This window comes from Halobacillus litoralis (genome assembly GCF_009856415.1).
Taxonomy (GTDB): Bacteria; Bacillota; Bacilli; order Bacillales; family Halobacillaceae; genus Halobacillus; species Halobacillus litoralis_C.
This window is the reverse complement of sequence record NZ_WMEZ01000001.1, coordinates 864,355-979,697: the sequence shown is the minus strand read 5'-3', so window position 1 is coordinate 979,697 and position 115,343 is coordinate 864,355. Positions and strand designations below refer to the sequence as shown.

The 115,343-nt window shown below is 44.8% G+C and carries 116 protein-coding genes and 2 riboswitches (2 of these 118 only partly in view); of the genes, 95 read left to right on the top strand and 21 right to left on the bottom strand.

The window, feature by feature from the left end; translation table 11 throughout:
• A protein-coding gene (gene lpdA, locus GLV98_RS05155; RefSeq protein WP_160912689.1) for a dihydrolipoyl dehydrogenase crosses the window boundary here: on the top strand, positions 1-1,159 show its 3' portion. Its footprint begins 251 nt before the window's first position; the window shows 1,159 of its 1,410 coding nt (coding positions 252-1,410); the start codon falls outside the window, past its left edge; it ends in the stop codon at positions 1,157-1,159.
• A 241-nt stretch (positions 1,160-1,400) separates the two neighbouring features.
• On the opposite strand, the gene GLV98_RS05150 is transcribed toward lpdA, so the two are convergent.
• The 3 genes from GLV98_RS05150 to GLV98_RS05140 all read right to left on the bottom strand — a co-directional run bounded on the left by GLV98_RS05150 (position 1,401) and on the right by GLV98_RS05140 (position 4,754).
• On the bottom strand, positions 1,401-1,775 hold the full coding sequence (locus tag GLV98_RS05150) for a hypothetical protein (protein ID WP_160912687.1): 375 nt from the start codon (positions 1,773-1,775) through the stop codon (positions 1,401-1,403).
• Between the two features lie 328 nt (positions 1,776-2,103).
• Complete coding sequence (locus GLV98_RS05145; RefSeq protein WP_160912685.1) at positions 2,104-3,639, bottom strand: glycine betaine uptake BCCT transporter; 1,536 nt, start codon at positions 3,637-3,639, stop codon at positions 2,104-2,106.
• Positions 3,640-3,677: 38 nt separating this feature from the next.
• Positions 3,678-4,754, bottom strand: coding sequence for an FUSC family protein (locus tag GLV98_RS05140; protein WP_160912683.1), 1,077 nt, complete (start codon positions 4,752-4,754; stop codon positions 3,678-3,680).
• Between the two features lie 138 nt (positions 4,755-4,892).
• Here GLV98_RS05140 and GLV98_RS05135 point away from each other — a divergent pair, with 138 nt between their 5' ends.
• From GLV98_RS05135 to GLV98_RS05125, 3 genes are all read left to right on the top strand, one after another.
• A complete protein-coding gene (locus tag GLV98_RS05135) occupies positions 4,893-5,750 on the top strand; it encodes a polysaccharide deacetylase family protein (protein WP_160912681.1) in 858 nt (285 codons plus the stop codon).
• 192 nt (positions 5,751-5,942) lie between these two features.
• A complete protein-coding gene (locus GLV98_RS05130; RefSeq protein WP_089652758.1) occupies positions 5,943-6,056 on the top strand; it encodes a GapA-binding peptide SR1P in 114 nt (37 codons plus the stop codon).
• A gap of 52 nt (positions 6,057-6,108) precedes the next feature.
• The gene (locus tag GLV98_RS05125; protein WP_160912679.1) at positions 6,109-6,456 is read left to right on the top strand and encodes a hypothetical protein; all 348 of its coding nucleotides are present in this window, start codon (positions 6,109-6,111) and stop codon (positions 6,454-6,456) included.
• Here GLV98_RS05125 and GLV98_RS05120 read toward each other — a convergent pair.
• Complete coding sequence (locus GLV98_RS05120) at positions 6,449-7,918, bottom strand: aminotransferase class I/II-fold pyridoxal phosphate-dependent enzyme (protein ID WP_160912676.1); 1,470 nt, start codon at positions 7,916-7,918, stop codon at positions 6,449-6,451. The two genes, GLV98_RS05125 and GLV98_RS05120, sit on opposite strands and share 8 nt — an antisense overlap.
• Positions 7,919-8,042: 124 nt before the next feature.
• Between GLV98_RS05120 and GLV98_RS05115 the strand changes: the two genes are divergently transcribed.
• Entirely contained in the window at positions 8,043-9,002 is a 960-nt protein-coding gene (locus tag GLV98_RS05115; protein ID WP_160912674.1) for a nitronate monooxygenase, read from the top strand.
• Between the two features lie 12 nt (positions 9,003-9,014).
• Positions 9,015-9,287 (top strand): UPF0223 family protein, encoded by a 273-nt coding sequence (locus GLV98_RS05110; protein ID WP_160912672.1) that lies wholly within the window; start codon positions 9,015-9,017, stop codon positions 9,285-9,287.
• A 36-nt stretch (positions 9,288-9,323) separates the two neighbouring features.
• Here GLV98_RS05110 and GLV98_RS05105 read toward each other — a convergent pair whose 3' ends face one another.
• A complete protein-coding gene (locus GLV98_RS05105; RefSeq protein ID WP_160912670.1) occupies positions 9,324-9,962 on the bottom strand; it encodes a YktB family protein in 639 nt (212 codons plus the stop codon).
• A 178-nt stretch (positions 9,963-10,140) separates the two neighbouring features.
• Here GLV98_RS05105 and GLV98_RS05100 point away from each other — a divergent pair, with 178 nt between their 5' ends.
• Complete coding sequence (locus GLV98_RS05100) at positions 10,141-10,329, top strand: hypothetical protein (RefSeq protein WP_089652764.1); 189 nt, start codon at positions 10,141-10,143, stop codon at positions 10,327-10,329.
• Positions 10,330-11,176: 847 nt separating this feature from the next.
• Positions 11,177-11,986 carry an inositol monophosphatase family protein gene (locus tag GLV98_RS05095; RefSeq protein ID WP_160912668.1) on the top strand — a complete coding sequence of 270 codons (810 nt, stop codon included), beginning with the start codon at positions 11,177-11,179 and terminating at the stop codon, positions 11,984-11,986.
• Positions 11,987-12,024: 38 nt separating this feature from the next.
• On the opposite strand, the gene GLV98_RS05090 is transcribed toward GLV98_RS05095, so the two are convergent.
• Complete coding sequence (locus GLV98_RS05090; RefSeq protein ID WP_160912666.1) at positions 12,025-12,204, bottom strand: hypothetical protein; 180 nt, start codon at positions 12,202-12,204, stop codon at positions 12,025-12,027.
• Positions 12,205-12,335: 131 nt separating this feature from the next.
• On the opposite strand from GLV98_RS05090, the gene GLV98_RS05085 reads away from it, so the two are divergent.
• Positions 12,336-12,716: a YlaH-like family protein gene (locus GLV98_RS05085; RefSeq protein ID WP_160912664.1), complete on the top strand. Its 381-nt coding sequence runs from the start codon at positions 12,336-12,338 to the stop codon at positions 12,714-12,716.
• A 674-nt stretch (positions 12,717-13,390) separates the two neighbouring features.
• Here the strand turns inward: GLV98_RS05085 and GLV98_RS05080 are convergent.
• The gene (locus GLV98_RS05080; protein ID WP_160912662.1) at positions 13,391-13,594 is read right to left on the bottom strand and encodes a YlaI family protein; all 204 of its coding nucleotides are present in this window, start codon (positions 13,592-13,594) and stop codon (positions 13,391-13,393) included.
• A 138-nt stretch (positions 13,595-13,732) separates the two neighbouring features.
• On the opposite strand from GLV98_RS05080, the gene GLV98_RS05075 reads away from it, so the two are divergent.
• Positions 13,733-14,017 (top strand): hypothetical protein, encoded by a 285-nt coding sequence (locus GLV98_RS05075; RefSeq protein WP_160912660.1) that lies wholly within the window; start codon positions 13,733-13,735, stop codon positions 14,015-14,017.
• 33 nt (positions 14,018-14,050) lie between these two features.
• Here the strand turns inward: GLV98_RS05075 and GLV98_RS05070 are convergent, their stop codons facing one another.
• Together GLV98_RS05070 and GLV98_RS05065 are read right to left on the bottom strand one after the other, a co-directional pair.
• Positions 14,051-14,638 (bottom strand): YhcN/YlaJ family sporulation lipoprotein, encoded by a 588-nt coding sequence (locus tag GLV98_RS05070; RefSeq protein WP_337193721.1) that lies wholly within the window; start codon positions 14,636-14,638, stop codon positions 14,051-14,053.
• Between the two features lie 74 nt (positions 14,639-14,712).
• A complete protein-coding gene (locus GLV98_RS05065; protein ID WP_160912656.1) occupies positions 14,713-15,207 on the bottom strand; it encodes a hypothetical protein in 495 nt (164 codons plus the stop codon).
• Between the two features lie 90 nt (positions 15,208-15,297).
• Between GLV98_RS05065 and glsA the strand changes: the two genes are divergently transcribed.
• From glsA to pyc, 3 genes are all read left to right on the top strand, one after another.
• Positions 15,298-16,227, top strand: a complete 930-nt coding sequence (glsA, locus tag GLV98_RS05060; RefSeq protein ID WP_160912654.1) for a glutaminase A — start codon at positions 15,298-15,300, stop codon at positions 16,225-16,227.
• Positions 16,228-16,308: 81 nt separating this feature from the next.
• Complete coding sequence (locus GLV98_RS05055) at positions 16,309-16,590, top strand: YlaN family protein (RefSeq protein ID WP_075036512.1); 282 nt, start codon at positions 16,309-16,311, stop codon at positions 16,588-16,590.
• A gap of 210 nt (positions 16,591-16,800) precedes the next feature.
• Positions 16,801-20,244, top strand: coding sequence for a pyruvate carboxylase (pyc, locus tag GLV98_RS05050; protein WP_160912651.1), 3,444 nt, complete (start codon positions 16,801-16,803; stop codon positions 20,242-20,244).
• A gap of 329 nt (positions 20,245-20,573) precedes the next feature.
• Here the strand turns inward: pyc and GLV98_RS05045 are convergent, their stop codons facing one another.
• Positions 20,574-21,494, bottom strand: a complete 921-nt coding sequence (locus GLV98_RS05045; RefSeq protein WP_160912649.1) for a COX15/CtaA family protein — start codon at positions 21,492-21,494, stop codon at positions 20,574-20,576.
• 414 nt (positions 21,495-21,908) lie between these two features.
• On the opposite strand from GLV98_RS05045, the gene cyoE reads away from it, so the two are divergent.
• The 8 genes from cyoE (at position 21,909) to GLV98_RS05005 (ending at position 29,069) form a co-directional block, all read left to right on the top strand.
• Entirely contained in the window at positions 21,909-22,844 is a 936-nt protein-coding gene (gene cyoE, locus GLV98_RS05040; protein WP_089652775.1) for a heme o synthase, read from the top strand.
• Positions 22,845-22,919: 75 nt separating this feature from the next.
• Complete coding sequence (gene coxB / locus GLV98_RS05035; RefSeq protein WP_160912647.1) at positions 22,920-23,984, top strand: cytochrome c oxidase subunit II; 1,065 nt, start codon at positions 22,920-22,922, stop codon at positions 23,982-23,984.
• A gap of 38 nt (positions 23,985-24,022) precedes the next feature.
• Positions 24,023-25,894, top strand: coding sequence for a cytochrome c oxidase subunit I (ctaD, locus tag GLV98_RS05030; RefSeq protein ID WP_160912644.1), 1,872 nt, complete (start codon positions 24,023-24,025; stop codon positions 25,892-25,894).
• Positions 25,894-26,517: a cytochrome (ubi)quinol oxidase subunit III gene (locus GLV98_RS05025; protein ID WP_089652778.1), complete on the top strand. Its 624-nt coding sequence runs from the start codon at positions 25,894-25,896 to the stop codon at positions 26,515-26,517. The genes ctaD and GLV98_RS05025 overlap by 1 nt, the downstream gene beginning before the upstream one ends.
• Positions 26,518-26,520: 3 nt before the next feature.
• Positions 26,521-26,847 carry a cytochrome c oxidase subunit IVB gene (ctaF, locus tag GLV98_RS05020; RefSeq protein WP_089652779.1) on the top strand — a complete coding sequence of 109 codons (327 nt, stop codon included), beginning with the start codon at positions 26,521-26,523 and terminating at the stop codon, positions 26,845-26,847.
• Positions 26,848-27,020: 173 nt separating this feature from the next.
• On the top strand, positions 27,021-27,920 hold the full coding sequence (ctaG, locus tag GLV98_RS05015; RefSeq protein WP_160912642.1) for a cytochrome c oxidase assembly factor CtaG: 900 nt from the start codon (positions 27,021-27,023) through the stop codon (positions 27,918-27,920).
• A gap of 29 nt (positions 27,921-27,949) precedes the next feature.
• Positions 27,950-28,405, top strand: coding sequence for a DUF420 domain-containing protein (locus GLV98_RS05010; RefSeq protein WP_115824836.1), 456 nt, complete (start codon positions 27,950-27,952; stop codon positions 28,403-28,405).
• A gap of 124 nt (positions 28,406-28,529) precedes the next feature.
• On the top strand, positions 28,530-29,069 hold the full coding sequence (locus tag GLV98_RS05005) for a GNAT family N-acetyltransferase (RefSeq protein ID WP_160912640.1): 540 nt from the start codon (positions 28,530-28,532) through the stop codon (positions 29,067-29,069).
• A 33-nt stretch (positions 29,070-29,102) separates the two neighbouring features.
• Here GLV98_RS05005 and ytvI read toward each other — a convergent pair whose 3' ends face one another.
• Both ytvI and GLV98_RS04995 read right to left on the bottom strand, forming a co-directional pair.
• Entirely contained in the window at positions 29,103-30,161 is a 1,059-nt protein-coding gene (gene ytvI, locus GLV98_RS05000; protein WP_160912638.1) for a sporulation integral membrane protein YtvI, read from the bottom strand.
• Between the two features lie 125 nt (positions 30,162-30,286).
• A complete protein-coding gene (locus GLV98_RS04995) occupies positions 30,287-30,766 on the bottom strand; it encodes a YugN family protein (protein WP_160912636.1) in 480 nt (159 codons plus the stop codon).
• 208 nt (positions 30,767-30,974) lie between these two features.
• Between GLV98_RS04995 and GLV98_RS04990 the strand changes: the two genes are divergently transcribed.
• The 4 genes from GLV98_RS04990 (at position 30,975) to GLV98_RS04975 (ending at position 33,512) form a co-directional block, all read left to right on the top strand.
• Positions 30,975-31,403, top strand: coding sequence for a CBS domain-containing protein (locus GLV98_RS04990; protein ID WP_160912634.1), 429 nt, complete (start codon positions 30,975-30,977; stop codon positions 31,401-31,403).
• A gap of 132 nt (positions 31,404-31,535) precedes the next feature.
• The gene (locus GLV98_RS04985; RefSeq protein WP_160912631.1) at positions 31,536-32,549 is read left to right on the top strand and encodes a CAP domain-containing protein; all 1,014 of its coding nucleotides are present in this window, start codon (positions 31,536-31,538) and stop codon (positions 32,547-32,549) included.
• 59 nt (positions 32,550-32,608) lie between these two features.
• Entirely contained in the window at positions 32,609-32,974 is a 366-nt protein-coding gene (gene ylbD, locus GLV98_RS04980; protein ID WP_160912629.1) for a spore coat protein YlbD, read from the top strand.
• Positions 32,975-33,068: 94 nt separating this feature from the next.
• Positions 33,069-33,512, top strand: a complete 444-nt coding sequence (locus GLV98_RS04975; RefSeq protein ID WP_160912627.1) for a YlbF family regulator — start codon at positions 33,069-33,071, stop codon at positions 33,510-33,512.
• Here GLV98_RS04975 and GLV98_RS04970 read toward each other — a convergent pair.
• A complete protein-coding gene (locus GLV98_RS04970) occupies positions 33,509-33,838 on the bottom strand; it encodes a hypothetical protein (RefSeq protein WP_160912625.1) in 330 nt (109 codons plus the stop codon). The genes GLV98_RS04975 and GLV98_RS04970 overlap by 4 nt on opposite strands.
• An 87-nt stretch (positions 33,839-33,925) precedes the next feature.
• On the opposite strand from GLV98_RS04970, the gene GLV98_RS04965 reads away from it, so the two are divergent.
• The gene (locus GLV98_RS04965) at positions 33,926-34,204 is read left to right on the top strand and encodes a YlbG family protein (protein ID WP_202409890.1); all 279 of its coding nucleotides are present in this window, start codon (positions 33,926-33,928) and stop codon (positions 34,202-34,204) included.
• A gap of 72 nt (positions 34,205-34,276) precedes the next feature.
• Here the strand turns inward: GLV98_RS04965 and GLV98_RS04960 are convergent, their stop codons facing one another.
• Positions 34,277-34,666: a DUF7147 family protein gene (locus tag GLV98_RS04960; protein ID WP_160912623.1), complete on the bottom strand. Its 390-nt coding sequence runs from the start codon at positions 34,664-34,666 to the stop codon at positions 34,277-34,279.
• Between the two features lie 710 nt (positions 34,667-35,376).
• On the opposite strand from GLV98_RS04960, the gene GLV98_RS04955 reads away from it, so the two are divergent.
• The 3 genes from GLV98_RS04955 (at position 35,377) to coaD (ending at position 38,392) form a co-directional block, all read left to right on the top strand.
• Positions 35,377-36,738 (top strand): hypothetical protein, encoded by a 1,362-nt coding sequence (locus GLV98_RS04955; RefSeq protein WP_160912621.1) that lies wholly within the window; start codon positions 35,377-35,379, stop codon positions 36,736-36,738.
• Positions 36,739-37,354: 616 nt separating this feature from the next.
• Positions 37,355-37,903 carry a 16S rRNA (guanine(966)-N(2))-methyltransferase RsmD gene (rsmD, locus tag GLV98_RS04950; RefSeq protein ID WP_237417053.1) on the top strand — a complete coding sequence of 183 codons (549 nt, stop codon included), beginning with the start codon at positions 37,355-37,357 and terminating at the stop codon, positions 37,901-37,903.
• 12 nt (positions 37,904-37,915) lie between these two features.
• A complete protein-coding gene (gene coaD, locus GLV98_RS04945; protein WP_160912619.1) occupies positions 37,916-38,392 on the top strand; it encodes a pantetheine-phosphate adenylyltransferase in 477 nt (158 codons plus the stop codon).
• A gap of 31 nt (positions 38,393-38,423) precedes the next feature.
• Here the strand turns inward: coaD and ylbJ are convergent, their stop codons facing one another.
• Positions 38,424-39,635 carry a sporulation integral membrane protein YlbJ gene (gene ylbJ, locus GLV98_RS04940; RefSeq protein WP_237417028.1) on the bottom strand — a complete coding sequence of 404 codons (1,212 nt, stop codon included), beginning with the start codon at positions 39,633-39,635 and terminating at the stop codon, positions 38,424-38,426.
• A 149-nt stretch (positions 39,636-39,784) separates the two neighbouring features.
• On the opposite strand from ylbJ, the gene GLV98_RS04935 reads away from it, so the two are divergent.
• Together GLV98_RS04935 and GLV98_RS04930 are read left to right on the top strand one after the other, a co-directional pair.
• Positions 39,785-40,582: a patatin-like phospholipase family protein gene (locus GLV98_RS04935; RefSeq protein WP_160912617.1), complete on the top strand. Its 798-nt coding sequence runs from the start codon at positions 39,785-39,787 to the stop codon at positions 40,580-40,582.
• Entirely contained in the window at positions 40,579-41,610 is a 1,032-nt protein-coding gene (locus GLV98_RS04930) for a SepM family pheromone-processing serine protease (RefSeq protein WP_160912615.1), read from the top strand. Before GLV98_RS04935 ends, GLV98_RS04930 begins: the two co-directional genes overlap by 4 nt.
• A 134-nt stretch (positions 41,611-41,744) precedes the next feature.
• On the opposite strand, the gene GLV98_RS04925 is transcribed toward GLV98_RS04930, so the two are convergent.
• Complete coding sequence (locus tag GLV98_RS04925) at positions 41,745-42,959, bottom strand: nucleotidyltransferase (protein WP_160912613.1); 1,215 nt, start codon at positions 42,957-42,959, stop codon at positions 41,745-41,747.
• A 205-nt stretch (positions 42,960-43,164) separates the two neighbouring features.
• Here GLV98_RS04925 and GLV98_RS04920 point away from each other — a divergent pair, with 205 nt between their 5' ends.
• From GLV98_RS04920 to GLV98_RS04905, 4 genes are all read left to right on the top strand, one after another.
• Entirely contained in the window at positions 43,165-43,686 is a 522-nt protein-coding gene (locus tag GLV98_RS04920; RefSeq protein ID WP_160912611.1) for a YceD family protein, read from the top strand.
• A gap of 47 nt (positions 43,687-43,733) precedes the next feature.
• The gene (rpmF, locus tag GLV98_RS04915) at positions 43,734-43,907 is read left to right on the top strand and encodes a 50S ribosomal protein L32 (protein WP_035505553.1); all 174 of its coding nucleotides are present in this window, start codon (positions 43,734-43,736) and stop codon (positions 43,905-43,907) included.
• 604 nt (positions 43,908-44,511) lie between these two features.
• Positions 44,512-45,267: an enoyl-CoA hydratase-related protein gene (locus GLV98_RS04910; RefSeq protein WP_160912609.1), complete on the top strand. Its 756-nt coding sequence runs from the start codon at positions 44,512-44,514 to the stop codon at positions 45,265-45,267.
• Between the two features lie 64 nt (positions 45,268-45,331).
• Positions 45,332-45,814 (top strand): RsfA family transcriptional regulator, encoded by a 483-nt coding sequence (locus GLV98_RS04905; protein ID WP_160912607.1) that lies wholly within the window; start codon positions 45,332-45,334, stop codon positions 45,812-45,814.
• An 83-nt stretch (positions 45,815-45,897) separates the two neighbouring features.
• On the opposite strand, the gene GLV98_RS04900 is transcribed toward GLV98_RS04905, so the two are convergent.
• Positions 45,898-46,383 (bottom strand): N-acetyltransferase, encoded by a 486-nt coding sequence (locus GLV98_RS04900; RefSeq protein ID WP_160912605.1) that lies wholly within the window; start codon positions 46,381-46,383, stop codon positions 45,898-45,900.
• Between the two features lie 159 nt (positions 46,384-46,542).
• On the opposite strand from GLV98_RS04900, the gene GLV98_RS04895 reads away from it, so the two are divergent.
• The 42 genes from GLV98_RS04895 to GLV98_RS04690 all read left to right on the top strand — a co-directional run bounded on the left by GLV98_RS04895 (position 46,543) and on the right by GLV98_RS04690 (position 93,633).
• Entirely contained in the window at positions 46,543-47,424 is an 882-nt protein-coding gene (locus tag GLV98_RS04895) for a ketopantoate reductase family protein (protein ID WP_160912602.1), read from the top strand.
• Positions 47,421-47,804, top strand: a complete 384-nt coding sequence (locus GLV98_RS04890) for a DUF3397 domain-containing protein (protein WP_160912600.1) — start codon at positions 47,421-47,423, stop codon at positions 47,802-47,804. Before GLV98_RS04895 ends, GLV98_RS04890 begins: the two co-directional genes overlap by 4 nt.
• A gap of 753 nt (positions 47,805-48,557) precedes the next feature.
• Entirely contained in the window at positions 48,558-50,183 is a 1,626-nt protein-coding gene (gene bshC, locus GLV98_RS04885; RefSeq protein WP_160912598.1) for a bacillithiol biosynthesis cysteine-adding enzyme BshC, read from the top strand.
• A gap of 162 nt (positions 50,184-50,345) precedes the next feature.
• Positions 50,346-50,777, top strand: coding sequence for a division/cell wall cluster transcriptional repressor MraZ (mraZ, locus tag GLV98_RS04880; protein WP_160912596.1), 432 nt, complete (start codon positions 50,346-50,348; stop codon positions 50,775-50,777).
• 21 nt (positions 50,778-50,798) lie between these two features.
• On the top strand, positions 50,799-51,779 hold the full coding sequence (gene rsmH, locus GLV98_RS04875) for a 16S rRNA (cytosine(1402)-N(4))-methyltransferase RsmH (RefSeq protein ID WP_160912594.1): 981 nt from the start codon (positions 50,799-50,801) through the stop codon (positions 51,777-51,779).
• Positions 51,776-52,147 (top strand): cell division protein FtsL, encoded by a 372-nt coding sequence (ftsL, locus tag GLV98_RS04870; RefSeq protein ID WP_160912592.1) that lies wholly within the window; start codon positions 51,776-51,778, stop codon positions 52,145-52,147. Before rsmH ends, ftsL begins: the two co-directional genes overlap by 4 nt.
• Before the next feature lie 16 nt (positions 52,148-52,163).
• Complete coding sequence (locus GLV98_RS04865; protein ID WP_160912590.1) at positions 52,164-54,299, top strand: penicillin-binding protein; 2,136 nt, start codon at positions 52,164-52,166, stop codon at positions 54,297-54,299.
• An 87-nt stretch (positions 54,300-54,386) separates the two neighbouring features.
• Complete coding sequence (locus tag GLV98_RS04860; RefSeq protein WP_160912588.1) at positions 54,387-56,309, top strand: stage V sporulation protein D; 1,923 nt, start codon at positions 54,387-54,389, stop codon at positions 56,307-56,309.
• A 48-nt stretch (positions 56,310-56,357) separates the two neighbouring features.
• The gene (locus GLV98_RS04855; protein ID WP_160912586.1) at positions 56,358-57,833 is read left to right on the top strand and encodes a UDP-N-acetylmuramoyl-L-alanyl-D-glutamate--2,6-diaminopimelate ligase; all 1,476 of its coding nucleotides are present in this window, start codon (positions 56,358-56,360) and stop codon (positions 57,831-57,833) included.
• Positions 57,830-59,188 carry a UDP-N-acetylmuramoyl-tripeptide--D-alanyl-D-alanine ligase gene (locus GLV98_RS04850; protein ID WP_160912584.1) on the top strand — a complete coding sequence of 453 codons (1,359 nt, stop codon included), beginning with the start codon at positions 57,830-57,832 and terminating at the stop codon, positions 59,186-59,188. Before GLV98_RS04855 ends, GLV98_RS04850 begins: the two co-directional genes overlap by 4 nt.
• Before the next feature lie 39 nt (positions 59,189-59,227).
• On the top strand, positions 59,228-60,214 hold the full coding sequence (gene mraY / locus GLV98_RS04845) for a phospho-N-acetylmuramoyl-pentapeptide-transferase (protein ID WP_160912582.1): 987 nt from the start codon (positions 59,228-59,230) through the stop codon (positions 60,212-60,214).
• Positions 60,211-61,554, top strand: a complete 1,344-nt coding sequence (gene murD, locus GLV98_RS04840) for a UDP-N-acetylmuramoyl-L-alanine--D-glutamate ligase (protein ID WP_160912580.1) — start codon at positions 60,211-60,213, stop codon at positions 61,552-61,554. The genes mraY and murD overlap by 4 nt, the downstream gene beginning before the upstream one ends.
• Before the next feature lie 64 nt (positions 61,555-61,618).
• A complete protein-coding gene (gene spoVE, locus GLV98_RS04835; RefSeq protein ID WP_160912578.1) occupies positions 61,619-62,713 on the top strand; it encodes a stage V sporulation protein E in 1,095 nt (364 codons plus the stop codon).
• Positions 62,714-63,113: 400 nt separating this feature from the next.
• A complete protein-coding gene (locus tag GLV98_RS04830) occupies positions 63,114-63,929 on the top strand; it encodes a cell division protein FtsQ/DivIB (protein WP_160912576.1) in 816 nt (271 codons plus the stop codon).
• Positions 63,916-64,620 carry a DUF881 domain-containing protein gene (locus tag GLV98_RS04825; RefSeq protein ID WP_160912574.1) on the top strand — a complete coding sequence of 235 codons (705 nt, stop codon included), beginning with the start codon at positions 63,916-63,918 and terminating at the stop codon, positions 64,618-64,620. Before GLV98_RS04830 ends, GLV98_RS04825 begins: the two co-directional genes overlap by 14 nt.
• Before the next feature lie 5 nt (positions 64,621-64,625).
• Entirely contained in the window at positions 64,626-65,330 is a 705-nt protein-coding gene (locus GLV98_RS04820; RefSeq protein WP_160912572.1) for a DUF881 domain-containing protein, read from the top strand.
• Position 65,331: 1 nt separating this feature from the next.
• On the top strand, positions 65,332-65,688 hold the full coding sequence (locus tag GLV98_RS04815; RefSeq protein WP_160912973.1) for a small basic family protein: 357 nt from the start codon (positions 65,332-65,334) through the stop codon (positions 65,686-65,688).
• 193 nt (positions 65,689-65,881) lie between these two features.
• Positions 65,882-67,180 carry a cell division protein FtsA gene (ftsA, locus tag GLV98_RS04810; RefSeq protein WP_160912570.1) on the top strand — a complete coding sequence of 433 codons (1,299 nt, stop codon included), beginning with the start codon at positions 65,882-65,884 and terminating at the stop codon, positions 67,178-67,180.
• Positions 67,181-67,255: 75 nt separating this feature from the next.
• Entirely contained in the window at positions 67,256-68,419 is a 1,164-nt protein-coding gene (gene ftsZ / locus GLV98_RS04805) for a cell division protein FtsZ (RefSeq protein ID WP_160912568.1), read from the top strand.
• A 563-nt stretch (positions 68,420-68,982) separates the two neighbouring features.
• Positions 68,983-69,963, top strand: a complete 981-nt coding sequence (gene spoIIGA, locus GLV98_RS04800) for a sigma-E processing peptidase SpoIIGA (RefSeq protein ID WP_337193713.1) — start codon at positions 68,983-68,985, stop codon at positions 69,961-69,963.
• Positions 69,964-69,981: 18 nt separating this feature from the next.
• Positions 69,982-70,701, top strand: coding sequence for an RNA polymerase sporulation sigma factor SigE (gene sigE / locus GLV98_RS04795; protein WP_089652821.1), 720 nt, complete (start codon positions 69,982-69,984; stop codon positions 70,699-70,701).
• 82 nt (positions 70,702-70,783) lie between these two features.
• Positions 70,784-71,563 (top strand): RNA polymerase sporulation sigma factor SigG, encoded by a 780-nt coding sequence (gene sigG, locus GLV98_RS04790; protein WP_160912566.1) that lies wholly within the window; start codon positions 70,784-70,786, stop codon positions 71,561-71,563.
• A 679-nt stretch (positions 71,564-72,242) separates the two neighbouring features.
• The gene (locus tag GLV98_RS04785; RefSeq protein ID WP_089652824.1) at positions 72,243-72,518 is read left to right on the top strand and encodes a YlmC/YmxH family sporulation protein; all 276 of its coding nucleotides are present in this window, start codon (positions 72,243-72,245) and stop codon (positions 72,516-72,518) included.
• Between the two features lie 57 nt (positions 72,519-72,575).
• A complete protein-coding gene (gene pgeF / locus GLV98_RS04780) occupies positions 72,576-73,373 on the top strand; it encodes a peptidoglycan editing factor PgeF (RefSeq protein ID WP_160912564.1) in 798 nt (265 codons plus the stop codon).
• Positions 73,374-73,394: 21 nt separating this feature from the next.
• Positions 73,395-74,066, top strand: coding sequence for a YggS family pyridoxal phosphate-dependent enzyme (locus tag GLV98_RS04775; RefSeq protein ID WP_160912562.1), 672 nt, complete (start codon positions 73,395-73,397; stop codon positions 74,064-74,066).
• Positions 74,067-74,087: 21 nt separating this feature from the next.
• On the top strand, positions 74,088-74,534 hold the full coding sequence (locus GLV98_RS04770) for a cell division protein SepF (protein WP_160912559.1): 447 nt from the start codon (positions 74,088-74,090) through the stop codon (positions 74,532-74,534).
• Positions 74,535-74,537: 3 nt separating this feature from the next.
• Entirely contained in the window at positions 74,538-74,807 is a 270-nt protein-coding gene (locus tag GLV98_RS04765; protein ID WP_089652828.1) for a YggT family protein, read from the top strand.
• Between the two features lie 75 nt (positions 74,808-74,882).
• Positions 74,883-75,656 (top strand): YlmH/Sll1252 family protein, encoded by a 774-nt coding sequence (locus tag GLV98_RS04760; protein ID WP_160912557.1) that lies wholly within the window; start codon positions 74,883-74,885, stop codon positions 75,654-75,656.
• Positions 75,657-75,732: 76 nt separating this feature from the next.
• Complete coding sequence (locus GLV98_RS04755; protein WP_160912555.1) at positions 75,733-76,257, top strand: DivIVA domain-containing protein; 525 nt, start codon at positions 75,733-75,735, stop codon at positions 76,255-76,257.
• A 659-nt stretch (positions 76,258-76,916) separates the two neighbouring features.
• On the top strand, positions 76,917-77,390 hold the full coding sequence (gene lspA / locus GLV98_RS04750) for a signal peptidase II (protein WP_160912553.1): 474 nt from the start codon (positions 76,917-76,919) through the stop codon (positions 77,388-77,390).
• Complete coding sequence (locus GLV98_RS04745) at positions 77,387-78,298, top strand: RluA family pseudouridine synthase (protein ID WP_160912551.1); 912 nt, start codon at positions 77,387-77,389, stop codon at positions 78,296-78,298. The genes lspA and GLV98_RS04745 overlap by 4 nt, the downstream gene beginning before the upstream one ends.
• A 192-nt stretch (positions 78,299-78,490) precedes the next feature.
• Positions 78,491-79,033 carry a bifunctional pyr operon transcriptional regulator/uracil phosphoribosyltransferase PyrR gene (gene pyrR / locus GLV98_RS04740; RefSeq protein WP_089654623.1) on the top strand — a complete coding sequence of 181 codons (543 nt, stop codon included), beginning with the start codon at positions 78,491-78,493 and terminating at the stop codon, positions 79,031-79,033.
• Positions 79,034-79,218: 185 nt separating this feature from the next.
• Complete coding sequence (locus tag GLV98_RS04735) at positions 79,219-80,607, top strand: solute carrier family 23 protein (protein WP_160912549.1); 1,389 nt, start codon at positions 79,219-79,221, stop codon at positions 80,605-80,607.
• Between the two features lie 161 nt (positions 80,608-80,768).
• On the top strand, positions 80,769-81,665 hold the full coding sequence (locus GLV98_RS04730; RefSeq protein WP_160912547.1) for an aspartate carbamoyltransferase catalytic subunit: 897 nt from the start codon (positions 80,769-80,771) through the stop codon (positions 81,663-81,665).
• Positions 81,666-82,955, top strand: a complete 1,290-nt coding sequence (locus tag GLV98_RS04725; protein WP_160912545.1) for a dihydroorotase — start codon at positions 81,666-81,668, stop codon at positions 82,953-82,955. It abuts the gene before it with no gap.
• Positions 82,936-84,045 carry a carbamoyl phosphate synthase small subunit gene (locus tag GLV98_RS04720; RefSeq protein WP_160912543.1) on the top strand — a complete coding sequence of 370 codons (1,110 nt, stop codon included), beginning with the start codon at positions 82,936-82,938 and terminating at the stop codon, positions 84,043-84,045. Before GLV98_RS04725 ends, GLV98_RS04720 begins: the two co-directional genes overlap by 20 nt.
• Complete coding sequence (gene carB, locus GLV98_RS04715) at positions 84,024-87,227, top strand: carbamoyl-phosphate synthase large subunit (protein ID WP_160912541.1); 3,204 nt, start codon at positions 84,024-84,026, stop codon at positions 87,225-87,227. Before GLV98_RS04720 ends, carB begins: the two co-directional genes overlap by 22 nt.
• Complete coding sequence (locus GLV98_RS04710) at positions 87,224-87,982, top strand: dihydroorotate dehydrogenase electron transfer subunit (RefSeq protein WP_160912539.1); 759 nt, start codon at positions 87,224-87,226, stop codon at positions 87,980-87,982. The genes carB and GLV98_RS04710 overlap by 4 nt, the downstream gene beginning before the upstream one ends.
• Entirely contained in the window at positions 87,979-88,911 is a 933-nt protein-coding gene (locus GLV98_RS04705) for a dihydroorotate dehydrogenase (protein ID WP_160912537.1), read from the top strand. Before GLV98_RS04710 ends, GLV98_RS04705 begins: the two co-directional genes overlap by 4 nt.
• Positions 88,877-89,599: an orotidine-5'-phosphate decarboxylase gene (gene pyrF / locus GLV98_RS04700; protein WP_237417027.1), complete on the top strand. Its 723-nt coding sequence runs from the start codon at positions 88,877-88,879 to the stop codon at positions 89,597-89,599. Before GLV98_RS04705 ends, pyrF begins: the two co-directional genes overlap by 35 nt.
• Complete coding sequence (gene pyrE / locus GLV98_RS04695; RefSeq protein WP_160912533.1) at positions 89,574-90,200, top strand: orotate phosphoribosyltransferase; 627 nt, start codon at positions 89,574-89,576, stop codon at positions 90,198-90,200. Before pyrF ends, pyrE begins: the two co-directional genes overlap by 26 nt.
• Positions 90,201-91,458: 1,258 nt before the next feature.
• Positions 91,459-93,633 (top strand): FUSC family protein, encoded by a 2,175-nt coding sequence (locus GLV98_RS04690; protein WP_160912531.1) that lies wholly within the window; start codon positions 91,459-91,461, stop codon positions 93,631-93,633.
• A gap of 36 nt (positions 93,634-93,669) precedes the next feature.
• On the opposite strand, the gene GLV98_RS20220 is transcribed toward GLV98_RS04690, so the two are convergent.
• Positions 93,670-93,795, bottom strand: coding sequence for a hypothetical protein (locus tag GLV98_RS20220; RefSeq protein WP_272917274.1), 126 nt, complete (start codon positions 93,793-93,795; stop codon positions 93,670-93,672).
• A 105-nt stretch (positions 93,796-93,900) separates the two neighbouring features.
• Positions 93,901-95,616, bottom strand: coding sequence for an Rqc2 family fibronectin-binding protein (locus GLV98_RS04685; RefSeq protein ID WP_160912529.1), 1,716 nt, complete (start codon positions 95,614-95,616; stop codon positions 93,901-93,903).
• Positions 95,617-95,766: 150 nt separating this feature from the next.
• On the opposite strand from GLV98_RS04685, the gene GLV98_RS04680 reads away from it, so the two are divergent.
• The 14 genes from GLV98_RS04680 (at position 95,767) to spoVM (ending at position 109,888) form a co-directional block, all read left to right on the top strand.
• Positions 95,767-96,648, top strand: coding sequence for a YicC/YloC family endoribonuclease (locus tag GLV98_RS04680; protein WP_160912527.1), 882 nt, complete (start codon positions 95,767-95,769; stop codon positions 96,646-96,648).
• A gap of 79 nt (positions 96,649-96,727) precedes the next feature.
• Positions 96,728-96,991, top strand: coding sequence for an extracellular matrix/biofilm regulator RemA (gene remA / locus GLV98_RS04675; RefSeq protein WP_027954142.1), 264 nt, complete (start codon positions 96,728-96,730; stop codon positions 96,989-96,991).
• 14 nt (positions 96,992-97,005) lie between these two features.
• Entirely contained in the window at positions 97,006-97,620 is a 615-nt protein-coding gene (gene gmk, locus GLV98_RS04670) for a guanylate kinase (protein ID WP_160912525.1), read from the top strand.
• 2 nt (positions 97,621-97,622) lie between these two features.
• Positions 97,623-97,850: a DNA-directed RNA polymerase subunit omega gene (rpoZ, locus tag GLV98_RS04665; RefSeq protein WP_146816568.1), complete on the top strand. Its 228-nt coding sequence runs from the start codon at positions 97,623-97,625 to the stop codon at positions 97,848-97,850.
• A 104-nt stretch (positions 97,851-97,954) separates the two neighbouring features.
• Positions 97,955-99,160 carry a bifunctional phosphopantothenoylcysteine decarboxylase/phosphopantothenate--cysteine ligase CoaBC gene (coaBC, locus tag GLV98_RS04660; protein ID WP_160912522.1) on the top strand — a complete coding sequence of 402 codons (1,206 nt, stop codon included), beginning with the start codon at positions 97,955-97,957 and terminating at the stop codon, positions 99,158-99,160.
• Positions 99,157-101,565, top strand: coding sequence for a primosomal protein N' (priA, locus tag GLV98_RS04655; RefSeq protein ID WP_160912520.1), 2,409 nt, complete (start codon positions 99,157-99,159; stop codon positions 101,563-101,565). The genes coaBC and priA overlap by 4 nt, the downstream gene beginning before the upstream one ends.
• 22 nt (positions 101,566-101,587) lie before the next feature.
• Positions 101,588-102,535, top strand: coding sequence for a methionyl-tRNA formyltransferase (fmt, locus tag GLV98_RS04650; protein WP_160912518.1), 948 nt, complete (start codon positions 101,588-101,590; stop codon positions 102,533-102,535).
• Entirely contained in the window at positions 102,528-103,874 is a 1,347-nt protein-coding gene (rsmB, locus tag GLV98_RS04645) for a 16S rRNA (cytosine(967)-C(5))-methyltransferase RsmB (protein WP_160912516.1), read from the top strand. Before fmt ends, rsmB begins: the two co-directional genes overlap by 8 nt.
• Positions 103,875-104,014: 140 nt before the next feature.
• Complete coding sequence (locus GLV98_RS04640) at positions 104,015-104,776, top strand: Stp1/IreP family PP2C-type Ser/Thr phosphatase (RefSeq protein ID WP_160912514.1); 762 nt, start codon at positions 104,015-104,017, stop codon at positions 104,774-104,776.
• The gene (pknB, locus tag GLV98_RS04635; protein ID WP_160912512.1) at positions 104,776-106,833 is read left to right on the top strand and encodes a Stk1 family PASTA domain-containing Ser/Thr kinase; all 2,058 of its coding nucleotides are present in this window, start codon (positions 104,776-104,778) and stop codon (positions 106,831-106,833) included. Before GLV98_RS04640 ends, pknB begins: the two co-directional genes overlap by 1 nt.
• Positions 106,834-106,844: 11 nt before the next feature.
• Positions 106,845-107,726: a ribosome small subunit-dependent GTPase A gene (rsgA, locus tag GLV98_RS04630; RefSeq protein WP_160912510.1), complete on the top strand. Its 882-nt coding sequence runs from the start codon at positions 106,845-106,847 to the stop codon at positions 107,724-107,726.
• Positions 107,727-107,728: 2 nt separating this feature from the next.
• Complete coding sequence (gene rpe, locus GLV98_RS04625; RefSeq protein ID WP_160912508.1) at positions 107,729-108,382, top strand: ribulose-phosphate 3-epimerase; 654 nt, start codon at positions 107,729-107,731, stop codon at positions 108,380-108,382.
• A gap of 723 nt (positions 108,383-109,105) precedes the next feature.
• Entirely contained in the window at positions 109,106-109,759 is a 654-nt protein-coding gene (locus tag GLV98_RS04620) for a thiamine diphosphokinase (RefSeq protein WP_160912506.1), read from the top strand.
• Positions 109,760-109,807: 48 nt separating this feature from the next.
• Positions 109,808-109,888: a stage V sporulation protein SpoVM gene (gene spoVM, locus GLV98_RS04615; RefSeq protein ID WP_035505439.1), complete on the top strand. Its 81-nt coding sequence runs from the start codon at positions 109,808-109,810 to the stop codon at positions 109,886-109,888.
• A 146-nt stretch (positions 109,889-110,034) separates the two neighbouring features.
• On the opposite strand, the gene rpmB is transcribed toward spoVM, so the two are convergent.
• Positions 110,035-110,223, bottom strand: a complete 189-nt coding sequence (rpmB, locus tag GLV98_RS04610) for a 50S ribosomal protein L28 (RefSeq protein WP_035505437.1) — start codon at positions 110,221-110,223, stop codon at positions 110,035-110,037.
• Between the two features lie 242 nt (positions 110,224-110,465).
• Here rpmB and GLV98_RS04605 point away from each other — a divergent pair, with 242 nt between their 5' ends.
• Together GLV98_RS04605 and GLV98_RS04600 are read left to right on the top strand one after the other, a co-directional pair.
• Positions 110,466-110,828: an Asp23/Gls24 family envelope stress response protein gene (locus GLV98_RS04605; RefSeq protein ID WP_160912503.1), complete on the top strand. Its 363-nt coding sequence runs from the start codon at positions 110,466-110,468 to the stop codon at positions 110,826-110,828.
• A 31-nt stretch (positions 110,829-110,859) separates the two neighbouring features.
• Complete coding sequence (locus GLV98_RS04600; protein ID WP_160912501.1) at positions 110,860-112,527, top strand: DAK2 domain-containing protein; 1,668 nt, start codon at positions 110,860-110,862, stop codon at positions 112,525-112,527.
• A gap of 40 nt (positions 112,528-112,567) precedes the next feature.
• Here the strand turns inward: GLV98_RS04600 and GLV98_RS04595 are convergent, their stop codons facing one another.
• Positions 112,568-113,449 carry a sulfite exporter TauE/SafE family protein gene (locus GLV98_RS04595; RefSeq protein WP_160912499.1) on the bottom strand — a complete coding sequence of 294 codons (882 nt, stop codon included), beginning with the start codon at positions 113,447-113,449 and terminating at the stop codon, positions 112,568-112,570.
• Positions 113,450-113,572: 123 nt separating this feature from the next.
• Positions 113,573-113,670, bottom strand: a riboswitch (SAM riboswitch).
• Positions 113,671-113,840: 170 nt separating this feature from the next.
• Positions 113,841-113,947: riboswitch (SAM riboswitch) on the top strand.
• 82 nt (positions 113,948-114,029) lie between these two features.
• Here GLV98_RS04595 and GLV98_RS04590 point away from each other — a divergent pair.
• Both GLV98_RS04590 and sat read left to right on the top strand, forming a co-directional pair.
• A complete protein-coding gene (locus GLV98_RS04590) occupies positions 114,030-114,764 on the top strand; it encodes a phosphoadenylyl-sulfate reductase (protein WP_160912497.1) in 735 nt (244 codons plus the stop codon).
• Positions 114,765-114,777: 13 nt separating this feature from the next.
• Positions 114,778-115,343 carry the start of a sulfate adenylyltransferase gene (sat, locus tag GLV98_RS04585; RefSeq protein WP_160912495.1) on the top strand. It continues 583 nt past the right edge of the window, so only the first 566 of its 1,149 coding nucleotides appear in the window; its start codon is at positions 114,778-114,780; its stop codon lies off the right edge, out of view.

Sequence of the window (115,343 nt, the reverse complement as noted above, 5' to 3'; positions counted from 1 at the left end):
CTTTTCTAAAGTACAAGAGTGGAAAGGCGGCGTTGTAAACAAACTGACTGGCGGTGTTGAAGGTCTTCTTAAAGGAAACAAAGTAGACATCGTAAAAGGCGAAGTTTACTTCGTAGATAAAAACACAGTTCGTGTCATGGATGAAAAGAACTCTCAAACCTACACGTTCAACAATTGCATCATTGCAACAGGTTCTCGTCCAATTGAGATTCCTTCTTTCAAATTCTCTGATCGTGTTCTAGATTCTACAGGTGCTTTGAACCTGGATGAAATCCCAGAGAAAATGGTCGTGATCGGCGGCGGTTACATCGGTACTGAACTTGGTACTGCGTATGCAAACTTCGGTACAAAAGTAACCATCCTTGAAGGTACAAAAGACATCCTCGGCGGTTTCGAGAAGCAAATGTCTTCCATCGTTAAGAAGCGTCTGAAGAAAAAAGGCGTAGACGTTGTAACAGAAGCGATGGCTCAAGGTGTTGAAGAGACGGAAAATGGAGTGACCGTTAAGTATGAAGCTAAAGGGGAAGAAAAATCCATCGATGCGGATTACGTACTTGTAACTGTCGGTCGTCGTCCGAACACAGACGAAATCGGTCTTGAAGATGTAGGAATCAAGATGTCAGATAAAGGAATCATCGAAATTGATAAACAGTGCCGCACGAGCATTGATAACATCTATGCCATCGGTGATATCGTTGAAGGACCTCCACTTGCTCACAAAGCTTCTTATGAAGGTAAAATCGCTGCAGAAGCGATCTCTGGTGAGAAGTCTGAGATTGACTACCTTGGAATTCCAGCTGTCGTATTCTCTGATCCAGAACTAGCTTCTGTTGGTTACACCGAGCAGGAAGCTAAAGATGCAGGATACGATGTCAAAGCATCCAAATTCCCATTTGCAGCAAACGGACGTGCGCTATCTCTAAACGAAAGTGACGGTTTCTTGAAACTCGTTACACGTAAAGAAGACGGCCTAGTCATTGGTGCTCAAATCGCTGGTGCGAATGCTAGTGACATGATTGCTGAGCTTGGCTTGGCGATCGAATCCGGCATGACCGCTGAAGACTTAGCGCTAACGATCCACGCTCACCCGACACTAGGTGAGATCACGATGGAAGCAGCTGAAGTTGCGATTGACCAACCAATCCACATCGTTAAATAATGAAAGATAAAAAGCCCGACAGACTCACATGAGTCTGTCGGGCTTTTTTTGTTGTAGACAAGGTTAATGTCCCCTAACTAGAGTTTAATGTCCTTTGACGGTAAGTCAACGCCCTCTAGCTGAGCTTTAATATCCATTAATGGTGAGTCAAGGGCCTCTAACTAAGATTTAACGTCCTCTCACAGGAGTTCCTTATTGAATGTACAAAAGCCTCCCATGATAATAATGGGAGGCTTGGCATCTATCTAACCATCGCTATATGATTTTCCAATGTCATTAAGATTTTTTCACGTGGATTGTTTCCTGATATCGTAGTCACCGTTTTTCCTTCTTCTTTCACAACGAGGAGGGGTAATTCTTCTGTAGGAATGTCCAGGTCGTTTTTATTCTTTTCCGTTTGTTGAAACTTTAATTCTGTACCGTCCTCCTGCTTCAATTTCCAATCAAGGAGAGCGCTTAAGTAATCCTGGGCAGACTCTTCCTCGTCCACTTCAGAGTATAAGTATAATTCATAATTCTCAGGTGTAGCTGTAAGTACTTGGACGGTTTCCCCTTTCTGGAGGCATCCTGCGAGTAAGAAGATAGTTAAGAAAGATAGGATAATACGATTGATCATGGTCCGACCCACTCCCTTGTCTTTGATCCATACTCAGTGTAACAAGGAATAAGAGAGATTTTTTTGATGTTATCGTTTTGTCATGGAATTGAAAGTCTCATGTTGTATTGTGACATCTACTGTAAAACCCTTCATTAAACGAATAACCTAGTAGACGTCTATATAGAAGCGTGCAACAGCTTGTGTAAGGATGTGAAATATAAAGGAAGGGGAAGGGTGCTTGGAGAAGAAAAGTAGGCTTGCCATGCATCTATTGACCTTATAAGGAATGGGAGAATGGAGTATAAAAAAGAACCCAGAAAGTGATTTCTGGGTTCCTTAGGTTTCATTATTTCTTTTTCTTTTTGAGATCAACTAATTTCGCTTCCTCCTGGAAGGTCTTAAACAAGGAGAAGCAGATGAGTATCATAATAAAGGTGAACGGGAAGGCGGCGATGATCGCTGCCGTTTGGAGAGCACCTAAGCCACCTTGCCATAGCAGGACGGCTGCTGCTCCTGCTTGAATGATTCCCCAAGTGAATTTCACCTGGTTTTTAGGATTCAAGCTACCGTTCGTTGTCTGCATGCCAAGTACGAATGTAGCAGAGTCAGCAGAAGTCACGAAGAACGTACTAATAAGCAATAGCCCTACGAAAGACATAATTGAACCTAATGGTACATTTTCCATCATAGAGAAGAGAGCGACTTCTGAACCAAGCTCACTAACATCTGAATAGATATCCACATCATTGAAGAACTCAAGTGAAATCGCTGTTCCACCGAATACTGAGAACCATAGAGCTCCAAAGATTGTCGGAACTAAAAGGACACCTAAAATGAATTCACGAACTGTTCGTCCGCGGGATACACGTGCGATAAATGTTCCTACGAATGGAGCCCATGAAATCCACCAAGCCCAATAGAATATGGTCCAGTTTTGAACCCATGAACTATCTTCTGCAAATGGAGTCATCCGAAAGCTCATGTAGGGCAGGTCGCGGATATAAGACCCGAATGATGTCGTGAAGTAATCCATGATAAAGTTCGTAGGTCCTGCGAATAGCATGAACACCATTAAGCCGATGGCAAGCACCACGTTGGTGTTACTAAGATATTTAATTCCTTTGTTCAAACCAGTCATGGCAGAAACCATGAAAAGGATAGTTACGACAGCAATAATTGTAAGCTGTAGTGTGAATGTGTCTTCTAAACCGTCAATGGTAAAGGCAAGACCACTGGATATTTGAAGTGCACCTAAACCTAGAGAGGTCGCAACACCGAAAATCGTTGCAAAAACAGCGATGAAGTCGATAAGTGTACCAATCGGACCTTTTACTCTCTTTTCACCCAGTACAGGTGTGAGAGCGGCACTAATGACACCAGGAGCATCCTTTCTGAATTTAAAGTAAGCAAGTGCCAAAGCCAATACAGAATAAAAGGCCCAAGGATGAAGTCCCCAGTGGAAGAAGGTGTACTTCATCGCGGACTGAGCTGCTTCTTCGCTCATAGGCTCTTGTCCCGGGATTGGTGGGGTGTGGAAGTGAGAAAGGGGTTCTGCAGATCCCCAGAAAACAAGTCCAATACCCATACCCGCACTAAAGAGCATGGCAAACCATGTAATATAAGGATACTCCGGTTCATCATCCGGTTTCCCTAATTTTAAATTTCCATATTTCGAGAAGACCAAAAAGATAACAAAAATTAAGAATCCTGTAGCTGATAATAAGTAGAACCATCCAAATTTTTCAGTCAGAAACCCCTGTATGTTAGATGTTACATTTTCTAAGTTCCAAGTCGGTAGAATACTTTCTGGGATGACTCCCCAGCCAATGAATAAGAATGCGACAACTACCGAAATGTAAAATACTTTTGTTACTTGTTTCATTACTGACTTCCCTCCTGTTAAAAGATTTCTTCACCACATTACGACTGATTTGGTAAATAGCATTTTTTCACTAATTGCTCCTGTTTTTCTGACAAATTTTGCAATTCTTCCAATACGTCGTGAAAACAAAGCAATTCGTAAATTAAGATCGTCTGTGGTGGTAAGTGGTGTCGGTATCCTGTCTGCTTTACGACATGGTCTTCTTTCCATTTCCAGAATGCATCATCCAGCTTATTTACCATCTCGAACTGCTTTTCGTTAATCGAGTGGGTCGGGTCACTGAGTACGTGAGTGAATTCCTCCGTAAGTGCAAGCAAAAGCTCTTTTTCCTCGTTTGTGAAATCAGAGGCTTTTGTTTGGACGTACTGCAAGTTTCCAAGATGATAAGCAATTTGTTGGAATGCCGCCAGTTTGCGCTGAGAGAGTTGAAAAGCGACCATTTCTTCTTCTGAGTGACGGTGATATTTCCACTCTTCCCTTTGATATTGAGAAAGCTGATTTGTCTTTTCCAGATGGGCCGTCAATTGCCGGTATGACCTCTGAATAGCGCGAGTTTTCTCTTTAGATTCTGCCGTTACCTCAGAAATTATTCGCTTCAAAAGCAGACCAGCATGATTATACAAACCGTTGATGTTTTTGTAAATCATCGGCGAATAATTGGGAGGCAAAAGGAAAAAATTCACAAAAGTCGAGATGATGATTCCAATGGAGGTTGTACCCAATCTCGTAAAAAATGAAACCACATATTGATCTTGGAAATCTGGAATCATGGCCGTTGCCGTAATGGTGGCAACCAAGATCCCATCATCCAGTTTCAATTTGTGACAAACGGCGATCGTCACCATAGCTACAAGTGCGAACGTCAACGCGCCTTTTCCAAGCATCCCGTAAAAAGCTGTCGCGAGTAAAGCTCCGATAGCTGAAGCGGGGAAGCGCACGAAGGCTTTCTTAATCGAATCTGCAGCTGTGTGTTCAATCGTTACTATTGCAGTGATGACAGCAAATATAATGGGTAAATTAAAAAAACCGCAAATTAATGCAGTCAAAAAGACAGAAATCCCCGTTTTCAATGTGCGGCTTCCTAAAAATTTGAATTTTTTCAATGAATGTAGCATTTTTATCACCCATATGTAAGAAGTCATGAGACCACGATAAAACATTATATAATATTTTACCCGAAAACGATAGAAAAAATGTTGAATTTTCTTTTATAATGGAGGAAGTGGAAATACATAACAGTGGAGGGAACACCTATGAAAAAATGGACAAGTTTGTGGATCGTACTTATTTTCCTGCTTTCTGCCTGCTCTGGAGCGAACAGTGAGGAAGTTCAGAATCAAGAAGAAGCGGGTGCTGACAAGGAGACTGCAGAAGAGGTGGTCGAGGAAGAGGAGAAGGAAAAAGAAAAAGAAGCAGAAGAAGAAGAAGACGTAGAGGAAGAAGAACCCTCTGAAAAAGATGCAGAAGTGATGAAGAATGTAGAACCACAATACGAAATAACAGGGAACTGGTCATTCAAGCCGATTACAGACGCGAATCCGAAAGTCGCTCTCCTTACGATTGATGATGCACCAGATACCCACGCAGTGGAAATGGCTAAGACTTTGAAAGAGAAAGATGCGCCGGCAATCTTTTTCGTAAATGGCCATTTCATTGATACACCAGAGGAAAAAGAAAAATTGAAAGAGATTCACGAAATGGGTTTTCCTATTGGGAACCATACAGAAACCCACGCAAGCTTACCTGACCTCAGTGAAGAAGAACAAAGAAAAGAAATTGTCGGGCTGAATGATAAAATTGAAGAAATCATAGGCGAACGTCCAATCTTTTTCAGAGCTCCATTTGGGCAGAATACCGATTTTTCTAAACAGTTGGCAGAAGAAGAAGGAATGCTCGTCATGAACTGGACGTATGGGTACGATTGGGAAGGTGAATACCAGGATGCTCAAGCCCTTGCTGACATAATGGTCAATACACCACTGCTAAACAACGGCGCTAACTTGCTTATGCATGACAGGGAATGGACAAACGATGCATTAGGTCCAATCGCGGATGGTCTGAGAGATAAAGGCTATGAGCTTCTAGATCCCGCACTCATCCAAACCCCATAATGAAAAGATCACTCGTCCGAGTGATCTTTTTTTGGGCTTAAATATGAATCTTGATCATATACTAGTAGGTAAAGAAATTATTAGTATGACACATTTTATAAAAAGTTATACTTTTGGGCTTGATTTTTCGATTGTGCCATATTAGAATGAAATTACGTTGAAAACGATTACAAATATGGGGAGTGGATGTGAATGGGTACAATCGTATGTCAAGACTGTCAGAAGGTAATTGAGCACTACGAAAATGAGAAGGTTTCTACTCTTTACAGCACCTGTCCTACCTGCAACAAACCAGAAGATAAATAATAAGTATGTTCTATTAAATGGGGGCATCCTTTCTGTGAAGGAAGCATACAAGATGAAGATCCAGGTCATTGACCTGGATCTTTTGTATTTTCGCGTAAGGATTTCCGACTTGAGGAAATCCTTACGCGCGCAAGAGGAGAGAAACGCGCGCAAGAGGAGAGAAACGCGCGCAAGAGGAGAGAAACGCGCGCAAGAGGAGAGAAACGCGCGCAAGAGGAGAGAAACGCGCGCAAGAGGAGAGAAACGCGCGCAAGAGGAGAGAAACGCGCGCAAGAGGAGAGAAACGCGCGCAAGAGGAGAGAAACGCGCGCAAGAGGAGAGAAACGCGCGCAAGAGGAGAGAAACGCTCCGGAGAGTGAAAACAAAAAAAGAAGCCCAGGGCGGGCTTCTTTTTATTTGAAAGCACGTTGTTCACGAATGACTTGAATCGTTTCAAGAGTATCATCTTCAGGCCCTTGTACAGGGAGACCGGCTTCGACATTTTCGTGAATGTAGTCAATGTTTTCTTGTGTGATAATTTCACCCGGTATAAAAATGGGGATTCCCGGGGGATAAACCATCACAAATTCAGCACTGATCCTTCCGACAGCTTCCTTTAGCAAAATCGTTTCCGTCGAAGAGTAGAAGGCCTCTCTTGGAGAAAGAGCAAGCACAGGAATGTCGGGAACTTTCACCCGAATGTTTTCTGTCTCTTCTTCGTCAGAGTGCTCTTTAGAAAGTTTCTCTAAAGCAGTTACGAGCTTGTCGATATCTTCTTCCCGATCACCAGGGGTCACGATGCATAAAATGTTATACAGATCGGAAAGTTCCACTTCGATGTTGGCTTTTTCTCTAAGCCAAACTTCGACGTCATAACCGGATAACCCGAGCTTTTTCACGGAGATGATTAATTTGGTCGGATCGAAGTCGACGGTTGCATCGCTTGTCAATATTTCGCTCCCTGGACAGTAAATGCCCGGAATCTCATTCAATCTTCTTCTGGCATGATCCGCAAGTCGAAGCGTTTCTTCCATCAACTCCCGTCCGTGAATGGCGAGGTGTCTCCGTGCGGCATCGAGACTTGCGAGTAAAAGGTACGAAGTCGAAGTCGTGTGAAGCATGGATAATATCGACTGTACTCTTTCATGGGATACGAGCCCTTCTCGTAAATTTAACACAGAACTTTGCGTTAAGGACCCACCCAGCTTATGCACACTCGTGGCTGCCATATCTGCACCTGCCTGCATGGCGGACAAAGGAAGACGCTCATGAAAGTGAATATGGACGCCGTGCGCTTCATCCACAAGAACGGGGATATCGTAGCTGTGTGCGATAGTAACGATCTTTTTCAAATCGGCCGACACTCCGAAATAAGTCGGGTTGATGACGAGCAGACCTTTCGCATCTGGGTGCGCTTCACAAGCCTTTTGAACAGCTTCTGAGGTGATACCGTGAGAGATTCCGAACCGATCATCAAGTTCGGGATGGATGAAGACAGGTTTCGCTCCTGAAAAAATGATCGCTGTCGTTACGGATTTATGGACATTTCTCGGCACAATAATCTTATCGCCGGGATGACAGACGCTCATGATCATGGTCATAATCGCACCAGAAGTTCCCTGTACAGAGAAAAAGGTATAGTCCGCACCGAAGGCCTCAGCGGCTAGATCTTGCGCCTGTTTAATCATGCCTTGCGGGTGGTGCAGGTCATCCAGTGGTTCAATGTTTATCAGGTCTATGGAAAGGGCTTGATCTCCGATGAACGACCGGAATTCTTCATCCATTCCTTTTCCGCCTTTGTGTCCTGGGATATGAAATTGGACCGGCTTTCGATCTCTATGTTTTTTTAACCCTGAAAACAGGGGAGTTTTGTGTTGGTTCATATGTGTTTCCACCTCTTTAATTTAGAAAAGCACATGAATTATAGCAGGTTCCACGTTCGCTTGCTAGTCTTTTGTGTATCCTTTTTCCAATCATGCTAAAATGAAACAAAGGGGAGGGATTCATGTGGAATGGAAAACTCGTGTCACAGAAGCATTAGGCATTACATACCCGATCATCCAGGGAGGGCTTGCTCACCTCGCTTATTCTGAATTGGCTCAAGCGGTATCAAACGCTGGGGGACTCGGTCAGTTGACCGCGATGAGTATGGAAGGTCCGGATCAACTGAGGAAAGAAATTGCTACCGTTAGAGAAAAAACAAATCGCCCGTTTGGAGTGAATTTCGCGATTGGTCAGCATGGACGTCCATTTGAAGAGATGGTTCAAGTGGCTGTGGAGGAAGAGGTGCCGGTCATCTCTGTGACAGGTGGAAATCCTGCCCCAGTCCTTGAGCTTGTCCAAGGTACTGGAATTAAAACCCTTGTGCTTGTAGCGGCAAGAAGGCAGGCTGTCAAAGCGGAGGAACTGGGTGCTGACGCAGTTATGGTCGTCGGTCATGAAGGCGGTGGACACCTTGGCCGTGATGATGTCGGTACATTCGTTTTGACGCCCCAAGTCGTAGACGCCGTTGATATACCTGTCATCGCATCAGGGGGAGTAGGAGATGGTAGAGGATTGATGGCTGCACTAGCTTTAGGAGCGGAAGGAGTGGAAATGGGAACGCGTTTTATCGCAACCAAAGAGTGTGTGCACGCGCATCCCGCTTATCTTGAAGCTTTAATACAAGCAGACGAAACATCCACTACCGTCATCAAACGGAGTTTGAAAGCACCAGCTCGCGCCTTGAAAAATGAATGGACAGCGCGTATTTTGGAATTGGAAGATGAACAAGCAGGGTACGAAGGCTTGAAATCTTACATCAACGGCGAAGCGAATAAAACGTTCATTTATGATGGAAAACAAGCTTACGGATTCGGTTGGGCTGGTCAAGTGGCCTCACGGATCCATGACGTTCCATCGGTTGATGAATTGTTCAAGCGCATCGTCTCTGAGGCGGAAGAAATCCGGAGCCGGTGGAGCAAGTAAGGAGGAAGAATTATGAGTTATACCTATCCAATTGATGAAATTTATTGGTCAAAAGAAGAAATTATCGATGTCGTCAATTTTTACAGCATGGTCGAACAAGCTTATGAAAAAGGCGTCGACCGTGATGAGTTGATGTTGGCATACACCCGGTTCAAACAGATCGTCCCGTCTAAAAGTGAAGAAAAAACACTGTGCGGACAATTTGAGAAAGAATCCGGCTATTCTTGCTACAGAGCTGTTAAACACGCTAAAACTCTGAGTACAGGTAGCAAAGTGAAGATGTAAACGAGAAAAGGCGCCTCCCATAGGGGCGCCTTTTATTTACTGATCCAGTTGCTTTGTGTACCGGTATAAAGGTTCCAATGTTTGGAACGTTTCTTTGCAGAGCTCAAGAAAAGCATCAGGATCTTTCAAACGCGCATCTCCACGTTCTATGTTCCTGCCACATAAGATCTCTGCTTTTTTAACCGTCTTCAGACGCTCAGTCATACTCAGAAACTTGTCCTCATTCACATCAGACTGCGGAATGCTGTCAGGCTTCATATGATCGATCGACCATACAAAGTCCTCCGGGATATGACCCAGAACTTCATCTTTGTTCTGCTCCAGTTTATAGGCAAAGTCCTGTTTAATGGGACTTTCGTAGATCACTGCAAACCAAATGAAGACATGAGTCTCCCACAATCCGATTTGGAAGTGGGGAAGCTTTTTGTATCCGCGTTTATTTGAAGCGAGAGCCGCCCAAGTATCATTCGGCGGGTTCGTTTTCCGACGCGCATGTTTCGCAACGTGTACAAACATCTCGTCCCCAGTCATCGCAGTGACATCTGCCGCAAGTTCCGTCGCTATAGCCTCAAGCTTAGGAGAAATGCGATCTCTCAAAGCCTCCATTCTATTTTCTAATCCTGGAATGGAAAAAACGTCAAAGTCCTCTTGGGTAAATCCACTAAATGTCGTCATTCGATCAACTCCTTCAATTCTCGCCCTTATTTTACCACAACCGACCGAGCTTACTAAGTGATGTGTTCGGTTGGTTTGAATCCTGTAAAAATGGGTTACATATAAGTAATCTAATTGAAACTTCTGTCGCAAAAGTCACATATATATATAGTAAGGATTTGAGAGGGAGGGATTAGCAGTGAAACATGTCATGGAAGCATTGCGTAAAAGAGAAGCTGAAGAGAAGCTCCCGGTAATCCGTATGGAGATTGATTACGAACTGGTGACCTTGCACGATGCGATGATCGCCGGAGATGTCGAACAAATGAAAAAAACAAAGAGAAGACTCTCTGAACTTCGTAAGCAATTGATTGAATGGTCCATATAAGAGCGAGCAACACTATAGTTGCTCGTCTTTTTTATTGCCTTTAAATCCAAACGGCTTATTGAAGAACATGGCAGGATTGTGGAAGACTCAGTTTCGAGACTTTTGTTGAGTTGGTGGGGCTGCGGGGAATGACTCGCTTTCCGCGGGAGCGCGGTGAGCCTCCTCAGGCTAACGCCTTGCGGGGTCTCACCATGCACTCTGTTCCTTTTCGATATCCGGTTCCGGCGCCTAGCGGCTAGTGAGACTTCCCTCGCTTCTGTACGATAAGTCAACATCGAATCACTCCGTTCTTCGTGTTTCCTTTATCTCCGCCAGCTCAGTCCAGTCCAGACGCCGCTAATCAAGGCGCCTGCACACTTAAGTTAGGAGTCTCGCCATTCCCCTCCGCCCCTTTGCCATGGAAGATTCTCGAAACCACTTCCGCAATAACCAGTAGTAGGATTGAAGAAGCGGATCGAATAAACCGCCCCAGAGTAAGTAAAGGCTTGATACAGAGCGCTTTATATTTCTAACAGTGGGATAGTGGAAGACAATCCAACTTGGTGCAGGGGTTCGTTTCTCACATTCAACGAATGGGGTGGTTGGGAAGCTGCGAGACTCCCGTGGGAGAAGGAGATGGGCGAGATCCCGCAGGACGCAGTCCGAGGAAGCTCGGCGCTCCCCCACAGGAAAGCGAGTGGCTTCCCAGCCACCCCTAACGCTCAACCAGGCAACGAACCCCGGAAACACCTTGAAACTGAGTCTTCCACAATCGGGAGCTTTAGTTGGACAAGGGGGCGGAATTGGTGCAATGTTTGGATGGATTTGGTACGATAAAGATTGATACTTATAAAAGGGGTACGATGTTATGGATCAACAGAAAAAGAACGAGATTTTTGAAAATGCAAAAGCTTGGGTCTTGGAAGCTGGTGAACGAATCAAAACCAACATTGATTCGCCACGATCCATTGAAACAAAATCCAACCCAAACGACCTGGTCACAGAAATGGATCAGGAAACAGAACAATTTTTCGCGGGAAAAATCAATGATACGTATCCGGATCATTATTTATTAGGAGAAGAGGGATTCGGTGATGAAATAGAAGACCTCGGAGGGACCGTCTGGATTGTAGATCCGATTGATGGAACGATGAACTTTGTCCATCAAAAGAGAAATTTCGCCATATCTGTCGGAGTATATTATGAGGGAGTTGGTGAAATCGGTTTAATTTACAATGTGATGGACGGTACGTTGTACACAGCCAAACGAGGGGAAGGCGCTTATAAGAACGAGGAAAAGTTACCACACCTGGATGAAGAGCGTCCGTTGAACCAGTCGATCCTTGCGCTTAATACGTCCTGGTTAATTCCTGAAAATCCACACGTGGATCATAAAGGTATGGAAGATTTAGTGAAAAAAATACGCAGTACGAGATCTTATGGTTCTGCCGCTTTGGAATTTGCTTTTGTAGCCGAAGGGCTGCTGGATGGTTATTTAACGATGACGTTGATGCCATGGGATTACGCTGCCGGAAGCATTATCGTTCGTGAAGTGGGTGGAATCGTTACCCGTGCGGACCGGGAAGAGTTGGACTTGTTGAACAAAACGACAGTTCTCGCAAGCCGGTCAAACATTCATGAAGAAATATCTAAGGATTACGTCCGATTGAAGAAATAAAAGAAAGCGACCTCGAAGGAGGTCGCTTTCTGCTGGAATCAAGACGTTTGCTGTTGTTTTCTTTTTCTTCTCAACCCTACACTCATAAGAGCAAATCCTGAAAAGAAAAGGACGGCTGCAAGCCAGAAAATTTCTTGGCCGATAGCAAATCCTACAGCGATAAACGATAAAATGACGAGACTGGCTAATAGTGCTGTGTTCATATGAAAGTTTTTCAAAAAGGCTCACCTCTATTCCAGTCTATTATATAGGATATGTCTAAATAATGAAAATGGTTTCACGGGTAGCATCCGGCAAGGCTTTCTAGTATGATAGATAACAGAATAGGGTACCCATGAGGAGGAACATCATGAACGATATGTCCACACTACCTGTGCCGACGGACCTATGGCCTGTGGCCGATTTCTTTTTTCGCGGATTCGGTAGTGAAGTGAACTTAAACGATGAAAGCGAAGTGTCCATGCTCTTTCGTTCTTTCATGCTTCTATACTTAACGACTGTTATTCTTGCTATCATTACTTTTAAGCTTGGATTCGCTAGAAAATTACCTTTGATGAAGACAATTGTGGTTTATTCGGTTCTCATTATAGGGACATTTATCTTAACCTTAATCCTTGGATTGAATTTGCCTCTTCCTGAAAGTTTAGTGGTGGCTGCTTTAATTCTTGGTATTTATCGGATCAGACTCCACAGAGAACGCGGAGCCCGTCAGCAAAACGAATCATCCTGACCCATAAGCCCCTTTCACATGAGGAAAGGGGCTTTTGCTATAACTGAAAGTGTCTAGTTATTAAAGAATATGGCAGTATTTTTGAAGACTCAGTATCGAGGTGTTTCGGGGTTCGTTGCCTGGTCGAGCGTTAGGGATGGTTGGGAAGCCACTCGCTTTCCTGTGGGGGAGTGGTGAGCTTCCTCGGACTGCGTCCTGCGGGATCTCACCTATCTCCTTTCTCCCACGGGAGTCTCGCAGCTTCCCAACCATCCCATTCGTCGTATGGAGGTAACGAACCCTTACACTGGGGGAGAATGTCTCCAACTATCCTGGTTTTATTAGCATAAAGCTCTCTATAACAAGCTTTTCACGTGCATAATAGCGTACTTAGGAGGTCATTCCTCTCCAATTACCATGTGTATAAAAGGAGCTTCTTCTAGAAGTGGTTTCGAGAAAATTATATGGCAGAGGGGCGGAGGGGAATGGCGAGACTCCTGCGGGAAAAAAGTGCATGGTGAGACCCCACAGGACGCAGTCCGAGGAGGCTCACCGCGCTCCCGCGGAAAGCGAGTTATTCCCCGCAGCCCCCATCCACTCAACAAAAGTCTCGAAACTGAGTCTTTCACAATCGGGAGCTTATCTTTAACTGTGCAATATAAAAAGAGAGAGGCAGAACCTCTCTCTTTTAGTAACTAGCTTAAATGCTTTTCTTTCTTGCGCTCTCTATTGAATTGGAAATTCCCTGTAGCTAAACGTCTCTTGGTGTTTTCTTCTATACGATCGTGGCAGGATTGACACATGTACGTGTGAATCCGGCGATTCCGAAGTCGTTTTGCTTGTAGACAGTAGCTGTCAATTTTCTCAATTTCATCGCAAATGACGCATTGTACACGCATCTTTTTCACCTCTATTTTTCCATTCGATTACATATAGTTTAACATAATAAGTTTTTTATAAATAGATGAGATTTCTACGTTTGACTTCTCATGTGATTGGGAAATGTAATTACAGAAGTAGAGGAAAGGATGATTTGTTTGAGAAAACGTTGGATTTTTACAGCTATCGGTGCCACTCTTGGAGGAACGCTTGCTTATTTCTTGAAAGATGAGGACAAGCGTCAGCAAGTCAAAGACAAAGCAAAATCAATCCAGAGCAACCTAGGAAAATCAGAGGACATGCCGATTGAAGAAGCTGGGAAACCTGAAACAGCCTCTCTGGATAATTCAGACATGGTGGCAGAAGGATCTCAATTCGGTGTCCAATACTATAATGAGTTGACCGAAAAAGAAAGAGAAATCCTTGAGAAAAGCAACAGCTAAATCCCGCGAGGATTTAGCTGTTTTTCTGTTCGTTTAGTTTTGCTTGGATTGTTCTTTCTCAATCTGTTCGAGCTGTTCTTGTTCTTTCTCAGGTACAGAATCCTGATTGGAGTTGGACTGTGGTTTTTCTTCCACCGAACCACTCGGCATATAGCGCCCGACAATTTGGCTCAGTTCATCGGTGACCGCTTCCACAGGGTGACCTTCAGCCATTTTTTGACCAAGGCCTCTAATACGTTCCACACCATCTGCGTCTGCAATGACAGCGGCTTGTTTTCCGTAAGGATCATGCTTTAAAGCTTCGGCTACAGAATATTTGATGACGCCTACGCGGGAGCGATCGAGGTCTTTGTCCACATCAATTCCTACAACTACATAGTTGCCAAGGACGAGGGCCGTTGCATCGTGTACATCTGGAACTTGGACGGCAAGCTTAGCCAGGTGTCTCGCTGCTTGCTGGCTCGTCATGTTTTTCTTTTCCACCGGATCTGAATCCGTGACATACTGCAACTCAGGATCGTTTTGTCGCTCTTGAAGCAGTGACTCTTCACCACCGTTTTGCTGACACGCAACTAGGCCCAAAAGGGCTGCTAACCAAATTAATTTTTTCAAAGGAATCACCACTTTTTTATTTATAGCCTGTGTCAGCTTGCAGATAATATACAAAAAGGACAGCTTAAAAGCTGCCCCATCATTTACTGCAATACGATTTTTTTAATTCCTTTGATTGGCTCAGAACGGTTGGATCCGTCTTTGAAATAAAGGTGAACGGGGCCATGCTCTTGCAAAGGCTTTCCATTTTCAGCGAAAAGTAAAAGGGAGTCGGATAAAACATCGGCATCGATTATTTCTTCGCCTTCATCCGTGACCAGTGCCGCTTTTCTTACATCGTCTGCTGGTTCGCTGGTATGTAGAAAAGGCTTCAACGGAATGAGAAATGTACCTTTTAAAATTCTTTGTTTTTCATAACGGTTGATGCTTTTGTTGACTGGCGGATTGATTTTTTGTTGATAGACTTCTCTGTCAAAACGAGTAGACTGGCGCTTCAACTCGTCTTCTTGCGTTGGTGCTGTTGGGTTTTCTTCACCTTCGAATACTTCTGAGAACGTCTTTTTTCGATCATCGAAAATCCAGACGGTCGGGTCGAGTGTAATTGGGAATTTAACATTTCCTGCTATTTGAACAATCATGGCTGTGGCCACCTTTCGATTAATAAAAAGTCATCCATCCAAAATCATAGCAAAAAATGAATTCGATTTCATTAAAGGAGGCATGATCCATTGATTAAAGATATTACAGAAAACGTCCTGGAAGATTGGTTAGACAATGTACGCCCTTATGCATATGACGGACAGGTGGCCAACTATATCCCGGCTTTATCACGCAGCAACCCGGAAGATCTCGCGGTCGCCATCCACTATATAGATGGAAATGCAGTGGAGGCTGGTGAAACGGAAGTAAGGTTTACACTTCAAAGCATATCGAAAGTCATCTCACTCGCTTTGGCGCTTATGGATAACGGGGAAAGTTATGTGTTCGACCGTGTAGGTATGGAACCGACAGGGGATCCGTTCCACTCGATTTACCGTCTGGAACAAATCCCCTCGAAACCGCTCAATCCGATGATCAATGCCGGCGCGCTTGCAGTGACCAATATGATCCACGGAGATACGCCTGATGAAAAAGTAGGGCGCTTGCTGAGCTTTATTCATGACTTGACCGATGATCATTCCATCGGCTACAACGAGGAAGTGGCTACCTCAGAATTTGAATCTGCCTTTCTGAACCGGTCCCTGCTTTTTTACATGAAGCAGCATCAGATTGTCACCGGCAGTGTGGAAGAAACGCTTGATGCCTATACGAAGCAATGTGCGATTGAGGTGAATGTTTGCCAACTTGCGCGCATTGGAGCACTCCTTGCGAATGGTGGGAAGGACATCCACTCTGGGCGCAGAATCATACCGAAACATCTTGCGAGAATATGTAAAACATTTATGGTCACATGCGGCATGTATGATGCTTCAGGGTCCTTTGCTATTAAGGTTGGTATACCAGCAAAAAGTGGTGTATCGGGATCTGTTCTCGCCTCGTTGAACGAGTTTGGAGGAATCGCGGTTTACGGGCCGAGTCTTGATGAGAAGGGAAACAGCGTAGTTGGTTTGAAACTGTTAGAAATCCTATCCACCCGTTACGATTTGTCGATCTTCTAATTGTTCATTCCTATCTTGCATTTTATTGTGTTAAACGATAAGATAAAAAGAAGAAAGACTTGTACATTGGAGGGGATTTTGATGTTGTCTGATGTGGCTGTGGATCATCGAGAAAAAGCCTATGCCCTTCTAAAAGCTGACGCTGATAAAATATTAAGGTTGATAAAAGTACAGATGGACAACTTGACCATGCCTCAGTGTCCACTCTACGAAGAAGTTTTAGATACACAAATGTTTGGATTATCCCGCGAAATTCATTTTGCGGTTCGCTTGAATTTAATCAGCGACGAAGAAGGTAAAGCACTTTTGGATAACCTTGAAAAACAGTTGAACGTTTTGCATGAGGCTGCACAGAAGTCATAACATAAGAACTCAAATTGCGACAGCTTGTTGTAATTTGAGTTTTTTTATTTTTACTTTTTACATATAGGAAGAGGTTTTAATGAATGCTGCTCGTCAGGTATTCTTACAACTAAAATTGTCAGATTTAAAGGAATTTTCGGTACTTGAGTAGAAAACTATGTATCAGAACGTTCAAATTTCCTAAAACATAGACAAACAGGGAGTGGAATCATGGCAAATACGAAGAAAATCAATAAAGTATTAGTCGCTAACCGTGGCGAGATCGCTATTCGAGTTTTTCGTGCATGTACAGAATTAAATATTCGTACCGTCGCCATTTATTCGCAGGAAGATACGGGGTCCTACCACCGTTATAAGGCTGACGAGGCTTACTTGATTGGTGAGGGGAAAAAGCCGATCGATGCGTATTTGGATATTGAAGGGATTATTGAAATCGCTAAGACTGTGGAGGTTGATGCCATCCACCCTGGATATGGGTTCTTATCTGAAAACATCGAGTTCGCAAGAAGGTGTGAAGAAGAGGGGCTTACTTTTATCGGGCCGACCAGTGAACACTTGAATATGTTCGGGGATAAAGTGAAAGCGAGAGATCAAGCCGTCCAAGCGGAGATTCCCGTTATTCCAGGGAGTGACGGTCCTGTCAGTGGACTGGATGAGATTCGGCAGTTCGGTGAAGAGCATGGCTATCCATTGATGATCAAAGCAGCGATGGGCGGCGGTGGCCGAGGGATGCGTGTCGTCAGAAGTGCTACAACCCTGGAAGACTCTTATGATCGCGCCCGTTCGGAAGCAAGAGCTGCTTTCGGCAGTGATGAAGTTTATGTCGAGAAGCTGATTGAACAACCGAAGCACATCGAAGTTCAAATCATCGGAGACCGGGACGGAAACATTGTTCATTTATATGAAAGGGACTGCTCTGTACAGCGTAGGCACCAAAAAGTTGTGGAGATCGCTCCAAGTGTCAGCTTGAAAGATGAAGTGAGAGAGGCCATTTGCGATGCTGCCGTCAAACTTATGGATAACGTGAAGTATATCAACGCGGGAACGGTAGAATTCTTAGTGACCGGTGATGAATTTTACTTTATCGAAGTGAACCCTCGTGTACAGGTGGAGCATACGATCACAGAAATGATTACCGGTGTGGATATTGTCCAGACACAAATTCTTGTCGCTGAAGGTTATGGATTACATAGCGACCGCATTTCCATTCCGAAACAAGAGGACATTGCCACACATGGATATGCGATCCAATCCCGTGTGACGACGGAGGATCCTTTGAACAATTTCATGCCTGATACAGGAAAAATCATGGCGTACCGCTCTGGTGGCGGTTTCGGCGTAAGGCTTGACGCCGGGAATGGATTCCAGGGTGCGGTTATCTCTCCATACTATGATTCTTTACTTGTTAAACTCTCTACGTGGGCACTCAGCTTTGACCAAGCGGCTCATAAGATGGTCAGAAATTTGAAAGAATTCCGTATTCGCGGAATTAAAACGAACATTCCTTTCTTAGAGAATGTGGTTCAGCATAAACAGTTCCTATCCGGAGAATACGATACGACGTTCATCGACCGTTCTCCTGAGCTCTTTGTTTTTCCAAAACGAAAAGACCGAGGGACGAAGATGTTGGCTTATATTGCGGACCGAACCATCAATGGATTCGAAGGGTACGGCAATCGCAAGAAACCGAGCTATTCAAAACCGAGAATCCCCATCATCAAGCATTCGGAACCGTTTCCGGGCGGAACGAAACAAATCCTTAATGAAAGAGGTCCAGAAGGTCTCGCTTCGTGGTTGAAAGAGCGTAATGAAGTGCTGCTCACCGATACGACGTTCAGGGATGCCCACCAGTCGCTACTGGCTACCCGGGTACGAACGAAGGATCTCGAAAATATAGCAGAACCTACCGCCCGCCTTTTACCTGATCTGTTTTCATTAGAAATGTGGGGTGGAGCGACGTTCGATGTCTCTTACCGTTTCTTGAATGAAGACCCATGGGAGCGACTGTTGAAGTTGAGGGCGAAAGCACCGAATGTCCTTTTCCAAATGCTCTTAAGGGCTTCCAATGCGGTCGGATATAAAAACTATCCCGACAATCTTATTCGTGAATTTGTAGATAAAAGTGCGTCGGCAGGTATTGATGTCTTCCGTATTTTCGACAGCCTGAACTGGGTAGAGGGCATGAAACTCGCCATCGACTCTGTGCGGGAGAGTGGAAAAGTAGCCGAAGCGGCCATGTGTTATACAGGGGACATTCTTGATAGCAGCCGGCCGAAATATGACCTCGCTTACTATAAAAAGCTGGCGCTTGAACTTCAGGAAGCAGGAGCTCATATCCTTGGAATTAAAGATATGGCTGGGGTGCTGAAACCAGAAGCCGCTTATCAGTTGATCAGCTCATTGAAGGAAACCGTCGACATCCCGATCCATCTGCATACCCATGATACGAGTGGAAATGGGTTGTTCACCTATGCGAAAGCCATTGAAGCAGGCGTGGATGTCGTGGATGTGGCGACCGGTTCGATGGCGGGCTTAACCTCTCAGCCAAGTGCAAACAGCCTCTACTACGCCCTTGAAGGTAGTGAGCGTAAGCCGAATCTAGACATCTCCTCTTACGAAGAGCTTGGACATTTTTGGGAAGATACAAGAAAATACTATCAGGATTTTGAGAGCGGTATGATGGCTCCGCATACAGAAGTGTATGAACACGAAATGCCTGGAGGACAATACAGCAACCTGCAGCAACAAGCAAAAGCGGTCGGTTTGGGACACCGCTGGGATGAAGTCAAGTCCATGTACCGCCGGGTGAATGATATGTTCGGCGACATTGTCAAAGTAACACCGTCTTCCAAGATCGTCGGTGATATGGCTCTATACATGGTCCAAAATGATCTGAATGAAGACGACATCTATGAAAAGGGCGATTCCCTTGATTTCCCTGACAGTGTCGTGGAATTCTTCCAAGGTTATCTCGGACAACCATACGGAGGTTTTCCAGCAGAGCTTCAACGAATTATATTGAAAGGGCGCGAGCCAATTACGGTGAGACCAGGGGAGCTCTTGGAACCGGTCGACTTCAACAACTTGAAAGAGACACTGTTCCATTCCCTCGATCGCCAGGTAACCAGCTTTGATATGATTAGTTACGCTCTTTATCCAAAAGTGTTCATGGATCATCATAAATTCAAGGAGCAGTACGGGGATATGTCTGTTCTCGACACTCCGACATTCTTCTATGGAATGAGACTGGGTGAAGAAATTGAAGTCGATATTGAACAAGGGAAAACCTTGATCGTGAAGCTTGTCTCCGTCGGTGAGCCACAGATCGATGGGACCCGTACCGTGTACTTCGAGTTAAATGGACAACCGCGTGAAGTCGTCGTAAAGGATGAGAACGTGAAAGCGGCCGTTCAGCAGCGTCCGAAAGCAGACAAAGCGAACAGCAAACACATCGGAGCAACGATGCCGGGGACCGTGATAAAAGTATTGTCTAATAAAGGTGAGGAAGTGAAGAAAGGCGATCACCTGATGATTACAGAAGCGATGAAAATGGAGACGACCGTCCAAGCTCCTTTTGATGGTGTCATAAAGGCCATCTATGTAGAAAACAACGAAGCCATCCACGTAGGCGATTTACTGATCGAATTTGAATAACTTTAAAAGAGAGGAAGCTCATTTGAGCCTTCCTCTCTTTTTTGATTTGTTAAACAATAGGAATATTGAAGACTCAGTTTCGAGATGTTTATTAAGTGGGTGAGGTGGGGGGAAAGACTCGTTTCCGCGGGAGCGTGGTGAGCCAGAGGCTCTGCAGAGCTTTAGTTCGAGGAGGCTCTATGTCATCCCAACCACTACTGACGCCCAACACGGCAACGAAGCCTGTAAACATCTCAAAACTGAGTCTTCCCCAGTCGGGATCTTATATGAAAGATAAAAAGAAAGGTAAAAAGATCTCAGAGGCATGAGCTCTGAGATCTTTGTTTGCTTTACTTCACCGAACGTTCATATTTTGCGCTTCTTGAAGAAAGTAATAGGAAGTATGATAAAAGACCGACATATAGAGAAATAATCAACGCATGCAGGAGGGCAAGACCCAAATGAACATATGTCATAATAACGAAAGCACCGACGAGAACCTGAGCTACCATAAAGCTCGCAGCAAGCATCCAGCCTTTTCTCATGATCGGGCTGTTCTTGTAATCTTTCAGTGCTTTCACCATGAGATATCCTGTCCATATTAAAACTCCGGCCGCAGCAACACGATGCCCCATTTGAATCCATTGAGCTGTCCCATAGGATGAAAAGTCGAAGGGGGAGGAGTTTGTACACATCGGCCAGTCTAAACAGGCCATTGATGAATAGGTATGACGGACAAGGGCGCCTGTATAAACCACCATTAATGTATAGGTCGTTAAAGCGTAAATGTGTATCCTAAACGGTTTTTGAATAAAAAGAGATCGGGCATCAAATTTTCGGTCGATTTCAAATATAATCAGCATCAATAAAAGCACAGCAGCAAAGGACACAAGGGAAATGCCGAAGTGGATAGCCAGTACAAAATCAGACTGTCCCCATTTTACGGCAGCGGCACCGATCAACCCTTGGGCGAGCAAGAAAAAGAAAGCGAGAAAAGAGAGGAATTTTACTTCTCTTATATGACCGACTTTCACCCAAGCCAGTATAGAAAGGGCTAGCACAAGTAAACCTACACCTCCAGAAACGAGGCGGTGGCTCAATTCAATGATTAAGGCGAGATCGATCTCTGATGGGATCCATTCTCCATGGCATAACGGCCAGCTGTTTCCACAACCCATACCAGAGTCCGTTTTTGTGACAAGGGCCCCTCCTAATAAAACAAGCAGCATTCCTAATGCGGCAAGCACAGATAACCCCTTTAATAATCGCATGGCGTGAAGCCACCTCCATTCCGGTCAAAAGAACACGGAGGATATCATATCATTTTACCTCTGTAAAATCACTAAAGTCTTGAAAAAAACTTGCAATGCTTGACAGGGTTTGCTAGAAATAAGAGGGTGTGCTTTATGTAGGCGTTCTTGCTTTTTCTAGTGGAAACCGTCCAGCAGCGTTAAAATCGCTGAGAATGGTAGATACTAAGAGTGAGTGGCGTTTCACAAAGTTGTCACAAATAAATAAAATTGTTGAGTTTAAATAGATAGAACAACAATTACATGATACAATTATTTTGATGTTTCTTGTCATCCTTTTTGATGCAAGAATGGAAATAGCCCTCGTTGAATCAGTCGTTGAATAATGATTCACCTGGTTCGTTTAGAGGGTGGTAGAAGGAGGAAGATAATACGATGGACAATCCAAGAACAGTCGAATCTGCTTCTACAGAAATGATCCAAACAAAAACCAATGACCATTCTTTGTTAGCTGATATAAAGAGCTTGATCAAAGTCGGTATCATTAACTCTAATTTGATTACTACATTTGCAGGATTTTGGCTGGCTCTCCATTATACTGGTACACTATTTTTTGATCAGTGGGTCACTTTCCTGCTGACGATGCTCGGAACCGCTTTCGTAATTGCCGGCGGTTGTATTCTTAACAATTGGTATGACAGAGACATTGACCCGATTATGTCACGGACGAACAACCGTCCGACGGTGACAGGAACGATGTCTTTATCATTTATAAAAACATTGGGGATCAGCGTATCCATTCTCGGATTTGTCACATTGCTCCTCACGACATGGCAAGCAGCCTTGTGGGGCGCATTTGGTTGGTTCGTCTACGTCGTCCTTTATACGATGTGGTCGAAGAGAAGGTACACGATCAATACAGTCGTTGGAAGCTTCTCAGGAGCTGTCCCTCCTTTAATCGGATGGGCTGCTGTTGATCCAGGATTGCAATTGGAAGCTTTGATTCTGTTTCTCATTATGTTCATTTGGCAAACCCCTCACTTCCTGGCTTTAGCCATGAAGAAGAAGGATGAATACAAAGCAGCTGGAATCCCGATGCTCCCCGTTGTTCACGGGTTCGAGATGACAAAACGTCAAATCGTCGTTTATGTTGCTTGTTTGCTCCCATTACCGATTTATTTGGCTTCTCTTGGTACAGTCTTTCTAATTACGGCTTATGTGCTCTCAATCGGCTGGTTGGCTCTAGGGATCGCAGGCTTTTTTATGAAAGACGACTACAAGTGGGCGACATGGATGTTCATTTTTTCCTTGAACTACCTGACGATCATGTTCTTTATGATGGTCATCGTCACATTGCCATTCCCATTTTAAAGAACTGACCTCCTTGTATGAGGAGGTCAGTTTCTAAATAAAAAATGCATTACAAGAGAAAGAGAGGTATGACGCATGAGAGGTTGGATGGGAAAATTCCGTTCATTATTCTTATTTGGTGCTCTGACCATGTTCCTTACCGGATGTGGTGTTGATAACATCAGTGCACTAAAACCAAAAGGGTATGGCTCGGAATTATTATTTGATCTTATGTTGATCAGTATTGCGATAATGATTTTCGTTTTCGTAATCGTTATGGCCATTTATGCTTTCGTTCTTCTCCGTTATCGTGAGAAGAAAGGGCAGGAACACATCGTTCCGAAACAAACAGAAGGGAACAAGGCTTTGGAAGTGATTTGGACAGTCATTCCAATTATTTTACTACTTGTGCTGGCAATCCCTACTGTGCAAGCGACTTTCGACCTCGCTGATCAATCGACGCAAGGAGATGAAGGCGTTTTAACGGTCGATGTTACAGGTAACCAATATTGGTGGCAATTTGACTATGCAGATCAAGAGATCTCTACAAGTCAAGAAATCTACATCCCTACAAATGAAAGGGTATACTTAAACATGAAAGCCAGTGACGTGATTCACTCCTTCTGGGTACCGGCGATTGCGGGTAAGATGGATACGATTCCTGGTGAAAACATGAACACAATGTACTTAGAAGCTTATGAAGAAGGGGTTTACGAAGGCTTTTGTGCTGAACTTTGCGGACCTTCTCACTCCTTGATGTACTTCAAAGTAATCGCTGTCAGCCCTGATGAGTTTGATCAATGGGTCGAAGACATGCAGAACATCGATCCTGAAGCAACACCAGAAACAACAACTGCTCAGGAAGGTCAAGAATTGTTCAACAACAACTGCATGAGTTGTCACGCTATTGGTGGCGCGTCAGCTGGTGTAGGGCCGAACTTAGGCAACTTTGCAAACCGGGAGAAAATTGCAGGAATCCTGCAGCCATCCAAAGATAATCTTGTAGATTGGATTGTCCATCCGGATGAAGTCAAGCCAGGGAACCAAATGCCTGCAGAGCTTGTTTCGGAAGAAGATGCAGCGAAAATTGCTGATTATCTTCTAGAGTTGGATCACTCGGACGTCGGAAACGATCTTGAGATGCAAAGCGTCGAAGAGTAAGCATTTATCAGAAAGAGGTTGAAAAGGGAGGTTAAAGCGTGAGTACTGCAGTAGCACAAAAACGTGGGCTCGGCGCTGTGATTTGGGATTACCTGACAACAGTAGACCACAAGAAGATCGCGCATCTTTATTTGGTCTCTGGGGGGCTGTTTTTCCTAATCGGTGGGCTCGAAGCCATGATAATTCGTATCCAGCTGATGAAACCAGACAATGATTTCATCTCTGCTGGACTTTACAATGAAATGATCACGATGCACGGTACAACGATGATTTTCTTAGCGGCCATGCCGCTCATCTTTGCCATTATGAACGCCGTTGTCCCCTTACAGATCGGGGCAAGGGACGTTGCCTTTCCATTCTTGAACTCCTTAGGTTTCTGGTTGTTCTTGTTTGGAGGACTTTTACTGAACGTATCCTGGTTCACAGGTGGTGCGCCGGATGCCGGCTGGACCAACTATGCACCATTATCGACGACTTCACCCGGACACGGGGTAGACTATTATGTCATGGGTCTGCAAATATCCGGTGCCGGAACGTTAATTGGTGGAATTAACTTCCTTGTAACGATTGTAAACATGAGAGCACCTGGTATGACGTATATGCGTATGCCATTGTTCACGTGGTCTGTATTCGTCACAAGTACGTTGATTCTATTCGCTTTCCCTGCTTTGACAGTAGGACTATTCCTTATGATGTTCGACCGTATGTTCGGATCTGCCTTCTTTGATGTAGGTCTCGGTGGTAATGCCATCATTTGGGAACATTTATTCTGGATCTTCGGTCACCCGGAAGTGTACATATTGATTCTTCCGTTGTTCGGAGCTTTCAGTGATATCTTTTCAACATTTTCTAAGAAACGTCTTTTCGGTTATTCCGCGATGGTATTCGCAACTGTATTGATCGGTTTCTTAGGTTTCATGGTATGGGCCCACCACATGTTCACGGTCGGTATGGGACCAATTGCTAACTCCATTTTCGCTGTTGCTACAATGGCGATCGCCGTACCTACAGGAATCAAGATCTTCAACTGGCTGTTTACAATGTGGGGCGGACAAATTCGAATGACAGCTGCGATGCTATGGTCCATCGCGTTCATTCCATCCTTTACAATTGGTGGAATGACAGGGGTTATGCTAGCCGCAGCAGCAGCTGACTTCCAGTATCATGATACGTATTTCGTTGTCGGACACTTCCACTACGTTATCGTTGGTGGGGTAGCGTTTGGTTTATTCGCTTCTCTACACTACTGGTGGCCGAAGATGTTCGGTAAAGTTCTGAATGAGAAACTAGGTAAATTGGCTTTCTGGCCGTTCTTTATCGGTTTCCACTTGACTTTCTTTATTCAGCACTTCCTAGGTCTTATGGGAATGCCACGTCGTTACTGGGTTTTCCTTGAAGGACAGGGACTTGCAACAGGTAACTTGATCAGTACAATCGGTGCCTTCTTTATGGCGATTGGTACGATTATTTTCTTAATCAACGTTGTTTACACATCCGTCAAAGAGAAGAAAGCGGATGCAGACCCTTGGGAGCATGGTCGTACACTGGAGTGGTCGATTCCATCTCCACCGCCACACTACAACTTTGTGCAAACACCACTTGTACGTGGGCTTGACCCACTATGGGTAGAGAAAATGGATGGAAAAGAAGGAATGACACCTGCAGAACCACTGGGTGACATTCACATGCCGAATGCTTCCATTCTGCCATTTACTATCTCACTCGGTACATTCATCGCAGGCTTCGGATTCATTTACCAAGTCGATGATCCAATGTGGCTGATTGCTGTCTTTGCTGGTATGGGACTTACACTCGGATCTATGCTGACACGTTCAGTGAAGGATGATTTGGGTCACCATATTCATAAAGAAGAGCTGGAAGAAGATATTAAGAAGGGGGTTGGCAAATAATGAGTTCTGAAGACGTACTCAATCCAAAACGAATGCCGCATGACCCGGAAAAAGCCACCCTTGAAGGTAGAAATAAATTTCTTGGTTTCTGGTTTTTCCTTGGTGGAGAGACCGTATTGTTCGCAAGTCTATTCGGTACGTACCTTGCGTTAAATGGTTCCACGCAAGGGGAGAACACACCTGAGCATCTGTTCGGTTTGGAGCTCGTTTTCATTATGACGATGCTTCTTCTGACAAGCTCATTGACAAGTGTTTATGCGATGTACCACATGAAAAACCATGACTTCAGAAAAATGCAGATGTGGTTGGGAGTAACTGTTTTATTAGGACTCTGTTTCCTGGGCATGGAGGTTTATGAGTTTTATCACTACATCCATGAATACGGATTTACGTTCCGTTCCTCCGCATTTGGATCAGCTTTCTACACGCTTGTCGGTTTCCACGGGGGACACGTTCTTTTCGGATTAAGCTGGATTGTAGCGCTTATGATCCGTAACCAGAAGCGCGGTTTGAACCTTTACAACGCGCCGAAGTTTTATATCGCAAGCCTTTATTGGCACTTCATCGACGTTGTATGGGTATTCATCTTTACAGTTGTGTATCTTATGGGAAAGGTGGGTTAATCCATGGCCGATCAATCACATTCCAAACCCATTCATCACCAGGAGTATGAGAAGAAACAGCATCGTGAAGAAATGAAACAACAGGTCCTTACCTTCGGACTGATGATTTTGTTCACGATCATTGCTTTTGGAATGGTTATTTTTGAAGTGAATTCTTACTTCATCATTCCGACATTGATTATCCTTGCTGTCGTTCAGGTAGCCTTTCAACTTTATTACTTCATGCACATGAAGAATAAAGGCCATGATATGGTTGCTGTCATGATGTATGGTGGCGCGGCTGTTGCTGCTTTGACCATCATCACGTTCACATCAATTATCTGGTGGTAAGTGAATAAGAGACAAAGAAAAAGACCGGTGCTCCGGTCTTTTTTTCTTTATTTTCCATGAGAGATATGACCAAATTATGAACAATAGATGAATTCCTTATGTATGCTCGTTTTTTCGGCGATAATTAGGTAAAATGGAGAAGAACAAGTAAAACAATCTGGGGTGAGACACCAATGTGGTTAGAACTTCAAATATTTGGCTTCCGTGCCTTATGGAGCCCATATTTTTTTGTATTCGTTCTGTTATTATCAGCCTTATATTTTTACATAACAGGACCTGGACGTAAAAAAGGAACAGTCCGTCCGAGTACTTTTCAGCAAATGATGTTTTATAGCGGGATGCTGCTTTTATACATCGTGAAAGGATCTCCTGTAGACTTACTCGGTCACATCATGTTCACCGCCCATATGACGCAAATGGCGATTTATTATTTGCTGTTTCCGATCCTGGTCATCAAAGGAATTCCTCTATGGATATGGGAAAAAGTTTTTGCTGCAAGAGGCATAAAGTCAGTGTTGAATCTACTAACACGACCATTGATTTCCTTGCTGTTATTCAATGGACTGTTTTCCATGTATCACATGCCCGTCGTTTTCGATTACGCAAAATCCAGTGAACTGGCACATACCGTGATTACATCAATCATATTGTTCATCGCTTTTTGTATGTGGATTTCTGTTTTTCCTCCACTGGAACGTTTGGACAGGTTAAGCCCGATTTTGAAAATCGGCTTCATTTTCGCGAACGGTGTTCTGATTACGCCTGCGTGTGGTTTGATCATATTTGCTGGAGCGCCGCTTTATGAAACCTACTCAGAAGCAGGAGCATGGATGCAGGCGATGAGTTTATGCGTACCTGCGGATGTTCTGAACGGTCTTGCATCGAATTTGAATGGTCCTAATTATTTTACGCCGATGCCTTTGGTTGAAGATCAGCAATTAGGTGGAATCATCATGAAGATTGCTCAGGAAGTGATTTTCGGTGCGATCATTGCTTATATTTTCTTTAGTTGGTTCAACAGGGAAAGAGATACAATTGATCCACTGCCAAGTCAAGTACAAACGGAATCTTAGAGAGTTGCTAGAGGGGAAGAGGTGGAAGTATGCCGTTATTGCCGACATTGAGTACATTCTTCATTGTCTTAAGTGCTGTACTCGTCGCGATCGGTTGGGTACTGATTGTAAAAAATAAAAGAAGCTCGCATCGGAAAGTGATGATTGCAGCTGCCATCAGTGCTCTGACTTTTTTCATTATTTATTTAAGTCGTACGATCTTTGTCGGGAACACCAGCTTTGGAGGACCGGATGATGTGAAGATCTTCTATACGATCTTCTTGATCTTTCATATTTTACTTGCAACGGTCGGGGCCGTGTTCGGGCTAGTGACGTTGACATTCGCTTTTAAACGTAAAATTAAGAAACATAGGAAAATTGGTCCGGTGACGAGTATCATCTGGTTTTGTACAGCTGTAACGGGTGTTGCCGTCTATATGCTGTTATACATTATCTATGATGGTGGTACGACGACCAGTATGATCAAAGCTATATTAGGGACGTAAAGAAAAACAACGAATCGTTGATCTACGATTCGTTGTTTTTGGTTTATCTTGTGTTGGTAAAGGGAAACAGTGTATGGATGCATAAATTTCCATATACATAAAAACAGGAAAGGGATGACCCACAATGGAATTGAAGACAGAGAGATTACAGCTATTCCCGATTACCTTAGACCTTGCACAAACATTGATGAAGAATTCGCTCGCATTTTATTACAAGTTCCAACTACCTTGGAATAAAAACTGGCCTCATGATGGCTTAAAAGCACTTATGCCCATGTATGCGGAACGTTTGGAGAACGATTCTGATGAATTGGGATTTGGTCCATGGGTCATGATTGATTCGGCAGGTGAGCATGTGCTTGGGGATATCGGATTCAAAGGCAAACCTGACAGTGAAGGCAATGTCGAGATCGGCTATCATGTAGTTGCTTCCGAAAGGAATTACGGTTATGCTTCAGAAGCTGTTCAAACGCTATGTGAATGGGCCTTTACGCATGCGGAAGTCGAGGGGATTGAAGCCCAGTGTGATAAAGATAATATCCCTTCACAAAAAGTGCTGATTAATAACGGATTTAACCATACAGGGAGAAGCATGGATATCCTTGTATTTAAGAAGGAGAAAAAAATCTATCAAAAAGAAAATACGATGAATAAAGAATTATAAAAACCTGAAGCGTTGCTTCAGGTTTTTTCTTTCTTATAGTTTGTAGTTCCATCGAATGATGCCCGCTTCTTTTGCAGAGTTGAAAGCAATGACAACCAACGGCCCAAGAATGAAACCGAGGAGTCCGATCAGTTGTAAACCTAAGTACATGGCGATCAACGTGGCAAGTGGGGACAACCCGATGTGTCGTCCCATAACTTTCGGTTCGACAGTTCTCCGAATGGCAAGCAGGACGATCGCCAGCAAACCAAGCTTTGTCCCAATCGTAATGTCCCCTACAATAAGCATATACACAGACCATGGGCCGAGGATGACGATGGAACCGATAATGGGGATGAAATCAATCGCCCAAATAATCAGCGACATGATTATAGCGACATCTGGTGCGATCCATAATAAACCGATCAATGATACGACGAAAATGATAATACTGACGAGAAACTGTGCTTTTAAAAATCCGAACACGACATAGGAAAGACGCGCGTTCATGAATTTCACTTTTTCAGAAGTGGCTTCAGTGAACTGATCGTGCATTTTATCTCGCAATCGTGGTAGTTCAAGCATGAACAAGAACAAGGCGATTAAATAAACGAGAAAACTGACGAGCAGTTCCGGTATTTTAGCAGCAGCTGCGGCTATGTTGGACAGCTGAAGCTTTTCAGAAATGGCTGTCGTCGTCCGATCGATGGCATTCATCATTTCTGCTGTCACTTTATCGACAAATTCTTTCGGCATCGATTGTGAAAAACTGGCCATGTGATCTTCCCAATCCAGCAGCACATTATTGATTTGATTGATGTACTGTGGGGCGTTGTCTGCCAGTTGTACGATTTGGGTGACGGCACGGGTCACAGCAAATGTTCCCAAAAGTCCAAGAAACACAAGGAACAATAAGAAAACTATCGTCACGGACATTTTTCGGTTGATACGGAACTTAAACTGGATGAACCTTACCGCTGGATTTAAGAATAGGGCCGTAACGAAAGCTAATATTAATGGAATAGAGACAGGTAAAATGAAATACCCTGCAATGATGAGTAGAGCGGATATTAGAATTAAAATCCACTGTTTTTTTGATAGATAACGGAACAATTTATGTATAAGTCTCCTTTCCCCCATAGACCAATCTTGAGTTCACTCTTTACTTCCTTTTAAAAAAGTCGCTCACCATACAATGATGTGCGACTGTTGTTCATCCTGCTAATATGGATGAATGATTATATACGGCGATCGGAATCTGAAGACAATTCTTCCACTTTCTTCAGGACTTCCTGGTTTTCGTTCTCTTCCGCCCATTTTTTCAGCTTGTCCAGTACGACATGTTCCGGAACTTGGCTGTGGTACCTCTTCGCTGGTTCCACAACTTTCGAAACCAATGATTTCGCTTTCGAAATGATGCTGTCTGTAAACCCTTCCTGGTGGCCATATTCTACACCGTGTGGGTAATAGTGTCGGCCTAGAAGCGGTTTCATTAAACGAACCACAGCATCTCCTTTATCTACATCCCCTTCAAGGGCAAAACCCTGGATGCGAATATAATAGGTGATATTTTTTTCTGGAGCGGGTATTTTATAATCGTATGTGACACGCTCATAATCCCAGGATCCTCCGAGGATAAATCCATTTCTTTCCATAATTTCTGTCAGTGGCTTGTAGTCAACGACGAGACCTTCAATCCCAGTACCTTCTAATTTCATTTGTTCCACCTCGCAATTGTTATGTATCTTACCTCATTTTAGTATGAAAAGGTAATGCTTGCAATTTTGGCATGACAAACGTCCTGCCCTATGTTTAATATCTGTGATTACGTTCTCATTATACTATAAAAGGAAACCGGATGCATGTAATAAATTCGGTAAAAAGGGGACAATAAGCATTGATCATGATTAATGAGGAGGATCTTTCATGAAAAGTGTAAAAGATATCATGACAAGCGATGTCTCCATCTGTCATACGAATGACCAGTTGAGTGACGCAGCTTCTATGATGAAAGAAAAGAATGTCGGAGCTATTCCTGTCTGTGACGATCAAGGCAACCTCATGGGTATGGTGACAGACCGTGACCTAGTCATTCGTGGGTATGCAGCGAAAAAAACTGATTCTACACCGATTCAACAAGTAATGAGTGATCGCATGTACAGTTGTACACCAGATTGTTCCCTTGAAGAGGCGAGCAGAATCATGGCCGAGCACCAGGTACGTCGTCTACCTGTTGTTGAAAACGGGAAACTGTCCGGCATCCTTTCTCTTGGTGACTTATCGACAGAAGAAATGTCCGACCATGCAGCAGGTGTTGCATTGCAGGATATCTCGGAGCGTCCTGAGCTTCACTAATTACATGGGCCTGCTTCTATGGGAGCAGGCTCTTTTCGTTTTATGGGATTCAATCAGCTCTTTCTAATCATAGCCTCCAACCGATTCGCTTATACATAAAATAAAATGGTCTTTGATGAGGAGTCCGATATGATGAAAAAATCCGTGATCTTATGTTTGGTTATTCTTTTTTTCGCTGGTTTGTTCCTCTTGTTGAATCCTCCTATAGAAGAACAAATAGTCGAAGAGTTTTCAGCACCGACCATAGAAACCGTAGGCCAACCCCAAGCTGAAAATAAAGCGGACTTCTTCTCTTTTCGTGGGTTATCCTCCAAAGCATTATTGGAGGAAATGGGGGAACCGCTGAGAAAAGACCCTAGTGAATATGGATACGACTGGTGGGTTTATGGATCTGAAGAGGAAATCGAGATGCAGTTTGGCATACAGGACAGAGAAGTGGTGACAGGGGTATTGTTCAAAAAAGACCAGGGGCCCGTTCGTGTTCATGATTCTTACGAAGAGGTAGCCGAGTCTTATCCCTTTGAATCTTCCTACCGGTTGGATAGTGAAGGGGCGTACACCCTGAAGCTGACCGAAAAGGATGTCGCAGAGAGACCTGTGATCTCACTAGGTGATCGCTGGACGGCGCAATTATACTTTGACAACGTAACCAATGAAATTTTTGCGATTCGGATGTTAAGGAATGATATTCTTCTCAAGCATCAACCCTACAAAGTCGTTTATCGCGGTAATCTACCTCTTCAAGAGATTTTGGACGAGAAGGCATGGGGCAAAATTGAAGATGGAATGGAAGCTCAAATCTTATCTATGACGAACGGCGTCCGTGCTCTCCATGATGCCGGACCTCTGTTGGAGCACGAAGAAGCCTCTTTTGTGGCCTATGCCCATAGCCGGGATATGAAGCAAAACAATTATTTTTCTCATTATTCCCAGAATGGAGACGGTTTGAAAGAGCGCCTGGGGGAGATTTTATATGTGAGAGCTGGGGAAAACATTGCCTCCCAATATGTAGACGCGACTGCCGCGGTCCATGGTTGGTTGAATAGTCCAGGTCACAGAAAAGCCCTCCTTGACCCTCAATACACACACCTCGGTGTCGGCGTTCACGGGCGGTATTATACACAGAATTTCTTAACTGTCCCATGAACGCCCGTTTTTTTTCTGCATAGGCTATACTGTAGTTCTTACAGTGAGGTGTAGAAGGTATGAGTACAAATGAATTGCACCCGAGCGTTCAGCAGTTCAAAGCCTTTGTCAACAAACACCCGAAAGTGAAGGGACAGTTGAGGAAAAATCATAAATTGATTCAAAGTTATTATGAGAAATATATGATCCTCGGCGAAGATGACCCTTTTTGGGATTCCCTGCCATCTGAAAAAAAGGAAAGCCCTGCAGCGAAGATGGACTGGATCAAACAGCTGGGTGGCTTGATGGAAGATATCAATTGGGAAGAGGTTTCAAGACAAATCGATGAACTGAACGGAGCGATCGGTCAATTTCAACAGCTGATCACAAACGTCAAGAAAGAATCTGGAAAAAATCAGAAGGAAATGGAATACCCTTATTACTAAAATCAGGGCAGATGGAAAAGATCTTTAAAATAGATCTTTCATTTCCATCTGCTTTCCTATTTGATAAGATAGAAGATGGAGGTGGACATGTACTATGCTAGCTACAATGGAAATTGTCGATCTGCTGGACCACTCGGAATCGATTGGGCAGATGGTCATGCATTCAGAGACCATGCAAGAATACCAGGAGGCTAAGAACGCTCTTGAGAATGATAAAGAGGCGCAAAGACTCATAAAAAACTTTGCAGATATGAAAGAACACTATGAGGACGTGCAGCGTTTCGGCCGATATCATCCCGATTACAATACCATCATGAAAAAAGTCCGCTCCGTAAAAAGAGAGATGGATATGCATGAGACGGTAGCCCACTTCAAAAAAGCTGAACGCAATATCCAAAAGCTTCTGGATGAGATCAGCGAAAGTGTAGCCTTTAGTGTAAGCGAGCAAATCAAAGTGCCGAAAAACGGCATGGCGCTTACCGATACTGGATGCAGTGGTGGATGCGGAAGCGGCGGCAGCTGTGGTTGTGCTTCTTAAGGATCCGTAAAACGAATACAGTCGTCGCATAAGTTCCCACAGCAAAACATTTTGCGCTGGGGAACTAAAAAGCGGACACGATAAACATAGAGCGCCTGATTCTTGCGTACGTAGCTCATCGCAAGGGTCAGGCGTTTTCCTTTCATCGCTTTTGATGCACACCATTTTAACGTTTCTTCCACATCTTTCTTTGTTGTTCCTTCTTCCGGGCGCAAATAGACAAAAGGAATTCCAGCGATTTTTTTTAATAACACATGAGCGAGTTTGTCCGATTTCTGTAAAAGCTCTTCAAAAACAAGCGATGCCCGTTCATGGTCTGTGAGCATGAACACCAACCTCCTCATTGCCGTAAGCGGGGATATTTGGTAAACTGACGTTAATCTATTATGTTCGATGGGGAGTAGAGTCAAACAATGATCCGAACGAAACGACAAGGACTAATCGTATATTTTCAACATATGAAAAACATCAGACAGATCAAGAAACATGGCCATCTGATTCACGCATCTAAAAAAATGAAGTATGCCTTATTGTATGTGAACCAGGAAGATGTCGAGTACAAAATGGAAAAGCTCGAACGCTTACCATTCGTTTCCCGTGTTGTGCCTTCCTATAAACCGGATGTTCGCACAGAATACGAAGGAGCAAAGCCTGATAAAGCCAAACAGTATGATTACAAGATGGGCATCTGAATGTACCAAAAAAGCGTCCGCTTAAGAAGCGGGCGCTTTTTTTTGGACGCTGTCGGGTTCATGATTAAGACCTCAGCTTAATGGGGCGATAAATTTATTCATCCGAAGAATGCCAATTAAATGCTGGTAAAAAAGCTCGGTTTCAGGAAAAAGGTTGGAAGGTTTGATGGTGAATTCCGCGACTTCTTTTCCTGCCTGCTCCACCATTTCTTTATACATCTCAAAGCGTTGATTTGGCTTTTCGTGCGGGTTGGGGATACCTTCCCTGCAAATATAGATCGGCTGGAATTTATCGTTATGCGCAGGTTTCATCACTAAAGACAGAGAAGCGACCGGCTCGCCGTTTTTTTCACTGTAGAAAGCGATCGCATGCTGAATGCGTTCAGGCATCCGTGTTCCGAGGTCAACCAGTTCATAAATATCGGCATACCCTTCGCCAAGTTCGATGAATTTTTGTATCATAGATATGTACATCCTTTCTAATCAGCTCTGATACTCATTGATTATTAGTTATTCAAGTATAAGGCAGGATTCTTGAAAACTCAGTTTCAAGATGTGTTCAGGGTTCGTTGCCATACTGGGCGCACGGGTTGGTTGGGAAGCTACTCGCTTTCCTGTGGGGGAGCGCCGAGCTTCCTCGGACTGCGTCCTGCGGGATCTAGCCTATCTCCTTCTCCCACGGGAGTCTCGCACCTTCCCAACCACCCCATTCGATGTGGGGGAGAAACGAACCCACATATACATTAAGAGCATCTTCCAAAACAACTGCGCTCTAGGTGAAAAGTGCTCTATAGCAAGCTTTAGAATACAAGTACTGCTATTTTTAGAGTGGCCACAAACTTCTGTTACGCTCGAAAGCTGCTTATTCTGGGAGTAGTTTCGAGTCACTTATTCGGTCAAGGGGCTGAGGGAAACGGTGAGACTCCTATGGGACGTGTGGGACAAGTGAGACCCTGCAGGACGAAGTCCGAGGAGGCTCACCGCCCGCCCCATGGAAAGCGAACCTTTTCCCGGAGCGCCTACACTCCAACAAACATCTCGAAACTGAGTCTTCCACAATTGTGAGCTTATCTAGAATAAACATTGAGATATAAAAGAGCAGTCTATTAAACAATCAAATTAAAGGTAGCACGAAACTTTGTGCATGTAAATTGGAAAAGGAGGGGAGCAGGATGAAGCGCATATGGATACCGCTCATTTTACTTTTCAGTGTGTCCACCCTCATGCTCCTTTATCAATGGGACCGAGCAGAAGCGGGTAGCGAAAAAGTCAGCAAGTTACAAGATTTGGAAATTTCCATGACTGTCAAAGAAAATCAGTTGCATTTTGCCTATACATATGAACAAGTAAAAGCAGGAATCTACACGTTGGAGATTCCGGAAAAAGCAACCGAAATCGTATGTTCACAAAAAGAGTCACCGTGTCGCATAACCAATCAAAAAAACCCTGAAATGATTTTAGAAATGGAAGGGGAAGTTTTTGTGGATTATACAATGCCTATGCCTGAGAATGAGGTCATCAATGATTGGATGATTAAATTGAAGAAAGACGATCGAGTGATGCATTCAACCTTTTCACTCACGATTCAAGACTTTGATGAGGTGAAAGACCCATGGCTCGTTCCTTCTAAAAAACAAAGCGATATCCAAATGGAAAATCTCCATTATTATAAGTTTCCATCAATAAATGAACCGCTACCTATGGCAAGGAAAGGTGAAGCCTCCTTATGGCACGTAGGAAATAGTATCGTTACATATGAAGCCGGAACGGAGCTTGCGGCTTCAGTCAAACAGGAGATACAAAACTTCCTGGAGGGGATGGGTCCTGTTCTGATTCAGCTAGATCAGTCAGTTACAAAAGTTTCCTCCAACCATATGAAGGTTGAAGGAAGAGACATAGAGGAACTGCAAGCGGAGTATGTTGTAGACCATTTGAGAAAAGTTACTGCAGAAGCAAACCCATGGGAGTTAAAGGTTGTCAAAAATATTTTCACAAGAAATAATTCATTGATGGCGAGTGAAGTAGCAGCCTCGCTAACAAAAGATGAGCTCATGATGTGGAAAGAACGTCTGTTACAAGCTGAAAACATAAAAGATTTAGGGGTGTACCTTGATGAAGCATTGTCCACCGTTTTTGGAGCAGAAACATCCTTTTTCCGAAACTACGAGGCCCCTACAGAAGATAATCTTTACTTCGTTGAAAGTCGGCATGTGTTTAATCATGGTCAGCTTGTATCAGATCGTATCGTTCACTATCATGGGTCACCGTATCTTGCATTACCTGATCTCAGCCGTGTCCTCAATTATAAACTTACGGAAATTGAGAAAAGCAAGGTCTATCTTTTAGAGGTTCCAGGGAAGGAGTATCGCTTTTATGTCGATCAACCGACGTTTATTGTCAATAATGAAAGCTTTGGGATGGGGCAGAAAGTATTGGTCATGGTAGAAGATTCTCCGTTTATAAATTGGCATGATCTTCAGGAGTTAGTTGATATAAATCTTACGACTGGATCTGATTTCGAGCAAAAAAAATAGGGTCGCCCATGACGGGCGACCCCGCTTTTCTGAATCATCAGAGATGAAACAAAAAAGTAAAGGGAGAGGAGAAACCGGAGGAAGAGCTTATGGGGATGTAAGCCTTCTCCGTTTTCAGAAGCAGTATCATCCGCTTCAAGTGCTAGTATGTACGTTGCTGAACCAGCTTATTCACTTGAAATAAAAAAATGTGCAAAATTCTACGTTTGCTTGGTCGTCCGACAACTCTCCACACCCTATTAATTCGGTTCCAGTGCCCAGACACTCGAGACATAAGCAATTCTGCTCTGTGGGAAAAGACACCCACTCCGCAGCTTTGCTTATGCTTGACCCCACAGGAAGTGGGGTCGTTCAGCGTTGCGACAGGACGTCGCGTACTTAGCTGAACTTCATTTTGATCAGGGCACTTCGGGCACTTCCACACCCTGTCCCATCCAGCTCCAGTGCCTAGCCCCTCGAGGTCTTAAGCCCAAATGTTCCGTGAAGAAAAACGCTTCACTGCACATTTGTTCTTAAGCTTGTCGGGGCTGCCCAAGGCACTTCCGCTTTAGAACTTCCCTGCGACGTCTGTTTTGTGGTAGGATTATGGGGAATGATGACAAGTGAGGTGTACAGGATGCGAGTGATTGCTGGTGAATTTAAGGGACGTCCGTTGAAATCTGTCCCTACACATAAAACCAGACCGACGACAGATAAGGTGAAAGAAGCGGTCTTTCATGGTATTGGACCTTTTTTCGAAGGTGGAAAAGCTTTGGATTTGTTTGCTGGGAGCGGTGGTCTCGGGATCGAAGCTTTGAGCCGCGGCGTGGAATCTTGTGTGTTCGTCGATCAACAGCAAAAAGCGATCCAAACCATTTATGAAAATATAAAAACGCTCGATATCAATGAGCGTACAGAAGTATTTAAAACCGATGCCATGCGCGCGATTAAGGCGGCTGGTAAACGAGGATTGACGTTCGATTATATTTTCCTGGATCCACCCTATAAGAAGTTTTCTTATCAGGACTTAATGGAAGCGCTTTTAGAATTTGATTTGGTCGGAGAAGAGGCGACCATCGTTTGTGAGCACGATGCTTCAGAAGAAATACCTGAAGAAGTAGGGCGTCTGAAACGTATGAAAACCGATCATTACGGAAGTAATATTGGTGTATCGATTTTTGAGTAAGGAGAGAAGGGTATGACACGTATTGCGATTTGCCCGGGAAGTTTCGATCCCGTTACATATGGACATTTGGATATTATTCGAAGAGGGGCCAAGGTCTTTGACCACGTCATCGTGGCTGTCTTTAACAACCAGAGTAAGGCCCCTCTATTCGATGTTAATGAACGTACAAAATTGTTGGAAGAAGTAACCAAAGATATCGACAATGTTTCGGTGGACGCCTGCAGTGGTCTTTTAATGGATTATGCTGAGGAAAAAGGGGCGCATGCCATTATTCGAGGGTTGAGGGCCGTGAGTGATTTTGAATATGAAATGCAGATCACATCCATGAACCGGAAGCTGAACGAAGATATTGAAACGTTTTTCGTGATGACAAACAATCAATACTCTTTCTTGAGTTCAAGCATCGTCAAAGAGGTGGCGAAATACCGAGCGAACATCAGTGACCTTGTCCCTCCGCCTGTAGAAAAAGCTCTTTCAGAAAAATTTTAATGACGATAACAAAAAAAACGATCTCTACGGATTATACGCGTAGGGATCGTTTTTTTGCTTTCCGCTCACTGTTCCATTTCACCGCGATCATGAGCATAATCATAAGCAATGTAATCGGCGGTCCATAATGATTAAAAAATTCAAGAATAGGAGTCGTGAAGTTTTCATTCGGATTCCAGGTCGGCATGCTTTGCTGTTGAAAGGGACGGTAAACAAAGTACAACACATAAATCAGAGCTGCGGCGACAATGCCATGAGCGATCCTAGCTAGTGCATACGGTTTGAAACGAATGTCCGTTTCAGCGAGGATGCTTGCAATTTGGGCCTGGATCGAAAATCCATGAAAACCGAGAATAAAACTGACGATTAAAAGCTGCGCGAGCAAAGGTTCATGGGTTTCTGTGATCGCACCGATTCCTGTCGTCAACTCCAACATCCCCGCTGTAAAAGGCACATGGAAAGTTTCCGGCAGTCCTGTATAAAAGAGCAGGTGCGAAAAAATATGGATGGCTCCCGTTTGCTTTAACAATTCCGTGAGGACGGAGAAAAGCATGATAAAACCACCGACCATAAGAAGCGTGTCCACAGATCGTGTGACTGCATCCCCCATCAATTTCCCCAACGTCCGCCCATCCTCCAGCCGGGATTGGTGCATCTTACTGAACGCATCTCTCCAAGAAGCAGAAGCTCGGTCCATGCTTCGTTCCTGATCATTCCTCTTATAAAAGCGCATGCCAATGCCCACTAGAAAATTCCCACCGTAATGGGCAATGGCAATGAGAATGCCAAGGCTTGCATCGTGAAAAAATCCTACAGCGATCGCCCCGAAAATGAAAAGCGGACTGGAAGCGTTTGTGAAAGCTACAAGCCTCTCAGCTTCGGCACGTGTCACTTGTCCTTTCTTGCGCAGGTCCGCGGTCCATTTCGCTCCTGATGGATAGCCGCTTGCCATTCCCATTACCCAAACGAACCCGCCACAGCCGGGCACATTGAACAACGGTCTCATGAAACGTTCACTAAGGGCACCCAGCCCGTGTACAACACCGAAGCCGATTAAAAATTCTGCGGTTATAAAAAAGGGTAGCAGGGAAGGGAAGACGATTTCCCACCAAAGATCAAGTCCTCTGAGACTAGCGGACAGGGCATCACGTGGATATAAAATCAAGGAAACCGCAAGCGCCGAAGCGAGCAGCGTCAATGCGATGGTTTTCAATTTGGAAATCGAGAACGCCTCCTTAGACATGGCTGTTTTCTGTACTTCTCATCATAGGAATAGTAGAATGGGTATAGATTTCGACGCGTGCTCACAGTTTGTCTATATTCCATGTGTACGCTCATAAGGGAATGGTTTATTCCATAAAATAAACCACATGGATGAAGGAGGAATGACGAGTGGCGAGACCAAAGATCGGATTGGCTTTAGGTTCTGGAGGGGCGCGTGGTTTTGCACACTTGGGTGTTCTGAAGGTCCTTCGTGAACATGATATTCCCGTTGATTTCATTGCAGGAAGCAGCATGGGGGCGCTCGTCGGCTCTTTTTTTGCTGCCGGACAAAGAATTGAAGATATGTATAAACTCGCCTTTACGTTTAAACGAAAGTATTATTTGGATTTCACCGTCCCTAAAATGGGATTTGTGCAAGGGAAAAGAATTAAGGAATACATCCGCCTCTTCACGTTCGGAAAGAACATCGAAGATTTTCAAACGCCGATGTCCATTATCGCAACGGACTTGTATGCCGGTGAGAAAAAAATCTTCACCACAGGTCCTGCAAGTGAAGCGGTTCGAGCAAGCATTGCGATTCCCGGTATCTTCGTTCCTGAAAAAATCGACGACCGTCTTTATATTGATGGAGGAGTCATTGATCGTGTGCCTGTCTCTGTGGTGAAAGATATGGGGGCAGCATTCATTATTGCTGTGGATTGTGCTCATTTTGATTCCGATCCAAACATTAATTCCATCTATGATGTCATCACACAGAGCATCGATATTATGCAGGATGAATTGGTTACGGCCATTGGCGTATCCTCTGATGCCGATGTGATGATCAAGCCGGATGTATCCAAGTTCAGCTCCCGGGCTTTTACGAAGATCCAGGAAATTGTAGAGGCGGGGGAGAAAGCAGCGGAAGATCGCATAGAAGATATAAAGAAAAAGCTCGCTGCGTGGAAGGAGTCAAATGACGAATGAGAGCAAATCGTAGACTGATTATCACCGGAATTATAACCATACTTATCGTAGCATTTTTGGGGGCCTTCCGCCTCCCTTATTATATTTATAAGCCGGGAACAGCGGATGCGCTGAATGACATTGTCGAAGTCGAAGGCGGTTTCGACAGTGAAGGGGACATGCACCTTGTAACCGTACGTGGTGGACAAGCGACACCCATCCAATGGGTCCTTGCTCAGGTACGTCCATTCCATCAAATCTATCCGTTAGAAGACATTCGTCCGGAAGGGGTATCGGAGGAAGAGTATTTCCATGCCCAGCTACAAATGATGGAATCTTCTCAAGAAGCCTCCAAAGTCGTCGCCTATCAAGCAGCAGGTAAAGAAATTGACATCAACTACGAAGGCGTTTATGTCATGAACGTAATCGAAGGCATGCCTGCCGAAGAGATTTTAGAGACGGGCGATCAGATTGTGAAGGTCGATGGACAGGACATTCAAGAGACAAATGACCTGATCGATTATGTGAGCAACAAGGGTGAAGGGGAGTCTGTGATGCTCACCATTGTAAGAGGTGAGGAAACAATCGAACGGGAACTTGAACTTGCTCCTTTCCCTGATAACCCAGACAAAGTCGGTGTCGGTATTTCACTTGTGACCGACCGAACGGTGGATGTGAATCCGAAAGTGAATGTGAAAAGTGGTGAAATCGGAGGACCGAGTGCCGGACTGATGTTTTCGCTTGAAATTTATGATCAATTAACAGAACCGGATATCACAAAAGGTTATGAAATTGCAGGGACCGGAGAAATCAATTATGAAGGACAGGTAGGTCGAATCGGGGGCATTGATAAAAAAGTGGTGGCCGCTTCCGATCACGGTGCTGAAGTTTTCTTTGCTCCGAATGAAGAGGGAAGAGATGGATCCAACTATCAAATAGCCAAAGAAACGGCAGAAAAAATCGATACAGACATGAAAGTCGTTCCTGTGGACACGTTTCAAGATGCGTTAAACTATCTGCAAGACTTAGAACCGAAGAAGGAAACATAAGAAAAACAGCCGTTCCGATAGAGGAGCGGCTGTTTTTTTAGAGATTGTAAATACTATCCAGTGACCTTTCATTGTGGTATCTTCTAAATGTCCGTGGAAAATCACGGCATTGGCGCATTTAAGTGTTCCTAAGTTCAAGAATGAATCACAGGCGGACCGTATTCCCGCTTCAGTTGATCCACTCTGAGCTCAGGTGTCAACACACTGTAATAAGCGGCAGCGGCTCTAGCTTCCAAGCCCAACATTTCATGATCCAGCTGCTGAGGTTGGGTGATGAGCGGTATGGAGGCTTCTTTTTTTACCGAGCGTAAATATTTTTTTCCTACGTCTGACATGCCGAGGATCCTTGCATAAGGAGGCGGTGTTTCTCTTAAAAGAACGCGGGTCTCTTGTTTGTCAGTTCCTACAAGGATATGGGCAAGCGTTCGCTGGAGTCGTGTCCACGTGTACCTCTTCGTTTTCAATGATGAAATAAACTGATGGAAAGTTGCAGCTTCTTTAATGGTCCTTTTCAGACGATATTCCAAACCTTCGTCGACTCCATGAAAACAACGAAGGGTACTTTCCTCCATCGTCATGATCTTATATTGAAGCAAATGAAAATAAGCTTCCCACTGGTGCCAAATGCCATGGCTGTCCTTGTACTGATGTAAAACCTCGGTAGTAGAAGGGGGGAGCGAACGTTCAGCCTTTTCTGATATCCTTTTTTCTTCAAACAGTTCTTTCCGAATACTTGTAGCACTTGCGATCGTTCCATGGATCTCTTCATCATGGTAGTGATTATTTTTCCGTAAGACGGTCAGTGGTTCGATATGAGGAGCATAAGTAAGAATTTGTTTTACGTAACTATAACCAAGGATGTTATTCGGTTGGGTGAGGTCAATGGAACCTGAGGGGAAAGCAATGGATTCATATCCAAGGCGAGATGCCTCTGGATAGGCATATCCTTCATTTAAATAACTTCTCACGGTCACATCATACTCTTCCTGGTGTTTGTTCATATGCTCAAACGCCTCTGTGAACGCCGTAATCCTGCCGTTTTCACTACCAAAACATATACTGTCCACCCCGACTTCCGCAAGTGTCTGGATGGCGCCCTGGCTGAAATAGTCGCTATGTTGAACCGCATAAAGAAAAGGGAGCTCAAGCACAAGGTCCGCACCACCATGAAGAGCGGCTTTAGTCCGGTGCCATTTATCAATGATGGCAGGCTCTCCACGCTGCAAAAAATTCCCGCTCATGATGGCGATCATACAATCGGCTTCTGCATGTTTTTTCGATTCTTCCAAATGATAAAGATGTCCGTTATGAAAAGGATTATATTCAACAACTACTCCACATGATTTCACAAAAGATCCTCCCATCCGATTCTTTACTATTGAACAAGTGTTTGGTTTATTTTATCATGATACTATGGAAATTTCGCATTCCTGACCGTGAAATATGAGAATCTTACTAAAACCGCACGAGAATAAGGATATGCTGTAAAGAAAAAATATTGACAAATCAGCGAAATCCTTTTACAATAACTCTTGTTGCCATGAGGTGATAACTATGAAATTTCCTCTACAAAAACTCAAACAGTCAGGTGACGAGCCTTTCTACTTTGAGGATGACGTAGATATTCGCGAATTAGAACAACTGAACAATGACATTCGCAGGATTTCCCCTGTTCATGTCAAAGGTCAAGCAATGACTCGAGGAAATGATATAACGGTAACTTTTTCGATTGATGGAGAAATGGTGTTGCCTTGTGCCCGAACGTTAGTTGATGTGACTTATCCATTTCACATTGATGCTCTGGAGGCATTTAATCTGTCACCGTACCATACAGAAGAAGATGACTCTGAAGTTCATTCCGTGAATGGAGAAGTGCTTGACTTAACGCCTTATATCAAGGAAAATGTACAGTTGGAGATTCCGACTCGCGTTTTTTCCAATGATGATGAGGCTCATGAAGCAGCCCCCCAGGAAGGGAAGGGCTGGCAGGTGGTTACAGAGGAACCAGAGGAAAAGAAAGTGGATCCTCGAATGGCTAAACTGCAATCATTATTAAATGAAGAAGAGAACGAGTAAAACAATATGTTATGGTTCTCAGAAATCCCTTAAAGGAGGTGTACAACATGGCAGTACCTAAGCGTAAAACGTCTAAGAAAGTCAAAAACCAACGTCGTACTCACAAGAAACTTCACGCACCTGGAATGGTTCAGTGTGATAACTGTGGCGAGTACTCAAAACCACACCATGTTTGCAAATCTTGTGGACAATATAATGGAAAACAAGTGGTAAACGACTAAGTTTATCAAAGAAAGGTCTGACATCTGTCAGGCCTTTTTTTATGCCCACAAACTCTTCCACTAACGATCCCTATTCTTAAAGACTCAGTTTCGAGATGTTTGTTGAGTGGATGGGGGCTGCGGGGAATAGCTCGCTTTCCGCGGGAGCGCGGTGAGCCTCCCCGGACTGCCTCCTGTGGGGTCTCACCATGCATTTTTTTCCCGCAGGAGTCTCGCCATTCCCCTCCGCCCACTTGCCGGAAGAGATTCTCGAAACTACCTTCCAGTAATAAGAGCTTTTATGGTTAAGAATCCTATACCGACACATATTAAGCAGGATTTCACAACACAACTAGGCAGGTTACTATAAGAGGGATTTCGAGAACCTCATTTGGTAAAGGGACGGAGGGGAAACGGTGAGACTCCTGTGGGAAGTGCGTGGTAGATGAGACCCCGCAGAGCGTTGGCTCGAGGAGGCTCATCACTCGCCCACGGAAAGCGAACCTTTTCCCGGAGTCTCTAAACTCCAGCAAAAGTCTCGAAATCAAGTCTTACACAATCCTGCCATATAGTTGAACAAATTCTATAGATTTCTGGTACATTAGTATTGGAAGGGGTGGAGAGAGTGTCACAATTAATTCTAGTAGAGAAAAAAGAGGGGTATGCGGTACTAACCCTGAACCGTCCAGAAAAGATGAACGCGATATCAAAACAAATGACGAAGGAATTTTATCAAGCAGTCATAGACTTAAAGAAGGAAAACCTTAAGTTTCTTGTCGTCACAGGGGCAGGGGATCGCGCCTTCTGCGCCGGGGGAGACTTGAGTGAACTTCATGGGGAAATGAATGCTGCACAAGCCTACGCGAAGTTGCACCCTATGAAGGAAGTCCTGTATGAACTAGCCACTTTTCCAGTGCCTACAATTGCCGTACTAAACGGACAAGCAAGAGGCGGTGGGTGTGAAATTGCTACAGCCTGTGATTTTAGGTATGGAACAGAGGACGCTTCCTTTGGTTTCGTCCAAGCGAACTTGGGCATAATCCCTGGATGGGGAGGAGGCACACTTCTATATCAACGGGTGAAAAGTGATGTCGCAGCCCATTGGCTAATGGATGCTGACATGTACACAGCGAATCAAGTCTATCGAATCGGTTGGTTACATAAGATGATTACAGTAAACTGCGGGGAAGATATTTTCTCATCTTTTCTAAACAAAACTCCTGAACAAATGAAAATATTTAAGCAGCAGTATATGGATCACATGGATTTCCAAACGCTCTCGGAACGTATGGAGCGTGAAGTCAGGCAATGTTCCCTGCTATGGGAATCGGATGAGCATAAACAAGCGGTGCGGAACTTCGAAGCTAAGAGAAAAAGATGAGAAATGCGATTCTATCAATCATTCCTCCTGCATAACTATAAGCAAACGATAGAGGAGGGATGCTATGGATGCCCCAAGACAAGATGCCTGGAAGGACGAGGAAGATCTGTTATTGGCTACAACGGTTTTGAAGCATATTCGTGAAGGGAAGACCCAGCTCGAAGCCTTCCAGGAAGTGGCTGAACAATTGCACAGAACACCTGCTGCATGCGGATTCAGATGGAATGCGACTGTAAGGAAAGAATATCAAAAAGAGATCCAGGAAGCGAAAAACAGCCGTAAAGCCACACGGACGATTTATTCATCCTCCAAGTCTTCTGACGATACACCGATGTCTTTGGATGCTGCCATCTCGTTTCTAAAAGAAATGAGAACCAAGCAGTTTGAAGATTTTGGGAAAGAGAATTTAGAAACCCAGCTAAAAAAACTCAACGAAGATAATGAGAAGCTTAGAGAAGAATTAAAGCAGTGGGAAGCAGCGTGGAATGAAATGGATAAACTTGTCCATTGGGTAAGAGAAAAAAGAAAAAGTGAGAGTGGTGTTTGAACCGTCGTTTCACCTGCCATTCATATTATTTACGATCATAAACAAAGGCCCCTACAACATTGTGTAGCGGCCTCATTCATGTTTTATGCGTTTACATCTCTTTCCTCCACCCCTGAAGGCATCCAGATCAGTGGATTTTCCCCGAGGTCACGTTCGACATCATAATGCGCTTTCTGAAAGCCCATTTTCTCCCAAAAACCGTGAGAATTGATTCTAGGATTCGTCTTAATCGGTAAATCAAAGCTTTTAGCGAAATCCACCAGTGCTTTTCCATAGCCAAGCCCGCGATAATCCGGAAGAACCTCGAGCTTCCACAGTTCCAGATAGTCCTGGGAGGGATCGAAATAGTGGTCATACTTCGCTTTGACTCGATATAAACTCATGCGAGCAACTAAAGCGCTTCCATAATACACCCCGTAAAATGGTGACTCACTGTCGTTTTCCACAATATTGCTTTCCAAGTCCTCAAGCATCGCAAGTTCCTGGTTCCCGTATTCTTTGAACCGTTTAAACTCCTCGAGTGTCTTATAGTTGACCAATAAAGGTTGAACTCTTGTTTTTGTCATCATGAAAGAATCCCCTTTCAAATATCTGTCTATATCCATATTATAATATAAAAATTTTCAGAATGAAATGAATAATAATACATTGGACAAGAATCGACTGCAATATCGTTTCGGAATCTGCTACAATAGTGAAGCAGATTAGTTCGAAATGAGGAGAGAGTCATGAAAATCGGAATCATAGGAGCAGGTTCCATAGGATTATTGGCAGGGGCCTATTTAGGTGAACACCACGAAGTGCATATGTTCGTAAAAAAGGAAGAACAAAGAAGGACTCTTGCAGCGGAAGGCATTATCTGTGAGCAATTGACAGAACCTGTATCCGTTTATGCGCATCTAGCTACACAAATGAGTGAAGGTTATGACTTATGGTTGGTTACCATTAAACAACATGCGATGGATGATTTTCTCGAACAAGACCTTCCTGATGACGCTCCGTACTTATTTCTTCAAAACGGGATGGGGCATTTGGAGAAATTATCGCAATCCGGCTTGAAAAGTTGTGTCGGCGTCGTTGAACACGGTGCACTTGCTAAAGGTCCAAATGAAATCGACCATAGAGGGAAAGGGAATATTCAAATGGCCGTCTATAAAAAAATGGAACCTATGCATGGACAAGCTCTTTCAATGGCATTACATACAGCACATTTTCCAGTCGTTTTTAAAGAAAAATATGAGCCTATGCTAAAGAGCAAACTAATCATAAACACGGTGATTAATCCTCTCACTGCACTATTCTCACAACCGAATCGTTCCATCCTCACGAATCCATCCATAAACGAAATGGCAAGCTTGTTGTGTGAAGAAGCTTGCTCCGTACTAGGCCTTTCCTTTTCTATAGAATGGGAGCGAGTGAAGGAAATAGCTGAAACAACAGGAGAAAATCATTCCTCGATGTTGAAGGACATTACCGAAAACAGGTTGACTGAAGTGGACAGCATCTGTGGTTACATCCTCGATCATGGGAAAAACCCACTTCCTTACCATCACTTCGTCGTGCATGCGATTCATGCACTCGAATATGAAAGGGGGGTTCGAAAAAGATGAGTGATCTGATTGTTTATACGATTGCGTTTCTGCTTACTCTGCCTCTCCCTTTCCTAGTGGTTTTCTATCTATGTGCCAGAAAATGGAGCAAGCATAAGTTAAAGGCCCTGCACCGTACAGCAAACTATACCGCTCCTATCTTTATTATGTCGGTCCACGTCCTCCTTGTCGTCTTGTTTGACCGCAGCTTTCTACCGTTCATTATTGTCTTCCTTTTAATCCTCTTAGGTATGTCGATGGTAGCGCAGTATAAAATCAATGAAGAAGTCCGTCTCTTCCGAGCACTCAAAGGATTCTGGCGCGTGAGTTTTCTTTTGTTCATCCTTTTCTATATGGGATTGAGTACGTATGGACTGGTAGCCAGAGTCTTTTTCAGCTAGTGCATCTACACGGCTTTTACATGAATTCTTCGGTCCGACATAAAATAATATCAGGAACGGATAAGCACAGCCCAAATCAAAAAGGCTGTGCTTACCTATGTAAAAGACTCCTTCGTATGTTAAGGCTACTCATTAATTATTAAAGTATATGGAAGGATTGTGTAAGGCTCAGTTTCGAGACTTTTGTTGTGTGGATGGGGCTGCGGGGAATGAGTCGTTTTCCGTGGGAGCGCGGTGAGCCTCCTCGGACTCCGTCCTGTGGGGTCTCACTATGCACTTTTTTCCCACAGGAGTCTCCCCATTCCCCTCCGCCCCTTTGACATGGGAGTGTCTCGAAATCCATCCTCAGAAAGCCTGATTGTACGCTCAAATGAATGAGGTAATATAAACGATCCACAGTGATCATTTCGAGCACGAAAGCTTGGTGTAGAGCGCTTTATGCTTCTAACAATAGGATGGTTGACGACATTCCAACATGGTAAAAGGGTTGGTTTCTCACAATCATCAAATGGGGTGGTTGGGAAGCTCGCCACTCCCCCACAGGGAAGCGAATTGCTTCCCGGCCCCCCCTAACGCTCAACCTAGCAACGAACCCCGGAAACATCTCGAAACCTCTAAATTTCACAATACGGAGCTTATGTGAATTTAGAGGTTTCAAACAGATAATGTGAAGTCTGTGGTGGTTTTTTGTACAATACAATAGGATACATAATAAAATCATGTAACTATTGCCTATAAAGGAGTCGTATAGAGATGCGTATCGATCCGATTGAACTCGAACCGAAACAAACATTGTTTCGTGACTATAAAAACGAATATGAAAAAATAGCTGATCGGTTTAATCACCACCCGTTTGAAGAATCTACTTGGGGACGTCGGTTATCTGAAATAGAGAATCAAGCGTATCAAAGAGCTGAGCTTTCTGATGTGCTGAATCGTATGAATCGAAGGTGGGAGGCTCCTGAGGAAACGTTTGCCAACATTGAAAAGCTGAAAGATGAAGAAAGTGTCGTCGTCATCGCTGGGCAGCAGGCTGGCTTGCTTACAGGCCCGCTCTATTCCGTGCATAAAATCATTTCCGTCTTACAGCTTGCGAAGGAAAAGGAAAGAAATCTTGGGCGACCGGTGATTCCTGTTTTTTGGATTGCTGGAGAGGATCATGATTTTGATGAAATTCACCATATCATGATGAAACAGGAAAACGGTATGGAAAAGATAACGATCGATCACACCCCTGAGACAAAGGCTTCCGTTTCCGAAATTACCATCGATCAACAAAAAGCTTCGGTCTGGTTGAAAGATGTTTTCAAAATGGTTAAGGAAACCGAGCATACGCAGGACTTTTACAAAGAAGTGGAGCGACTATTGGAAGAATCCAACACGTACAGCGACTTTTTTGCCAGAATGATTTATTATCTTTTCCCTGATGAGGGTCTCGTGTTGATCGATGCTCACGACCCTGAAGTCCGCCGTCTTGAGACACCGTACTTCAGTACGATGATTAAAAAGAATAAAGAAATGGCCAGCGGTGTGTACGCAGTCTTACAGAAAAACCGTCAGGAAGGGTATGAGACACTTCTTGATAGTGAGATTGATGACGCCCACTTGTTCTATAGTTTTGAAGGAGAAAGAGTACTCCTGATTCGAGATGAAGAGGGGAATTATAGAGGAAAGAACAATGAAGTCGTTTTGACGGAAGCAGAGCTGTTAAAGATCGCAGAAGAAACGCCGGAACTTCTGAGCAATAATGTGGTGACAAGACCGTTGATGCAGGAAGCACTTTTCCCAGTTCTGGCCTTTATCGGAGGCCCGGGAGAAATCAATTATTGGTCTGTTTTAAAGCCCGCTTTTGAAATGGTGGGTTTATGTATGCCGCCTGTCCTTCCGCGTCTATCTTTTACGATGGTCGACAGGAAGACAGGCCAACAGCTGGAGAAGTTTCATATCTCTGCGGATGAAGTGATCCGTTCTGGAGTGAGAGAGAAGAAGATGAATTGGATCGCTTCTCAAAGCACGCCCAAGGTCCACCATCTAACCGAACAGGTGAAAAGAGAAATAGCCAGCATTCATGCGCCCCTTCGTGAAAAATCAGCGTCATTAAGTGCTGATCTCGGTCAACTGGCTGAGAAGAACCTGGAGTACATCTTAGAAAACATCGACTTTTTAGAGAATCGTCTCCACCAATCAATGGAATCGCAGCATCAACATGAAATGGATCAGTTTGAGAACATGGAATGGACCCTTCATCCTGGTGGTGGCCTTCAGGAGAGAATGTGGAGCATCGTCCCATGGGTGAATGAGTACGGAGGAACAGTGTTTCAGCAGATGAACAGACACCATTTGAGCTTTAGAAACGATCATTATGTCGTATATTTGTAGGGAAGGTCCTCCACCATCCCCCACCACAAAAAAATATGATCAAACCCTTTAAAATCTTGCCTTCACGGGCAGGATTTTTTTCATGGGAAGAGAATGATAAAAAAGTAAGTGGAGAAAAGTGGGGCGATGTGGTAAGGTGAAATTAAAAGGTGGGGGAACTCTATGTTCATGGGTGAATTTCAACACAACATTGATACAAAAGGACGGATCATCGTACCCTCGAAATTCCGCCCGGACCTTGGTGACAGCTTTGTCCTTACCCGAGGTTTAGATCAGTGTCTGTTTGCTTATCCTATGAACGAGTGGAAGCTGCTTGAAGAGAAGCTGAAAAAACTCCCCTTAACGAAAAAAGATGCCCGCGCTTTCACCCGCTTTTTCTTCTCTGGTGCTGTTGAATGTGAAGTAGACAAGCAAGGTAGAATCAACATTCCACAACCTCTTAGAAAATATGCATCACTAGAAAAAGAATGTGTCGTCATCGGCGTATCCAATAGGATCGAGTTTTGGAGTCATGATGAATGGGAAAGTTATTTCGAGGCATCGGAAGATTCCTTCTCAGAGATTGCAGAAAATATGTTGGATTTTGATATCTGATCGATAGAAACGAGTGAAACCATGTTTGAACATTACAGTGTATTAAAAAGTGAAACCATACAACATTTAGATTTGGACCCAGAAGGCATTTATGTCGACTGTACCTTAGGCGGTGGCGGGCACTCTGAAGCGATTGCCAAAGCCTTGAAGGGGAAAGGTCGATTAATATCTTTCGATCAGGATGAGGTTGCCTTGAAAGCTGCAAAGGACCGCCTGAAGGATTACGAGGACCGTGTTACTTTCGTCCATGCCAACTTCCGTCAATTGGAAGAGAAATTAGCAGAACTTGAGGTAACGGAAGTCGATGGTATTATTTATGATCTTGGTGTTTCCAGTCCACAATTGGATGTAGAAGAGCGAGGATTCAGCTACCATCAGGATGCTCCGCTCGATATGCGGATGAACCAGGAAGCAGAACTTAGTGCGAAAGAAGTTGTCAATGACTGGCCCTACGAGGACCTCGTCCGAATTTTCTTCAAATACGGGGAAGAGAAATTTTCGAAACAAATTGCAAGAAAGATTGAAGCGGCAAGAGAAGAGAAAACCATTGAAACGACAGGTGAATTGGTTGAACTCATTAAGGAAGGGATACCTGCTCCTGCGAGAAGAAAAGGGGGACACCCTGGCAAAAGGGTTTTCCAGGCCATTCGTATTGCAGTCAATGATGAGCTTGGTGCTTTTCAGGACAGCCTTCATCAGGCAGCAAGAGTTGTCGGAATCGGTGGACGGATCGCCGTCATCACCTTCCACTCCTTAGAGGATCGTTTATGTAAGCAGGCGTTCAAGAAATGGAGTACAAACCCTCCATTACCGAAAAACATCCCGATGATCCCGGAAGATAAACAGCCACCTTTTCAATTGGTCAGCCGAAAGCCTATTGTAGCCGATGAGTCAGAGCTCGAAGAGAATCGTCGTTCACGTTCTGCGAAACTGAGGATTGTCGAGAAAGTCAAACCTTGGAATAAAGAATTCGAATTTAACGAAGGGTGGAAACAAACATGAGTGCTGAACAGATCAGAAAACAGCAGCCTTTACAGCAGCCTGAAAGAAAAAAACAGGCCAAAGTAAAGGTACATAAAAAGAATAAATGGATCAGTACAGGGGAAAAGTTCCTCTATTCGTTTGCAACGACTGCAGTCCTTGCAGCGTCCGTGTTTTTAGTGCAGACATCTGCTCAGACAGATACAATCAACCGTGATATTCGTGGGATGGAACAAGAGATTCAACAACAAGAGTCCCACAATGAAAACCTTGCTTATCAGGTGAAAGAACTCAGTAACCCGGATCGGATATTGAGCATTGCCAAAGAAAATGGTTTGAATATCCAGAATGCACAAGTGAAGCAAGCCGGTAAAATCAATAACGAGTAACGGCTGGTGATTTCTCATGAAAAAACACAACAATAAAAGCTCCGCATTTTTGATGGTCGCCTTTGCGATTGTATTTTTCATCATTGCGGGGCGTTTCATTTATATCGAGACAGCAGAGACGGTGGAAGGTGTCGACTTGCAAAAATGGGCGGAGGATATCCGCACAAGCTCCTATGAAATTGATGCAGACAGAGGTAAAATTTATGATAAAAACGGTATGGTGCTTGCCTATGATCGCCCTACTTATAGAATTTATGCCATTGTAGACCCAGAGTATTCCGCTAACCTCGATCCACCGAGACACGTGACGGACCCTGGTGAGACAGCAAATAAACTTGCTCCATTGCTTGATATAGAAGCGAGTGAAATTAGAAAAACGATTGAAGAAGGCCAGGAAAATGAACGTTTCCAAGTCGAATTCGGTTCCAGTGGACGTTCCATTTCCCAGGAGACAAAAGAAGAAATTGAAGAGCTTGAGTTGAACGGCATTGCATTCAAACAAGAGTCGAAACGCTATTACCCGAATGGGAAATTCGCTTCCCATGTCATCGGCTTTGCTCGCAGCCAGGATGGAAACATTAACGGCGTGACAGGTATTGAGAAGCAGATGGAAGAACACCTTCAAGAAGAAAAAGGTAAAATCAGTTACGAACGGGACAAGTATGGAACGAAATTGTTAGATCCTAACCAAGTGATGACAGAGCCTGAAAACGGAAATGATGTCCATTTGACCATCGATCAAAAAATTCAAACGTTTTTAGAAGATGCTCTATCGCAGGTGGATGAACAGTACAGTCCGGAGAAGATCATGGCAGCAGTCATGGACCCGGATACCGGTGAAATTTTAGCGATGAGTAACCGTCCGAGTTATAACCCGAATGACATTGGTGAGGTTGATAATTGGTACAACGACATTGTTTCCTACACCTTCGAACCAGGTTCCACGATGAAAATTTTCACGTGGGCCGCTGCCATCGAAGAAGGTGTGTATAAAGGGAGCGATATGTTTAAATCAGGCACATACAAAGTACCAGGTCATACGATAGGCGATCATAACAATGGTGAAGGATGGGGGCCGATCTCTTATGACGAAGGATTTCAACGCTCCTCAAACGTGGCGTCCTCAAAGATCGCGCTTGAGGTTTTAGGACCTACGAAACTACGAAAATATTTAACCGACTTCCATTTTGATGAGAAGACAGGGATCGATCTTCCGAATGAAAAAAATGGACGCTTTGTTTTTAACAAGCCGTCTGAACAGGCGACGACTTCATTTGGTCAAGGTTCTACTTTCACGGCCATTCAATTGATGACGGCAGCAACATCTGTGGCTAATGAAGGTAAGATGATGCGCCCGTATATGCTGTCTAAAATCACTTCGAGTGAAACAGGTGAAGTGTTGAAAGAGAACAAACCGGAAGAGATTGGGCAGCCTATTTCTGAAAGCACCGCCAAACAAGTGCGTGACCTTATGGGAACCGTCGTCACGTCTGAACAAGGGACCGCGCAATCGTTCAAATTAGATGATTATACGCTCGCAGGTAAGACAGGTACCGCTCAGATGATTGAGAACGGGAGTTATTTGACCGGCCGGAACAATTACATTTTCTCTTTCATGGGGATGGCTCCGAAAGAGGATCCTGAACTTCTCATGTATGTCGCTGTTCAGCAGCCGGATCTGGAAGTTACGGAATTAGGTTCTGAACCTGTATCTTACATTACTAGAACGGTTCTTGAAAACAGCCTCCATTACATGGATATCCAGCCGGATAAAGAAGTGGACGAATCCGTTTCACCGTTGACCATTCCAGATGTAATCGGGAATGGTACTTCTACGGCTGAAGATGAGCTGAAACAAACGTTCTCGAATGTAGAAGTCATTGGTAACGGTGGTGAGGTGACCGCGGTTCTTCCACAACCGGGCTCAAAAGTTGTAGAGAATCAAAGGATTATGGTCATCACAGACAAGCCAACCATGCCTGACTTGACGGGATATTCAGCCCGTGATGTGCACAGACTTGTGAAACATTTCAACTTGAATATCGAGACAATGGGCAATGGCTTTGTTGAAAAACAGAGCATCCCTGAAGGATCAAGCATAAAAGAAGGCGGCTATTTAGTCGTAGAATTAGCTCCTCCGAGAGAGGAGTGACACCATTCCAGGCAGTGTTCTAATCGTTTCTAGATTGCATATAGTGATACAAGCTGACTCTATTGACTTCAAAAAGGAGTTATTAAGATGAGACGAGTATCACAAGTGGTCGTAAAGAAACGATTAGTCGCTGTCTTTCTTGTTGGAATGGTTATTTTTTTTGTCATCGCAGGGAGGCTCGGGTATGTCCAGTTCTTCTTAAGTGACTTCCTCATTTCAAAGGCGGAGGAATCCTGGAGCAGGGATATTACTTTCGAACCGGAGCGGGGGAAGATTCTTGATTCGAATGGGGAAGTGCTCGTCGGAAATCAATCCGCTCCAACGGTCATGGTCGTTCCGAGACAAATTAAAGATGCGGAAGAGACAGCACAAAACCTTGCACAGATTTTGGACATGAGTGTAGAGAAAGCTTATTCTCACGTCACAAAAGTCACTTCTATCGAAAGAATCCATCCAGAAGGTCGTAAAATCAGTGAGGAACAGGCGGAGGCGATCCAGTCTTTACAGATGCCTGGCGTCTACATAGCCGAAGACTCGAAGCGGTACTATCCCCATGGCTCTTTCCTTTCACATGTGCTTGGATTCAGTGGCATAGATAATCAAGGGCTGCTTGGACTGGAAGCATATTATGACGAAGAATTGAGGGGGGAAAAGGGGGCGTTGTCCTTTTTCTCAGATGCCAAAGGGAAACGGATGCCGGATATGGCCGATATTTATAAGCCGCCCGAGGATGGAAAAGACCTGCAGTTGACCATCGACTATAAAGTCCAATCGATCATGGAACGCGAGCTTGATATTGCTCAGGCCAAATACAACCCTAATGGAGCCGTAGCGTTAGCCGTTGATCCCGATACAGGGAAAGTGGTAGGGATGGCGACCCGCCCTAATTTTGATCCGGCCAATTATCAGGAAGTGAAACCGGAAGTCTATAACCGTAATCTGCCTGTTTGGAGTACGTACGAGCCTGGTTCCACATTTAAAATTATCACCCTTGCCGCCGCTTTGGAAGAAGACCTCGTCGACCTTGATGACGAACATTTCCATGACCCCGGGTCGATTAAAGTGGACGGAGCGACTCTCCGCTGTTGGAAACGAGGCGGGCACGGGGATCAGACCTTCCTGGAAGTCGTCCAAAACTCCTGTAACCCTGGGTTTGTCACCCTCGGACAGCGACTTGGTACAGAAAAACTTTTTGAGTACATCGATCGGTTCGGGTTTGGTGAGAAAACCGGTATCGACCTTGAAGGGGAAGGGAAAGGGATCCTGTTCAAGCCGGAGAACGTCGGTCCTGTAGAGCAGGCGACGACGGCTTTTGGTCAAGGGGTATCGGTCACGCCGATCCAGCAGGTCATGGCTGTCGCGGCAGCGGTGAACGGGGGCTATTATTATGAGCCGTATATCCAGGAAGCGTGGCTGGATCCGGTGACTGGCGAAACGTTAGAAAAAAATGAACCGAAGCTGAAAGAGAGAATCATCTCTGAAGAAACATCGGCAGAAATTCGGCGTGCTCTCGAGAGCGTTGTGGCCAAAGGAACAGGGAGAGGCGCGTATGTGGAAGGATACCGGGTCGGCGGGAAAACCGGGACGGCTCAAAAAGTCGGCCCTGACGGCAGATACATGGAAAATAACCACATCGTATCCTTCATCGGATTTGCTCCAGCGGATGACCCTGAACTTGTCGTGTATCTCGCCATCGACAACCCTAAAAATACCGTTCAGTTCGGTGGTGTCGTCGCTGCGCCGATCGTCGGGAATATTATGGGCGACAGTTTGCGTGCTTTAGGAGTGGAACCTAGGAAAGATGGATTGGAAAAAGAATACTCCTGGCCGGATGAGCCGTTAGTAGAAATTCCGGATGTTACAGGGATGGAGAAAAAAGAATTAAGTCAAATGCTTTTGAACTTAGAAGTGGAAGTCAGCGGAAGCGGATCTAAAGTGATTACACAGGCGCCTGAAGCCGGTGTCAAAGTGCCAAGTGGTTCGACCATTCGTGTGTATCTGGGGAATTAAACCGACGTTTGGTATAATAAAACTTGTGAGCAGGTAAGGGTGACACATATGAAAATGAAGAAACTCTTGCGGTACATTCCATTTTATAAAGTGACGAAATCAGTGGCAGATCTCCACATCAAAGGGCTTTCCATGGATTCAAGGACGACAGAGCCTGGAGATGTGTTTGTCTGCCTGCGCGGTGTGGATGTCGACGGGCACCGGTTTGCGAAGGGCGCCGTGGAAAGAGGGGCCGTGGCCGTCATTGCTGAAGAAGAGGTGGCTGTCCCTGTTCCTGTCGTCCTCGTGAATGATACATCACGGGCGCTTGCGATGGCGGCAGCTGCTTTTTACGGCTGCCCCTCAGAGTCTCTCCACGTCATCGGAGTGACCGGCACGAATGGCAAGACGACCATTACCTATTTACTGGAGGAAATCTTCCAGCAGCATAAAAAGAAGACAGGGATCATCGGAACCATTCAGGTGAATATCGCTGGAGAGACGTTCCCGGTGAAAAACACGACCCCGGACGCTCTTACCTTGCAGCGCTATTTTCATAAAATGCATGTAGCGGACGTCGATCATGCAATTATGGAGGTATCTTCCCATGCCCTCGACCAAGGAAGGGTATATGGCTGTGATTTTGATATCGCCGTGTTTACGAATTTAACGCAGGATCATTTGGATTATCATGAAAATTTTGATGATTATCTTCGTGCAAAGTCCCTATTGTTCGCACAATTAGGGAATGGGTATAATAAGGAACGTGAGAAATTCGCAGTCATCAATAACGACTCCCCGCTCGCAAAAAAATTCATCCGCTCTACCTCTCAAGGACTGCTGACTTATGGCATTTTCGAACAGGCGGATGTAAAAGCGGAAGAGTACACGATGACAGAAACGGGTACCGCCTTTATTATGACCACTCCCATCGGTTCGGTTTCTATTAAGAGTCCCTTGATGGGGCTGTTCAGTATTTATAATATGCTGGCTGCAGCGAGTGCTGCTATATTATCAGGCGTCTCTCTAGAGACGATTCAGCGATCCTTTCAGCAGACCAAAGGCGTAAAAGGAAGATTTGAACCTGTGCGAGAAGGCCAGGGCTTTGGTGTCGTCGTCGACTATGCCCATACTCCCGATTCCCTGAAGAATGTGTTGCAGACGCTCCGGGACCTATGTAAAGGGACGATCACCGTTGTTGTCGGCTGTGGAGGGGACCGTGATCGCAGTAAACGACCGGAGATGGCAAAAGTAAGTGTCGACTATGCGGACCGGGTCATTTTCACCAATGACAACCCCCGAACGGAAGACCCAAAGCAGATTTTCAAAGATATGACTGCCCATGTCAAAGGGCGCTATAAGCAGATTGAGGACCGAAAAGAAGCCATCACCTATGCGCTTCACCATGCGAAAACAGGAGATATCGTCCTGATTGCAGGGAAAGGCCATGAAACGTACCAGGAAATCAAAGGCATCCGCCATCATTTCGATGATTGCGAGGTGGCCCGTACGATATTAAGAGAAATGAAGGAGCATCCATCATGATTTTAGAATGCAATGAACTCGCACAACTTTTTCCGAAAAAACAAGGCGCAGCTTCGGATCAGATTCAGCTCGGATCTGTGATGACAGACAGCCGAAAAACAGCTAAACAAAGCTTGTTCGTCCCGATTGTCGGAGAGAATTTCGATGGGCACGATTTTCTTGGAGATGCCATTAAGCAGGGAGCGGTCGCAACGTTATGGCAAGAAGATCAGCCTTTGCCGAAGCTGACGCCTACGGACTTCCCTGTCTTTTTTGTGGAAGACACAACGAAAGGTCTTCAGCAATTGGCGTCCTATTACTTGAAAAAGGTGGATCCTGTCGTCGTCGGGGTCACTGGATCAAATGGAAAAACAACAACGAAAGATCTGGCTGCGTCCGTCCTTCAAGTCAAGTACAAAACACATAAGACTGCTGGTAATTTTAATAACCATATCGGGCTCCCTCTCACTGTCCTTGCCATGGATCCAGAAACAGAAGCTGTCGTTCTGGAAATGGGAATGGATCGTGCAGGGGAAATTTCCGTTTTATCAAAGCTTGCCGAGCCGCAGTATGCCCTTATAACGAATATTGGAGAATCCCATATCGAGAATCTCGGTTCCAGAGAAGGGATCGCTAGTGCGAAGCTTGAAATTACAGATGGACTTTCTGAAAAAGGAGCCTTAATTCTCGATGGAGATGAGCCTCTATTGCAAGAGCAGAAGTCTAAAAACTGGACGGTTACTTGTGGTTTTGGTGACCAGCTTGACTATCAGGCTGAGGTTCTTCAATTGACAGATGAGAGCAGTACGTTTAAAGTCGGTGGGCAGTCCTATGAATTGCCTATGGCCGGGAAACACAATGTGAAAAATGCTACATACGTCATTGCGCTTGCGGAACGTTTAGGACTATCTCCACAAGAGATCCAACAGGGCTTTCAGCAGTTGCAAATGTCTGCTATGCGTTTTGAGAAACATAGAGGGCATAATGACTCTTTAATCATTAATGATGCTTACAATGCTTCCCCGACTTCTATGAAAGCCATCATTGAAGTTGTCAGTCAATTGACATCCAAAAGCAGGAAAGTGTTAATATTAGGTGATATGTTCGAGTTAGGGGAACAATCACAAACGCTGCATGCAAGCGTAGCCGATGCCATCGATGAGAAGATTCATGCGGTTTATACGATCGGCGAGCATTCCAAGGCTCTATCGGATGCCGTAGACCAAAAACACCCTTCCATTGAAACGCATCATTTTACAGACAAACAAACGTTAAGTCATCATGTCCGTCAAGAGTTGACAGCGGACACCGTCGTACTCATCAAAGCTTCCAGAGGAATGAAATTAGAAGAAATACTTGAAAATCTCGTGGATTGATCGATAGGCGATGATGATGGAAAAGGAGGAGAACTACACATGAACGAATACATACTACTAATCACTATGGCTATTTCATTCGCAATCACTGTTGTGATCTCGCCGATGATCATCCCTTTTTTGAGAAGGTTGAAGTTCGGTCAGGCAATTAGGGATGAGGGCCCAGAATCCCACCAGAAAAAATCCGGAACTCCGACGATGGGAGGGGTGATGATCATTGTAGCTGTGGTCATCACAACCATCCTTGCATCCTTTTGGTTCACCCCGGACACTGGGAACACACAAATGTTCCTCGTGTTATTTGTTTTAGTCGGGTATGGACTGCTCGGTTTCCTTGATGATTATATTAAAGTGGCGATGAAAAGAAACTTGGGACTCACGTCGAAGCAAAAAATGCTCGGACAGATCGTCATTGCCCTTGTCGTTTATTTTATTCTTAGAAATTCGGATTTCCCAACGTATATCAGTATTCCTGGGACAACCTTTGAAGTAGACCTTGGCTGGGGGTACGCGTTGCTGATCCTGTTTATGCTCGTCGGTGCTTCGAATGCTGTGAACCTGACGGATGGGCTTGATGGACTGCTTGCAGGGACAGCGGCCATCGCGTTTGGCGCTTTCGCTATTTTAGCGTGGACAGGCCAGATGAATGTTGAAATTACTATTTTCTCTCTTGCTATTGTTGGAGCTTTGCTCGGTTTCCTTGTCTTCAATGCTCATCCGGCTAAAGTCTTCATGGGAGATACAGGGTCTCTTGCTTTAGGTGGAGCGATTGCTATCATCGCTATCTTAACGAAACTTGAACTCATTCTTGTCATCATCGGCGGTGTGTTCGTCCTTGAAACCCTGTCTGTCATCATTCAGGTCATCTCTTTTAAAACAACAGGGAAACGTGTCTTCAAAATGAGTCCGCTTCACCACCATTATGAATTGAAGGGCTGGTCCGAATGGCGTGTCGTAACGACGTTTTGGGCTGTAGGACTTGTCTTCGCAGTGATCGGTATTTATATTGAGGTGATGTTCGGATGAAAAAATTAAAAAACTTCCCATACAAGCAAGTGCTCGTCCTAGGACTTGCGAAAAGTGGTACAGCAGCTGCTGAATTATTTCTGGACAGCGGCATCCAAGTACGAATTAATGATCTAAAGGCAGACCAGAAGGACCCGGAAGTACTCAGGTTGATAGAAAAAGGGGCCGAGGTCATCACAGGAGGACACCCGTTATCCGTATTGGATGACGTGGAGTACCTCGTCAAGAATCCTGGCATCCCTTATGAGAACCCTGTTATAGCTGAAGCTGAAAACCGAAAAATCCCGGTCGTTACCGAAGTGGAACTGGCAAGCTTCCTTCATGAAGGTCCACTGGTAGCCGTTACTGGCTCAAACGGAAAGACGACAACGACCACCTTGATCCATGAAATGATTCAAGCGGATCAACAAAAGGTTTCGCTTGCAGGAAATATCGGTCATGTCTCTTGTGAAGTGGCAAGAAGCACGGACGCAGATGAAACAATGGTGACTGAACTTTCATCGTTCCAGCTGCTTGGCACTGAAAAATTCCATCCAGAGATCGCGGTGTGGCTCAATCTCTATGAAGCTCACCTTGATTATCACCATACGTTAGAAAATTACCATCAGGCGAAGGCTAAAATAACAGCGAATCAGACGGCTGATGATACATTGGTCTACAATGCGGATGATGAAAGTATCGCCAGATTTCTACCTGATGTGAAAGCGAAACGCGTCCCTTTTTCCATTGAAAAAGAAGGAGAAGGCGCCTGGGCCGATGATTCGTTCATTTACTTTGAAGACGAACCGATTATGAAAAAACAGGACATCGTTTTAGTGGGGGAACAAAACCTGCAGAACATCCTCGCTGCCGTAGCTGCGGTAAAAGTAAATGGAATACGGAACGAAGCAATTGTCGAGGTATTGACAACGTTCGCTGGGGTGGAACACCGCCTGCAGTTTGTGACGAAAAAGAATGGTCGTTTGTTTTACAATGATTCTAAAGCAACGAATATTTTAGCGACTTCCTATGCGTTGAAATCATTTGAAAACCCAGTCATCCTCCTAGCAGGTGGTCTTGACCGGGGGACGAGCTTTGAATCACTGATTCCACACATGAAAGGCATCAAAGCCATGGTCGTCTTCGGAGAAACGGCTGATCAGTTAAGTGAAACAGCTCGGAAAGTTGGTATTGAGGAAGTCACCAAAGTAGAAACGATGCAGGAAGCCGTTGATCAGGCCTATCAATACTCAAAAGAGGACGATGTCATCCTGCTCTCACCTGCTTGTGCGAGCTGGGACCAGTATCGTACTTTTGAAGAAAGAGGCCACATGTTTATCCAAGCTGTGCATAAGCTCTAATAAGGGCTTTGTGCGACAAGCTAAAGCCCTGTTTTCCACTTAGATGGGAGGTAGGGCTTTTTTTATGGAAGAAAAAAAGCCGGATTTATGGTTGGTTGCCGCCATACTCGGAATTTTGATCATCGGGGTCGTGATGGTTTACAGTTCATCGAGCATCTGGTCCGAATATAAGTTTGATGACCCATGGTTTTACGCCAAACGTCAGATTCTTTTTGCTACCGCCGGTCTGATTGCCATGGTTGTATTATCACGAATTCCGTACTACGTATGGCACGGACATTCAAAGATGATTATGATCATTTGCCTGGTTTTTCTCGTGCTCGTACTCATTCCGGGAGTGGGTATGGTCCGCGGAGGGGCACGAAGCTGGATCGGGGTGGGGATGTTCAGCATCCAGCCATCCGAATTCATGAAACTTGGTTTGATTCTATTCCTTGCACGCTTTTTATCTGAACGTCAAAAACTCATGAACTCTTTTCAACAAGGGTTCCTCCCAGCGCTAGCATTGATTTTGTTTCCGTTTGCACTCATAATGCTACAGCCAGACCTAGGGACAGGTGTTGTCATGGTAGGGACATGCCTTGTCATGTTGTTTACAGCTGGAGCACGCATCAGCCACTTTATGTGGATTGCCGGCGCAGGAGCAGCGGGAATGGTCGGATTGATTGCTTCTGCACCTTATCGTATAAAAAGGATCACCGCATTCCTGCATCCATGGGAAGACCCTCTAGGGGCAGGATTCCAAATCATCCAGTCTTTATATGCCATCGGTCCGGGTGGTTTAATGGGATTAGGGTTAGGAAACAGTATGCAAAAGTTTTTTTACCTTCCTGAACCTCAGACGGACTTTATCTTTGCAGTACTTGCTGAAGAACTAGGGTTCCTAGGCGGATTACTCGTCCTTGGTCTTTTCTTTATTCTTTTGTGGCGAGGAATCCGAGCAAGTCTCCTTGCTCCGGATCTTTTCGGCTCATTGCTTGCCCTTGGCATTGTAGGGATGATCAGCATTCAAGTCATGATCAATATCAGTGTAGTCACAGGGCTGATTCCCGTCACAGGAATTACGCTCCCCCTTGTTAGCTATGGAGGATCGTCCCTGACTCTGACCCTCGCATCCCTGGGATTACTCCTCAGTGTCAGTCGCTTTTCAACAAAATAAAAAGGCCATGGACTCCATGGCCTTTTTATTTTGCTTACCTTTGGGTGAAGCCCTACCCTATACGGTGGCCAGGCTTCTCGCACTAGGGGCTTCAACTAATGGGAGCGAGTGTTAGAGGTGAAAATAAAAAAAGAATAGCTTATTGTGAGTTTAGCTAAGGTGAAGAATGGGTAAACGAATTTAGCGAAATCACTTGAGACCCATCGAAATGCGGGTTTTCCTGTAATAAAATTGATAGGAAACTAGTAAAACTCTATCAATATTTCACTCTATTTTTGTGATATAATGGGAAACGTATAGATGTAGAGTAAGCTCGGCATCTTTTAGAGGAACATCATTCTTTCAAACAGCTAGGACAAACAGCGTAAAGGGTGTCTAGCAATAAGGAGAAATGCCCGTTATGGAAGAGAGAAAAGTGGTTTCCATAGAAGATCGCATACCAAAACTGAAACAGACGAGGCGCAAAAAAGCCAATCGTCGCTTGATTCTGTATTTGACTATTCTATTTTTGCTGATTGCGACGGTCATTTATCTCCAGTCGCCACTCAGTAATGTTCGTCATATAGTTGTGGAAGGTGAGTATCACGTTTCTGAGGAAGAAATCATCGAGCTTGCCGGAGTCACAACATCCACGAATTATTGGAGAGTCGATGAAGAGGAGATGAAACAGCAGATCGAGTCGCATCAAGAAATCACCTATGCTTCCATCGACCGTTCCTTCCCGAACAACGTTCAGATTGAAGTGAAGGAAGCGGAGAGAATCGGTTACGTCAAACAAGATGGTGCCTTTCATGCCATTCTTGAGAATGGATCTCGCTTGGATGGACAAACGGCTCTCCCTGGAGGAGATGCTCCGATCCTTGTCGGATTCAATAAGGAAACGTATCTGAAGGAAATCTCTCAAGAGTTGAAAGAACTGCCTTCAAGTGTAAGCAGTCTCATTTCGGAAATCCATTGGGACCCTCGTGACGGGAATCCATATCAAATCCTTCTTTACATGAATGATGGGTATCAGGTGCAGGCCTCGATCCGCAGTTTTGCCGAAAAAATGCCGGCGTATCCTTCCATCGTTACACAGCTTGATGAAGGAGCTGAGGGGATCATACATATCGATGTAGGGGCCTATTTCGAGGAGTATCCTGAATCAGAGAAAGAAGAGTCGCAAGATGACCCAGGAGCAGGGGAGGAAGAGGAGAACACAGATGAAGAGGCTTAAAGGAAAACCGATCATCTTATCTCTGGTCCTACTCATCTCTGGTTTTCTTGTTAGCTATAGCTATCAACTGACAAAAAGTTCCCCACAGATGGTTCAAATGAACGATTCTCAATGGGAAAAAGAATACTTCTATCAACAACAGCTGCTGGACATGGAAAAAAGGAACAAGCAGCTACGTGAGGAGTTAAAAGATAAGCGGGATACGATTCAAGAGTTTGAAGATGAGATGGCCGATCGTGAACAGGTGGTTGCGGACTTCGTTGAACGTAAAAAGAAGCTTCAGATGCTGAATGGTGAGGTTCCGATTGAAGGCCAAGGGGTGGAAGTCGTCTTGAGTGATGCTGAATATATACCGGATGAAGATCAGGTGAATCAGTATATCGTTCATGAAAGCCATATTCATAGCGTGATCAACGAACTTCTCAGTGCCGGTGCGAAGGCCATTGCCATCAATGGACAAAGGTATATGAGAGATAGTTATATTGCCTGTACAGGTCCGGTCATCACTGTGGACGGTGTTCAACACCCAGCCCCGTTTGTCATTTCTGCGATCGGGGACCCGGAGGTTCTCTATTCAAGCCTCAAACTGTCCAGGGGCGTCGTCGATCAGCTTCTCAACGAAAATGTTGATGTGCAGTTATCAAAAGAAAATCAATTGGAAATGAAGGCAAGGCTATCCGCCGAAGGGTGATCAACATGAAGCGAAGAACACAATGGCTGCTATCCACCGTTTTTCTATTGATTGGGTTCATGGTGGCTGTTCAGTTTCAGACAACGTCCCATGAAACAGAGATGAGAGATACAAGAGATGTTTGGGAAGTGCGAGAAGATTTGAAGGCCCAGCAGGAACATCAACAGGACCTTCTAGAGAAAATAGCTGGGGCTGATCAGACCATTGAAAATTACGAAAAACAATCCTCACACGAACAAGTGGAGACATTGAAAGATTCTATCGGGACCCTGGAGAAAAAGATAGGTCTTCAGAAAAAAAAGGGCGCAGGGGTGGAACTGACCATCCGGCCAATTTTTGATGAGGGGGCTGCCGGGCAGGAATATCCCAGTGTTTCCCCCTATCTTCTCAGCCGCCTTTTGAATGAACTGAACACATACGGAGCTGGAGATATCAGCATAGGGAATGAACGTTTGACTAATCTTTCCCCAGTGAGGGATGTAAATGGATCGACCTATGTGAATAACCGTCCGATTGGTTCTCTCCCGCTGAACATCAAGGTGTTGGCTGAAGATCCTGAAAAATTGCAGGATCATATGAAAGCAAGCCCGACACAAGATATATTCAACATTGATAACATGGAGATTGTTTTTGAAGTGAAAGAACAAATGGTGCTTCCCAAGTACGATGATCCTCTCCATTTAGAAATTTTAGAAGAAGCTGGTGGTTAATTTGTGGTTACCCCTTTTATTTCTGATCATCGGTGTGACCCTCGGCATCTTGACGGATATCCGTATCCCGGATGCCTATTCCGATTATTTATCCATTGCTGTGCTCGCCGCTTTTGACACGCTACTCGGCGGGATCAGGGCACAGTTAGAGAAAACGTTTGATGACACCGTGTTTCTGACTGGTTTCTTTTTCAACATTTCACTCGCTGCTTTACTTGCCTTTCTCGGCGTTCAATTAGGCGTCGATCTCTATCTTGCAGCGGTCTTTGCCTTCGGTGTCCGGTTGTTCAGGAACCTTGCTATCGTTAGAAGAATTGTCATCGACCAAAAATTGCTAACGAAATTCAGAAAAAAATAAACGTATTTAAGAGGAAATTCGCGAAACACTGTGGAAAACAACATAGGAACGAGTTTTTTCTCTCTCATTCCAAGGGGATACCCCGTGGAATATATCATTTCATTTACGTTTGTATTTCAAAGATTGTATTTTAAGCGTGAATTCGATATGCTTTGAACTACTTATATGGCTTGCTACAGGAGGTGCGTCACTGGTGAATCAAAATGAAATTTTAGTAAGTTTAGATATAGGCACAAGTCGAATCAAAGTGATCATAGGAGAAATAATGAATGATAACCTCAATATCATTGGGGTAGGAACAGCTAAATCGAACGGAATGAAGAAAGGCGCGATTGTAGATATCGATCAAACGGTCCATTCGATTCGTTCTGCGGTTGAACAGGCCGAACGAATGGTGGATATGAAAATTGATCGTGTCGTTGTCGGTGTGAATGGCAATCATATTCAATTGCAGCCATGCCATGGTGTTGTTGCCGTTTCCAGCGAAAGCAGGGAAATTGGAAATGAAGACATTACACGAGTCATCGATGCTGCTCAGGTGGTTTCTGTACCACCAGAAAGAGAGATTATCGATGTGATTCCTCGTCAGTTCATCGTAGATGGTCAGGATGAAATCACAGATCCACGAGGAATGATCGGCGTACGTCTTGAGATGGAAGGTATGATTATTACCTGTGCCAAAACCGTTTTACATAATACATTGAAATGTGTAGAACGAGCAGGTTTAGAAGTACTGGATGTTTGTTTGCAGCCGTTAGCTTCTGGAACTGTCTCGTTATCCAGTGATGAAACGAATCTGGGCGTTGCACTTATCGACGTCGGAGGTGGCTCTACGACGATTTCTGTATTTGAGGAAGGACATTTAAAAGGAACGAGCATGATTCCTTTTGGTGGAGACAATTTAACGAAAGATTTATCCATCGGCCTGAGGACTTCAACAGAAGAAGCCGAGCAGGTGAAAATGGAACACGGTCACGCATTTTTTGATGATGCGAATGAAGAGGAAAATTTTTCTGTCACGATTATTGGAAGTAATCGTCAACAGGCATTCAATCAATTGCAAATCTCTGATATGATTGAAGCTAGACTAGAAGAAATTTTTGTCTTTGCTGCCCAAGAGATCCAGCGCATGGGTGTACGCGAACTTCCGGGAGGCTTTGTACTGACCGGAGGTACGATGAACATGCCTGGTGTACTGGAGTTAGCACAGGATGTTTTCCACGCAAACGTAAGACTGGCGATTCCGGATTACATTGGAGTAAGAGAACCGCAGTTTACGAGTGGGGTAGGAATCTTGCAATTCGCCTATCGTAATGCGAAAATACAAGGCAAAGAGATCTTTCCATCTGTAACTGAAGAATTTCAAGAAAAGCCTCAACCTAAAAAGCAAAAGCGTGCGACAAAGCAGCAACAACCGAAAGAAGAAACAGAAAAACCAGAGAAGAAAAAAGAATCAGGCTTCAGTAATCTCTTGAAGTATTTCTTTGATTAATGAACAAGTTTGAGTCGGTCAAGGGACGGACGAACCAATAAATCTTGTAATCTCGTGTATTAGGAGGAACGTAAGATGTTAGATTTTGATACAAGCATGGACCAACTAGCAACGATTAAAGTAATCGGAGTAGGTGGCGGCGGAAGCAATGCCGTTAACCGTATGATTGAGCATGGTGTTCAAGGCGTCGAATTCATCGCCGTCAATACGGATGCACAAGCGCTCAATCTTTCAAAAGCAGAAGTTAAAATGCAAATTGGTGGAAAACTGACTCGTGGACTTGGTGCAGGTGCAAATCCAGAAGTCGGTCGTAAAGCCGCGGAAGAAAGCAAAGAGCAAATCGAAGAAGCCCTTCAAGGGGCGGACATGGTCTTCGTAACGGCAGGAATGGGAGGCGGAACAGGTACAGGTGCTGCTCCCGTTATCGCTCAAGTGGCCAAAGAACTTGGCGCTCTTACGGTAGGTGTTGTCACTCGTCCATTCACGTTTGAAGGACGTAAGCGTTCTACACAAGCGAGCGGTGGTACAGAAAGCCTTAAAGGCGCGGTTGACACACTGATTGTCATCCCGAACGACCGTTTGCTTGAAATCGTAGACAAGAACACACCGATGCTTGAAGCGTTCCGTGAAGCGGATAACGTTCTTCGTCAAGGTGTACAAGGTATTTCCGATTTGATTGCCGTTCCAGGATTGATCAACGTGGACTTTGCCGACGTGAAAACAATCATGGTCGACAAAGGATCCGCCCTTATGGGAATCGGTATTGCGACAGGAGAAAATCGTGCGGCTGAAGCAGCTAAAAAGGCTATTTCCTCCCCATTACTTGAAACTTCTATCGACGGTGCACACGGCGTCTTGATGAACATCAGCGGTGGTGCCAACTTGAGCCTTTATGAAGTTCAGGAAGCAGCGGATATCGTAACCTCTGCAGCAGATCAGGAAGTAAACGTCATCTTCGGTTCTGTAATCAACGAAAACCTGAAAGATGAAATCGTTGTTACTGTTATTGCCACAGGTTTCGATGAAGCACAAATTGCCCAAGGTCAGCAGAAAAAGCGTCCAACCGTGAACCCTGTAAACCAGCAAAAGCAAGTCGAACAACAACAGCCAGAGCGTAACGTACGAGATGAGCAACCTCCTCGTCGTCAAGCTCCACCACAACCACAGAACAAACCGAATCAAGAAGAAGACACTCTTGATATCCCGACGTTCTTGCGTAACCGCAACCGTCGCCGATAAAATATCAACCCAAACCCGCCACACATTCCCGTGTGGCGGGTTTTTTTAATGTCTTTTTTTATCTTTTCATCCTACATAAATCTTCAAGAATAATGGCAGGATTGTGGAAGCCTCAGTTTCGAGACTTTTATTGAGTGGATGAGGGCTACGGGGAATAGCTCGCTTTCCGCGGGAGCGCGGTGAGCCTCCTCGGACTGCGTCCTGTGGGGTCTCACCATGCACTTTTTTCCCGCAGGAGTCTCGCCATTCCCCTCCGCCCCTTTGCCATGGAAGATTCTCGAAACCACTTCTAGAAAATCAGCTGTTATCATTAACGATAGTGGATCATATAAACAACTCTACAGAACATAAAAGCTTAATACACAGCGCTTTATACTTCTAACAGTGGGATAGTGGGGGAGATCCAACTTGGTAAATGGGTTCGTTTCTCACCCCTAACTCCTATTGTGGCAAACGAAGACCGAAAGCATCTCGAAACTGAGTCTTCCATAATCGTGAGCGTTTGTAGAAGGAGGAGAGTCTTTCCATCCTTCTACAAAACTTGCTAGCGAGTGGTTCAGATTGTGACAGACTTTTCAACCGGACGGGCTTATACTTTCAGTACAGCAGATAAAGAGGAGGGGGGAGAGAGGATCATTTATCTTGATGCTGTCTGGTTACTCAACCTTTTGATGGATGGCATGATCTTATCGCTTACGCAGGGGATTACGAGAGCGAAATCATCGAAATTCAGAATGATCTCAGGGGCGTTTGTCGCCTCTACGATTGTCCCGATTACCATTTATATGCCAGACTCCTGGCTGGTAGGAAGCTTCGGGAAAATCTTTTTTTCGATGTTCATCATCTGGGTGGCCTTTTCATACACCTCTCTCCGTGCATTTTTTGTCCAGTGGATCAGTTTTTATTTTATCACCTTCGCGATCGGTGGAAGTATGATGGGGGTTCATTATTTCTTAGCAACAGAAATCAGTCTGCAAGGTGGTTCAATCGTAACATTCAGTGGTGGCTATGGAGACCCGGTCAGTTGGTTGTTCGTTGTCATTGGTTTTCCTTGTTCCTATGTTTTTACAAAATGGCGGTTGAATCAAGTCAGCGTCCATAAGATGAAGCTTGAGGATATTTATGATGTGACAGTGGAGTGGAATGGCAGGTCCGCCTATTGTAAAGGTTTAGTGGATAGCGGAAACCAGCTCGTAGATCCGGTCAGTCGGAAAATGGTATTTCTTGCCGATTCTTTTTTATGGGAGCAATTTTTTTCAAAGGAACAAATCCAGCAGCTTGAAGTGGATCATGTCGTAACCGCTTTAGCGGACTTACCGGAAGATATCCAGTCCTCTGTTCGACTTGTACCCTACCAGGCCGCTGGCGTGACAGGACAGTTACTTGTAACGTTACTAGTGGATAAGATTACGGTTAAAACAGAGTCGGGGGACTTGGAAATGAAAGCTCCTTTATTAGGGGTGCAACAACAGGATTTGACACACGATCGGCTCTATCAAATGCTCATCCATCCGCACTTGATGGTCAAAGGTAAATCAGCGTGATTTCAGGAGGGGGATTCCATGTTCAAATGGTTCTTTAAAGCGCGGCTATGGTATTATCGCTTACTTATGAAGCTTGGTATCAAACAAGATGAGATTTATTACATTGGTGGAAGTGAAGCCCTGCCACCACCATTATCGAGAGAAGAAGAGAGAGAATTGCTTGAACTACTTCCAAAAGGGGATAAGGCGGCACGCGCGATGCTCATTGAGCGGAACTTAAGACTTGTCGTTTATATCGCCAGGAAGTTTGAAAACACGGGGTTGAACATAGAAGATTTAATTAGCATTGGAACGATCGGACTCATCAAGGCTGTGAACACGTTTGATCCGGAAAAGAAAATCAAACTCGCGACCTACGCATCCCGTTGTATAGAAAATGAAATTCTTATGCACCTTAGAAAAAGCAATAAGTTGAAAACAGAAGTATCCTTTGATGAGCCGTTGAATGTGGACTGGGACGGAAATGAACTTTTATTATCTGATATTTTAGGGACAGACGAAGATTTAATTACAAAGGGTATCGAAAAGAAAATCGATAAAAAGCTTCTCAAATCGGCTCTTGAACAATTGAATGATCGTGAAAAACAAATCATGGAACTCCGTTTCGGATTAATTGGCAAAAAAGAAAAAACACAAAAAGATGTGGCAGACATGATGGGCATCTCACAGTCATATATATCAAGGCTTGAGAAGAAAATCATCCGCAGGTTACAACGCGAATTCGACAAAATGGTCTAACAGCCGACGACCCTTCGATGCATAATTTTCCCACCCAGGGAGATACTGAAAACTGATTACAGCTTCCTGGGAGGGTCTTACATTGACACGACATAAAGTAGAGATATGCGGCGTAGATACATCAAAACTTCCGGTACTGAAAAATGCAGAAATGAGAGACCTGTTTGAACGCTTGCAAAGTGGTGAGCTGGAGGCAAGAGAACAGCTGGTAAATGGCAACCTCCGTCTCGTCCTATCTGTAATTCAGCGTTTTAACAATCGCGGAGAGTATGGAGACGATCTGTTCCAGGTGGGATGCATCGGCCTCATGAAATCCATCGATAATTTTGATTTAAGCCACAACGTGAAATTTTCTACTTACGCTGTACCTATGATCATTGGTGAAATTCGCAGGTACTTAAGAGACAACAATCCGATTCGTGTTTCGAGATCCTTGCGCGACACAGCTTATAAAGCTTTGCAAATGCGTGAGAAAATGATTGGTGAGACGAGTAAAGATCCGGCTCCCCATGAAATTGCTGAACGGATGGGAGTCCCGCACGAAGATGTAGTCTTTGCGATGGATGCCATTCAGGATCCCGTATCCCTTTTCGAACCGATCTACAATGACGGCGGTGACCCGATTTTCGTCGTCGATCAGTTGAAAGATGACAGGGAAAAGGATTCGGTTTGGCTCGATGAACTATCGCTACGAGAAGGAATGAAAAAACTGAACGACCGAGAGAAAATGATTTTGACGAAGCGCTTCTTTCAAGGGAAAACGCAAATGGAAGTGGCTGAAGAAATCGGAATTTCGCAAGCTCAAGTGTCACGTCTAGAAAAAGCGGCCATCAAAGAAATGAATTCATCCATGTTCCAATGAACCCTAAGCTTCTGCTCATGCAGAAGCTTTTTTTAATGCCCGATTTCCCTTTTCTTCAACAAACGCTCCCGATTGTGGAAGACTCAGTTTCGAGACTTTTATTGAGTGGGTGGGGGCTGCGGGGAATGACTCGCCCCTTTCCCATGTAAGTATCTCGAAACTACTTCCAAAATAAGCTGCTTTCATGCATATGGAAATTAGAAGGGAATCTACGATCAAAGTAGCTATTCTACATGCGGAAGCTTGTTATAGAGCGCTTTATGCATATTATGACAGGATAGTGGAAGACAGCCCTCCCACGTTAAAGGGGTTCATTTCTCACTTACATCGAATGGGGTGGTTGGGAAGCTCACCACTCCCCCACAGGAAAGTGTTCAAATGCGGAATCGCCCTGGTAGACACGACTGGCATAAGCAGAACAGCAAAGGAATGTGCTCTTTCATTCCTTTGCTGTTCTGCTTATGACGCGAGTGTCTGGGCGATGGAGCTAGACGAGTAACTTCCCAGCCACCCCTGACTCTCATCCCCAGCAACGAACCCCTAAACATCTCGAAAACGAGTCTTCCACAATCCTGTCATATACTTTAATACCATTTTGAGTAAATGGGTGAAATCATTTTCTCTGTTTTCTAATTTGTTGATTCTATGCATATAGTGGGAATAAGGAGAGTGAGGAGAAATGAAAATCACGGAACTACAAATGAAAGACGTCATCGCTATGGAAACAGGAGAGCGCCTGGGCTATATCAGCGATCTTGATATCGATACACAAAGAGGCCGGCTAAAAGGACTCGTCCTCACCATGAAAGGGAAAGCGATGGGCCTTTTCGGAAAAGAAGAAGAGATGACGATTCCTTGGGATCAAATTGTTAACATCGGGGCGGATGTAATTTTAGTGAAAAAGAATGGTTATAAAAGCATATCTACAGTACAAAAGACAGAATCAGACGAATAAGAGAAGAAATTGGATGAAAAATGTGTTAAAATGGAGTGAAATTGAGGTGGTGTTCAAATGGAACCTTTCCAATCACATTCCATTAGACAGATGACTTGTTTTCATTCCCACCAGCATGTGACTGCAGGATTGACAACACGTCAGGGCGGACATAGTGAAGCCCCTTTCGATTCGCTGAACATGGGGCTCCATGTATCCGATAAAAAGGAAGATGTGTTGAAGAATAGACGTGCGCTTGCCGATGAAATTGGCATTCCGCTTTCCAGATGGGTGATCGGCGAGCAGGTCCATGGTACCGAGGTCGCTTCAGTAGACCATAGAAATGCTGGAGCTGGTACGACTTCCTTGCAAACAGCCGTCTCGAGCGTAGATGGATTGATTACCAATGAGAAAGAACTTGTGCTTGGTGCGTTTTTCGCAGATTGCGTACCCTTATACTTTTCTGATTCTGAATCAGGTTGGGTAGGAATTGCTCACGCTGGGTGGAAGGGAACAGTAAACGGTATGGCAGGGGAGATGATCCGAGCGCTTCAAGAAAAAGGGTGTAAGCTCGGAGACATACAAGCCGTCATCGGACCGTCCATTGGTATGAAACACTATGAAGTCGATGACCATGTTATCAGCTTCATTCCTGAAACCTACAAAAAAGAATGTGTGATAAGTAAAGGAAAAGGGAAATATCAATTAGACCTGAAAGTTCTTCACCGGAGAATGATGATCGAAGAAGGCTTGAAGGAAGACAATATTCAAATGACTAATTTCTGTACATACGAGGAAGAAAAAACGTTTTATTCCCACCGGCGCGACCAGGGAAGTACGGGGCGTATGCTTGGGTTCATCACGCTTCGAACTTGATGAGCGGGAAGGAGTTCAAACATGTCGGTTGAAGATAACTTAGCAAAGATTGATCAACAAATTGAACAAGCATGTAAAAATAGTGGACGAGCAAAAAATGAAATTACCCTTATAGCTGTTACCAAATACGTCTCTACCGAACGTGCACAAGAAGCACTCGAGGCAGGAATAAAACATTTGGGTGAGAACCGGAAAGAAGGTCTTTTGGAGAAATACGAGGAAATCGGTGATCAGGCAACCTGGCATTTTATAGGGACCCTGCAGTCGAGAAAGGTCAAGGATGTGATCGGACAAGTTTCCATGATCCACTCCCTTGACCGGAAGTCGCTCGCTAAAGAAATAAACAAAAGGGCCAGCTGCCCGGTTCCATGTTTTATTCAAGTCAATATTAGTGAAGAAGAATCCAAGCATGGGTTGGCTGCTTCAGAGGTTGAACCTTTTATTGAAGTGTTGAGTCATTATGAAAATGTCAAAGTGGTCGGACTGATGACAATGGCCCCCCATACGGATGACGAAGAAAAGTTGCGTGGTGTATTCCGCCAATTGCGGGCACTAAGAGATCGCATCAGGGATAAAGGTTATCGTCATGCTCCTTGTGAGTATTTATCCATGGGAATGAGTAACGATTTTGGACTTGCGATTGAAGAAGGAGCGACACATATCCGTCTTGGGTCCAGTCTTGTCGGTGAATAAATAAAATCAGAGGTGATGAAAATGAGCATGAAAAATAAATTTCGTTCGTTTTTCACGTTGGATGATGAATACGAGTACATTGAGGAAGAAGTGGAAGATGATTACGAAGAAGAATCTGCGCGTCAACGAGCGACGAAGAAACAGGAGCAGGGCAATGTCGTCAGTTTGAAAAGTGCTAAGTCCTCATCAAAAATGGTATTGAGTGAGCCGAGCAGCTATAATGAAGCTCAGGATATTGCCGATCAGCTGGTCAATCGCCGGGCGGTTGTGATCAATCTGCAGCGTGTCGATCATCATCAAGCAAAACGTATTGTAGATTTTTTAAGCGGAACGGTATATGCTATAGGTGGAGATATCCAGAAGCTCGGAACACAAACATTTCTTTGTACCCCTGATAACGTTGAGATTTCAGGGTCTATTTCAGAAATGATTGCGCAAGAAGACGATGATATTAACAGAAGGTGGTAAGACATGGCGTTTTTGTTTCAGATTTTAATGACTGCACTACAAATTTACAGTTGGATTCTCATCATTTACATTCTGATGTCCTGGTTCCCTGGGGCGCGTGAATCTAGTTTCGGTGAAGTTCTTTCCCGGTTGGCTGAACCTTTCTTGGAGCCGTTCCGAAAAATCATTCCTCCACTAGGTATGATTGACATTTCGCCGATTGTGGCCATTCTCGTTCTTAACTTTGCGCGAGCGGGGTTAGGCGAACTATATTACATCATTATGGGATTATAAGTAGAGGAACAGATCAGAGAGCACATCTTTATGTTCTCACATCTGTTCCTTTTGGTAGTTATGGAGGTTTTTGAGGTGGATATCTATCAACACTTTCGAAAAGAAGAAAAGCCATTCATCGATCAAGTCTTATCTTTTCGCGAAGATGTGGCTTTGAAATATCAGCGGAAGCTGACAGATTTCCTCGACCCGAGGGAGCAGATGATCATGAAAGCGATTATGGGGAATGACCCCGATCTTATTTACGGATTAGAGGGTGGGGCGGAGGATAGTGAAAGAAAACGTGCCATCATCGCTCCTGATTATGAGATCATTGAAAAAGAAGACTTTCAACTGACATTATTGGAAGCTTCCTATCCTCAAAAATTTGTTGCGCTTGAACACCGTGATGTTTTAGGGGCTTTTATGTCGTTGGGCATTCGCAGAGAGAAAATGGGTGATCTCGTCGTCCAGGATGGGACGATTCAAATCACAACAGCCACTGAGATTAGTGATTATATTAAAATGAACTTAACCGGCATCAAACGCTCCAACGTCCAATTTGATGAAAAACCTTTATCGGCGCGTATAGAGAGCAATGAAACATGGTCCACCAAACAGACGACCGTATCTTCACTACGCCTGGATGTTATGGTTAAGGAAATCTACGGCATGTCCCGCAGCAAGGCATCTATGTTCATTGAAGCGGGTCAAGTAAAGGTCAATTTCCGTACCGTAGAAGACGCTGCTTTTTCATTAGAAGAAGGTGACCTCATTTCTTTACGTGGAAAAGGGAGGAGCCGGCTTGATGAAGTGCTGGGCGAAACGAAGAAAGAAAAATACAAAGTGATGACATCAAAATTAAATTAATGCCGCATCAAAGAAGGATAACGTAGGTTCCTGTCGAATTTAAAGAATAGATAGATGTTTTGGGGAGGTGGATGGTGTGCCATTAACACCACTGGATATTCATAATAAAGAATTCACTCGCGGTTTCAGAGGATATGATGAGGACGAAGTCAATGAATTTCTTGATCAAGTGATCAAAGATTATGAAATCGTCATTCGTCAGAAAAAAGAGTTAGAGCGTGAAGTCAGTCAATTGAACGAACGTCTAGGTCATTTCAATGATATCGAGACGACGCTCAATAAATCGATCCTCGTCGCTCAAGAAACCGCTGAAGGCGTAAAAAACAGTGCGAACAAAGAATCGAAATTAATCGTTAAAGAAGCAGAGAAGAATGCCGATCGTATTATCAATGAAGCACTTGAAAAATCACGCCGCATTAATATTGAAGTAGAAGATATGAAAAAGCAGGCGAAAGTTTTCAAAACAAGACTGCGTATGCTTGTAGAAGCTCAAATCGATATGATTGACAACGATGACTGGGATCATCTTTTTGATACAGAGCTCGATGATGAGAAAGAAGTGGAGCGTAAAATGGAAGAAGAGTACAGCTCTCAGCCATAATTCCATCCCGTACATACGGAAATCATACTTTCATACAAATCAAGGTGCCGTTCCTACAAGAACGGCACCTTTTCTCTTCCACCCCTTTTTAAGCAAACTGGCAGGATTGTGTAAGACTTGATTTCAAGATTTTTGTTGGAGTTTAGGGGCTGCGGGAAACAGTTCGCTTTCCGTGGGCGAGTGATGAGCCTCCTCGAGCTAACGCTCTGCGGGGTCTCATCTACCACGCACTTCCCACAGGAGTCTCACCGTTTCCCTCCGCCGCATTACCAAATGAGGTTCTCGAAATCCCTCTTATAGTAACCTGCCTAGTTGTGTTGTGAAATCCTGCTTAATCTGCATCGGTATAGGATTCTTAACTACAAAAGCTCTTATTACTGGAAGGTAGTTTCGAGAATGTCTTACGAAAAGTGGGCGGAGGGGAATGGCGAGACTCCTGCGGGGAAAAAGTGCATGGTGAGACCCCACAGGACGCAGTCCGAGGAGGCTCACCGCGCTCCCGCGGAAAGCGAGTTATTCCCCGCAGCCCCATCCACTCAACAAAAGGCTCGAAACTGAGTCTTCAAGAATAGGGAGGTTATGTTGAAGTGAGAAGTTGTTCTTTGCAGGTGGAGTTTTGTGGTACAATAGGCTAGGACTAAGATTCATGGGGGACGCTTATGATTTTGTATTATATCATTGCCATTGGTCTCATCATCCTTGATCAGTGGACGAAGTGGCTTGTGGTCACAAAAATGAATATCGGAGAAAGCATAACGATCATCGAAAACTTTTTCTACTTGACTTCTCACCGGAATCAAGGAGCTGCCTGGGGGATATTACAAGGGCAGATGTGGTTCTTTTATATCATAACGGTGATTGTCATTGGATTTGTCATTTATTATTTACATCAATATGGAAAAGAAAGTCGCTTTGTAGGTGTAGCTCTTGCATTCATTCTCGCTGGGGCGATTGGGAATTTCATCGACCGTGTATTTCGTAAAGAAGTGGTTGATTTTGCTAACACGTACATTTTCTCTTATGACTTTCCTATTTTTAATGTAGCGGACTCTGCTCTTGTCGTCGGTGTGATTTTCGTCATGATTGCCACTTTCGTTGATGAGCGCAGAAAGAAAGGAAGTTTGAAATCTTGAGTGAACACTATAAGGTTACCGAAAACGATCAGTCGAAGCGTATTGATAAATTATTAACAGAGGTCATCGAGGAGGCGTCCAGGTCTCAAATTCAGGGGTGGCTGAAAGATGGGATTGTCTCAGTGGATGGAAAACCGGTGAAGAGCAATTACAAGGTGCAGGAGGGTGAAAGTATCACTTGGCATATTCCTGAGCCTGAACCGATGGATATCCTTCCGGAGGACATTCCGATTGAGATTGTGTATGAAGATGAAGATGTCATTGTCGTCAATAAACCATCAGGCATGGTGATCCACCCGGCAGCAGGCCACTATTCCGGAACACTCGTGAATGCTCTTTTATTCCATGTGAAAGATTTGTCTGGAATCAATGGGGTGGAGCGTCCGGGGATTGTTCATCGGATTGATAAAGACACGAGTGGTCTATTGATGGTAGCTAAGAATGATCTTGCTCATCAATCCCTCGCTGAGCAGCTCTCAAAGAAGACGGTGGAACGTAAATATGAAGCGATTGTCCATGGGGAAATTCACCATGAATATGGCACCATTGATGCACCGATTGGACGGGATCCTAAAGATCGTCAAAGGATGGCTGTGGTCGATGGCGGGCGCGATGCGGTCACTCATTTCCGTGTACTCCGTCATTTCACTGATTTCACTTTGGTCGAATGTAAATTGGAAACAGGGCGTACGCACCAGATCCGTGTGCATATGCGCTACATTGAGCATCCACTAGCGGGTGATCCGAAGTACGGCCCTCGTAAAACGTTAGACCTTGATGGGCAGGCCCTGCATGCGAAATCCTTAGGTTTTGAGCATCCGAGAACAGGCGAATGGAAAAAGTTTGAGGTTGAGCCTCCAGCGGAATTTAAAGAGACACTGAAGTACTTGGAAACAAGAGAGGTATAAAAAGTTATTGACAAACCCTAAAGGGAGTGTCATACTTCCATATAGAATATAAAGACCTTTAAGGACAGTCCCGTGAGGCTGAAAAGGTGACGGTTATACACAGGATACGTGTATCGATAACCCCTTTTCTGCCATTATGCGGAAAAGGGGTTTTTTCGTCATTGAAACCATGGAATCAAGGAGGACTCGATCATGAATGCAAAAGCGACGGTACTTGATGATGCAGCGATCCGTAGGGCATTAACCCGGATCTCTCATGAAATCATAGAAAAAAATAAAGGAATTGAGGATCTCGTCCTTGTAGGGATTAAAACCCGTGGTGTTCCGATTGCTCAGCGTCTCAAGGATAAGATCCAGGAGATTGAAGGTGCAGACCTTCCAGACGGGGAGCTGGATATCACACTCTACCGCGATGATTTGACTCCTCAGGAAAATGGAGCAGAACCTCAATTGAAAGAAACGAACATTACGGCGGATATCGATGGTAAGAAAGTCATCCTCGTTGACGATGTTCTTTATACAGGCCGAACGGTGCGTGCCGCAATGGATGCACTGATCGACCATGGAAGACCGAAAGAAATCCAGCTGGCGGTTTTAGTGGACCGGGGGCACCGGGAACTGCCGATCCGAGCGGATTATGTCGGAAAAAATGTTCCGACTTCCCAGGAAGAGATCATTACTGTCACTTTATCTGAAACCGACGAAGCGGACGAAGTGAAGATTTATGAAAAATGAATGAACGGTAACCTTTAAAGGAAGTCCCGTGAGGCTTAAAAGGTTCGTAAGGATACGTGTATCTCTACACGTCTACCTCTTTGCGTACTTTTTAAGCGCAAAGAGGTTTTTTTATGTAAAAATCTCACGGGTTCCAAGCCATTCACTACCCTCACACTAGAGGAGACATCAAGGAGGAATTCGATATGAAACAACATAAAGCAGCACTCGACGTTAATGAAGTACCAGCACTAAATAAATGGCTCGTTCTAAGCCTCCAGCATTTGTTCGCGATGTTCGGCGCAACGATTCTCGTACCTTTTCTGACCGGATTATCGCCATCGGTCGCACTCGTATCAAGCGGGTTCGGAACACTTGCTTACCTGCTCATTACAAGAGGGAAGGTACCGGCCTATCTTGGTTCTAGTTTCGCCTTCATCGCTCCGATCATTGAAGTATCCAAATCAAGCGGCGTGGCAGGAGCGATGGTGGGAAGTTTTCTTGCCGGTCTCGTCTACGGCCTGGTTGCTCTTTTAATCTCCATCTACGGAACGAAGTGGCTCATGAACCTGCTTCCTCCGATTGTTGTAGGACCGGTCATCATTGTCATTGGCCTTGGATTAGCATCAACAGCGGTGGAAATGGCGATGTATCTCCCGGGTCAGGAAGAAAACATATACAGTGGTACACACTTCATGGTTGCCCTAGTCACACTGGCGATTACGATCATCGCATCGATCTACTTTAAAGGGTTCTTTTCCCTGCTGCCGATCCTCTTCGGAATAGTCGGTGGGTATGCTTTCGCAATGACTCAAGGAATCGTAGACACGAGCGGGATTCAACAAGAATGGACAGCCATAACCACAGCAGGTTCGTTTACGGGCGCGATAGCTGCGCTTTTCCAAGCTCCTGATTTCGTTGTACCATTCGTCGACTTTTCGCCACTGGAAGTGATCAGCTGGGAAATCGCCTTTCTGATGGTACCCTTTGCACTCGTCACTATCACCGAACATACGGGTGACCAAATGGTTTTATCGAAAGTCGTGGGAAGAAACTTTTTAAAAAACCCAGGACTGGATAAATCCATTCTCGGCGACGGAGTCGCTACATTCATCGCCTCCTGCCTAGGGGGACCTCCGAACACGACGTATGGAGAAAATATCGGAGTGCTCGCGATTACGAGAGTGTACAGTGTGTTCGTCATCGGCGGAGCGGCTGTGATCGCCATCGTCTTCGGTTTCATCGGAATGGTAACCGCGGTCATCAGCTCCATTCCGACAGCCGTCATGGGAGGGGTATCCATCCTGCTCTTCGGAATCATCGCTTCCAGCGGCCTCCGGATGTTAATTGATAATCAGATCGACTTTGGTGAAAAGAGAAACTTGATCATCGCCTCTGTCATCCTCGTCATCGGCGTAGGCGGTGCTTTCGTCCAAGTGACGGAGGATGTACAGATTGCAGGAATGGCACTTGCTGCCATTATCGGTGTCGCGCTCAACTTGATCCTTCCTGGTAAAGAAAAAGGACACGGAAATGGGCAGATGTTTGAGGCACCAGAAGTCGACCAACAAAACAAGAAAAATCATGTAGCATAACCAACACTAGCTTCACGTTTTAATTGGGTCCCGAGAGGCTCGAAAAGGTGCACTAGGGATGGGCTCGTTTGTCATGCGACGAGTTCAGCACCCCCAGACACCTGGGGGTGCTTTTTTCTCCTAGTCCCCGTTACATTAAAAATAGGAACGGAGAGATGAACATGACCGCTATTCGATCCAAGAGGAACTTGCTTTCCATTCAACAGCTGAGCAATGAGCAAATCCACGACCTTCTTTACTTAGCAGAGAGACTGAAAGATCCCGCAAACCGTCCTTCATTTTCGGGACATTTTGCTGCCAACCTTTTTTTAGAACCGAGCACGCGTACAAAAACGAGTTTTCACATCGCTGAAAGAAAAATGGGTTTCGATGTCGTTGAGCTGGATGGTGTCGATTCGAGCTTAACGAAAGGGGAGAGCCTGTATGACACGTTAAAGACGTTGGAGTCCATCGGCGTGGATCTAGCTGTCGTCAGGCAATCCGAAGTCGGCGGCCTGGCAGCATGTACAGAAGGATTGGATATGCCCCTGATCAACGCCGGAGATGGCTGTGGGGAACATCCGACACAATCTCTTCTAGACTTGTACACCATCCATGAACATTTTCAAAGTTTCAGAGGCTTGCATGTATGCATTGCGGGAGATTTGAAACATAGCCGGGTGGCAAGGTCCAATGCCTATGCGCTAAGACAGCTCGGAGCCCAGGTATCTTTTGTCAGTAAACCAGAATGGCAGGACCCTACCATGACAGAGGATTACATCACGATAGACGAAGCCGTTGGAACGTGTGATGTCCTGATGCTCCTGCGGATTCAACATGAACGCCATACAAACCATGATGAAACAGGGAGTTATCTAGAGCAATATGGGCTGACAGTAGAAAGGGAGGCACGGATGCTGAATCACAGCATCATCCTTCACCCAGCTCCGGTGAATCGCGGGGTAGAAATCGATGAGAGACTTGTGGAATGCAAAAAATCAAAGATTTTCAGGCAAATGACGAATGGAGTAACAATGCGGATGGCCATCATCCACGCACTCATGAAAGGGGAGCTTTAAATGAAGAAGAAAATCATTAACGGTCAGGTGTTTACAGATCACCGATTTGAGAAATCCGAAATTTTGATCGAGGACGGTACGATTGTTGAAATAGCTCCGTCTGTTGGAGACGCGGATGAAGTCATTGACGCGAAAGAAGGTCTTGTTCTGCCGGGATTGGTCGATGTCCATATCCATTTGCGTGAACCTGGAGATGAACAAAAAGAAACCATCCGTACAGGGACAGAAGCCGCAGCTCGTGGAGGCTTCACCACTGTGTGTGCCATGCCGAACACAAAGCCTGTGCCTGATTCCGAAGAAAACATGCAAAAGTTAATGGAGAAGATCAAGCAGGATGCATCAGTCAGAGTGCTGCCTTACGCTTCGATTACGACTCGTCAGCTCGGAAGAGAGCTTGTTGATATGCCGACGCTATCAAACATGGGCGCGTTCGCTTTTACCGATGATGGAGTCGGTGTCCAGACAGCAGGCATGATGTTTGAAGCGATGAAGGAAGCGAGTCGTCTAAACAAAGCCATCGTTGCACACTGCGAGGATAATTCACTTGTGTACAAAGGGGTCGCCCACCAAGGGGAAGTAAGCGAAAGGCTCGGTCTTCCCGGAATTGCAAACATTGCGGAGTCCGTACAAATTGCAAGAGATGTTCTACTTGCAGAAGCGACCGGCTGCCATTATCACGTGTGTCACGTATCAACAAAGGAATCGGTGAGGGTCATCCGTGACGCGAAAAAGGCAGGGATTCATGTCACCGCGGAAGTGACACCCCACCACTTGATTCTCAATGAAATGGATATCCGTGAAGACGATGCCTTTTTCAAAATGAACCCACCGCTTCGTTCAAAAGAAGATCAAAAAGTGCTCATCGAAGGTTTGGTAGACGGAACCATCGATTTTATTGCGACCGATCATGCTCCACATACGGAAGAGGATAAGAAAGAAGGCTTCCTCTACTCGCCATTTGGAATCACAGGTTTGGAAACCGCCTTTCCGCTGTTGTACACCCACTTCGTAGAAAAGCATGGCATTCAGCTGGAGCGTCTTGTGGAGTGGTTGACGAGGAAGCCGGCAGAGACTTTCGGAATCCCTTATGGAACCTTGGAAAAGGGGTCAGTGGCGGATATAACCGTTGTCGAAGTGAACGAGGAGCGGATGATCGACCGTCACAGCTTTGCCTCGAAAGGAAAGAACACGCCTTTCCATGGCTGGAGCGCGAAAGGTTGGCCGGAGCTTACGATAATTGAAGGAAAAATTGTATGGGAGGGGAAAACGCATGAAACAACTCGTGCTTGAAGATGGAACCGTATTTGTAGGTGAAGGATTCGGAAGTGAGCGGGAAACGATCGGTGAGGTCGTTTTCAACACAGGAATGAGCGGCTATCAGGAAGTGATTTCTGATCCATCTTATTATGGGCAGCTGATCACCTTCACGTATCCTCTCATCGGAAACTATGGCATCAACCGAGATGATTTTGAAACCGTCAATCCGGGAGTCTTCGGGGTCATAGTTAAAGAACACTGTGATTTCCCTTCTAATTTTCGAAATGAAGAAACGATCGATGAATTTCTGAAAGCTAAAAATATTCCAGGCATCAGTGACATTGATACGAGAAAGCTGACAAAAATCATCCGCCAGCATGGAACGATGAAGGCGATGATCACATCTTCTGATCGTCCGGTTTCGGAAGTTCTCAACATACTGGAAGCTACTCCGCTATTGAATGACCAAGTGAAACAAGTATCGACGGTGAAGCCTTACGTCGTTCCAGGGAGAGGCGAGCGGATCGTCCTGGTGGATTTCGGTATGAAGCACGGCATTCTACGGGAGTTCACGAAGCGCGATTGTCATGTCACGGTCGTTCCTTACCACACGTCATCAGAAGAGATCCTGAGATTAAAACCGGATGGCGTCATGCTCTCCAACGGTCCTGGGGATCCGAAAGATGTTCCGGAAGCGATCCAAACGATCCGTGAATTGATTGGTCAGGTACCGATTTTCGGGATCTGTCTTGGCCACCAACTGATTGCTCTCGCATCTGGTGCAGACACTTCTAAAATGAAGTTCGGGCACAGAGGAATCAATCAGCCTGTGAAGGATTTGGATACAGGAAGAACCTATATCACGTCACAGAACCATGGCTATGCTGTCAATCTCCAATCATTGGAACAGACAGACCTGCGTCTTTCCCAAGTTTCTTTGAATGACAACTCCGTAGAAGGATTGAAACATAAGAACCACCCGGTGTTCTCTGTGCAATACCATCCGGAAAGTTCACCGGGACCGGAAGACACCGCCCACTTATTTGATGAATTCTTAGAAATGATTGACTATCATCTGAAGACAACGAAGGAGGACTCCAAATGCCTAAGCGTACAGATCTAACTAAAATTCTTGTGATCGGATCCGGTCCGATCGTCATCGGCCAGGCGGCTGAATTTGACTATTCCGGCACACAAGCTTGCCAATCTTTGAAAGAAGAAGGGTATGAAGTCATCCTTGCGAATTCCAATCCAGCAACGATCATGACTGACCATACCTTTGCCGATCAAGTCTATATGGAACCATTGACGCTTGAGTTCCTGCAGAAAATCATCCGTAAAGAAACCCCTGACGCGATCCTTCCTACACTTGGGGGGCAAACGGGGTTGAATATGGCGGTAGAGTTGAGCGAATCTGGCATTCTCGAAGAATTTGATGTGGAACTACTAGGGACGCCGCTTGATGCCATCCAACAGGCCGAAGACCGTGAAAAATTCCGGGCCTTGATGCATGAGATGAACCAACCTGTACCTGAAAGTGAGATTGTCAGCACGGTAGAAGAAGCATTGGATTTTGCGGAAACAATTGGCTTTCCAGTCATCGTCCGCCCTGCCTATACGATGGGCGGAGCCGGTGGAGGCATGTGCGACGATGCCGCTCAGTTGAAAGAGATTGCTAGAAGCGGACTGGCCGCTTCTCCGGTCAGCCAATGCTTGATAGAGAAAAACATTGCCGGCTTTAAAGAAGTGGAGTATGAAGTGATGCGCGATGGTGCAGACAATAAAATCGTCGTTTGTAACATGGAAAACTTCGATCCTGTCGGCATTCACACCGGAGATTCCATCGTTGTCGCACCTTCCCAAACGCTCAGTGACCGGGAATACCAAATGCTTAGAAATGCTTCATTGGAGATCATCCAGGCTCTCCAAATTGAAGGCGGATGTAACGTCCAGCTTGCTCTCGATCCGGACAGTTTCCAATATTACATCATAGAAGTGAATCCGCGCGTCAGTCGTTCATCTGCCCTTGCTTCCAAGGCGACCGGCTATCCGATTGCAAAATTAGCAGCCAAAATCGCCGTAGGAATGACGCTCGATGAAATCAAGAACCCTGTCACGGGTACGACCTATGCCTGCTTTGAACCAGCACTCGATTATGTCGTAACGAAAATTCCGCGCTGGCCGTTTGATAAATTCGCCAAAGGCAACCGAACGCTGGGTACGCAGATGAAAGCGACCGGAGAAGTGATGAGCATCGGCAGAAGTTTCGAAGAATCTCTTCTGAAAGGCATCCGATCCCTGGAGGGGGATACAGAAGAACTCTATCTGTCTTATGCTGAACAAATGGAAGAAGAGGATCTTAAGAGAAGATTGAGAAAAGCGGATGATGAACGAATATTTTTGATTGCAGAAGCCTTAAGGAGAGGCTATACCATCGAAAGCCTGCATGAAATAACGGGCGGTATCGATCTATTCTTTCTTTATAAACTGCACCGCATCATCCAGCTCGAAAAGCAAGTCGCACAAGGAGAAATGGATGCCTCTTTACTGCAAAAGGTGAAAAGAATTGGATTTTCTGATACTCAGATCGCAAGGTTAACAAAGCGGAAGGAAGCGGACGTGCGGGAATGGAGAAGAAGTCACGGCATCCGCCCTGTCTACAAGATGGTCGATACGTGTGCTGGTGAGTTTGAATCGGAAACCCCTTATTTTTACAGCAGTTACGAAGAAGAGAACGAAGCCATTCCGAGTGAAAATAAAAAAGTGCTCGTCATTGGCTCTGGACCGATTCGGATCGGCCAGGGGGTCGAATTCGACTATGCGACCGTTCATTCTGTCCTTGCTCTAAAGGAAATGGGCTATGAAGCTATCATTATGAACAATAACCCGGAAACGGTTTCCACAGACTTCAGCGTTTCTGACAAACTCTATTTTGAACCCTTATCGCTTGAAGATGTGATGAATGTGATCGATCTCGAACAGCCGGAAGGAGTCATTGTCCAGTTCGGAGGTCAGACAGCCATCAATCTCGTGGACGGATTGACGAAGGAAGGCGTCAAAATACTTGGTACAACGATGGAGTCGATCGATAAAACGGAAGACAGGGATTTGTTCGAACAGCTGCTTAACGATTTGAACATCCCTAAACCAGGAGGAGAAAGTGTCACAAGCGCAGAGGAAGCGTTCCTTGCTGCTGAAAAAATCGGATATCCACTTGTCGTCAGACCTTCCTATGTCCTAGGCGGCCGTGCGATGGCCATCGTCTATTCAAACGAAGAGCTCTCTTCTTACTTGGAAACGAATGCTTCCGCACACAATGGTCATCCCATTTTGATCGACAAGTATATGACGGGGATGGAGATCGAAGTCGATGCCATTTCTGACGGGGAAGATGTGTTCATCCCTGGGATCATGGAACACATTGAGCGTGCCGGTGTCCACTCTGGAGACTCCATGGCGGTTTATCCGACCCAGCGGCTTACGAAAGAACTTGAGCAACAGTGTATCGATGCGACAACGAAAATTGCCAGAGAGTTGAATATGAAAGGACTTATCAACATCCAATTTGTGGTTTACAAAGGGACGGCGTATGTCCTTGAAGTGAACCCGAGAGCAAGCCGGACGGTACCTTTCTTGAGTAAAATCACAGGAGTTCCGATGGCAAGGCTCGCGACGAAGGTTCTATTAGGCAAAACATTGAAGGACGAAGGATACACATCAGGAGTTGCGGCTAAGCCGAACGGTGTCTATGTCAAAGTGCCTGTCTTCTCTTTTGAAAAACTGAGAAGTGTTGATACCACGCTCGGACCTGAAATGAAGTCGACCGGTGAAGTCATCGGGTATGATCAAACATTGGAAAAAGCCCTTTACAAAGGAATGACCTCAGCAGGATTGAAGATCCCGACACAAGGGTCTGTCTTGCTGACCGTTGCAGACAAAGACAAATCAGAGATGCTGGACATTGCCAAGACCTTCTTTGAGCTGGGATTCCGTCTGTTCGCCACGGAAGGAACAGCATCTGTCATCGAAGAAGCTCAAATCCCTGTTGAAGCCGTAGGTAAAGTGGGCTCTGATCAGCGCGACGTCATTGATCTGATTCAACAAGGGGAAGTACAATTCGTCGTCAATACCCTCAATAAAGGCATGCGCGCAAGGTCGGATGGGTTCAGAATCCGCAGAGAAGCGGTTGAACATGGTCTTGCTTGTCTAACAAGCCTGGACACAGCAAAAACCATTGTTGACGTCATCAACGCTATGTCCTTCTCGGCACGTGCAATCACACCGATGAAAGGGGTGACAGGATGAAAAACGAATGGATGACCATTCTTAGACATGTGAAGGTTGCGAGAGATACGCACCTTCTCGTGCTCGAGGGGGATTTGGTGTGGGACATCGCCGATCCCGGTCAATTCGTCCACATCAAGATCGATGGTTTCTATCTAAGACGCCCGATATCCATTGCGGATTATGACCTGAAAAATCAAACCATGACCCTGATTTATAAAGTCATGGGAGACGGGACCAAAGGTTTAACGCGTTGTCAGGTTGGAGAGCGTTTGGACGTCCTTGGGCCTGGAGGTCAAGGTTTTCCGACAACAAGAATCCATGACGATCATGCCTTGATTATTGGTGGAGGCATTGGCGTGCCACCGCTTTACAGCACGGCGAAAAAGTTGAAGGAAAGCGGAGTGGCGGTCACGAGTATTCTCGGTTTCAGATCCAAGGAGGAGGCCTTTTTACTGGATGAATTCCGAGCCCTTGGAGAAGTCCTCGTGACGACAGAAGATGGATCATTAGGAAGGAGCGGCCGTGTGACGGACGCTCTCCCTCATGTAAAAGAAAGCTACCAGCTTTACTTATCCTGTGGACCGACGGTGATGTTAAAAGCCGTCGCTGACCGCCATCCGGACACACCAGGGTATTTGTCGATGGAAGAACGGATGGGCTGTGGAATCGGAGCTTGTTTTGCCTGTGTCGTTGAATCGAAAGATGAAAAAGGATACAAGCGCATCTGTTGTGATGGACCTGTATTCAAAGCTGGGGAGGTCGTCTTATCATGAATTTATCTGTGAATCTACCGGGTTTGAACCTGAAAAATCCTGTGATGCCGGCTTCTGGTTGCTTTGCATTCGGCAAGGAATTCGCCCAATTTTATGATTTATCCCACCTTGGAGCTGTCATTATGAAAGCAGCCACGAAGGAACGGCGCTTTGGAAATGGCACACCACGGGTGGCGGAAACCGCAAGCGGCATGCTGAATGCGATCGGACTGCAAAATCCAGGTGTGGAAAGCATCATCTCACACGAAATTCCTTTTTTGAAAGAACATCACCTTCCGATCATTGCCAATGTGGCTGGAAGCACGGTGGAGGAATACGTGGAGGTTGCAAAACAAATCTCTCCCCATGTCGATGCCATCGAATTGAACATCTCTTGCCCGAATGTGAAAGAGGGAGGTGTACAGTTCGGCACGGATCCTGCCTTAGCGAAAGAAGTGACCCGTCATGTCGTAGAAGTGAGTGATGTGCCTGTGTATGTGAAGCTTTCACCGAATGTAACTGACATCGTCTGCATGGCTCTAGCAGCGGAAGAAGCGGGTGCTTCAGGTCTTTCCATGATTAATACACTGACAGGAATGAGGATTGACCCTAAGACGCGCAAACCTGTCATAGCAAATGGAACAGGAGGGCTCTCAGGAGCAGCCATCAAGCCGATCAGCATCCGCATGATCCATCAGGTTTATCAAGCCGTATCCATCCCGATCATCGGCATGGGCGGGATTGAAACAGCTGAAGATGTATTGGAATACTTACTTGCCGGTGCGAGTGCCGTGGCGATCGGAAGTGCGAACTTTAAAAATCCTTTCATTTGTAAGGAAATCATTGAAGAATTGCCGGCTACTCTTTCGCGTTACGGTTTTTCAAACGTAAAGCAAGCGATTGGAGGTACTCATGTTGAAAAAGTTGAAACCCCTGTACTTCGCTCTTGATTTTCAAACAGGAGACGAGGCCTTGGATTTTTTGGAGCGTCACCATCTTACAGGCATTCCGGTTAAAGTAGGCATGGAGCTTTTTTATAAAGAAGGCCCTAGCATCATCCATCGATTAAAGGAAAACGGACACGAGATCTTTCTAGATTTGAAACTGCATGATATTCCAGAAACGGTCCGCCGTGCAATGAGAGGCCTTGCCAGCATGAACATCGATGTCGTCAATGTCCATGCCCAAGGTGGAGAAGAAATGATGAGATCCGCGAAGCTTGGTTTGGAAGAAGGAGCCCAAGATCATGTGCCCATCTTACTAGCAGTGACCATACTTACCTCTTCTGACCAAAAGATGCTGGAGGAAGAATTGCTGATTGACCACCCGTTGACTGACGTTGTCAAGCACTATGGGACGCGAGCGGATAAATGTGGTGTGGATGGTGTCGTTTGCTCAGTAGAAGAAGCGGAAATCATCAAGAAACATACAGCGCTTGCAGCTTTAACACCGGGAATACGTCTTCCAGGTGGAGAAAAACATGACCAAAAACGTGTCGCTACCCCTGAGAAAGCTCGTGAAAACGGGAGTGATGCGATGGTTGTGGGCAGAGCAATCCGTGACGCTGAAAAACCTGGGGAAATGTACAGAAAAATAAAGGAGGCGTTTCAACATGAGTCAATCAACACTCATCCGTGACCTGCTTCACATCGAAGCGGTTAGAATCGAAACCGAGAATTATTTCACATGGACATCTGGACTAAAGTCTCCGATCTATTGCGACAATCGCTTAACGATGTCCTATCCTGAAGTGAGAAAAAACATTGCAGAAGCATTTGTGGAAAGAATTGAGGCTCTCGGCTCAATCGATGTCATCGCAGGTTGTGCAACTGCGGGTATTCCCCATGCGGCCTGGGTGGCGGACCTTCTCAACCTACCTATGGTTTATGTCAGATCTTCAGCTAAAAAGCATGGAAAAGGAAACCAGATTGAAGGTCACATCGAAAAAGGTCAAAAAGCGGTTGTCATCGAGGATTTAATTTCAACTGGAAAATCGTCCATAGAAGCTGCAGAGGCCCTCGAGAACGAAGGGATCGAAGTGGTCGAAGTGCTGTCGATCTTCACCTATAACCTCCAAGCAGCTCAAGATGCTTTTAAAGGTAAAAGCTATTCTTATCAATCCCTGACCAGTTATGAAGAGCTCCTGCAGCAGTTACTCACTGAAAATCAAATCGAAAAAGAGCAGGAACAGCTGTTGATGAAGTGGAGACAGGATCCATATGTTTTTACGAACTCTTAACAGATAGGGGAGTTGCTATTTCTTCATTCTCCTAGTACGATGAAGTCATCAAAACGTATTGGTGATGTAAATGAAATCAAAAAAACATTCTTTTTTCATACTCATGAATGCCTCGCTTGGCTTATTGACCTGTTTTGTCTATTTATACACGTGGGTGGCATTCGCATTTATGGAGTCCATGTGGTCTTTGGAACCTTTACTGAGTTTATTCGCTTCCCTTGCTTTATTTATTTTGTGGAATGTTTATATGCTGAAGCGTGAAAGCCGAAGGTACTGGGCACAAGCGATTTTTTCTTATCTTGCATCGATAGCGGTATTCGCATATTTCCTAACCTGAAACCACGATTCAATCGTGGTTTTTTTAATCCAATGATATAATTGCAACTCATGATTTATTATAGATAAGCTTCCTAATTCTTTAAGATTCAGTTTCGAGATGTATGTGTGCGTTTAGGGGCTCCGGAAAAAGGTTCGCTTTCCATGGGGCGGGCGGTGAGCCTCCTCGAGCTTCGTTCTGCGGGGTCTCACCTGTCCCACACGTCCCATAGGAGTCTCACCGTTTCCCTCCGCCCCTTTACCTTATGAGTGTCTCGAAACTACTCCCATACAAACAGAGCTTCCAATATCTGTTGAAATCCTGAAGTCTGTGGCTACCCTATTGAAATGCTATTACAGCGCTTTATGACTCCTGGACAAGGAGGTAGGAAGACGGCCTTCAAAGTATAGGGAGTTCGTTTTTCAAATCCATCGAATGGGGTGGTTGGGAAGCTGCGAGACTCCCTTGGGAGAAAGGAGATAGGTGAGATCCCGCAGGACGTAGTCCGAGGAAGCTTACCACTCCCCCACAGGAAAGTGTTCAAATGCGGAATCGCCCTGGTAGACACGACTGGCATAAGCAGAACAGCAACGGAATGGGCCTTTTCATTCCTTTGCTGTTCTGCTTATGACGCGAGTGTCTGGGCGATGGAGCTGGACGAGTAGCTTCCCAGCCAACCCTGACGCTCATCCAAAGCAACGAACCCTGAAAGCATCTCGAGACTGAGTCTTCCACATTCCTGCCTTATTGCTAATTAAGTAAACAGCAATGAAAGCCAATAAGACAAAGCTTAAGAAAGGCCGGTTCCCTTTTGACAGATGGGATAGAGCGCTCTATAATTTATCTCTATCTATACAACCCTATTTTCACTCATATAAAGAAGTAATAATTTATGGTGGAATCGATCCAATACATAAAAAATAGGAGAGGAGGAATGGGTTTATGTATGAAATAGGAAGACAATCCTATTGGTTTAAGAGGATGCTTGCCTCAGATCCAGGAAATAAGCGGTTGCAGCAGGCAGGGAAAGCGACGCTCAGTGTCATCTCTTCCGTTTTCACTACGTTACTGGTCTTGAACCTCATCGGTCAAGAGCCTCTGCTCCCGGCCATTATCTCAGGTGTCTGCGGATTACTGGGCATCATGGCGGTCATGGATGATACGAAAAAGGAAAAGCAGGGAACGACACTTTTGCTTCCCTTTTCTGCTGTAAGTGGTGTGACGCTTGGTTCTCTGCTTTCCTGGAGTGACATTCTTGTATCAACGTTAATGATCTTGATCATCTTCTGCAGTTTTTATTTTTCTAAATTCGGTAGTCGTTATTTTTCTTTAGGGATGATCGGTTTTATTACTGTTTATTTTTCTTCCTTTTTAAAACTCCCTCCAGCACAATTCCCTTGGTTTTACGGTGCGATTGGTATAGGCATCAGCTACGCTTTCCTTTATAATTTCATCATTTTCCGAGATACGGCGCAGGAGCTGAAGCGGAGTGTCCAATCCTTTCATAGGCAGGCGAACCTGACTTTTGAACTATTGGCAGATGTCATTGAGGATTCATCCAGGAACCAGTTTCGATCGAAAAAATTGACCGAAAACGTGAAAAAGTTGAGGGACTATGCGAATCATGTGTCCACAGATTTGAATACCCAAAATATCAGGGAAGTCTGGCCAGGGGTTCGTACAGATCAATTGCGGTTATATGTGTTCGATACAGCTATGTTTGTCATGACACTATCAGATAGTTTAGAGAAATTGAAAGAAAACGGAGCGCTTGAGTCAGAAGAACTACGTTTGATCCTCTTCCGGCTCATTCGCACGTTGCAACAGGCAGAAGTTCTTAAAATGGACAAGGAAGAGAAGCATCTTGCTGAAGCCGAACGTGTCGTAGGAGCTTTGAGGGAGATGATTGACCAAAGGTTTGGTGAACATGAAACGAGGCCTGAGGGATGGTTGTATCTGCTTCGCCGGATTGAAGCGATTGCTACGCATGTGACGGAAGGAGCGCTCGCCATTAAATACAGTGGCGAACACGATCCCGGTGATGAATGGCCCGAAGAAAAGGAGGCAGGAGACGAGGAAGATAAAAAGAAGGGGATGGAGCCTTCAACGAAAAAGGCGATTCAGTCGGTGATTGCCGGAACGATCGCTGTCATTGTCGGTCATTTGATTTCACCTATTCAGCCATACTGGGTATTGCTAACGACGTTTATCGTCCAATTAGGGACACCAACCGTTGGGCGCACCTATTTGAAAGGTTTGGAAAGATCGATCGGGACGGTAGCAGGAGCCATTATTGGTTTCTTTTTGGCAAAATCTGTGTCGGGGCAGTCTGAATTGGAAGTAGCTCTCATATTTGCGGTTATCTTTTTTGCCTTTTACACGCTTCCGGTGTCCTACACGGTCATGAGTATGTTCATCACGATGCTCATCGCATTCATGTACGACCTTATGTTGGGCGGAATCACCTATGCATTGCTGCTTGCGCGGGTGGTCGATACGATTGCAGGAGCTGGAATAGCACTAGCAGCTGCCGCATTCATTTTCCCTACACGAACATTGGATAAAATGAAAGAGCAAATGGTGGAATACTTAGAGGATCTTGAGGGTTACGTCCTATCCTACATTCAAAATTTCCGCCGTTCAGAAAGCATGAAGGGGCTGGCAGATCTCGCTTTTCAGATGGATGAGAAGATCCAGCTGCTTGAAGAGGATGCAAAGCCTGCTTTGCAAAGACCTGGAGCGAATAAATACTCAGGTATTCCTCGGTTACTGATGTCCTTTACGGCTATTAATTATTATGCAAAACAGTTAGTGGCTTCGACGTATCAAAAGGATTTTCATCATTCCGAAGAAATCACAGAGGCGCTCAAGCGAACGGAAAAGGTGTACAACCATAACATTCGCACAATCATGGCGGTCATGAATGGGGAAGTAATGAATGGAAAACTGTATAGGCTTCAGCATGAGCGGGAAATGATTGAACGGTTTGCACCAGGACACAAAAAAGGGCAGGGGGATATCGTCCACCACCTATTTTATATTTGGAAAATTAATCAAGCATTGCTTGTGGTCGGAGAACGTATGGGATTGGAGACAGTGGAGGAAATGGGAGATTAAAGGAAGCACGTGCGAATCGCACGTGCTTCTTTTCATTTATCTATGACGATCGTATGGTCCTTCTCCAGCTTTGGAGATCGTAACTCGTTCTTCTCCCGTAGCTGGTTGAACAGCATCTCTGCTCTTTTTCGGATTACGTTTTGATTTTGAATTCTTTGGCATGACAGCAACCTCCTTAATCAGATTCAGTTGCCTTCCTATTGTTTGTTATCCAGTCCTTTGGTATGTGAAAATCCCTGTGCCAATTATAGGCACAGGGATTATGATTCAGTCTCTTTTCTTTAACCGTTTGATGAAGGTTGAATCAGGTGTCACGAATAACGTCTGCTGTTGGTCATACGTAACAAAACCTGGCTTCGCTCCTGAAGGCTTCTTCACGTGCCGTATACGCGTATAGTCTACGGGGACCGAAGAAGATTTGCTTGATTTACTGAAGTTCGCAGCAAGCTGTGCGGCTTCAAACAGCGTGTCTTCACTCGGGTCTTGATCTCTGATTACAACATGGGAGCCGGGAATATCTTTAGCATGGAGCCAAATATCCATTTTATTTGCCATACGGTTGGTCAAGTATTCGTTCTGTTTGTTGTTTCTACCGACATAGATCAACGTTCCATCCGTTGATTCAAAACTTTCCGGCTTCGGTTTTTGAGGCTTGTTTTTACGGTTCCCTTTCGCAGCCGGTTTCTTCTTTAAGTACCCTTGCTCACGCAGTTCTTCTCGAATTTCCTCGATATCCTCTTCTCTTGCTGATTCGACTTGTTGAATGAGGCGTTCGAAATATAGGATTTCGTCTTCGGCTTTTTTTATTTCCTTTTGGACGACTTCTTTGGATTTCTTCAGTTTTGCGTACGTTTGAAAATAGCTTTGGGCATTTTCACTTGGCGTTTTATTAGGGTTAAGTTCGATCGTCATTTCTGATTGATCAGGGTCGTAATAGTCAACGACCGTCACAGATTCGTCTCCTGTTTTGACCATATGCATGTGAGCAGTCAAAAGTTCGCCGAGTTTCTGGTATTCTTCGGCTGACTCCGATTTTTTCATCGTTGTTTCGTGTTTTTTAATTTTTCGTTGGTTTTTATCCCGTTCATTTTTCAAGAAACGGTGTAAATCTCCTGCCTGCTGCTTAACACGATCCCGCTCAGCTTTCCCGGAATAATAATCATCCAGCATGGCACTTACGCTGTCGAATTTTTCAACATCATTTGAAAAAGCATGCAAAGGAATGACGTAAAACTGCTCTTTTTCTGAGCGGTGGATCTGTGGCTCATACGTGTGATTGAGGATGATTTCCCGAATCTCCCGATAAGCTTCTTTCACGGCTTGGGACCCACCGAGTCCAGCACGATGGACAATTTCCTTCGTCACCATCGGAGAAAAACCCATCACCACATTCAATATTTGTTTATCCATTTTGCCTGAGTTAAAGTCCAATTTCCTTATGAATGCGTCTGGTTCAAGGTCAACCGGGTTGATTTTCCCTTGTTCTGGTGGGAGTTTATAAGGCTGGCCGGGCATAATCGTCCGGTGCCGGTTTTGGGAAGGGGGCAGATGCTTGATGCTGTCGAGCATATGTCCTTCTTCCTCATCGACCAGGAGAATGTTGGAGTGTTTCCCCATCACTTCGATAATGAGCGTTTTCATTGTTTCATCCCCGACTTCATTGCGGGTCCGGATATGGAACTTCACAATCCTTTCCATGTCCACCTGTTCAATACGTTCAATGAAACCTCCGATTAAATGCTTGCGGAGAAGCATGCACAGCATCGGTGGTTCTTTAGGGTTATGGTATTGATCGTCCGTCAAATGGAAGCGAGCATAGCTCGGGTGTGCGGACAATAATAGCGTCTGTTTTTTTCGGTTGGAACGGACCGTAAATACGAGCTCCGTTTCGGTTGGTTGATAAATTTTCATAATACGTCCGGACTGGATCGTTTCATTCAATTCGTTCGTGATCGCCCGGGTTACAATTCCGTCAAAAGACATCGTCTTCACCTCTCTACTGTTAGAAGTATAGCATGAGTAAAGCTCGTTATTCTAAGATTTTTCATCATGAAAAACCAAACATTCGCAACACGATCCTTTCTTTTGTTAAAATAAGGAGTACATTCATTTTACATATAGGTGTTGATCGTATTGTTAAAAAGTATGACAGGGTATGGAAAATCGACAGTAGAAGTCGGGGATAAAACGATTCATGTGGAGATTAGATCTGTGAATCATCGCTTTTTAGATATCACAACCAAAGTCCCGCACACATTATTGTTTTTTGAAGAGCGACTGAAGCAAGTCGTTAAAGGCCGTTTAACCAGGGGCCGCGTCGATATCTTTGTAAGGTTCGAAGGAGAAAATTCAGTTGAAAAGAAAATCGATGTCAATTGGGAGATTGTCGATCAATATTTAACCCGTTTGAAGGACATACAGCGCCGCTATGATTTGACGGGGGATATTTCTATTGATATGGTATCCAAGTTAGACTATGTTTTTTCGGAAAAAGAGATGGAAAACGATTCAGATGAGTTAAAAACGGCTTTATTAGAGGCCATGGATGATGCTGTTAGACAACTGGTAGAAATGCGGGCGAAAGAAGGTCACGAGTTATACGAAGACCTCAAAACGCGCATCGCAAAAGCCCGGTCGTGGCTGGACAGCCTTGACGAAAGGCGGCCGATGGTGATCGAAGAATATAAAGAGAGGATTCGGACCCGTGTGGAAGAATACACCAAAGAACAACTCCGGCCCGATGAAACAAAAATCCTCCAGGAAGTCGCTTTGCTAGCAGAAAAAGGGGATGTCACCGAAGAGTTGACAAGATTACAGTCCCACTTTATCCAATTTGAAGACACCCTTTCCATGGATGAGCCGGTTGGGAGAAGACTCGATTTTATCGTGCAGGAAATGCACCGTGAAGTGAATACGATCGGATCGAAATCCAATGACGGCAAAATGACGGAAATGGTTGTGAATTTGAAAAGCGAGATGGAAAAGGTGAAAGAACAAGTACAAAATGTTGAATAACAATTGTGTTTATGCCTAGTTTTTTCATATAATAGAGGTAGTCATAAAAGTGCTTGGTCAGAAGAAGGAGGAGTCAGCTTTGAGCTTGAAATTAATCAATATCGGTTTTGGAAACGTCGTATCTGCGAATCGTATTATTTCTATTGTTTCGCCTGAATCCGCTCCGATCAAACGTATCATCACGGTCGCCCGTGACAATAATAAATTAGTAGATGCTACATATGGCCGCCGAACGCGAGCAGTCATCATTACAGATAGTGATCATGTCGTCCTTTCAGCCGTCCAGCCGGAAACCGTCGGGCAGCGTGTCATCAGTAACGACGAGATCTCAGATGAAAACTAGGAGGACTTTTTGCAGTGATTGATCAGAAAGGTATTTTATTCATCCTTTCCGGCCCATCAGGTGTCGGAAAAGGAACGGTACGTAAAGCATTATTCGAACAATCGACAGATTTGCGCTATTCCATATCCATGACAACTCGTGATCCACGGGAAGGCGAAGTGGACGGCGTCGATTATTTCTTTAAATCGAGAGATGAGTTCGAGAAATTAATCAGTCAAGGCCAATTGATTGAACATGCGGAATATGTGGGAAACTATTATGGAACCCCGCGTCAATATGTTGAGCAGACATTGAATGAAGGCAAAGATGTCTTTTTGGAAATTGAAGTCCAGGGAGCACTCAAAGTAAGGGAAAACTTCCCTGAAGGCGTGTTCGTCTTTTTGATTCCACCTTCTTTGGAAGAATTGAAAGACCGCATCGTCAACCGTGGCACAGAAACGGAAGACAAAGTGAAAAACCGCTTGAAAGCAGCGAAAGAAGAAATTGATATGATGGATGCGTATGATTATGTCGTCGTGAACGATCAGATTGACAATGCTGTGACGAAAGTGAAAGCAATCGTTGCCAGCGAACACTGCAAACGTGAACGTGTCGCCCATCAATATAAAAAAGCATTGGAGGATGAATAATCATGATGTTAGAACCGTCCATTGATTCCCTACAGAAACAAATCAAATCTAAATACACGCTCGTCACGCTATCCGCAAGAAGAGCGCGTGAATTGAAACAAGGAAGTGCACCGATGATCGATCATCCGACATCCCACCAGCAAGTCGGTGTGGCACTTGAAGAAATCCGCGATGGCAAATTGAACTATATCGAAGCGGATGAAATCCAGGAACGAACAGAAACCACATAAGAACATCAAAACGACGTAGGAAAAGCCGCGCTTCTTCATTGAATCAGCGCGGCTTTTCCTACGTGTTTTAGTGACAACATTTTTCAAGTAAAGGGGTCTCTCAGATGTTGAATGGAAAAAAGATCGTCTTAGGAGTATCAGGTGGTATCGCCGCCTATAAAGCAGCCGCTTTAACAAGCAAACTCGTCCAAACAGGGGCCGTTGTTAAAGTAATCATGACAGACAGCGCGCAAAAGTTTGTAGCCCCGACTACTTTTCAGGCATTGTCCAGACAGCCTGTATATACGGATACCTTTGATGAACAGGATTCTTCTCAAATCCAGCATATCGATGTCGCTGACTGGGCGGACCTCTTCTTAATCGCCCCAGCGACTGCAAATGTGATCGGAAAGCTCGCGCATGGCCTGGCCGACGATATGCTCTCGACGACTTTACTTGCGACCGAAGCACCTGTTTATATCGCTCCAGCCATGAATGTCCATATGTACAGTCATCCCGCTGTTATGAAAAATTTAAAACAGCTTGATGAATGGGGATTCCGCTTCATTGAGCCTGGCGAAGGTTACCTTGCCTGTGGCTATGTAGGCAAAGGACGATTGGAGGAGCCTGAAACCATAGTCGAAGTTCTCCAGAAAGAATACCAACGCCCTCAACCTCTCAAAGGCAGAAAAGTACTCATCACGGCAGGCCCGACCCGAGAACAAATCGATCCTGTACGTTATTTCACGAATCCTTCTACGGGCAAAATGGGTTATGCGTTAGCTAAAAAAGCCAAACAACTTGGTGCTGAAGTGACTCTCGTTTCTGGGCAAGTAGCCCTAAGTCCTCCAGCTGGGGTGGATGTGGTTCAAATTACGACCGCCCAGGAAATGTATGACGAAGTTTTAAAGGCTTATCCTGAACAGGACCTTGTCATCAAATCGGCAGCGGTAGCCGATTACCGTCCGAAAATCACGTACGATCAAAAGATGAAGAAGAAACCCGGAGACTATGTCGTTGAAATGGAGAGGACGAAAGATATTCTCCTGGAGCTGGGAGATCGCAAAGAACATCAATACTTAATCGGATTTGCTGCAGAAACGACAGATGTCGAGAAATACGGCAGAGAGAAGATGGATAAAAAGAACCTCGATGCCATTGTCATCAATAATGTTTCCGAAGTGGGTTCAGGATTTGGCACGGACACCAATGCTTCCTTGTTTATTACCAAAAAAGGGGAAGAGATGACATATCCGCTGATGAGCAAAGACGAGCTTGCTGAAAACATTCTCATGGTGGCTAGTAGTGAGATGGAGAGTGAAACCCATTGATTGCAAATGTAATCGTTGACGTACCTTCGCAAAATACGAACCGTCCTTTCGATTATGAAATACCCGAAAAGTTTGAAGGGATTGTTCAGCCGGGGGTTCGTGTAATCGTGCCTTTCGGGCCACGAAAAATTCTTGGGTATGTCGTCTCTCTTTCAGAAACAAGCTCTTTCTCATCCGTAAAGAAAATTACAGATGTCCTTGATGTGATTCCAACTTTAACGGGAGAACTCCTCCAACTCGGCAAATGGTTATCGAAAAATACATTGAGCTACTACATCTCCTGCCTTCAGGTCATGCTTCCTCAAGTGATGAAAGCTAAATATCGAAAAGAGCTCTGGAAATTGACGGAAGAACCCCTCGGCTCTGAACTCGACCCTTTATTTGATGGACGTGCTGTTGTCGACTTTGAGGAATTCGAAAAATCAGGCATCCGGTACCACACCCTCCGCAAACACATGAATGATGGAGACGTTGATGTCCATTATGAAGTGAAAAGCCGGGAAACGAAGAAGACGATGACGATGGTCGCACCCCATTTAAATCCGGTGGAATTAGAGGAGAAGTTAGAAGATCTCTCTCCACAAGCGAAAAAACAGCGGACCATTGTCGAGTATTTTCTTGAGTACCCGGATGCGATCGAGAAGAAGCGGCTCCTGGATGTACTATCGACCACACCTGCCTCGTTGAAGCCGCTCATCGAACAGGGGATCATCCGCGAATTCAAGCAGGAAGTTTTCAGAGATCCATATGGTGATCGTGACTTCGAACGTACGCAGCCTTTTCCGCTGACATCAGAACAGGAAACAGCCATTCAGCCGATCCTTAAAACCATCGAAGAAAATGCCCATGATGTTTTTCTTTTGCATGGAGTAACAGGAAGCGGCAAAACGGAAGTTTATTTGCAGGCGATCCAAGAAGTGATTGATAAAGGACAAGAAGCCATCATGCTTGTTCCTGAAATTGCGTTGACTCCGCAAATGGTGGAACGCTTCAAAGGAAGGTTCGGCTCCAAGGTTGCCGTCCTTCACAGTGCGTTGTCAGCAGGGGAAAAGTACGACGAATGGCGGAAAATCCAGCGGCAGGAAGTTCAGGTTGTCGTTGGAGCAAGGTCTGCGATTTTTGCTCCGTTTACGAACATTGGCTTGATCATCATCGATGAAGAACATGAAACGAGTTACAAGCAGGAAGACCGGACACGTTATCATGCGAGAGATGTCGCCATCGAGAGAGGGAAAACCCATCAATGTCCTGTCGTTTTAGGTAGTGCGACACCAGCTCTCGAAAGTTATGCCAGAGCTGTCAAAGGCAATTACCAGTTGTTGACGATGAAGAAAAGGATGAATGAGTCGGTGATGCCGGCGGTGGATCTCGTCGATATGAGAGAGGAACTTCATAGTGGAAACCGCTCCATGTTTTCGATCATGTTGAAGGAAAAAATCGAAGAAAGGCTTGCACGTGGGGAGCAGGTCGTCCTTTTTCTAAATAGACGGGGATATTCCACTTTTGTCATGTGCAGGGACTGTGGCCATGTGAGTGAATGCCCGCACTGTGACATTGCCCTTACGTACCACAAAAGGCAGAACCGCTTGAAATGCCACTATTGTTCACATGAAGAACCCATGCCCATCGAATGTCCCGAATGTGAGAGCAAAACCATCCGTTACTTCGGTACAGGGACACAGAAAGTGGAAGAAGCGCTTCAGGAGTTGATTCCGGAAGCACGCGTGATCCGCATGGACGTCGACACGACAAGAAGAAAAGGGGCACATGAACGGCTTCTGAAAAAATTTGGAGATGGACAGGCGGATATATTACTCGGCACGCAAATGATTGCCAAAGGGCTGGATTTCGGAAATGTCACTCTTGTCGGTGTCCTTGCAGCCGATGCTCTTCTCAACCTTCCTGACTTCCGTGCATCAGAAAAAACGTTCCAATTGATAACTCAGGTAAGTGGAAGGGCCGGGAGACATGAGAAACCGGGAGAGGTCGTCGTCCAAACGTACACACCAGAACATTATAGTATTGAACTTGCCAGCCAGTATGATTATGAACAATTTTTCAATGAAGAAATGAAATTGAGGAAAGCTTTCCGCTATCCTCCATACTTCTTCCTGACACTTTTCACCATCTCACATCCTAACCAATTGAAAGTGCAGGAAGTAACACAGAAAATTACCATGTTCATGCAGCAGAAACTTTCCGATCAATCTTATGTTCTCGGGCCTACTCCTTCTGCGCTCACCAGGATCAATAATAGATATCGATATCAATGCATGATAAAATACAAGAAGGAACCTGAGCAACGAAAATTCGTTGAACGGATATTGCACTATTACGAAGATGAAATGAAACAAGAAAATGGTTTGCAGATTACGGTGGATTTCCAACCGTATCAGCTGATGTAAGCAAGAAGGGAGCAACAAAGTCATGACACAAATTGCATTTATGGGGACACCGGATTTCGCCGTACCTGTCCTTGACCGCATCATTGAAGAGGGGTATGAGGTTGTCCTCGTTATCACCCAGCCGGATCGTCCGAAAGGGAGAAAGAAAACGATGACCCCGCCTCCTGTCAAGGTAGCGGCGGAAAAACACGGAATCCCAGTATTTCAACCAGAAAAAATCAAAGAAGAATACCAAGAAGTTCTTGCTTACGATCCCGACTTGATCGTAACCGCTGCCTTCGGTCAAATTTTACCGGAAGCTTTACTTCAGGAGCCGAAACATGGATGCATCAATGTCCATGCCTCCTTGCTGCCTGAATTCCGAGGTGGGGCACCGATTCATTACAGCATCCTCGAAGGTAAGAAGGAGACTGGAGTTACGATCATGTATATGGTCAAACGTCTCGATGCCGGCGACATGCTTTCAAAAGTTACCGTCCCGATTGAAGACGATGATCATGTGGGAACACTTCATGATAAACTCTCGGTAGCCGGAGCGGACTTGTTGGCGGACACACTGCCGAAGTTATTGAGCGGAGACATTACACCAGAAGAGCAGGATGAATCTAAGGTCACTTTCGCTTCCAATATTAAAAGGGAACAGGAGCTCATCGATTGGAGCATGGATCAACAGACGGTCTACAATCATGTGCGAGGGCTTCATCCATGGCCGGTCGCTTACACGTTTTGGAACGGCAAGCCGATGAAAGTCTGGTGGGTGGAGAAAGTCGAAGATACATTTGAAGAAGCCCCTGGGACCGTTGTAAGAATCGATGAAGATGGTTTTCTTGTCACAACAGGTGGAAATAAAGCCGTCAAGGTCGTTACTCTCCAGCCTTCTGGAAAGAAAAAGATGGACGGGCAGGCGTTTATCAATGGTGCTGGTCAGTCCTTAGAGGTCGGAGAACGTCTGGGTGAGACGAATGACTAAATATGCATTAAGAGAGTCAGCCCTTGATCTTCTCACTCGAATTGGTGAGCAGGGAGGATTCAGTCACGTTTTATTAGACCGGGAGATCTCTAAACAAAAGCTTTCCAGACAGGATGGAGCACTGTTAACTGAAATCGTATACGGAACACTCCAACGTCGGGATTTGATCCACTATTCCATACAGCCTTACATTGCCAAGCAGAAGAAAATAAAGCCATGGGTCCGTTGGCTGCTTTATATGTCGGTTTACCAGATGATTTTTCTTGAAAGAGTGCCAGACCATGCGATTATCCATGAAGCCGTGGAAATTTCCAAAAAGCGAGGGCATAAGGGAATTTCTTCATTCATGAATGGTGTGCTTCGGAACGTCCAGCGCAAAGGCGTCCAAAGCCTTGATAAAATCGAAGATCCTGTAGAGCGCATGGCTACTGAAACCAGTCATCCTCAATGGCTCGTGAATCGATGGGTCAAACAGTACGGTTTTGAAACGACGAAAGCGATGTGTGAAGCGAACAATCAACACCTTCCTATGTCTCTGAGAGTCCAGCCGCTCAGAATTTCACGTGAAGAGGCGATGAAGCAGTTGCAGGGGGATGGATTTAAAGTGGAAGAGAGCACGCTCTCACCTCAAGGCTTTCTTGTTCTTGAAGGGGCGATTCTCTCTCATTCCCTTTTCAAAGACGGTTATGTGACGGTCCAAGACCAGAGTTCCATGCTTGTTGCGGAAATGATGGATCTTGAAAAAGGATTGACTGTGCTGGATGCCTGCAGTGCACCTGGAGGTAAAACGACGCATATCGCTGAAAAGATGGAAGATGAGGGAGAAGTCGTTGCTTATGATTTGCATGAGAAAAAAGCGAAACTTGTAAGCAAAAAGGCTCAACAGTTGCAGCTCACATCAATTACGGCCAGTCAGGCAGACTCAAGAAAGCTGGGAGAGAAACATCCCCAGGGAGCATTCGACCGCATCTTACTTGATGCCCCTTGTTCCGGCCTTGGAGTTTTACGAGGGAAACCGGATATTAAATACCATAAAAAAGAAGAAGATATTTTCTCCCTAAGAAATATTCAGGATGATCTATTGAGAGAAGTTGCCCCACTACTAAATGATGGAGGCAAGCTTGTCTATAGTACTTGTACGGTCGACCGTCATGAAAATGAGGAAGCCGTCCAGCATTTCTTAAAAGAGCACCCGGACTTTCAAGTCGATCCAGATTTCTTCGAGGAGCTTCCAGAAGCTCTGAAAGGATCCCAGGGCCTTTCCGAAACTGGCCTTCAGCTTTTCCCTCAAGAGTGGGATACAGATGGATTTTTCTTGACCCGATTGCTAAAGAAGTGAGACACCTCAGAAACAAACAAAGCCATGGGAGGGACCTGTTAGTGATTGCGGGCCTTTCCCTGCAAGGTAATGAGAGGAACACCACCTAAGAACCAACACCTTTGTTTTATCCCAGTAATAAATATGAGGCAGGTGAGACCATGATAGGTTATTACGAGACAGATCAGGGGAAAGTCAGAATTCATAACGAGGATGCCGGTGGAGTTTTCAAAAATGACGCAGGCCAAGTCCTTGCGATCGTAGCCGACGGAATGGGAGGACACCAGGCCGGTGATGTAGCCAGTCAGATGACGACCTTACACTTACATAAAAAATGGCAGGAAGCCACGCTCATCGAAACGCCTGGTGAAGCAGAAGAATGGATCAAAGAAGCGGTCCGTTCGGCGAACAATGAAATTAAAACCTATGCCAATGACCATGAAGAATGTGCAGGGATGGGAACGACAGTTGTTGTGGCGTTGTGTACAGGAGAATTCGCAACGATCGGACACATTGGAGACAGCCGCTGTTATTTTGCTAACTCCTATGGCTTCAAAGTCATTACAGAGGACCATTCCCTCGTGAACGAATTGGTGCGCTCTGGTCAAATTACCGAAGAGCAGGCGGAGCATCATCCGAGAAAAAACGTATTATTAAAAGCCCTTGGGACAGAATTTGATTTGACAGCTGATGTGAAAACGATGGAATTCGAAGAGAATGACCGCCTTCTACTATGCACAGACGGATTAACCAATAAGGTCAGTGATGAGGAATTAAGTGAATTGAAATCATTCGAAGGGGAATGGTCGTCGTTTACTCGGCAGATGATCGACCTTGCAAATGAACGTGGAGGCGAAGATAATATTACGCTTGCAGTCGTGCATCATCATCCTTCTTCCGACCAGAAAGAAGGTGCGGAATAATGTTGAATAACCGTCTCCTTAATGACCGTTATCGTGTACAAGAGATGATCGGTGGCGGCGGTATGGCGAATGTCTACCTTGCTCATGACACGATTCTAGACAGGGATGTTGCCATTAAAGTATTGCGACTGGAACATGGAAATGATGAGGAGTTTATAGCTCGTTTCCATAGAGAAGCCCAATCAGCTACGAGTCTCTCTCATCCAAATATCGTCAACATTTATGATGTCGGAGAAGAAGATGACATTTATTTTATGGTGATGGAGTACGTCGATGGAATGACGTTGAAGCAATACATTCAACAACATAGTCCGATCGATGTAACTGAAGCGGTGGATATTATGAGGCAGATTTCATCAGCCATCGCTCATGCGCATGATAATGGAATCGTTCATAGGGATATCAAACCTCAGAACATTCTTATTGATCATTACGGTCATGTGAAAGTGACGGATTTTGGAATCGCCATGGCCCTCAGTGCGACGGCTTTGACTCAGACCAACTCGGTGCTTGGTTCTGTTCATTATCTATCGCCGGAACAAGCGCGGGGCGGGATGGCGACAAAGAAATCCGACGTCTATTCGCTCGGCATTGTTTTTTTCGAATTACTGACAGGGCGGCTCCCTTTTTCAGGAGAATCTCCTGTCTCCATTGCCTTGAAGCATCTCCAGCATGAAACGCCTTCTTTAAAAAGGTGGAATGCAGATTTGCCTCAAAGCGTCGAAAACATCGTCTTGAAATCGACAGCCAAAGATCCTTTTCATCGGTACGAATCTGTAATGGAAATGGAACATGAGATTGAAACTTCTCTCGAGCCTTACCGGGCGAATGAACCGGTATTCACATTACCCGATGATGGAGATGAAGAAAAAACCAAAGCCATCCCCGTCATTACGAATGAAGCTTACGGCGATTCACCTAATGAAGATACAATTATCAATACCAGTGATCACAAACCTGTCACCCCAGCCCCGACATCGCCGACAAAAACCTATAAGGAAACAGCTCCTTCAGATACGCCAACTGCTGAGAAGAAGCAAAAGAAGAAGCGGAAAGTGTGGCCGTGGATCCTTACCGTTATTCTATTATTATTGATCGGGGGAGTTGTGGCATTATTCACAATCCCAGGGATCATTCAGCCTGCAGATGTGGAGATTCCTGATCTTGCAGGAGAAGAGTATGAGACGGCATATAGTGAACTCAGTGATTTGAACCTTACTGTAACAAGAGAAACACGCTTTTCTGATGAGGTGGAAGAGGGCGATGTCATTGAAACAGATCCTGAAGCGGGGATGACAGTGAAGGAAGGTTCCGAGATTACCGTATATCTTAGCAACGGTAAAGAACGCGTGGATTTTCCTGATTACACCGGCCAGGATTTTGAACAAGTAAAAGAAGAGTTGGAGAGTAAGGGGTATAGTGGAGTCGATTTAATCGAACAGACAAGTGAGGAACATCCAGCAGGAGAAATCATTGCCCATGTAAGTCCAAGCCCCGGTACGAGTGTCATTCCTGATGAGACGACGGTGACCTTCCGAGTAAGTTCTGGAGTGGCTAAAGTTCAACTTCCGAGTTTAGTGGATGCGAATGAGAAGTTTGCGACGGATTACCTCCAAAGAAATAACCTGAAATATGAAGTCACACGTCAATTTTCTGAAGAGATAAGGGAAGGCTATGTGATTAGTCAGGATCCTGCTGCTCAAACAGAAGTAGAACAAGGATCGACCGTAAACTTAGTTATTTCTAAAGGACCTGAGCCAAAACCTCCTAGAGATGAATCCGTTTCAATTGAGGTTCCATATGAACCGGAAACGAATGAGGAAGAGGGACAGAGTGAGGGGGAGCAAGAAGGAGAGCAGCCTGAACCTGAGGGGCAGGAAGTTCTGATTTATGTGAACGATGCAAATCGAGATGGAAGTACACCAGTGATCAGTGAAACGATAACCGAAACGAAGACTTTTGAAATTACCTTAACGATTGAACCGGGAGAAGTAGCCACCTACCGGGTAATGAGAGACGGGGAAGTCTTTCAAGAAGAAGTGGAAGTACCGTATTAAGAGGTGAAAAAATGCCAGTAGGAAAAATTATTAAATCATTGAGCGGGTTTTACTATGTCCTTTGTGAAGGAGAGGTCTACCAATGTCGGGGGCGGGGGAACTTCCGTAAAAAGAAAGTCACCCCATTAGTTGGTGATCTCGTAGAATTCAAGGCGGATAATAAGGAAGAAGGATATATCTTATCCATTGAAAACAGAAAAAATGAATTGGTAAGGCCTCCGATTTCGAATGTTGATCAGGCATTAATCGTCACTTCTGCCGTTCACCCGGATTTCAATGCATTATTACTGGATCGCTTTCTCGTCCTTGTGGAAGAAAAGAGGATTGAGCCTTTTATTGTCATTTCCAAAGTGGACCAACTGGATGAACATCAAATGGAAGTGATGGAAAGCTACAAAACGCTGTATGAAAAAATCGGCTATCCTGTCATTTTATCTGCAGTAGATGATACGGAATCCATGGATCAAGTCCAATCTCACTTAGCTGGTCGCACAACAGTCATTGCTGGCCAGTCCGGCGTCGGCAAATCATCCTTGCTCAATTCCATCGATCCTAGACTCTCCATTGATACGGATGAAATCTCAGAGAGTTTAGGCAGGGGGAAACATACGACGCGACACGTAGAGCTTTATGAAATAGCAGATGGTCTTGTAGCGGATACCCCTGGCTTCAGTTCATTGGAATTCGGGGAGTTGGAACTTGATCAACTACCCGAGTGTTTCCCTGAGTTCGTTGAGGTACAGAATGACTGTAAATTCCGAGGTTGTCTGCACCATAAAGAACCGAAGTGCGCGGTCAAATCAGCCGTAGAGAACGGAGAGATTTCCGATCAGCGCTACGAGCATTACTTACAATTTTTAAATGAAATACAGAATAGAAAGCCGAGGTATTAATCATGACAAAAATTGCACCATCCATTCTAGCTTCTGATTTTTCGAAACTTGGAGAAGAAATCAAGGATGTCGAACGTGGAGGCGCGGATTATATCCACGTCGACGTCATGGACGGACATTTTGTTCCCAATATTACGATCGGTCCATTAATCGTTGATCACATCCGTCCGGTCACCGATTTGCCCCTTGATGTCCATTTGATGATTGAAAATCCCGATCAATATATCGAAGCTTTTGCCAAAGCAGGATCTGATATCATCACAGTTCATCAGGAAGCGTGTCCTCACCTCCATAGGACGATTCAATTGATCAAAAGCCATGGGGTAAAAGCAGGAGTCGTCATCAACCCGGCTACTCCAGCAGAAACCATCCGTCCCATTCTTCAAGATGTCGATCTTGTCCTCTTAATGACGGTCAACCCAGGATTTGGAGGTCAATCGTTCATCCATTCGGTCGTACCGAAAATCGAACAAATCTCCCAGTGGCGCGAAGAAGAAGAACTATCCTTCGAGATTGAAATCGATGGCGGAGTGAAAGTGGAAACGGCAAAACTTTGTACAGACGCTGGAGCTGATGTGCTCGTTGCCGGTAGTGCAATCTTTAACCAAGAGGATCGTAAAAAAGCGATTGAAGAAATCAGACAATCGTCAGAATGACCAAAAAGCTCAAAGGATCTCCATCCTTTGAGCTTTTTTATTCCTTTTTTGATTGGCATCCAATACAGAAATAAGTTACATTTTAAAATAAGAGAAATCGTCCTATTGTAGAATGTGGCAGTATTCTTGAAGACTTGATTTCGAGACTTTTGTTGAGAGGATGGGGCTGCGGCGAATGACTCGCTTTCCGCGGGAGTGCGGTGAGCCTCCTCGGACTGTGTCCTGTGGGGTCTCACCCTGCACTTTTTTCCCGCAGGAGTCTCGCCATTCCCCTCCGCCCCTTGGCTATATTAGTTTCTCGAAACCACTTCTTGGCAACTCGGCTTATATGCTCGCGTGAATCGAGTAATATAACCTATCCCCAGTGGTCATTTTGAGCATGAAAGCTTGATGTAGAGCGCTTTTTGCCTCTAACATTGGGTTATGGAAGACGATCCAACTTGTTGAAGGGGTTCGTTTCTTACATACAATGAATGGGGTGGTTGGGAAGCTGCGAGACTCCCGTGGGAGAAAGGAGATAGGCGAGATCCCGCAGGACGCAGTCCGAGGAAGCTTGCCACTCCCCCACAGGAAAGCGAGTAGCTTCCCAGCCACCCTTGACACTCAACCCAGGCAACGAGCCCAGGAACATTTCGAAACTGAGTCTTCCACAATCGGGAGCTTATCTTGAATAGAGAAGGAATGTTTTTTTATGGTGCAAGACATAGGAAGGATGTTAAGGATATGAAGAGAGTTATTGTTGTCGGTGGTGGGCCGAAGTCTTACATACCGGATGTAAAAGAATATGCATGTGAAGAATGTATTTGGATCGGAGCCGATCAAGGAGCTGAAGTCCTCGTTGAGCAGGGGGTAGAGCCTGACATTGCCATCGGAGATTTTGATTCCGTTTCAGAACAGTCACTGGCAGAAATAAAAAAGAAATCCAAACAGGTACTTATATTTCCTGATGAAAAAGATGAAACCGACTTGGAATTAGCTATAAATGAAGCACTCCGTTTAAGTCCAGAGCATATTCTATTATTCGGAGTGACCGGTGGTCGGATCGATCATTCTCAGGCGAACATGCAACTCTTGTATCCGCTTATGAAGGAAAAAGTAAAGAGTACGATCATCGATCGACAGAATCGGGTGGAATTAGTCTCTGCTGGTGAGCATAAGATAGAAGCGGATGAATTTTACCCGTATGTTTCTTTCTTACCGGTCACACTTGAAGTGACTAAAATTACGCTCGAAGGGTTCTACTACCCTTTGGATCAAGCTTATCTACCTTTTGGATCCACCTTGTGCATCTCGAATCGACTGATTGAAGATACAGGTACTTTTTCATTTGAGTCAGGCATACTCTTAGTAATAAGAAGTACAGACTTGCCTACTTGAAGGTAATAAGGGAGTTCGCATTAGTTCATATAGGAGGAGGGGGCTCTTTTGAAATTTTATACCATCAAACTCCCACGGTTCGTCGGGGGTTTAGTGCGCGCAGTCATAAGTACATTTAAAAAAGATTAGGACCAAATCAAAAGGGAAAACTCCGGAGTACACATGGGCTGAGCTCCGGAGAGCATCACAAGCGCCCGTTTACTTATCTTTAGACCAATAAAAAAAGCACCCGGGAAGGGTGCTTTTTTGTGAGCTCAAAAGCTCGGTGTCCGTAATTATACGCGTTGTACTTTGCCGGACTTAAGTTCACGTGCTGTTACGTAAACTTTTTGAGGCTTACCATCCACAAGGATGCGAACTTTTTGAACATTTGCTTTGAATTTACGTTTATTAGCGTTCATCGCGTGTGAACGGTGGTTACCTGAGCGTGTACCTTTACCAGATAGAACACTTCTGCGTGCCATGAAAATCCCTCCTGTTACATACATAAATCATCAGATACTTAGTAACTTTATCATATAGAAAAGGTGTTTGCAATAATCTTGTCAGAATTATATCAAGAATTTTTTCTTGACAGAACTTATGAATTGTTACACAGTATAGTAGGGATATCCAGGTCATTTTCATACCATTGAACAGAAATTCATTTCGCGTTTTTGTGTTATAATAGGGTAGGATTGATGAGGATTATAAAGGAGGATCTATTATGTCTGTTGATTTAAATAACCAATATGGTCATATTACTATTAGCAATGAAGTCATTTCAACGATTGCTGGAGGAGCCGCTGTTGAGTGCTACGGCATCGTCGGTATGGCGTCTAAAAATCAGATCCGTGACGGTTTATCTGAAATGCTCCGCAAAGAGAATTTTTCCAGAGGAGTCGTTGTCAGACAGGATGAAGATCGCCTCCATATAGACATGTTCATTATCGTGAGCTACGGTACGAAGATTTCCGAAGTCGCTCATAATGTCCAATCACAAGTAAAATACACACTAAACAAAACAGTTGGTTTGTCCGTGGATTCTGTGAATATTTTCATTCAGGGAGTTCGCGTGACAACTGAATAGATCGCGGTTGCAGTCAAAGGAGGAAGTAAGTGTGACGTTACAAAAGTTAGACGGCAAGACGCTTGCCGAAATGATCTTGCAAGGAGCTCATCATTTAAAGCAGAACTCACAAATGATTGATGCTTTGAACGTTTTCCCTGTACCGGATGGAGATACGGGGACGAACATGAACCTGTCCATGACTTCTGGAGCTGAAGAAGTTCGGAACGTGGACCAGAATCATGTAGGAACAGTAGCCCAATCTTTATCCAAAGGTCTCTTGATGGGAGCGCGTGGAAACTCAGGTGTTATTCTCTCCCAAATTTTCCGTGGCTTTTCAAAGGCGATTGAAGGCAAAGAAGTCATTACAACGAAAGACTTTTCAGAAGCTCTTCAAGGTGGGGCCAAAACAGCATACAAAGCCGTAATGAAACCTGTGGAAGGAACCATTCTTACTGTAGCAAGAGAGGCAGCCGAAGCATCTGTCGAGATCGCTGAAAAAGAGGATGATTTCATTCCATTCATCGAAGGAGTCGTTCAAGCAGCGAAGAAATCATTGAAGAACACACCTGAACTGCTTCCCGTACTGAAGGAAGTCGGTGTCGTAGATAGTGGCGGTCAGGGCCTTGTCACGATTTACGAAGGTTTCCTAGCCAACTTAAAAGGGGAGGAACTTCCGGATCTTGAGGATACCGTATCTATGGATGACATGGTTAACGCTGAACACCATAAGTTAAATCAGGATTTCATGAATACAGAGGATATTGAATTTGGCTATTGCACAGAATTCATGGTCAAATTTGAGGAAGATAAACTTGCTGAACATCCATATGATGAAGAAGCCTTCCGTAATGAGCTCAGCGAGATGGGAGACTCTCTGCTTGTCGTCTCTGATGAGGATTTGATCAAAGTCCACGTACACGTGGAATATCCAGGTGAAGCGATGACCTTGGGGCAAAGATACGGCAGTCTTGTTAACATGAAGATCGAGAACATGCGCGAACAGCATACGTCGATCGTTGGTGATAAAAAGAAAGCCAAGCCCAAGTCAGAGGAAAAAGCAGAGTACGGAATTGTGACCGTGAGCATGGGAGACGGAATCAAAAAGCTGTTTGAAAGTCTTGGAGCTACTGTCGTTATCCAGGGCGGTCAAACCATGAACCCGAGTACTCAAGATCTTTCAGAAGCGATCAAAGAGGCACATGCGAAACGTGTGCTCGTCTTGCCGAATAACAAAAATATCGTCATGGCTGCTGAGCAAGCGGCAGAAATCGCGGATGTAGAGGTTGCTGTCATTCCATCGAAAACGATACCTCAAGGGATGAGCGCCCTTCTAGGGTTCAACCCGGAAGCAGACCTTGATACGAATAAAGATGAAATGCTGAGCCTCATGGCTGAAGTGAAAACAGGACAAATTACGTACGCTGTCAGAGACACACAAATTGATGGGTTGGACATATCCAAAGGCCATTTCATGGGAATCGCCGATGGCAAAATTTCCGCTACCGACCGAAATGCGTTGACGACGGCTAAAACGTTGCTGAACCAAATGATCGATGAAGATGAAGATGAGATTCTGACCATCTTGACCGGTGAAGAAGTTGACGATAAAGATGTAGCAGAACTTGAGTCATTCATTGAAGAAACGTATGAAGATTTGGAAGTGGAAATCCACAATGGTGGACAGCCGATTTATTCCTATATCTTTTCAATCGAATAAAACTCGTACAGGAACGCAGCTCTTTGGGCTGCGTTTCTTTTTATGCTTGTTTTCGAACCATCTTGACTCGAAGGTGGTTTCGAATAGAAAACACAACAATCAAGAGATACCCAAAGAACAGTGAAGTGTAAACAAAAGTTAAGACCGAATCGCTGATTTGGATCGAAGACAATAAAGTTCTCGTATTTGTAAGGATGATGAAACCCCCGGCTAATACTCCTAGAACAGAAGAGGGAAGGGTTTTGACAAGCCAAGCGGCAATGGGTGCGGCTATCACACCACCGATAACAAAAGATGATATGAGCAGCCAGCTGAATTGATCATGCCCTAAAAAAATCAAAAAACCAGCCGTTGCTGAAACCGTTACCAGAAACTCGCTCGTGTCCACTGTTCCAATGACTTTCCTTGGAGCGATCCCCGAGTGAGAAAGAAGTGCAGGTGTATTCACCGGTCCCCAGCCACCCCCGCCGACACTATCCAAAAAGCCGCCTGCTATTCCAAGGGGCAAGAGGAAACGTTTGTTTACAGACTTCTTTTCTTTGATGTGTGTTTTTTTCGAAAGGGATAGGAATCGGAAAATGATATAAATTCCTAGTGAGAGTAGGAATATGGATATGTAAGGTCTAATGAATTCTCCTGATATGTAGCTTAAAAATGCTGCTCCTAAGAAGGCGCTGATGGCACCAGGAACTGCGATGATCATGACAAGGCGTTTGTCTACGTTGCCAAACTTATAGTGGGAAAAACCAGAAACAGCTGTTGTGGCAATCTGAGACATATGGATGGAAGCGGATGCTACAGCAGGAGCTAGTCCATAGGATAAGAGAATCGTAGATGAACTAAGCCCAAATCCCATGCCGAGTGCTCCATCCATCAGTTGAGCAACAAAACCAATAAGAGCGAAAATCGTCAGTTTCTGCAAAGTGTACCACTCCTTTTAAACCGTTCAATCGTTCGGAAATATATTTTTATTATTCCTATGCATTTACTTGGTTTTATAATCAAAAAATAAACCCCCTATCTGAAAGAAGGGGGAGTCATCCACACCTTATCTTTCAGCCTTTTGGCTGCTGGAATGAGCACCTTCTTACAGGTTGCTGCGGGATCGTCAGACCAGGTTCCTTCCCCGACTCTTTATAAGGGTTGTATAGGTTTGTGAAGAATAATTCTTAAACTAACGGACATGGTTTTATTTGTCAATCATATAGTATAAAAAAACAGAAAATTTTTGAATTTCCTAAAAAAGCATTGACATATGTTGATAAGGAGCATAAGATTTGTATCAACTTGTTTTTCAGAAAATTTCATACCTTTTCTTATCTAGAGAGGTGGAGGGACTGGCCCTTTGAAGCCTCGGCAACGGATCTATACAGATACTGTGCCAATTCCAGCAAGTGGTAAGCGCTTGAGAAGATAAGGAGAATATAGTTTACATTTATTTGTAAATGCCTTTCTTCTTATCGTGAAGAAAGGCATTTTTTCTTTTTAGAAAGGAGGAAGAGATGAAACAACCACTCGTAACGTATCAATCTTTTGAAAATCCATTTGAAGGTGATCCACCAAAAGCCAATGTTACAAAAGGAGCAGCAGAGGTTATTCGATGGGCTTATTCTCAGTACGAGGACATCGTGTATGCCTGCAGTTTCGGAGCAGAAGGGATCGTTCTCATCGATTTGATTTCCAAGGAGAAGCCGGATGCCGAAGTCGTTTTTCTTGATACAGATCTTCATTTTGAAGAAACTTATCAGCTGATTGAAAAAGTGAAAATGAGGTATCCGAAGTTAAACATAACGATGAAAAAACCTGAAATTACGCTGGAAGAACAAGCGGAACAGTATGGCTCCGCCCTATGGAAGCGGCAGCCGGATCAATGTTGTTACATCCGTAAAATTAAGCCACTTGAAGATGCTCTCAGCGGCAGAAAAGCTTGGCTGTCAGGCCTGAGACGGGAGCAATCCCCCAGCCGTCAGAAAACAAATTTCGTGAACAAGGATGAGAGATTTAAATCCGTTAAAGTGTGCCCCTTGATTCACTGGAGTTGGGAAGACGTATGGGAATATATCCGACTAAATAGGTTGGACTACAATGAATTGCACGATCAGAATTATCCTAGTGTCGGCTGCATCCCCTGTACCGCCCAGGCTTCAAATGATGGGAGATCAGGCAGATGGAAAGGGTTCAATAAAACCGAATGTGGGTTACACACAGCGGAATCTTCAGAAGAGGAAAAATCTTAAAGGAGGAAATGGGATGTCAATCATAACCCCGCACGGTGGAGTGCTTGTAAACAGGTGGAAGGAAACAAGGCCGGAGGAGCTGCCGGAAGATATCATCGAGCTTGATTCGATGGCATTAAGTGATGTCGGTTTAATTGCGAACGGTGCTTATAGTCCCTTAAAAGGGTTCATGAACAAGGAAGATTATGAATCTGTGGTCGAAACATTAAGGTTAAAAGATGGCACTCCATGGAGTATTCCGATTACACTTCCGATCTCAGAGGAACAATCCCGGTCGCTTGGAAGGAAAGCGAAGTTGGTCAAGGATGGGATTGTATATGGGACGATTACGATAACAGATCGATTTAAACCGGATAAGAAAAAGGAAGCTCAAAACGTGTACTTAACGACAGAATCGGCTCATCCTGGCGTGAAAAAATTATTCGAACGAGGAGACTGGTATGCCTCAGGTGAAATCGAAGTATTTCAAAAACCTCCTTACGAACATGGAAAGTCATTTTACTTAGATCCAAAAGAATCGAGAGAGCTTTTTCAACAACTTGGTTGGAAAAAGGTCGTTGGGTTTCAAACACGAAACCC

What these genes read in the sequence shown, in the direction of transcription:
- pyrE (WP_160912533.1), top strand. Translation starts at nt 89,574, where the DNA reads ATGAGTCAATCAACACTCATCCGTGACCTGCTTCACATCGAAGCGGTT.
- rpoZ (WP_146816568.1), top strand. Translation starts at nt 97,623, where the DNA reads ATGATGTTAGAACCGTCCATTGATTCCCTACAGAAACAAATCAAATCT.
- GLV98_RS04765 (WP_089652828.1), top strand. Translation starts at nt 74,538, where the DNA reads ATGGCGTTTTTGTTTCAGATTTTAATGACTGCACTACAAATTTACAGT.
- coaD (WP_160912619.1), top strand. Translation starts at nt 37,916, where the DNA reads ATGACACGTATTGCGATTTGCCCGGGAAGTTTCGATCCCGTTACATAT.
- GLV98_RS04965 (WP_202409890.1), top strand. Translation starts at nt 33,926, where the DNA reads ATGATCCGAACGAAACGACAAGGACTAATCGTATATTTTCAACATATG.
- GLV98_RS05150 (WP_160912687.1), bottom strand. Translation starts at nt 1,775, where the DNA reads ATGATCAATCGTATTATCCTATCTTTCTTAACTATCTTCTTACTCGCA.
- GLV98_RS04690 (WP_160912531.1), top strand. Translation starts at nt 91,459, where the DNA reads ATGTATGAAATAGGAAGACAATCCTATTGGTTTAAGAGGATGCTTGCC.
- GLV98_RS05145 (WP_160912685.1), bottom strand. Translation starts at nt 3,639, where the DNA reads ATGAAACAAGTAACAAAAGTATTTTACATTTCGGTAGTTGTCGCATTC.
- fmt (WP_160912518.1), top strand. Translation starts at nt 101,588, where the DNA reads ATGACACAAATTGCATTTATGGGGACACCGGATTTCGCCGTACCTGTC.
- GLV98_RS04825 (WP_160912574.1), top strand. Translation starts at nt 63,916, where the DNA reads ATGAAGAGGCTTAAAGGAAAACCGATCATCTTATCTCTGGTCCTACTC.
- GLV98_RS04930 (WP_160912615.1), top strand. Translation starts at nt 40,579, where the DNA reads ATGAGAGCAAATCGTAGACTGATTATCACCGGAATTATAACCATACTT.
- GLV98_RS05135 (WP_160912681.1), top strand. Translation starts at nt 4,893, where the DNA reads ATGAAAAAATGGACAAGTTTGTGGATCGTACTTATTTTCCTGCTTTCT.
- GLV98_RS04865 (WP_160912590.1), top strand. Translation starts at nt 52,164, where the DNA reads ATGAAAAAACACAACAATAAAAGCTCCGCATTTTTGATGGTCGCCTTT.
- GLV98_RS05105 (WP_160912670.1), bottom strand. Translation starts at nt 9,962, where the DNA reads ATGACGACATTTAGTGGATTTACCCAAGAGGACTTTGACGTTTTTTCC.
- GLV98_RS04985 (WP_160912631.1), top strand. Translation starts at nt 31,536, where the DNA reads ATGAAAAAATCCGTGATCTTATGTTTGGTTATTCTTTTTTTCGCTGGT.
- GLV98_RS04920 (WP_160912611.1), top strand. Translation starts at nt 43,165, where the DNA reads ATGAAATTTCCTCTACAAAAACTCAAACAGTCAGGTGACGAGCCTTTC.
- GLV98_RS04770 (WP_160912559.1), top strand. Translation starts at nt 74,088, where the DNA reads ATGAGCATGAAAAATAAATTTCGTTCGTTTTTCACGTTGGATGATGAA.
- rsmB (WP_160912516.1), top strand. Translation starts at nt 102,528, where the DNA reads ATGACTAAATATGCATTAAGAGAGTCAGCCCTTGATCTTCTCACTCGA.
- GLV98_RS04640 (WP_160912514.1), top strand. Translation starts at nt 104,015, where the DNA reads ATGATAGGTTATTACGAGACAGATCAGGGGAAAGTCAGAATTCATAAC.
- GLV98_RS04735 (WP_160912549.1), top strand. Translation starts at nt 79,219, where the DNA reads ATGAAACAACATAAAGCAGCACTCGACGTTAATGAAGTACCAGCACTA.
- GLV98_RS04955 (WP_160912621.1), top strand. Translation starts at nt 35,377, where the DNA reads ATGAAGCGCATATGGATACCGCTCATTTTACTTTTCAGTGTGTCCACC.
- GLV98_RS04975 (WP_160912627.1), top strand. Translation starts at nt 33,069, where the DNA reads ATGCTAGCTACAATGGAAATTGTCGATCTGCTGGACCACTCGGAATCG.
- lspA (WP_160912553.1), top strand. Translation starts at nt 76,917, where the DNA reads ATGATTTTGTATTATATCATTGCCATTGGTCTCATCATCCTTGATCAG.
- GLV98_RS05130 (WP_089652758.1), top strand. Translation starts at nt 5,943, where the DNA reads ATGGGTACAATCGTATGTCAAGACTGTCAGAAGGTAATTGAGCACTAC.
- GLV98_RS05110 (WP_160912672.1), top strand. Translation starts at nt 9,015, where the DNA reads ATGAGTTATACCTATCCAATTGATGAAATTTATTGGTCAAAAGAAGAA.
- GLV98_RS04905 (WP_160912607.1), top strand. Translation starts at nt 45,332, where the DNA reads ATGGATGCCCCAAGACAAGATGCCTGGAAGGACGAGGAAGATCTGTTA.
- GLV98_RS04710 (WP_160912539.1), top strand. Translation starts at nt 87,224, where the DNA reads ATGAAAAACGAATGGATGACCATTCTTAGACATGTGAAGGTTGCGAGA.
- mraZ (WP_160912596.1), top strand. Translation starts at nt 50,346, where the DNA reads ATGTTCATGGGTGAATTTCAACACAACATTGATACAAAAGGACGGATC.
- GLV98_RS04970 (WP_160912625.1), bottom strand. Translation starts at nt 33,838, where the DNA reads ATGCTCACAGACCATGAACGGGCATCGCTTGTTTTTGAAGAGCTTTTA.
- pgeF (WP_160912564.1), top strand. Translation starts at nt 72,576, where the DNA reads ATGGAACCTTTCCAATCACATTCCATTAGACAGATGACTTGTTTTCAT.
- GLV98_RS04990 (WP_160912634.1), top strand. Translation starts at nt 30,975, where the DNA reads ATGAAAAGTGTAAAAGATATCATGACAAGCGATGTCTCCATCTGTCAT.
- rsmD (WP_237417053.1), top strand. Translation starts at nt 37,355, where the DNA reads ATGCGAGTGATTGCTGGTGAATTTAAGGGACGTCCGTTGAAATCTGTC.
- GLV98_RS04900 (WP_160912605.1), bottom strand. Translation starts at nt 46,383, where the DNA reads ATGATGACAAAAACAAGAGTTCAACCTTTATTGGTCAACTATAAGACA.
- GLV98_RS04995 (WP_160912636.1), bottom strand. Translation starts at nt 30,766, where the DNA reads ATGAAATTAGAAGGTACTGGGATTGAAGGTCTCGTCGTTGACTACAAG.
- rsgA (WP_160912510.1), top strand. Translation starts at nt 106,845, where the DNA reads ATGCCAGTAGGAAAAATTATTAAATCATTGAGCGGGTTTTACTATGTC.
- GLV98_RS04685 (WP_160912529.1), bottom strand. Translation starts at nt 95,616, where the DNA reads ATGTCTTTTGACGGAATTGTAACCCGGGCGATCACGAACGAATTGAAT.
- GLV98_RS05120 (WP_160912676.1), bottom strand. Translation starts at nt 7,918, where the DNA reads ATGAACCAACACAAAACTCCCCTGTTTTCAGGGTTAAAAAAACATAGA.
- GLV98_RS04895 (WP_160912602.1), top strand. Translation starts at nt 46,543, where the DNA reads ATGAAAATCGGAATCATAGGAGCAGGTTCCATAGGATTATTGGCAGGG.
- GLV98_RS04590 (WP_160912497.1), top strand. Translation starts at nt 114,030, where the DNA reads ATGAAACAACCACTCGTAACGTATCAATCTTTTGAAAATCCATTTGAA.
- cyoE (WP_089652775.1), top strand. Translation starts at nt 21,909, where the DNA reads ATGGACAATCCAAGAACAGTCGAATCTGCTTCTACAGAAATGATCCAA.
- ylbD (WP_160912629.1), top strand. Translation starts at nt 32,609, where the DNA reads ATGAGTACAAATGAATTGCACCCGAGCGTTCAGCAGTTCAAAGCCTTT.
- GLV98_RS05065 (WP_160912656.1), bottom strand. Translation starts at nt 15,207, where the DNA reads ATGATTGTTCAAATAGCAGGAAATGTTAAATTCCCAATTACACTCGAC.
- GLV98_RS05055 (WP_075036512.1), top strand. Translation starts at nt 16,309, where the DNA reads ATGTTGTCTGATGTGGCTGTGGATCATCGAGAAAAAGCCTATGCCCTT.
- GLV98_RS05080 (WP_160912662.1), bottom strand. Translation starts at nt 13,594, where the DNA reads ATGCGTGTACAATGCGTCATTTGCGATGAAATTGAGAAAATTGACAGC.
- coaBC (WP_160912522.1), top strand. Translation starts at nt 97,955, where the DNA reads ATGTTGAATGGAAAAAAGATCGTCTTAGGAGTATCAGGTGGTATCGCC.
- pknB (WP_160912512.1), top strand. Translation starts at nt 104,776, where the DNA reads ATGTTGAATAACCGTCTCCTTAATGACCGTTATCGTGTACAAGAGATG.
- rpmF (WP_035505553.1), top strand. Translation starts at nt 43,734, where the DNA reads ATGGCAGTACCTAAGCGTAAAACGTCTAAGAAAGTCAAAAACCAACGT.
- GLV98_RS04605 (WP_160912503.1), top strand. Translation starts at nt 110,466, where the DNA reads ATGTCTGTTGATTTAAATAACCAATATGGTCATATTACTATTAGCAAT.
- GLV98_RS04890 (WP_160912600.1), top strand. Translation starts at nt 47,421, where the DNA reads ATGAGTGATCTGATTGTTTATACGATTGCGTTTCTGCTTACTCTGCCT.
- sigE (WP_089652821.1), top strand. Translation starts at nt 69,982, where the DNA reads ATGTTCAAATGGTTCTTTAAAGCGCGGCTATGGTATTATCGCTTACTT.
- GLV98_RS05010 (WP_115824836.1), top strand. Translation starts at nt 27,950, where the DNA reads ATGCCGTTATTGCCGACATTGAGTACATTCTTCATTGTCTTAAGTGCT.
- GLV98_RS05025 (WP_089652778.1), top strand. Translation starts at nt 25,894, where the DNA reads ATGAGTTCTGAAGACGTACTCAATCCAAAACGAATGCCGCATGACCCG.
- GLV98_RS04725 (WP_160912545.1), top strand. Translation starts at nt 81,666, where the DNA reads ATGAAGAAGAAAATCATTAACGGTCAGGTGTTTACAGATCACCGATTT.
- ctaF (WP_089652779.1), top strand. Translation starts at nt 26,521, where the DNA reads ATGGCCGATCAATCACATTCCAAACCCATTCATCACCAGGAGTATGAG.
- rpmB (WP_035505437.1), bottom strand. Translation starts at nt 110,223, where the DNA reads ATGGCACGCAGAAGTGTTCTATCTGGTAAAGGTACACGCTCAGGTAAC.
- GLV98_RS04850 (WP_160912584.1), top strand. Translation starts at nt 57,830, where the DNA reads ATGATTTTAGAATGCAATGAACTCGCACAACTTTTTCCGAAAAAACAA.
- GLV98_RS04860 (WP_160912588.1), top strand. Translation starts at nt 54,387, where the DNA reads ATGAGACGAGTATCACAAGTGGTCGTAAAGAAACGATTAGTCGCTGTC.
- bshC (WP_160912598.1), top strand. Translation starts at nt 48,558, where the DNA reads ATGCGTATCGATCCGATTGAACTCGAACCGAAACAAACATTGTTTCGT.
- rsmH (WP_160912594.1), top strand. Translation starts at nt 50,799, where the DNA reads ATGTTTGAACATTACAGTGTATTAAAAAGTGAAACCATACAACATTTA.
- GLV98_RS04960 (WP_160912623.1), bottom strand. Translation starts at nt 34,666, where the DNA reads ATGATACAAAAATTCATCGAACTTGGCGAAGGGTATGCCGATATTTAT.
- GLV98_RS20220 (WP_272917274.1), bottom strand. Translation starts at nt 93,795, where the DNA reads ATGCCAAAGAATTCAAAATCAAAACGTAATCCGAAAAAGAGCAGAGAT.
- murD (WP_160912580.1), top strand. Translation starts at nt 60,211, where the DNA reads ATGAAAAAATTAAAAAACTTCCCATACAAGCAAGTGCTCGTCCTAGGA.
- GLV98_RS05085 (WP_160912664.1), top strand. Translation starts at nt 12,336, where the DNA reads ATGAACGATATGTCCACACTACCTGTGCCGACGGACCTATGGCCTGTG.
- GLV98_RS04705 (WP_160912537.1), top strand. Translation starts at nt 87,979, where the DNA reads ATGAATTTATCTGTGAATCTACCGGGTTTGAACCTGAAAAATCCTGTG.
- pyrR (WP_089654623.1), top strand. Translation starts at nt 78,491, where the DNA reads ATGAATGCAAAAGCGACGGTACTTGATGATGCAGCGATCCGTAGGGCA.
- GLV98_RS04730 (WP_160912547.1), top strand. Translation starts at nt 80,769, where the DNA reads ATGACCGCTATTCGATCCAAGAGGAACTTGCTTTCCATTCAACAGCTG.
- rpe (WP_160912508.1), top strand. Translation starts at nt 107,729, where the DNA reads ATGACAAAAATTGCACCATCCATTCTAGCTTCTGATTTTTCGAAACTT.
- GLV98_RS05125 (WP_160912679.1), top strand. Translation starts at nt 6,109, where the DNA reads ATGAAGATCCAGGTCATTGACCTGGATCTTTTGTATTTTCGCGTAAGG.
- GLV98_RS05095 (WP_160912668.1), top strand. Translation starts at nt 11,177, where the DNA reads ATGGATCAACAGAAAAAGAACGAGATTTTTGAAAATGCAAAAGCTTGG.
- GLV98_RS05140 (WP_160912683.1), bottom strand. Translation starts at nt 4,754, where the DNA reads ATGCTACATTCATTGAAAAAATTCAAATTTTTAGGAAGCCGCACATTG.
- ylbJ (WP_237417028.1), bottom strand. Translation starts at nt 39,635, where the DNA reads ATGTCTAAGGAGGCGTTCTCGATTTCCAAATTGAAAACCATCGCATTG.
- GLV98_RS04620 (WP_160912506.1), top strand. Translation starts at nt 109,106, where the DNA reads ATGAAGAGAGTTATTGTTGTCGGTGGTGGGCCGAAGTCTTACATACCG.
- GLV98_RS04720 (WP_160912543.1), top strand. Translation starts at nt 82,936, where the DNA reads ATGAAACAACTCGTGCTTGAAGATGGAACCGTATTTGTAGGTGAAGGA.
- coxB (WP_160912647.1), top strand. Translation starts at nt 22,920, where the DNA reads ATGAGAGGTTGGATGGGAAAATTCCGTTCATTATTCTTATTTGGTGCT.
- spoVE (WP_160912578.1), top strand. Translation starts at nt 61,619, where the DNA reads ATGGAAGAAAAAAAGCCGGATTTATGGTTGGTTGCCGCCATACTCGGA.
- ctaG (WP_160912642.1), top strand. Translation starts at nt 27,021, where the DNA reads ATGTGGTTAGAACTTCAAATATTTGGCTTCCGTGCCTTATGGAGCCCA.
- GLV98_RS04775 (WP_160912562.1), top strand. Translation starts at nt 73,395, where the DNA reads ATGTCGGTTGAAGATAACTTAGCAAAGATTGATCAACAAATTGAACAA.
- GLV98_RS04830 (WP_160912576.1), top strand. Translation starts at nt 63,114, where the DNA reads ATGGAAGAGAGAAAAGTGGTTTCCATAGAAGATCGCATACCAAAACTG.
- GLV98_RS05005 (WP_160912640.1), top strand. Translation starts at nt 28,530, where the DNA reads ATGGAATTGAAGACAGAGAGATTACAGCTATTCCCGATTACCTTAGAC.
- ftsZ (WP_160912568.1), top strand. Translation starts at nt 67,256, where the DNA reads ATGTTAGATTTTGATACAAGCATGGACCAACTAGCAACGATTAAAGTA.
- GLV98_RS05045 (WP_160912649.1), bottom strand. Translation starts at nt 21,494, where the DNA reads ATGCGATTATTAAAGGGGTTATCTGTGCTTGCCGCATTAGGAATGCTG.
- pyc (WP_160912651.1), top strand. Translation starts at nt 16,801, where the DNA reads ATGGCAAATACGAAGAAAATCAATAAAGTATTAGTCGCTAACCGTGGC.
- mraY (WP_160912582.1), top strand. Translation starts at nt 59,228, where the DNA reads ATGAACGAATACATACTACTAATCACTATGGCTATTTCATTCGCAATC.
- carB (WP_160912541.1), top strand. Translation starts at nt 84,024, where the DNA reads ATGCCTAAGCGTACAGATCTAACTAAAATTCTTGTGATCGGATCCGGT.
- GLV98_RS04820 (WP_160912572.1), top strand. Translation starts at nt 64,626, where the DNA reads ATGAAGCGAAGAACACAATGGCTGCTATCCACCGTTTTTCTATTGATT.
- GLV98_RS04785 (WP_089652824.1), top strand. Translation starts at nt 72,243, where the DNA reads ATGAAAATCACGGAACTACAAATGAAAGACGTCATCGCTATGGAAACA.
- ftsL (WP_160912592.1), top strand. Translation starts at nt 51,776, where the DNA reads ATGAGTGCTGAACAGATCAGAAAACAGCAGCCTTTACAGCAGCCTGAA.
- GLV98_RS04855 (WP_160912586.1), top strand. Translation starts at nt 56,358, where the DNA reads ATGAAAATGAAGAAACTCTTGCGGTACATTCCATTTTATAAAGTGACG.